This is a genomic window from Mesorhizobium sp. RCAM 06353 (assembly GCF_059683585.1).
In genome coordinates this window covers 5,458,638-5,573,451 of sequence record NZ_CM185031.1, presented here as the reverse complement: position 1 = coordinate 5,573,451, position 114,814 = coordinate 5,458,638, and the positions used below count along the sequence as shown (strand labels likewise).

At 63.3% G+C, this 114,814-nt stretch carries 104 protein-coding genes, 1 tRNA gene and 1 pseudogene (2 of these 106 only partly in view); 58 read left to right on the top strand and 48 right to left on the bottom strand.

The genetic code is table 11. The features are described 5' to 3' along the window. Positions 1-649 carry the beginning of a TadE/TadG family type IV pilus assembly protein gene (locus AC56QX_RS27080; RefSeq protein ID WP_497111542.1) on the bottom strand. It extends 1,337 nt beyond the left edge of the window, so 649 of the gene's 1,986 nt are visible here — the first part of the coding sequence; its start codon is at positions 647-649; the stop codon falls past the left edge of the window. A 363-nt stretch (positions 650-1,012) separates the two neighbouring features. On the opposite strand from AC56QX_RS27080, the gene AC56QX_RS27075 reads away from it, so the two are divergent. Both AC56QX_RS27075 and AC56QX_RS27070 read left to right on the top strand, forming a co-directional pair. Next, positions 1,013-1,873 carry a TIGR01459 family HAD-type hydrolase gene (locus AC56QX_RS27075; RefSeq protein WP_497111541.1) on the top strand — a complete coding sequence of 287 codons (861 nt, stop codon included), beginning with the start codon at positions 1,013-1,015 and terminating at the stop codon, positions 1,871-1,873. A gap of 6 nt (positions 1,874-1,879) precedes the next feature. Continuing rightward, positions 1,880-2,860 (top strand): bifunctional riboflavin kinase/FAD synthetase, encoded by a 981-nt coding sequence (locus AC56QX_RS27070; RefSeq protein ID WP_497117916.1) that lies wholly within the window; start codon positions 1,880-1,882, stop codon positions 2,858-2,860. Between the two features lies 1 nt (position 2,861). Here the strand turns inward: AC56QX_RS27070 and AC56QX_RS27065 are convergent, their stop codons facing one another. Beyond that, on the bottom strand, positions 2,862-3,416 hold the full coding sequence (locus AC56QX_RS27065; RefSeq protein ID WP_497111540.1) for an HdeD family acid-resistance protein: 555 nt from the start codon (positions 3,414-3,416) through the stop codon (positions 2,862-2,864). A gap of 188 nt (positions 3,417-3,604) precedes the next feature. On the opposite strand from AC56QX_RS27065, the gene AC56QX_RS27060 reads away from it, so the two are divergent. Further along, entirely contained in the window at positions 3,605-4,417 is an 813-nt protein-coding gene (locus tag AC56QX_RS27060) for a MipA/OmpV family protein (RefSeq protein ID WP_497111539.1), read from the top strand. On the opposite strand, the gene AC56QX_RS27055 is transcribed toward AC56QX_RS27060, so the two are convergent. Beyond that, on the bottom strand, positions 4,393-4,602 hold the full coding sequence (locus tag AC56QX_RS27055; RefSeq protein WP_143748368.1) for a hypothetical protein: 210 nt from the start codon (positions 4,600-4,602) through the stop codon (positions 4,393-4,395). The genes AC56QX_RS27060 and AC56QX_RS27055 overlap by 25 nt on opposite strands. Positions 4,603-4,645: 43 nt before the next feature. Between AC56QX_RS27055 and ileS the strand changes: the two genes are divergently transcribed. Then, positions 4,646-7,609 carry an isoleucine--tRNA ligase gene (gene ileS, locus AC56QX_RS27050; protein ID WP_497111538.1) on the top strand — a complete coding sequence of 988 codons (2,964 nt, stop codon included), beginning with the start codon at positions 4,646-4,648 and terminating at the stop codon, positions 7,607-7,609. Between the two features lie 243 nt (positions 7,610-7,852). Continuing rightward, positions 7,853-8,530: a hypothetical protein gene (locus AC56QX_RS27045; RefSeq protein ID WP_497111537.1), complete on the top strand. Its 678-nt coding sequence runs from the start codon at positions 7,853-7,855 to the stop codon at positions 8,528-8,530. Between the two features lie 39 nt (positions 8,531-8,569). Here AC56QX_RS27045 and AC56QX_RS27040 read toward each other — a convergent pair whose 3' ends face one another. Next, complete coding sequence (locus AC56QX_RS27040; protein WP_497111536.1) at positions 8,570-9,019, bottom strand: nucleoside deaminase; 450 nt, start codon at positions 9,017-9,019, stop codon at positions 8,570-8,572. Between the two features lie 575 nt (positions 9,020-9,594). On the opposite strand from AC56QX_RS27040, the gene AC56QX_RS27035 reads away from it, so the two are divergent. The 6 genes from AC56QX_RS27035 to AC56QX_RS27010 all read left to right on the top strand — a co-directional run bounded on the left by AC56QX_RS27035 (position 9,595) and on the right by AC56QX_RS27010 (position 16,836). Beyond that, positions 9,595-11,232, top strand: coding sequence for a pseudouridine synthase (locus AC56QX_RS27035; RefSeq protein ID WP_497117914.1), 1,638 nt, complete (start codon positions 9,595-9,597; stop codon positions 11,230-11,232). Beyond that, positions 11,229-11,783, top strand: coding sequence for a 16S rRNA (guanine(966)-N(2))-methyltransferase RsmD (gene rsmD, locus AC56QX_RS27030; protein WP_497111535.1), 555 nt, complete (start codon positions 11,229-11,231; stop codon positions 11,781-11,783). The genes AC56QX_RS27035 and rsmD overlap by 4 nt, the downstream gene beginning before the upstream one ends. A 202-nt stretch (positions 11,784-11,985) precedes the next feature. After that, positions 11,986-13,374 (top strand): M16 family metallopeptidase, encoded by a 1,389-nt coding sequence (locus tag AC56QX_RS27025; RefSeq protein WP_497111534.1) that lies wholly within the window; start codon positions 11,986-11,988, stop codon positions 13,372-13,374. Between the two features lie 2 nt (positions 13,375-13,376). Continuing rightward, positions 13,377-14,774: a M16 family metallopeptidase gene (locus AC56QX_RS27020; protein WP_497111533.1), complete on the top strand. Its 1,398-nt coding sequence runs from the start codon at positions 13,377-13,379 to the stop codon at positions 14,772-14,774. After that, positions 14,771-15,640, top strand: coding sequence for a patatin-like phospholipase family protein (locus tag AC56QX_RS27015; protein ID WP_497111532.1), 870 nt, complete (start codon positions 14,771-14,773; stop codon positions 15,638-15,640). The genes AC56QX_RS27020 and AC56QX_RS27015 overlap by 4 nt, the downstream gene beginning before the upstream one ends. Positions 15,641-15,681: 41 nt before the next feature. Further along, positions 15,682-16,836: an ATP-grasp domain-containing protein gene (locus tag AC56QX_RS27010; RefSeq protein WP_497111531.1), complete on the top strand. Its 1,155-nt coding sequence runs from the start codon at positions 15,682-15,684 to the stop codon at positions 16,834-16,836. Here AC56QX_RS27010 and AC56QX_RS27005 read toward each other — a convergent pair. The 7 genes from AC56QX_RS27005 to efp form a co-directional block, all read right to left on the bottom strand. After that, entirely contained in the window at positions 16,821-17,816 is a 996-nt protein-coding gene (locus AC56QX_RS27005; protein WP_497111530.1) for a Rieske 2Fe-2S domain-containing protein, read from the bottom strand. The genes AC56QX_RS27010 and AC56QX_RS27005 overlap by 16 nt on opposite strands. Continuing rightward, entirely contained in the window at positions 17,813-18,964 is a 1,152-nt protein-coding gene (locus AC56QX_RS27000) for a GNAT family N-acetyltransferase (RefSeq protein WP_497111529.1), read from the bottom strand. Before AC56QX_RS27000 ends, AC56QX_RS27005 begins: the two co-directional genes overlap by 4 nt. Beyond that, positions 18,961-20,223: a F390 synthetase-related protein gene (locus tag AC56QX_RS26995; protein ID WP_497111528.1), complete on the bottom strand. Its 1,263-nt coding sequence runs from the start codon at positions 20,221-20,223 to the stop codon at positions 18,961-18,963. The genes AC56QX_RS27000 and AC56QX_RS26995 overlap by 4 nt, the downstream gene beginning before the upstream one ends. Next, on the bottom strand, positions 20,220-21,044 hold the full coding sequence (locus AC56QX_RS26990) for an MBL fold metallo-hydrolase (RefSeq protein WP_497111527.1): 825 nt from the start codon (positions 21,042-21,044) through the stop codon (positions 20,220-20,222). The genes AC56QX_RS26995 and AC56QX_RS26990 overlap by 4 nt, the downstream gene beginning before the upstream one ends. Next, entirely contained in the window at positions 21,041-22,036 is a 996-nt protein-coding gene (locus AC56QX_RS26985) for an NAD-dependent epimerase/dehydratase family protein (protein ID WP_497111526.1), read from the bottom strand. The genes AC56QX_RS26990 and AC56QX_RS26985 overlap by 4 nt, the downstream gene beginning before the upstream one ends. Continuing rightward, the gene (locus tag AC56QX_RS26980; RefSeq protein WP_497111525.1) at positions 22,036-23,025 is read right to left on the bottom strand and encodes a 3-oxoacyl-ACP synthase III family protein; all 990 of its coding nucleotides are present in this window, start codon (positions 23,023-23,025) and stop codon (positions 22,036-22,038) included. The genes AC56QX_RS26985 and AC56QX_RS26980 overlap by 1 nt, the downstream gene beginning before the upstream one ends. 137 nt (positions 23,026-23,162) lie before the next feature. After that, the gene (efp, locus tag AC56QX_RS26975; RefSeq protein WP_023782984.1) at positions 23,163-23,732 is read right to left on the bottom strand and encodes an elongation factor P; all 570 of its coding nucleotides are present in this window, start codon (positions 23,730-23,732) and stop codon (positions 23,163-23,165) included. 129 nt (positions 23,733-23,861) lie between these two features. Here efp and epmA point away from each other — a divergent pair, with 129 nt between their 5' ends. After that, on the top strand, positions 23,862-24,908 hold the full coding sequence (gene epmA, locus AC56QX_RS26970; protein WP_497111524.1) for an EF-P lysine aminoacylase EpmA: 1,047 nt from the start codon (positions 23,862-23,864) through the stop codon (positions 24,906-24,908). Positions 24,909-24,937: 29 nt separating this feature from the next. Here epmA and AC56QX_RS26965 read toward each other — a convergent pair. Then, positions 24,938-25,353 (bottom strand): annotated as a pseudogene (locus tag AC56QX_RS26965) (VOC family protein). 168 nt (positions 25,354-25,521) lie between these two features. Here AC56QX_RS26965 and AC56QX_RS26960 point away from each other — a divergent pair. The 6 genes from AC56QX_RS26960 to lpxK all read left to right on the top strand — a co-directional run bounded on the left by AC56QX_RS26960 (position 25,522) and on the right by lpxK (position 31,120). Then, on the top strand, positions 25,522-26,865 hold the full coding sequence (locus tag AC56QX_RS26960) for a TldD/PmbA family protein (protein WP_497111523.1): 1,344 nt from the start codon (positions 25,522-25,524) through the stop codon (positions 26,863-26,865). After that, positions 26,852-27,661: a 3'(2'),5'-bisphosphate nucleotidase CysQ gene (locus AC56QX_RS26955; protein ID WP_497111521.1), complete on the top strand. Its 810-nt coding sequence runs from the start codon at positions 26,852-26,854 to the stop codon at positions 27,659-27,661. The genes AC56QX_RS26960 and AC56QX_RS26955 overlap by 14 nt, the downstream gene beginning before the upstream one ends. A gap of 76 nt (positions 27,662-27,737) precedes the next feature. Then, on the top strand, positions 27,738-27,983 hold the full coding sequence (locus AC56QX_RS26950; protein WP_497111520.1) for a DUF4170 domain-containing protein: 246 nt from the start codon (positions 27,738-27,740) through the stop codon (positions 27,981-27,983). Positions 27,984-27,988: 5 nt separating this feature from the next. Beyond that, a complete protein-coding gene (locus AC56QX_RS26945) occupies positions 27,989-28,780 on the top strand; it encodes a lysophospholipid acyltransferase family protein (protein ID WP_497111519.1) in 792 nt (263 codons plus the stop codon). Beyond that, positions 28,777-30,093, top strand: coding sequence for a lipid IV(A) 3-deoxy-D-manno-octulosonic acid transferase (waaA, locus tag AC56QX_RS26940; protein WP_027042205.1), 1,317 nt, complete (start codon positions 28,777-28,779; stop codon positions 30,091-30,093). The genes AC56QX_RS26945 and waaA overlap by 4 nt, the downstream gene beginning before the upstream one ends. A gap of 1 nt (position 30,094) precedes the next feature. Further along, a complete protein-coding gene (lpxK, locus tag AC56QX_RS26935) occupies positions 30,095-31,120 on the top strand; it encodes a tetraacyldisaccharide 4'-kinase (RefSeq protein ID WP_497111518.1) in 1,026 nt (341 codons plus the stop codon). A 79-nt stretch (positions 31,121-31,199) separates the two neighbouring features. Here the strand turns inward: lpxK and AC56QX_RS26930 are convergent, their stop codons facing one another. Continuing rightward, complete coding sequence (locus AC56QX_RS26930; RefSeq protein ID WP_023779388.1) at positions 31,200-31,433, bottom strand: DUF2093 domain-containing protein; 234 nt, start codon at positions 31,431-31,433, stop codon at positions 31,200-31,202. Positions 31,434-31,528: 95 nt separating this feature from the next. Here AC56QX_RS26930 and AC56QX_RS26925 point away from each other — a divergent pair, with 95 nt between their 5' ends. Next, complete coding sequence (locus tag AC56QX_RS26925; protein ID WP_497111517.1) at positions 31,529-32,146, top strand: hypothetical protein; 618 nt, start codon at positions 31,529-31,531, stop codon at positions 32,144-32,146. Positions 32,147-32,174: 28 nt separating this feature from the next. Here the strand turns inward: AC56QX_RS26925 and AC56QX_RS26920 are convergent, their stop codons facing one another. Further along, positions 32,175-33,101, bottom strand: coding sequence for a LysR substrate-binding domain-containing protein (locus AC56QX_RS26920; RefSeq protein ID WP_497111516.1), 927 nt, complete (start codon positions 33,099-33,101; stop codon positions 32,175-32,177). 91 nt (positions 33,102-33,192) lie between these two features. On the opposite strand from AC56QX_RS26920, the gene AC56QX_RS26915 reads away from it, so the two are divergent. Further along, entirely contained in the window at positions 33,193-34,086 is an 894-nt protein-coding gene (locus tag AC56QX_RS26915; RefSeq protein ID WP_497111514.1) for a DMT family transporter, read from the top strand. Between the two features lie 237 nt (positions 34,087-34,323). Here AC56QX_RS26915 and mutL read toward each other — a convergent pair whose 3' ends face one another. Together mutL and AC56QX_RS26905 are read right to left on the bottom strand one after the other, a co-directional pair. Next, positions 34,324-36,213: a DNA mismatch repair endonuclease MutL gene (mutL, locus tag AC56QX_RS26910; protein ID WP_497111512.1), complete on the bottom strand. Its 1,890-nt coding sequence runs from the start codon at positions 36,211-36,213 to the stop codon at positions 34,324-34,326. A 67-nt stretch (positions 36,214-36,280) separates the two neighbouring features. Continuing rightward, the gene (locus AC56QX_RS26905; protein ID WP_497111511.1) at positions 36,281-37,183 is read right to left on the bottom strand and encodes a LysR substrate-binding domain-containing protein; all 903 of its coding nucleotides are present in this window, start codon (positions 37,181-37,183) and stop codon (positions 36,281-36,283) included. Between the two features lie 185 nt (positions 37,184-37,368). On the opposite strand from AC56QX_RS26905, the gene AC56QX_RS26900 reads away from it, so the two are divergent. The 6 genes from AC56QX_RS26900 to AC56QX_RS26875 all read left to right on the top strand — a co-directional run bounded on the left by AC56QX_RS26900 (position 37,369) and on the right by AC56QX_RS26875 (position 44,174). Next, positions 37,369-38,919: a trimethylamine methyltransferase family protein gene (locus AC56QX_RS26900; RefSeq protein WP_497111510.1), complete on the top strand. Its 1,551-nt coding sequence runs from the start codon at positions 37,369-37,371 to the stop codon at positions 38,917-38,919. A 60-nt stretch (positions 38,920-38,979) separates the two neighbouring features. Then, the gene (locus AC56QX_RS26895) at positions 38,980-40,629 is read left to right on the top strand and encodes an ABC transporter substrate-binding protein (RefSeq protein ID WP_497111509.1); all 1,650 of its coding nucleotides are present in this window, start codon (positions 38,980-38,982) and stop codon (positions 40,627-40,629) included. Positions 40,630-40,726: 97 nt separating this feature from the next. Further along, a complete protein-coding gene (locus AC56QX_RS26890; protein WP_497111508.1) occupies positions 40,727-41,206 on the top strand; it encodes a DUF3828 domain-containing protein in 480 nt (159 codons plus the stop codon). Positions 41,207-41,506: 300 nt separating this feature from the next. After that, a complete protein-coding gene (locus tag AC56QX_RS26885) occupies positions 41,507-42,478 on the top strand; it encodes a right-handed parallel beta-helix repeat-containing protein (RefSeq protein WP_497111507.1) in 972 nt (323 codons plus the stop codon). A 189-nt stretch (positions 42,479-42,667) separates the two neighbouring features. Further along, positions 42,668-43,291, top strand: a complete 624-nt coding sequence (locus AC56QX_RS26880; RefSeq protein ID WP_497111506.1) for a YqhG/Tai3 family protein — start codon at positions 42,668-42,670, stop codon at positions 43,289-43,291. A gap of 7 nt (positions 43,292-43,298) precedes the next feature. Further along, complete coding sequence (locus AC56QX_RS26875) at positions 43,299-44,174, top strand: alpha/beta hydrolase (RefSeq protein ID WP_497111505.1); 876 nt, start codon at positions 43,299-43,301, stop codon at positions 44,172-44,174. Between the two features lie 7 nt (positions 44,175-44,181). Here the strand turns inward: AC56QX_RS26875 and queF are convergent, their stop codons facing one another. Then, entirely contained in the window at positions 44,182-44,643 is a 462-nt protein-coding gene (queF, locus tag AC56QX_RS26870; RefSeq protein WP_010915503.1) for a preQ(1) synthase, read from the bottom strand. 139 nt (positions 44,644-44,782) lie between these two features. On the opposite strand from queF, the gene AC56QX_RS26865 reads away from it, so the two are divergent. Next, positions 44,783-46,828, top strand: coding sequence for an oxidoreductase (locus AC56QX_RS26865; protein WP_497111504.1), 2,046 nt, complete (start codon positions 44,783-44,785; stop codon positions 46,826-46,828). A gap of 152 nt (positions 46,829-46,980) precedes the next feature. Here the strand turns inward: AC56QX_RS26865 and AC56QX_RS26860 are convergent, their stop codons facing one another. Continuing rightward, positions 46,981-47,388, bottom strand: coding sequence for a hypothetical protein (locus AC56QX_RS26860; protein ID WP_497111502.1), 408 nt, complete (start codon positions 47,386-47,388; stop codon positions 46,981-46,983). A gap of 116 nt (positions 47,389-47,504) precedes the next feature. Here AC56QX_RS26860 and AC56QX_RS26855 point away from each other — a divergent pair, with 116 nt between their 5' ends. Continuing rightward, complete coding sequence (locus AC56QX_RS26855; RefSeq protein ID WP_497111500.1) at positions 47,505-47,933, top strand: MarR family winged helix-turn-helix transcriptional regulator; 429 nt, start codon at positions 47,505-47,507, stop codon at positions 47,931-47,933. An 18-nt stretch (positions 47,934-47,951) separates the two neighbouring features. Here the strand turns inward: AC56QX_RS26855 and AC56QX_RS26850 are convergent, their stop codons facing one another. Next, entirely contained in the window at positions 47,952-48,653 is a 702-nt protein-coding gene (locus tag AC56QX_RS26850) for a polysaccharide deacetylase family protein (protein WP_497111498.1), read from the bottom strand. 111 nt (positions 48,654-48,764) lie between these two features. Further along, positions 48,765-50,837 (bottom strand): putative bifunctional diguanylate cyclase/phosphodiesterase, encoded by a 2,073-nt coding sequence (locus tag AC56QX_RS26845; RefSeq protein ID WP_497111496.1) that lies wholly within the window; start codon positions 50,835-50,837, stop codon positions 48,765-48,767. Positions 50,838-51,146: 309 nt separating this feature from the next. On the opposite strand from AC56QX_RS26845, the gene AC56QX_RS26840 reads away from it, so the two are divergent. Both AC56QX_RS26840 and tdh read left to right on the top strand, forming a co-directional pair. Continuing rightward, entirely contained in the window at positions 51,147-52,334 is a 1,188-nt protein-coding gene (locus AC56QX_RS26840; protein ID WP_497111495.1) for a glycine C-acetyltransferase, read from the top strand. Between the two features lie 52 nt (positions 52,335-52,386). Then, positions 52,387-53,421: an L-threonine 3-dehydrogenase gene (tdh, locus tag AC56QX_RS26835; RefSeq protein WP_027034693.1), complete on the top strand. Its 1,035-nt coding sequence runs from the start codon at positions 52,387-52,389 to the stop codon at positions 53,419-53,421. 205 nt (positions 53,422-53,626) lie between these two features. Here the strand turns inward: tdh and AC56QX_RS26830 are convergent, their stop codons facing one another. Further along, complete coding sequence (locus tag AC56QX_RS26830) at positions 53,627-54,076, bottom strand: MarR family winged helix-turn-helix transcriptional regulator (protein ID WP_497111493.1); 450 nt, start codon at positions 54,074-54,076, stop codon at positions 53,627-53,629. A 117-nt stretch (positions 54,077-54,193) separates the two neighbouring features. Between AC56QX_RS26830 and hmgA the strand changes: the two genes are divergently transcribed. Genes hmgA through AC56QX_RS26800 form a run of 6 tightly spaced genes read left to right on the top strand, consistent with a single transcriptional unit; the run spans position 54,194 to position 58,586 of the window. Beyond that, a complete protein-coding gene (hmgA, locus tag AC56QX_RS26825) occupies positions 54,194-55,507 on the top strand; it encodes a homogentisate 1,2-dioxygenase (RefSeq protein WP_497111492.1) in 1,314 nt (437 codons plus the stop codon). Positions 55,508-55,518: 11 nt separating this feature from the next. Beyond that, positions 55,519-56,385, top strand: a complete 867-nt coding sequence (locus AC56QX_RS26820; protein WP_497117912.1) for an MBL fold metallo-hydrolase — start codon at positions 55,519-55,521, stop codon at positions 56,383-56,385. Next, a complete protein-coding gene (locus tag AC56QX_RS26815; protein WP_497111491.1) occupies positions 56,378-56,707 on the top strand; it encodes a DUF7660 family protein in 330 nt (109 codons plus the stop codon). The genes AC56QX_RS26820 and AC56QX_RS26815 overlap by 8 nt, the downstream gene beginning before the upstream one ends. Positions 56,708-56,722: 15 nt before the next feature. After that, complete coding sequence (locus AC56QX_RS26810) at positions 56,723-57,736, top strand: fumarylacetoacetate hydrolase family protein (RefSeq protein ID WP_497111489.1); 1,014 nt, start codon at positions 56,723-56,725, stop codon at positions 57,734-57,736. Positions 57,737-57,745: 9 nt separating this feature from the next. Further along, positions 57,746-58,039 (top strand): hypothetical protein, encoded by a 294-nt coding sequence (locus AC56QX_RS26805; protein WP_497111488.1) that lies wholly within the window; start codon positions 57,746-57,748, stop codon positions 58,037-58,039. 4 nt (positions 58,040-58,043) lie between these two features. Beyond that, the gene (locus AC56QX_RS26800; RefSeq protein ID WP_497111486.1) at positions 58,044-58,586 is read left to right on the top strand and encodes a DinB family protein; all 543 of its coding nucleotides are present in this window, start codon (positions 58,044-58,046) and stop codon (positions 58,584-58,586) included. A gap of 54 nt (positions 58,587-58,640) precedes the next feature. Here the strand turns inward: AC56QX_RS26800 and hppD are convergent, their stop codons facing one another. Continuing rightward, on the bottom strand, positions 58,641-59,753 hold the full coding sequence (hppD, locus tag AC56QX_RS26795) for a 4-hydroxyphenylpyruvate dioxygenase (protein WP_497111485.1): 1,113 nt from the start codon (positions 59,751-59,753) through the stop codon (positions 58,641-58,643). A 137-nt stretch (positions 59,754-59,890) separates the two neighbouring features. Between hppD and AC56QX_RS26790 the strand changes: the two genes are divergently transcribed. Beyond that, entirely contained in the window at positions 59,891-60,358 is a 468-nt protein-coding gene (locus AC56QX_RS26790) for an Lrp/AsnC family transcriptional regulator (RefSeq protein WP_023762149.1), read from the top strand. A gap of 155 nt (positions 60,359-60,513) precedes the next feature. Here AC56QX_RS26790 and AC56QX_RS26785 read toward each other — a convergent pair whose 3' ends face one another. The 6 genes from AC56QX_RS26785 to aztA all read right to left on the bottom strand — a co-directional run bounded on the left by AC56QX_RS26785 (position 60,514) and on the right by aztA (position 64,610). After that, positions 60,514-60,852, bottom strand: a complete 339-nt coding sequence (locus AC56QX_RS26785; protein WP_497111484.1) for a protein tyrosine phosphatase family protein — start codon at positions 60,850-60,852, stop codon at positions 60,514-60,516. A 67-nt stretch (positions 60,853-60,919) separates the two neighbouring features. After that, complete coding sequence (locus tag AC56QX_RS26780; RefSeq protein WP_497111482.1) at positions 60,920-61,357, bottom strand: DUF6691 family protein; 438 nt, start codon at positions 61,355-61,357, stop codon at positions 60,920-60,922. Positions 61,358-61,359: 2 nt separating this feature from the next. Continuing rightward, positions 61,360-61,782, bottom strand: a complete 423-nt coding sequence (locus AC56QX_RS26775; RefSeq protein WP_497111480.1) for a YeeE/YedE family protein — start codon at positions 61,780-61,782, stop codon at positions 61,360-61,362. 151 nt (positions 61,783-61,933) lie between these two features. After that, positions 61,934-62,875 (bottom strand): zinc ABC transporter substrate-binding protein AztC, encoded by a 942-nt coding sequence (gene aztC, locus AC56QX_RS26770; protein WP_497111479.1) that lies wholly within the window; start codon positions 62,873-62,875, stop codon positions 61,934-61,936. A gap of 29 nt (positions 62,876-62,904) precedes the next feature. Continuing rightward, a complete protein-coding gene (gene aztB / locus AC56QX_RS26765) occupies positions 62,905-63,780 on the bottom strand; it encodes a zinc ABC transporter permease AztB (protein WP_027042241.1) in 876 nt (291 codons plus the stop codon). Next, positions 63,780-64,610 (bottom strand): zinc ABC transporter ATP-binding protein AztA, encoded by an 831-nt coding sequence (gene aztA / locus AC56QX_RS26760; protein WP_497111477.1) that lies wholly within the window; start codon positions 64,608-64,610, stop codon positions 63,780-63,782. The genes aztB and aztA overlap by 1 nt, the downstream gene beginning before the upstream one ends. Before the next feature lie 220 nt (positions 64,611-64,830). On the opposite strand from aztA, the gene AC56QX_RS26755 reads away from it, so the two are divergent. Further along, positions 64,831-65,175, top strand: coding sequence for a RidA family protein (locus AC56QX_RS26755; RefSeq protein WP_475451319.1), 345 nt, complete (start codon positions 64,831-64,833; stop codon positions 65,173-65,175). Positions 65,176-65,323: 148 nt separating this feature from the next. On the opposite strand, the gene hutC is transcribed toward AC56QX_RS26755, so the two are convergent. Both hutC and AC56QX_RS26745 read right to left on the bottom strand, forming a co-directional pair. Next, the gene (gene hutC, locus AC56QX_RS26750) at positions 65,324-66,064 is read right to left on the bottom strand and encodes a histidine utilization transcriptional repressor HutC (RefSeq protein ID WP_497111475.1); all 741 of its coding nucleotides are present in this window, start codon (positions 66,062-66,064) and stop codon (positions 65,324-65,326) included. Continuing rightward, complete coding sequence (locus AC56QX_RS26745; protein WP_497111473.1) at positions 66,061-67,413, bottom strand: formimidoylglutamate deiminase; 1,353 nt, start codon at positions 67,411-67,413, stop codon at positions 66,061-66,063. The genes hutC and AC56QX_RS26745 overlap by 4 nt, the downstream gene beginning before the upstream one ends. 97 nt (positions 67,414-67,510) lie before the next feature. Here AC56QX_RS26745 and hutI point away from each other — a divergent pair, with 97 nt between their 5' ends. The 9 genes from hutI to AC56QX_RS26700 all read left to right on the top strand — a co-directional run bounded on the left by hutI (position 67,511) and on the right by AC56QX_RS26700 (position 85,724). Next, complete coding sequence (hutI, locus tag AC56QX_RS26740) at positions 67,511-68,740, top strand: imidazolonepropionase (protein WP_497111472.1); 1,230 nt, start codon at positions 67,511-67,513, stop codon at positions 68,738-68,740. Continuing rightward, positions 68,737-70,278 (top strand): histidine ammonia-lyase, encoded by a 1,542-nt coding sequence (gene hutH, locus AC56QX_RS26735; protein WP_497111470.1) that lies wholly within the window; start codon positions 68,737-68,739, stop codon positions 70,276-70,278. Before hutI ends, hutH begins: the two co-directional genes overlap by 4 nt. Next, the gene (gene hutG, locus AC56QX_RS26730) at positions 70,278-71,096 is read left to right on the top strand and encodes an N-formylglutamate deformylase (protein WP_497111469.1); all 819 of its coding nucleotides are present in this window, start codon (positions 70,278-70,280) and stop codon (positions 71,094-71,096) included. The genes hutH and hutG overlap by 1 nt, the downstream gene beginning before the upstream one ends. A 24-nt stretch (positions 71,097-71,120) precedes the next feature. Beyond that, entirely contained in the window at positions 71,121-71,495 is a 375-nt protein-coding gene (locus tag AC56QX_RS26725; protein ID WP_497111468.1) for a hypothetical protein, read from the top strand. Further along, on the top strand, positions 71,495-73,165 hold the full coding sequence (hutU, locus tag AC56QX_RS26720; RefSeq protein WP_497117910.1) for a urocanate hydratase: 1,671 nt from the start codon (positions 71,495-71,497) through the stop codon (positions 73,163-73,165). Before AC56QX_RS26725 ends, hutU begins: the two co-directional genes overlap by 1 nt. A gap of 86 nt (positions 73,166-73,251) precedes the next feature. Next, positions 73,252-73,830 carry a HutD/Ves family protein gene (locus AC56QX_RS26715; RefSeq protein ID WP_497111467.1) on the top strand — a complete coding sequence of 193 codons (579 nt, stop codon included), beginning with the start codon at positions 73,252-73,254 and terminating at the stop codon, positions 73,828-73,830. 288 nt (positions 73,831-74,118) lie between these two features. Then, positions 74,119-82,716, top strand: a complete 8,598-nt coding sequence (locus AC56QX_RS26710; RefSeq protein ID WP_497111465.1) for a glycoside hydrolase family 94 protein — start codon at positions 74,119-74,121, stop codon at positions 82,714-82,716. Positions 82,717-83,088: 372 nt separating this feature from the next. Then, on the top strand, positions 83,089-84,861 hold the full coding sequence (locus AC56QX_RS26705) for a glucan ABC transporter ATP-binding protein/ permease (protein WP_497111463.1): 1,773 nt from the start codon (positions 83,089-83,091) through the stop codon (positions 84,859-84,861). A 98-nt stretch (positions 84,862-84,959) separates the two neighbouring features. Continuing rightward, positions 84,960-85,724 (top strand): heme ABC transporter permease, encoded by a 765-nt coding sequence (locus AC56QX_RS26700; RefSeq protein ID WP_497111462.1) that lies wholly within the window; start codon positions 84,960-84,962, stop codon positions 85,722-85,724. A gap of 25 nt (positions 85,725-85,749) precedes the next feature. Here AC56QX_RS26700 and AC56QX_RS26695 read toward each other — a convergent pair whose 3' ends face one another. Next, positions 85,750-86,808, bottom strand: coding sequence for a D-TA family PLP-dependent enzyme (locus tag AC56QX_RS26695; RefSeq protein ID WP_497111460.1), 1,059 nt, complete (start codon positions 86,806-86,808; stop codon positions 85,750-85,752). Between the two features lie 188 nt (positions 86,809-86,996). Here AC56QX_RS26695 and AC56QX_RS26690 point away from each other — a divergent pair, with 188 nt between their 5' ends. Beyond that, positions 86,997-87,683, top strand: a complete 687-nt coding sequence (locus AC56QX_RS26690) for a D-lyxose/D-mannose family sugar isomerase (protein ID WP_497111458.1) — start codon at positions 86,997-86,999, stop codon at positions 87,681-87,683. Between the two features lie 48 nt (positions 87,684-87,731). Here AC56QX_RS26690 and AC56QX_RS26685 read toward each other — a convergent pair whose 3' ends face one another. Genes AC56QX_RS26685 through AC56QX_RS26655 form a run of 7 tightly spaced genes read right to left on the bottom strand, consistent with a single transcriptional unit; the run spans position 87,732 to position 94,296 of the window. After that, complete coding sequence (locus AC56QX_RS26685; protein WP_497111457.1) at positions 87,732-88,316, bottom strand: imm11 family protein; 585 nt, start codon at positions 88,314-88,316, stop codon at positions 87,732-87,734. A 32-nt stretch (positions 88,317-88,348) separates the two neighbouring features. Then, positions 88,349-89,212 carry an RDD family protein gene (locus AC56QX_RS26680; protein ID WP_497111456.1) on the bottom strand — a complete coding sequence of 288 codons (864 nt, stop codon included), beginning with the start codon at positions 89,210-89,212 and terminating at the stop codon, positions 88,349-88,351. After that, entirely contained in the window at positions 89,199-90,218 is a 1,020-nt protein-coding gene (locus AC56QX_RS26675) for a stage II sporulation protein M (RefSeq protein WP_497111454.1), read from the bottom strand. The genes AC56QX_RS26680 and AC56QX_RS26675 overlap by 14 nt, the downstream gene beginning before the upstream one ends. After that, positions 90,215-91,519 (bottom strand): DUF58 domain-containing protein, encoded by a 1,305-nt coding sequence (locus AC56QX_RS26670; RefSeq protein WP_497111453.1) that lies wholly within the window; start codon positions 91,517-91,519, stop codon positions 90,215-90,217. The genes AC56QX_RS26675 and AC56QX_RS26670 overlap by 4 nt, the downstream gene beginning before the upstream one ends. Then, the gene (locus AC56QX_RS26665) at positions 91,516-92,472 is read right to left on the bottom strand and encodes an AAA family ATPase (protein ID WP_497111452.1); all 957 of its coding nucleotides are present in this window, start codon (positions 92,470-92,472) and stop codon (positions 91,516-91,518) included. Before AC56QX_RS26665 ends, AC56QX_RS26670 begins: the two co-directional genes overlap by 4 nt. Further along, on the bottom strand, positions 92,459-93,673 hold the full coding sequence (locus AC56QX_RS26660) for a DUF4350 domain-containing protein (RefSeq protein ID WP_497111451.1): 1,215 nt from the start codon (positions 93,671-93,673) through the stop codon (positions 92,459-92,461). The genes AC56QX_RS26665 and AC56QX_RS26660 overlap by 14 nt, the downstream gene beginning before the upstream one ends. Beyond that, the gene (locus tag AC56QX_RS26655; RefSeq protein WP_497111450.1) at positions 93,670-94,296 is read right to left on the bottom strand and encodes a DUF4129 domain-containing protein; all 627 of its coding nucleotides are present in this window, start codon (positions 94,294-94,296) and stop codon (positions 93,670-93,672) included. The genes AC56QX_RS26660 and AC56QX_RS26655 overlap by 4 nt, the downstream gene beginning before the upstream one ends. Before the next feature lie 149 nt (positions 94,297-94,445). Between AC56QX_RS26655 and AC56QX_RS26650 the strand changes: the two genes are divergently transcribed. Beyond that, positions 94,446-95,228, top strand: coding sequence for a YciC family protein (locus tag AC56QX_RS26650; protein ID WP_497111449.1), 783 nt, complete (start codon positions 94,446-94,448; stop codon positions 95,226-95,228). A gap of 31 nt (positions 95,229-95,259) precedes the next feature. After that, positions 95,260-96,024 carry a hypothetical protein gene (locus AC56QX_RS26645; RefSeq protein WP_497111448.1) on the top strand — a complete coding sequence of 255 codons (765 nt, stop codon included), beginning with the start codon at positions 95,260-95,262 and terminating at the stop codon, positions 96,022-96,024. A gap of 19 nt (positions 96,025-96,043) precedes the next feature. Here AC56QX_RS26645 and AC56QX_RS26640 read toward each other — a convergent pair whose 3' ends face one another. From AC56QX_RS26640 to AC56QX_RS26620, 5 genes are all read right to left on the bottom strand, one after another. After that, positions 96,044-97,729 carry a hypothetical protein gene (locus AC56QX_RS26640; protein WP_497111447.1) on the bottom strand — a complete coding sequence of 562 codons (1,686 nt, stop codon included), beginning with the start codon at positions 97,727-97,729 and terminating at the stop codon, positions 96,044-96,046. A 216-nt stretch (positions 97,730-97,945) separates the two neighbouring features. Then, the gene (locus tag AC56QX_RS26635) at positions 97,946-98,626 is read right to left on the bottom strand and encodes an outer membrane protein (protein ID WP_497111445.1); all 681 of its coding nucleotides are present in this window, start codon (positions 98,624-98,626) and stop codon (positions 97,946-97,948) included. Between the two features lie 317 nt (positions 98,627-98,943). Then, complete coding sequence (locus AC56QX_RS26630) at positions 98,944-99,576, bottom strand: hypothetical protein (RefSeq protein ID WP_497111443.1); 633 nt, start codon at positions 99,574-99,576, stop codon at positions 98,944-98,946. Positions 99,577-99,662: 86 nt separating this feature from the next. Beyond that, a tRNA-Gln gene (locus AC56QX_RS26625) sits at positions 99,663-99,736 on the bottom strand. A gap of 179 nt (positions 99,737-99,915) precedes the next feature. Then, positions 99,916-100,848: a lysylphosphatidylglycerol synthase domain-containing protein gene (locus AC56QX_RS26620; RefSeq protein ID WP_497111442.1), complete on the bottom strand. Its 933-nt coding sequence runs from the start codon at positions 100,846-100,848 to the stop codon at positions 99,916-99,918. A gap of 413 nt (positions 100,849-101,261) precedes the next feature. On the opposite strand from AC56QX_RS26620, the gene AC56QX_RS26615 reads away from it, so the two are divergent. Beyond that, entirely contained in the window at positions 101,262-102,626 is a 1,365-nt protein-coding gene (locus AC56QX_RS26615; RefSeq protein ID WP_497111440.1) for a Ppx/GppA phosphatase family protein, read from the top strand. Between the two features lie 28 nt (positions 102,627-102,654). Beyond that, positions 102,655-103,452, top strand: coding sequence for an RlmE family RNA methyltransferase (locus AC56QX_RS26610; RefSeq protein WP_497111438.1), 798 nt, complete (start codon positions 102,655-102,657; stop codon positions 103,450-103,452). A 10-nt stretch (positions 103,453-103,462) separates the two neighbouring features. Here AC56QX_RS26610 and AC56QX_RS26605 read toward each other — a convergent pair whose 3' ends face one another. Beyond that, the gene (locus AC56QX_RS26605) at positions 103,463-104,884 is read right to left on the bottom strand and encodes an MFS transporter (protein WP_497111437.1); all 1,422 of its coding nucleotides are present in this window, start codon (positions 104,882-104,884) and stop codon (positions 103,463-103,465) included. 288 nt (positions 104,885-105,172) lie between these two features. Here AC56QX_RS26605 and guaB point away from each other — a divergent pair, with 288 nt between their 5' ends. Genes guaB through AC56QX_RS26590 form a run of 3 tightly spaced genes read left to right on the top strand, consistent with a single transcriptional unit; the run spans position 105,173 to position 107,694 of the window. After that, a complete protein-coding gene (guaB, locus tag AC56QX_RS26600) occupies positions 105,173-106,675 on the top strand; it encodes an IMP dehydrogenase (RefSeq protein ID WP_027057339.1) in 1,503 nt (500 codons plus the stop codon). Next, positions 106,626-107,249: a hypothetical protein gene (locus tag AC56QX_RS26595; RefSeq protein ID WP_497111435.1), complete on the top strand. Its 624-nt coding sequence runs from the start codon at positions 106,626-106,628 to the stop codon at positions 107,247-107,249. The genes guaB and AC56QX_RS26595 overlap by 50 nt, the downstream gene beginning before the upstream one ends. 25 nt (positions 107,250-107,274) lie before the next feature. Beyond that, positions 107,275-107,694, top strand: a complete 420-nt coding sequence (locus AC56QX_RS26590; RefSeq protein WP_497111434.1) for an MAPEG family protein — start codon at positions 107,275-107,277, stop codon at positions 107,692-107,694. Positions 107,695-107,701: 7 nt separating this feature from the next. Here AC56QX_RS26590 and AC56QX_RS26585 read toward each other — a convergent pair whose 3' ends face one another. The 3 genes from AC56QX_RS26585 to AC56QX_RS26575 form a co-directional block, all read right to left on the bottom strand. Continuing rightward, a complete protein-coding gene (locus AC56QX_RS26585; RefSeq protein WP_497111433.1) occupies positions 107,702-108,730 on the bottom strand; it encodes an acyltransferase family protein in 1,029 nt (342 codons plus the stop codon). A gap of 14 nt (positions 108,731-108,744) precedes the next feature. Next, positions 108,745-109,896: a ribonuclease D gene (gene rnd, locus AC56QX_RS26580; protein ID WP_497111432.1), complete on the bottom strand. Its 1,152-nt coding sequence runs from the start codon at positions 109,894-109,896 to the stop codon at positions 108,745-108,747. 75 nt (positions 109,897-109,971) lie between these two features. Then, positions 109,972-111,216: an MFS transporter gene (locus tag AC56QX_RS26575; RefSeq protein ID WP_497111431.1), complete on the bottom strand. Its 1,245-nt coding sequence runs from the start codon at positions 111,214-111,216 to the stop codon at positions 109,972-109,974. A gap of 378 nt (positions 111,217-111,594) precedes the next feature. On the opposite strand from AC56QX_RS26575, the gene AC56QX_RS26570 reads away from it, so the two are divergent. Together AC56QX_RS26570 and AC56QX_RS26565 are read left to right on the top strand one after the other, a co-directional pair. Continuing rightward, positions 111,595-112,479 carry a hypothetical protein gene (locus AC56QX_RS26570; RefSeq protein ID WP_497111430.1) on the top strand — a complete coding sequence of 295 codons (885 nt, stop codon included), beginning with the start codon at positions 111,595-111,597 and terminating at the stop codon, positions 112,477-112,479. Beyond that, on the top strand, positions 112,476-113,174 hold the full coding sequence (locus AC56QX_RS26565; RefSeq protein WP_497111429.1) for a restriction endonuclease: 699 nt from the start codon (positions 112,476-112,478) through the stop codon (positions 113,172-113,174). Before AC56QX_RS26570 ends, AC56QX_RS26565 begins: the two co-directional genes overlap by 4 nt. A 260-nt stretch (positions 113,175-113,434) precedes the next feature. On the opposite strand, the gene AC56QX_RS26560 is transcribed toward AC56QX_RS26565, so the two are convergent. Beyond that, on the bottom strand, positions 113,435-114,667 hold the full coding sequence (locus AC56QX_RS26560) for an MFS transporter (RefSeq protein ID WP_497111428.1): 1,233 nt from the start codon (positions 114,665-114,667) through the stop codon (positions 113,435-113,437). Between the two features lie 128 nt (positions 114,668-114,795). On the opposite strand from AC56QX_RS26560, the gene AC56QX_RS26555 reads away from it, so the two are divergent. Continuing rightward, positions 114,796-114,814 carry the 5' portion of a DeoR/GlpR family DNA-binding transcription regulator gene (locus tag AC56QX_RS26555; protein ID WP_497111427.1) on the top strand. 740 nt of this gene lie beyond the right edge of the window, so only the first 19 of its 759 coding nucleotides appear in the window; it begins with the start codon at positions 114,796-114,798; its stop codon lies off the right edge, out of view.

Below are 114,814 nucleotides of genomic sequence, written 5' to 3'. Positions count from 1 at the left end.
CATTGACCGAAGCGGCAAAGGGCACCAGGCCGAATTGCACCGGCTTGTCGACCTGCTTGATCATGACCGCCTGCGCGGCCAGCGTGTCGACCAGTTGCTTGGATGCAGTCTTGAGAAGATCGATGCGCTTTTGCCCCGAGCCTGTGCCGAGCGTAGTCATCGATCCGGAATTGTCGAGCACCAGGGCAACTTCCAGCGTGTTTTTCAGCCGCACTTGGGAGGTGACGTTGAAGTTGATTCTTTGGTTCGCATCGGTTGCGGATTTGCCGACGAGCTGGGCGAATGCAGGATAGAAATAGGGCTTGTAGGCAAGTTGCGCCGTCATCGTCAGCAAGCCACCGCCGCTGGTGTTGCTGGGCAAGGTGACGTTGAGCGTCGCGCTGGCGGGATCAACATCGTTCAGGTTGGCATTGAAGAAGTCGAGCGCATAGGCTCTCAACTGATCGTCGGTCGCGCCTTCCGTCAGCCGGCGCGCCGTGGCGAAGTTGGCGGCGTCGAGCGCATTCGTCACCATCTGCTTTTCACGGTTCATTTCCGTGAAGTCGACCGCAATCGCCAGGCCGCCCATCAGCGGCACCATCGCCACAACGGTCATAAGAGCATAGTTGCCACGTCTGTCGCGGCGGAACCGGCGCCAAAGTTCATGCATGTCTTGTAGCGGCCCCCGCCGGCGGATTCTCGATCGGCGCCAGCTTTCCACAAAACGCTGAAGGACGGGTTTGGGAAACCGCTCTATTGCTTGGTTGGCGCTTCACGATCCGCTAACCAATGCAAGGGCAGCGGCCGCGATGCCGTCCAGAAAAACGTCTGCCGACGCAGGATGTGGGCATATCGGGCTGACAAATAACAGGGATAAGACGGCGATCATGGTCGTCCAGTCCAACTGTCATGATCAATTGACGAGGCTGCCAGGCGAAAGCTGGTGACAGCATGGACCGGTTCGGATAATTCGAACCGGCTGCGGCGAACCGTCGGCCGCGGCACTCGCAACGCTCATATTGAAGGACACTGCATGGCGGATTCGCCTGAAATCGTCGGCTCGCTCGAAGACGTCTCGAAGACTTATTCGGCAATTCTTTGCGATGTCTGGGGCGTGGTGCACAATGGCGAATGGCATTTTCCGGCGGCGGCAGTGGCGCTGGCCAGGGCAAGGGCAGCCGGTATTCCCGTTGTCCTCATCACCAATTCGCCCCGCCGCAGCGCCGATGTCGTGGCTCAGATGAGCGCAATCGGCGTTCCTCCGTCAACCTACGACCGTGTGGTGACCTCGGGTGACGTGACCCGTGACCTGATCGCGGAAGGCCCGCGAAAAGTCTTCCACATCGGCGCAGAGCGCGATCTGACGCTCTATGACGGTCTCGATGTCGAACTCGTCGAGGAATTCGAGGCCACCGGCGTCGTCTGCACCGGGCTTTTCAATGACGAGGTCGAGAAGCCTGAGGATTATGCGGACCTTTTGCGCCGATTGCGGGCCAGGAACCTGCCGTTCGTCTGCGCCAATCCCGATATCATGGTGGAGCGCGGCGAACGGATCATCTGGTGCGCCGGCGCCCTGGCGCGCGACTATGCCCAGCTTGGCGGCCGCACGCTGATCGCTGGAAAGCCCTATGCGCCTGTCTATGATGTCGCGATGAAGGAGGTGGCGGAGGTGCTTGGCCGGCCGGTTGAGCGTTCTCAGATATTGGCCATCGGCGACGGCATGATGACCGATGTGAAGGGCGCGGCGGACAATGGTTTCGACGTTCTCTATATCTCTGGCGGCATTCATGCTCGCGACTACGGCGATGCATCTCGGCCGGATCCGGCAAAGCTCGGGCTCTTCCTGGAACGGCACGGCTATCGTCCGGTGGCTGTCATGGTCAGACTGCAGTAGGTGGCAATGGTAGCCTTCCAGCATCTCTCGGCAACCGCGACGCTGCCCGCCGATCTGCGTGGCGGCGTTGTCGCGATCGGCAATTTCGATGGCGTCCACCGTGGCCATCAGGCGGTGCTCGAACGGGCGTTGGCCGAGGCTGTGCGGCGCGACGTACCGGCCCTGGTGCTGAGCTTCGAACCGCACCCGCGAAAGGTTTTCAGGCCCGACATGCCGTTGTTCGTGCTGACGCCGCCGCCGATGAAGGCGCGGCTCTTGTCTTTGCTGGGCTTCGCCGCGCTCGTCGAGCAGCCGTTCACGCGCGACTTCGCCTCGCTGTCGGCGGAAGCTTTCGTCACCGATGTGCTGGAGAGGACGCTCGGCATTACCCACGCCATAACCGGTTTCGATTTCCATTTCGGCAAGGACCGCCAGGGCGGACCGGCCTATCTGATGGCAGCCGGCGATCGCCATGGCTTCGGCGTTACCCTTGTCGACGCTTTTCGCGACGAGGGCGCCGAGGTGGTTTCGTCAAGCCGGATCCGGGCTCTGCTCTGCGATGGCGAGGTGGCCGAGGCCGCCGGTCTGCTCGGCTATCGCTTCACGGTGGAAAGCGAGGTCGTCGGCGGCCAGCAGCTTGGACGAACGCTCGGCTTTCCCACTGCGAATATGAGGCTTCCCGCGGAAGCCACCCTCAAGGAGGGCATTTATGCCGTCCGTTTTCGGCGCGCCGATGGCACGCTGCATGACGGCGTTGCCTCCTTCGGCCGCCGCCCGACCGTCGACGACAATGGCGCACCGCTGCTGGAAACCTTCGTCTTCGATTTTTCCGACGATCTCTATGGCGAGACCTGCGAGGTCTCGTTCTTCGGCTTCCTGCGCAGCGAGATCAAATTCGACGGGCTCGATGCGCTGGTCGCGCAGATGAAGCGCGACGAAGCCGAGGCGAGGGCGCTGCTGGCCGGCGTCCAGCCGCTTTCGCAGCTCGACGCCGCCATTGCATTCTGACTTACTTTTTCAGTGCCAGGCCGACCGCGATGAAGGTCCAGCCCTGGAAGATCAGGTCGATCGCCAGGAACATCCCGAGCACCCACAGGCTGTTGACCGGCCAGCCCATGGCGATGATCAGGCCAGCAATCACGCTGATGACGCCCGCCGCGACGATCCAGCCCCAGCCGCGTTCCGGACGGTGACTGTAGCCGACCCAGGCCCGCAGGGCGCCGGAAGCGACGAGCGCAACGGCCAGCAGGAACGTCAGCACCGCCGAGGCCAGCAGCGGATTGTCGAAAGCGAAAAATCCGGCGACCGCATATAGCAATCCGCTGAGCAGCCAGTAGAAGAAGCGGCTCCAGGTCTTGACGCCGAAAGCGTGCATGATCTCGATGATGCCGGCCACCAGCATCAGCCAGCCGACGACATAGACGGAAGCCACCGTGGCGATGAACAGATTGCCGAAGGCAATGCCGCCGAGGATCAGCAGCAACACGCCCAGACCGACAAACCATCCCCACTTGTCTCGTGTCTGGCCGATCGCGTTCTTCAGTGCATCGCCTTGCAAGGTCATGTCGCCACCTCCATTGAGGGCCGCCAGCATGCCGCGAAGTTACCCTTGGTGCCTGTCCGCGTCCAGCCGATAGCGGGCTCGATGGTGCAGGCAATGCGAGGCCGATGTCTCATCCTTAAACCAAATTTTACCAAAGCCTCGTCAAAGCTGTCACCAAGGGACAGTTGTATCGTGTTAGTGGAGTGGCCATGAGTCCGGTCGTGAAGATTTCTGCAGCCTTGGCTACCCTGATGCTCGCAACGTCAGGCGCGGCCGAGGCCGGCGACGGCGCGTTCGGCTGGCTGTCCGGCGACTGGTATCTGACGGTTGGCGCCACTGGCCTGGTGGCGCCGAATTTCGAGGGCGGCAAGAAATTCATGCTTAGCGCCCAGCCCATCATCTCCTTGGGCAAGGCCGGTCCCCAGGCACGCTTCACCTCGCGTAACGACAACATTTCGCTGGCGCTGGTCGATGATGGCGGCGTTCGCGCCGGCCTGACCGGCAAGTTCCTGTTCTCGCGCGATGACAGCAATGCCGACGAACTCAAGGGCCTCGATCCGGTCCGCTGGGGCGGCGAAGTCGGCGGCTTCTTCGAATTCTATCCGACGGACTGGCTACGGGCGCGTGCCGAATTGCGGCATGGCATCCGTGCCCACAATGGCTTTGTCGCCGATATAGCCGCCGACGCCTTCTATGATGTGACGCCGACCGTCAGGATTTCGGGTGGCCCACGCGTGTCGTTTGCCTCGGCCAACTATTTCGACGCCTATTATGGCGTCAATGCGCAGGAAGCCGTGGTCTCGGGTCTCAGCCAATACAATCCCGGTGGCGGCCTGAAATCCGTCGGCCTCGGCGGTGCGGTGACCTGGAAGGTGACCGATCCGATGACGGCCAGCCTGTTCGGCGAATACTCGCGCCTCGAGGGTCCAGCAGCTGATTCCAGCCTGGTCAGGGAGCGCGGCGACCGCAATCAGTTCACTGTCGGTGTGTCGACCACCTACCGTTTCGACTTCACGATGTAAGCGATTCGACGCTTTATTCCTGCCGCCGCATCGGCTAAAAGCCCGGTGATGACGCACTTTATCGGCGCTTTCGCAATTGCGATACGAATTATGAGCCCGGTGTTCCGGGCGGCCTGAGCGCCGCCGGAGCCGCCGGGAATGTTGCGCGCGGCCTCTCGCGCTTTTTCCAAATCATGATAGTTCAACGCCCGAGCTCCTTTGCCGCCGGGCAATGCACATGGCAGACCAATGACCGATACCGCTGAAACGATCGACTATTCCAAGACGCTTTACCTGCCGCAGACGGATTTTCCGATGCGCGCCGGCTTGCCCGAGAAGGAGCCGGTGCTGGTCAAGCGCTGGCAGGACATGGACCTCTACCGCAAGCTGCGCGAGAGTGCCGCCGGCCGTACGAAATACGTGCTGCATGACGGCCCGCCCTACGCAAACGGCAACATCCATATCGGCCATGCGCTGAACAAGATCCTCAAGGATGTCATCACCCGCTCGTTCCAGATGCGCGGCTATGATTCCAACTATGTGCCCGGCTGGGACTGCCACGGCCTGCCGATCGAATGGAAGATCGAGGAGCAGTACCGCGCCAAGGGCAAGAACAAGGACGAAGTGCCGGTCAACGAATTCCGCAGGGAGTGCCGTGAATTCGCAGCGCACTGGATCTCGGTGCAGGGCGGTGAGTTCCAGCGGCTCGGCGTCGTCGGCGACTTCAAGAATCCCTATACGACGATGGCCTTCCACGCGGAGTCGCGGATCGCCGGCGAATTGCTGAAATTCGCCATGTCGGGCCAGCTCTATCGCGGCTCGAAGCCGGTGATGTGGAGCGTCGTCGAGCGCACCGCGCTGGCCGAGGCCGAGATCGAGTACCAGGACTACGAGTCGGATACGATCTGGGTGAAGTTCCCCGTCGCCAGCCTGGTCCGCCCGATCGATGACGGTGAAGCCAAACTGACGGAGGGCACGCTCGATCTGCTGCAGGCGCATGTCGTCATCTGGACGACGACACCCTGGACGATCCCTGGCAACCGCGCCGTCAACTATTCGCCGCGTATCAGCTATGGCCTCTACGAGATTACGGCAGCCGAGAATGCTTTTGGCCCGCAGCCGGGCGAAAAGCTCATCTTCGCCGATGCATTGGCTGAAGATGCTTCGGCGAAGGCCAAGGTGACCTTGAATCGCCTTCGCAGTGTTTCAGCGCAAGAGCTTGGAAGCCTTACGCTTTCGCACCCCTTCAAGGGTCTCGGTGGCGGCTATGAGTTCCCGGTGCCGATGCTCGCCGGCGACCACGTCACCGATGACGCGGGTACGGGTTTCGTCCACACGGCTCCCGGCCATGGCCGCGAGGACTTCGATGCCTGGATGGATGCGGCGGCGGATCTGCGCGCGCGGGGCATCGATGCGGCCATCCCCTTTACTGTCGACGATGCCGGCTTCCTGACCAAGGATGCACCGGGCTTTGGCCCGGACCGTGAGGGTGGAGCCGCGCGCGTCATCGATGACAACGGCAAGAAGGGCAACGCCAACCAGGCCGTCATCGACGAGCTGATCAAGCACAACGCCTTGTTCGCGCGTGGCCGTCTGAAGCATTCTTATCCGCATTCCTGGCGGTCGAAGAAGCCGGTCATCTTCCGCAACACGCCGCAATGGTTCGTCTATATGGACAAGGACCTCGGCGACGGCACGACGCTGCGCAGCCGTGCGTTGAAGGCCATCGACGACACGCGCTTCGTGCCGGCTGCCGGTCAGAATCGCATTCGCGCGATGATCGAGGAGCGCCCCGACTGGGTGCTGTCGCGCCAGCGCGCCTGGGGTGTGCCGATCGCTGTCTTCGCCGACGAGGACGGCAACGTGCTGAAGGACGAGGTGGTCAACCAGCGCATCATGGACGCTTTCGAGGAAGAGGGGGCCGACGCGTGGTTCGCCGCCGGCGCCAAGGAGCGTTTCCTCGGCAATCACGATGCCTCCAAGTGGAAGCAGGTGATGGACATCCTCGACGTCTGGTTCGATTCGGGCTCGACGCATGTCTTCACGCTCGAAGACCGTCCGGATTTGAAATGGCCGGCCGACGTCTATCTCGAAGGCTCGGACCAGCATCGCGGCTGGTTCCACTCCTCGCTGCTCGAAAGCTGCGGCACCAGGGGCAGGGCGCCTTACGACACCGTCGTCACCCATGGCTTCACCATGGACGAGGATGGGCGCAAGATGTCGAAGTCGCTCGGCAACACGGTCGTGCCGCAGGACGTCATCAAGCAGTCCGGCGCCGACATCCTGCGGCTGTGGGTGGTGACGACGGACTATTGGGAAGACCAGCGGCTCGGCAAGAACGTGCTGCAGACCAACATCGACGCCTACCGCAAGCTGCGCAACACCATCCGCTGGATGCTGGGCACGCTCGCCCATGACGATGGCGAGGAGGTGCCACTGGAAGCGATGCCGGAGCTGGAGCGGTTGATGCTGCATCGGCTGGCTGAACTGGATGAGGTGGTGCGCCAGGGCTACGATGCCTTCGAGTTCAAGCGCATCACCCGCACGCTGCTCGATTTCATGGTCGTCGAGCTGTCGGCCTTCTATTTCGACATCCGCAAGGACGCGCTCTACTGCGACGCGCCGTCGAGCCTGAAGCGCAAGGCCTCGGTGCAGGTGGTGCGCCATCTCTTCGAGTGCCTGGTGAAATGGCTGGCGCCAATGCTGCCCTTCACAATGGAAGAGGCCTGGCTCGACCGGCATCCAGATGCGGTGTCGGTGCATCTCGACCAGTTCCCGGAAATCCCGACGGACTGGAAGAATGAGGCGCTGGCGGAGAAATGGCGCAAGGTGCGGCAGGTACGCCGCGTCGTCACCGGCGCGCTCGAGATCGCGCGTGCCCAGAAGGTGATCGGCTCCTCTCTGGAGGCAGTGCCGGTCGTCACCATCAACGACGCAGCGCTCGAGGCGGCGATATCGGACGTCGACATGGCCGAGATGGCGATCACCAGCGATCTCGTCATTGCCCATGGTCAGGCGCCGGGATCGGCCTTCACCCTCGACGACGTCAAGGGCGTCGCTGTGGTGGTCGAGAAGGCCGAGGACCGCGGCCTGGTCAAATGCGCGCGTTCCTGGCGCTACACGGCCGATGTCGGGCAGGATCCCGCGTTTCCCGATGTTTCGGCGCGCGATGCCGCCGTGTTGCACGAACTGAAGGCGCTCGGCCGGCTTTAGGTGCATGTCACCCAAAAGTGTGCCGCGGTTTTGGGAAAACGACATGCACGATGAATAGTGCACAAATGCCACGCCGGGCGGTGCAAATCCGCCCGTGCGTTGCCCTTAACGAGTGGTTGAGGTAAACACGCGAAACTCCGGAAGACAAATTGTCGCCGGATTTCCGTCGCAAGTGCTTGGACGATGGGGACCGGACCTGAGCCGGTGACGATCGAGAGGCTGTCTAGAGTGGAACTTTTTGGCATGACCGAGAGATATAATGCGCGCCTGGCGCTGCTGGCGCCGCTTGTCGCATCGGGCCTCGCATTGTCCGGCTGCATGGGCTCTCCGACCTACGGGACCGACAAGACCGCGGCCGAACAGCTGGCCGGCGATCTCACCGGCGCCGTTTCCTTCGCGCCCAAACACAAGGACCCGATCGACTACAAGCCGCGCCCCACCTTGGTGAAGCCCGCTCTCGGACAGAAGGAAGCGCTGCCTGCACCGCAGGACAGCATCCAGTCGGCAAGCGCCGAGTGGCCCGAATCGCCCGAGCAGCGTCGCGCCCGCCTGCGCGCCGACGCCACCGCCCACCAGAATGATCCGAGCTATCAGTCAGAGATCGTCGACGATGTGCAGACCGATCCGGCCTCGGTCAAGAAGGCGATGGCGGAATCAGGGTCCAGTCACCCGCCGGCGTGGACCCCCGCGGACTCCGACAAGGGCCGCGCCGCCGAAATCCAACGTCGTCTCGCCGACGCCAAGCAGGGCGACCCCAACACTCGCAAATATCTGAGCGAGCCGCCGCTGGCCTACCGTGTCGCGTCCGACACAGCGCCGCAGAACGTACTCGGCGAGGACGAGTACAAGAAGGAACGTCGCCTGAAGAAAGAGGCGGAAGGCAAGAAGAGCGGCTGGTTCGACTGGTTGCCGTCGCTGTAAGAACGGCCACGCTGCCCTTTCCGGAGGGCATGGCGCGGTTCAGTCGCGTCGTTCCCTGAAAAAATCCTTCAGCAGCAGGGCCGCTTCGGTCTCGCCCATGCCCGGATAGATGTCGGGCGTATGGTGGCAGGTCGGCGAGGCGAAGAAGCGCACGCCATTGACCACCGCACCGCCCTTTTCGTCGGCGGCGCCGAAGTAGAGACGGCGCAGCCTGGCGAAGGAAATGGCGCCGGCGCACATGGCGCAAGGTTCCAGCGTTACATAGAGATCGTGGCCGGTCAGCCGCTCAGCTGACAGTTTCCGGCAGGCTTCGCGGATGACCAGCATCTCGGCATGCGCCGTTGGATCGGCAAGCTCGCGGGTGCGGTTGCCGGCTTTTGCAACGACTGTGTTGCCCGTGGCGATGACGGCGCCGACCGGCACTTCGCCACGCAAGGCTGCCGCTTCGGCCTCCTTTAGCGCCAATGCCATGAAATCAGGCCGCTTCAAGCGGTTTCCATTCCGATTATCTCCTCGCCACTCAGGCGTGATCCTGTTATTGAGCGCATCAACCCGAAAATCGGACTCGATTTTCGGAAAAGATCATGCGCCAAATCAAAGTGCTACAGCGTTCGTTGCGCGCCCGAAAGGATGCGCCACGCTGTAGCAGCGCAAACGGACAAAGGCCACATGGACGACAACGACAAGAAATCTCCGCGCCAAAAAGGCCCGGGCAAGAAACCTGCGGCACCGCGAGGCGAGAGGGGGGCAAGCCGTCCTTCGGGGCGAAGAAGCCTTATACCCCGCGCGGCGATCGGCCGATGGCCGCTGAGGGCGAGCGCCCGAAGCGCGACTTCAAGAGCGGCGACAAGCCCTTCAGCAAAGGCCCGCGCAAGCCCTACGCACCGCGCGGCGACCGCCCAGTGGCCGCCGAAGGCGAACGCAAGCCCTACGAGAAGCGCGAAGGACCGCGCAAGCCTTACGCACCGCGTGGCGATCGGCCGATAGCGGCTGAGGGCGAGCGCAAACCCTATGAAAAGCGTGAAGGACCGCGCAAGCCCTATGCGCCGCGTGGCGATCGCCCGATGGCGGGCGAAGGCGAGCGCAAGCCGTATGAGAAGCGCGAAGGACCGCGCAAACCCTACGCGCCGCGCGGCGACCGTCCGGCTGCTGCTTCAGCGGAGGGTGGCGAACAGCGTTTCGACCGTCCCAAGCGTGATTTCAATGACCGTCCGAAGCGCGACTTCGCTGACCGTCCCAAGCGCGACTTCGGCAGCGACCGCCCCAACCGTGATTTCAGCGATCGGCCGCAAGGCGCATCAGCCGGCTTCAAGCCGCGCCCGCGTCCAGCCGAGGCAACGGAAGAGGCCGGCGAACGCATCGCCAAACGGCTGGCGCGCGCCGGGCTTGCCTCGCGCCGCGACGCCGAGGAATTGATCGCGGCCGGCCGCGTCAAGGTCAATGGCCGGGCGCTGTCGTCGCCGGCTTTCAATGTTATGCCTAGCGACATCATCCATCTCGACGGCATGGAAATCCCGCCGATCGAGCGTACGCGCCTGTTCCTGTTCCACAAGCCGGCCGGCGTCGTCACCACCAACCGCGATCCCGAGGGCCGCAAGACCGTCTTCGACGTGCTGCCGGCCGAATTGCCGCGGCTGATGACCATCGGCCGGCTCGACATCAACACCGAAGGCCTGCTGCTGCTGACCAATGATGGCGGCCTGTCGCGCGTGCTCGAACTGCCTGCCACCGGCTGGCTGCGCCGCTACCGCGTGCGCGTCCACGGCAAGGTCGAGGAAAGCGCGCTCGCCGGCCTGCGCGAAGGCATTGCCGTTGACGGCGTCTTCTACGGCGCGATCGAGGCGACGCTCGACCGCGAGCAAGGCACCAACGCCTGGCTGACGATCGGCCTGCGCGAAGGCAAGAACCGCGAAGTCAGGAACATCCTTGGCTCGCTCGGCCTCGATGTGACACGGTTGATCCGCATCTCCTACGGTCCGTTCCAGCTCGATGACCTCGCCGAGGGGCACGTGCTGGAGATCAAGGGCCGTGTGCTGCGCGACCAGCTTGGCGAGCGTCTGGTCGAGGAATCCGGCGCCAATTTCGATGCCGAGGTCACCAAGCCGTTTTCCAACAAGCCGGTGCGGCGCACCGAAGTTCGCGAGCCGGAACCCGAACGGCCGAAGTTCGTCCGCGATGGTGAGCGCCGGCCGATCGGCGAGGGCGGGCTGATCAAGAACCGCAAGCGCAGGGAAGGCAGCCGCGACGAGGCATTGGGCAAGCTGTCGACCAGTCCCGACAGAGGCGAGAGGCCGGAAAAGAGCTTTGGCGAACGCGGCCCCAGGCCCGAACGCGGCGGCTTTGGCGACAAGCCACGCGGCAGTTTTGGCGACAAACCGCGCGGTGGCTTCGGCGACAAGCCGCGTGGTGGTTTTGGCGGCAAGAAAACCGAGCGCGAGCAGCGGCCGATCGAGCCGCCCGGCCAGCGCAAGGCCAATGTCTGGATGGCGCCAGGTGCCCGGCCGATCGGCAAGGGCAGGGCGGAAGCCGACGCCGCCAAGGCGGCTGACGCCAAGGCGCGCAAGGCCTCGTTCAAGCCGTCCTATGGCAAACCCGGTGGCAAACCGGCTGGCGCAAAGCCGTTCGGCAAGCCGCGTGGCGAGCGTCCGGCCGGTGGCGGTGAACGGCCGCGTGGCGGCCCCAAGGGCCCCCGGACAAGATGAGAATCGTCGGTGGTGAGTTTCGCGGGCGTCCACTGGCGACGCCCCGCAGCAGCGCCATCCGTCCGACGACCGACCGCACCCGCGAGGCCGTCTTCAACGTGCTGGCGCATCGCTTTGCCGAACACCTGGAGAGCGCGCGCGTGCTCGATCTGTTCGCCGGCACCGGCGCGCTAGGTCTGGAGGCGCTGTCGCGCGGCGCGTCCTATGGCGTCTTCATCGAGGAATCGGCCGAAGGCCGAGGCCTGATCCGCGACAATGTCGAGGCCTTTGGCCTGACCGGCCGCACCAAGATTTTTCGCCGTGATGCCACCGGCCTAGGCGAGGCGGGTACGCTGGCGCCGTTCGGCCTCATCTTCGCCGACCCGCCCTATGGCAAGGGCCTTAGCGAGCGTGCCTTGCAGTCAGCGAAAGCCGGCGGCTGGCTACGGCCCGGCGCGCTCTGTGTGGTGGAGGAGACGGCGGCGGCCCCTTTCGAGGCTGGCCCCGGCTTTTCCGTGCTGGATGAACGCAACTATGGCGAAACCATCATCCGCTTCATCGAGGCCGCCTGATCCGCCGGCCTCTTTGCCGCCGCCTTTGCCGGCAACAACAATTCACTTTGCTTGTCGCCAGTACCTTGCCCTATCGTCGTACCCAAGCAATTCCAGGAAAAGTGTTATGCGGTTTTCCGTCCGGAATTGCGTCAGAACAAAGAGACAGAGCAGTTCAGCGTTTCCGTGAAACGGTGAACTGCTCTACAAACCGGAGCCATTGATGACATTTCAGGCCGAATGGCTGCGCGGAACACTGTTGGCAACGTCGCTGGCTTTTACGCCCACCGGCTCCGCGCTGGCAAATAGCGCCGTGCCGCTCAACACCAAGCCGGCCGAGTTCAAGGTCACGGACTTCCTGCTCGACAACGGCATGGAAGTGGTCGTCATTCCCGACCATCGCGCACCGATCGTCACCCATATGGTGTGGTACAAGATCGGCAGCGCCGACGAGCCGCCGGGCAAATCCGGCATCGCCCATTTCTTCGAGCATCTGATGTTCAAGGCGACCACCCATCACGCGGCGGGCGAGTTCGACCGCGCCGTCTCCGACATTGGCGGCTCCAACAACGCCTTCACCTCCTATGACTACACCGCCTTCCACGAGACGGTGGCGCCCTCGGCGCTCGAGTTGATGATGAGTTTTGAAGCCGACCGCATGCGCAACCTCATCCTCACCGATGACGTCATCAAGACCGAGCGCGACGTCATCCTCGAGGAGCGCCGCTCGCGCATCGACAACAACCCGCAGGCGGTGCTCGACGAGGAAGTTGATGCGACGCTGTGGCAGAACCAGCCCTACCGCATCCCGGTCATTGGCTGGATGCAAGAGATGGAGCAACTGAACCGCATCGACGCCACCGCCTTCTATGACAAATACTACCGGCCCAACAACGCCGTGCTGATCGTGGCCGGCGATGTCGAACCGGATACGGTGAAGGCGCTGGCGCAGAAGACCTATGGCAAGGTGGCGCGCGGGCCGGATCTGCCGCCGCGCATCCGCCCGGTCGAGCCTGAGCAGAACACCAAGCGCACCGTCACGCTGACCGACGCCCGCGTCAGCGTGCCGAGTTTCTCGACGCAATGGGTGGTGCCGTCCTATCACACCGCAAAGCCGGGCGAGGCCGAAGCGCTCGACCTGCTGGCCGAAATCCTCGGCGGCGGCAACCGCAGCCGGCTCTACCAGGCGCTGGTCGTCCAGCAAGGCATCGCTTCCAGCGCCGGCGCTTATTTCCAGGGCACTATGCTCGACGACACCAATTTCACCGTCTATGGCGCGCCGCGCGGCGACGCCAAGCTTGCCGACGTCGAGGCCGCGGTCGATGCCGAGGTGGCGCGCATTGTCAGCGGCGGCGTCACCTCCGATGAGCTCGAGAAGGCCAAGGACCGCTATATCAGGTCGATGGTCTTTGCCCGCGACAAGCAGGACTCCATGGCCGAAATCTACGGCTCGACGCTGGCCACAGGCGGCAATGTGCAGGATGTCCAGCAGTGGACGGACCGCATCCGCAAGGTCACGGCGGACGGGGTCAAGGCCGCCGCCGCGCGCTATCTGGTTCTGGCCCGCTCGACGTCAGGCTATCTCTTGCCGCAGCAACAGTCGGGGAATTGATGATGACGAACCAGTTTAGCGGCGCGTTGACTTCTCCCCGCCAAGCTCCCTCTTCTCCCACAAGGGGAGAAGGCAAGACCCTGCACGCCCTCGCAACCCTCTTCCTCTCCATCCTCTTCCTGATCCTGCCCGCCCTTGCCGCCCGCGCCATGGACATCCAGTCCGTAACTTCGTCGAAGGGCGTCACCGCCTGGCTGGTGGAGGATTATTCCGTACCGATCGTCGCCGTCCGTTTCGTCTTCGATGGCGGCTCGACGCAGGATCCGGTGGGCAAGGAAGGCCTGGCCAATCTGATGACCGGCCTGTTCGATGAGGGCGCTGGCACTCTCGATTCGGAAGCCTTCCAGATCAGGCTCGACGATGCCGGCGCCGAGATGAGCTTCGAAGAGAGCCGCGACGGCATCTACGGCTCCATGCGCATGCTGGCCGAACAGCGCGACGAGGCCTTCGAGCTGTTGCGGCTGGCGGTCAACGAGCCGCGCTTCGACCAGGCACCGATCGACCGCATCCGCGCCCAGATCCTGTCCGGCATCATCGCCAACGAGAACGACCCCGACACGGTGGCGCAGAACAAATGGGCGCGCGCCATCTATGGCGACCACCCCTATTCGCGCTCCGACCAGGGCACCAGGCAGAGCGTCGCCACCATTACGCAAGACGATCTGAAGGCCCTGTACAAGGCGGTGTTCGCACGCAGCGGCCTGCATATCGCCGTGGTCGGCGCTATCGACGCCGAGACGCTGAAGAAGAAACTGGACATGGTGTTCGGCGACCTGCCTAAAAGTCAGGCGCTCGCCCCCGTCGCCGATGTCGAGCCGAAGCTGGCGCAGCATCTCGAGGTCAATTACGACCTGCCGCAGACCTCGCTGCAGCTCGCCTGGCCGGGCGTTAAGCGCAAGTCAGCGGATTTCTTCCCCGCCGTGCTGATGAACGAGATTCTCGGTGGCGGCACCTTCACCTCGCGCCTGTTCCAGGAGGTGCGCGAAAAGCGCGGGCTGGCCTATGGCGTCAATTCCTCGCTCGTCAACCAGGACCATGCCGACGCGCTGATCGTCACCACCGGCACGCGTTCCGACCGCGCGGCCGAGACGCTCGGCATCGTGCGCGATGTCGTCAAGCAGTTGGCGCAGGACGGACCGACCGAGGCCGAGCTGGCGGCAACCAAGAAATACCTGATCGGCGCCTATGCCATCAGCAATCTTGACTCTTCGAGCTCCATCGCCGCGACGCTGGTCGAATTGCAGATCGACGATCTCGGCATCGACTACATGCAGCGCCGCGCCGGCTACATCAACGCGGTGACGCTCGAGCAGGTCAAGGCGGCGGCGAAAAAGCTGCTGACGGCCGAGCCGACCATCATGGTGGTCGGGCCGCCTCTGGCCGGGGCCGGCAAGGGATGAGCCCGACCTTCGGCATAGCCTTCGGCGGCGGCGGCGCGCGCGGCCTGGCGCATATCCATGTCATCGAGGCGCTGGACGAGCTCGGCATAAAGCCGGTGGCGATCGCCGGCTCGTCGATCGGCGCCATCATGGGCGCCGGCATGGCCGCGGGCATGACCGGCAAGGACATCCACGACTATGCCCGCTCGATCCTCGGTCGCCGCGCCGAGGTGGCGAGCCGCATGTGGCGCGCGCGCCCGGGCACGATCGCCGAAGCCATGCAGAACGGCATCCGTGTCAGCCAGTTCAATGTCGAGCGCATCCTCAAGGCGTTCCTGCCCGAGGCCATTCCCGAAACCTTCGCTGCGCTGAAAATCCCGCTGAAGGTGACGGCTACGGACTATTTCGGCCATAAGCTCGCGGTCTTTGACGAAGGCGATCTGCACTCGGCCCTTGCCGCCTCGGCCGCCATTCCAGCCGTGTTTCGTCCGGTGACGCGCGACGGCAGGCTGCTGATCGACGGCGGCATCTACAACCCCGTGCCGTTTGATCTCATAGAGAACGACGCCGACATCATCATCGGCGTCGACGTGGTCGGCGCGCCCGAAGAGGTCGATCGCAAGCAACCGAGCTCCGTCGACCTGATGTTCGGCGCCACGCAGCTGATGATGCAGTCGATCATCGCCAACAAGCTCAAACAATGCCGCCCTGACATATTGGTCCGCCCGGCAGTGTCAAAATACCGCGTGCTCGACTTCCTGAAGATCGACGCTTTGATGACCGAGACGGCCGACATCAAGGATGAGCTGAAGCGGGAGGTGGAAAAAGCGCTGGAGGCGCGCTCCGGCGCCACCAGGCTCAAGCGTGGCAAGCGCGGTTTGGACTGAGTCTTGGGGCGGCCAATGCCTGTGGCCATGATCCTCCTCTGATGCGCACGGTGCTGATCACAGGCGCTCGGGCGCCGGTGGCGCTGCATCTGGCGCGGCTGCTGGATGGCGCCGGCCTGAGGGTGATCCTGGCCGACAGCCCGGCACGTCCGATTGCCGCGGCGAGCGCCGCCTGCGCCTCCTATCATCGCCTGCCGCCGCCGCGTTTTGCGCCGCAGGCCTATTTCCAGGCGGTGGCGGACCTTGTTCGCACCGAGGCGGTGGACCTCGTCATCCCGACTTGCGAAGAAATCTTCTACCTCGGCGCGCTGTGGCGAGACCGGGCCATGCCGGCCCGTCTGCTCGCGCCGGACATGGAATTGCTGACCCGGGTTCATGACAAGCATGCGTTCATCGGCCTGGCGCAAAGTTTTGGCCTTGCCGTGCCCGAAACGACGCTCCTGCGATCCGACGAAGATATCGAGGTCGTGCGCGGCCGTTCGCGCGGGCTGGTGTTCAAGCCGGTCTGGTCGCGTTTTGCCAGTCATGTGCTGCTGCGGCCGCCGCCTTCAGCGCTCGATGCCATCAGCCCTTCGGCGGCGGCGCCGTGGGTGGCGCAACGTTTCGTCGTCGGCGAAGAGATCAGCGCCTATGCGCTGGCGCATGACGGCACGCTCAAGGCATTGGCGCTCTATCGTTCGCGCTACCGCGCCGGCAAGGGCGCCGGCATCTGGTTCGAACAGGTCGACGATGCCGCTGCTCGCCATTTCGTCGAAACTTTCGTTGCCGGCACCGGCTGGACCGGCCAGATTTCCTTCGACCTGATGCGGGAAAGCGACGGCACGGTGCTGCCGCTGGAGTGCAATCCGCGCGCAGTCAGCGGCCTGCACTTCTTCCGCGATCCGGAAGCCTTCACGGCTGCGCTATTTGAAGGCGCTGAGGTGAGGCCTGATGTCGGCAGACCGCAGACGGTGCGACTGGCCATGTGGGTCTACGGCCTGCCGTCAGCTCTTCGGTCAGGCCGGATCGGGAGCTTCCGTCAGGCGATGCGTGATGCGGACGAATTGCTCGACTGGCAGAACGATCCTGCGCCCAAACGGGCGCAGTGGCGGGCGCTGGCCGAGATCGCGAGCAAAGCGCTGCGCCAGCGCATCAGTCTGCAAGCCGCCTCGACGCGGGACATCGAATGGAACGGGCCGCTTCAAAGCTCGATCTGATACACGCGTGGCGTTGCCGCCGCCGGTGGCATTTCGCCGGCCATGATGGCCGCCATGTCGCGGCGCAGGAAATCCAGCGGGCCGATCGCCGGCGGGGCAGGGGGAGCGTGGCGTGCATTGTCGCTGGCCGATTTCAGCACCTTGCGGTCCTGTGCCAAGGCGATGTTGAACAGCGGTTTGAAGGCGAGCGCCTTGATGTGGCCGAGCAGGCCCTGACGTGGGCCGATCAACCAGCCGACACCCTCGACGATGTTTTCATCCGCCTGGCGCAGATGAAACGTCGTGGCCAGCGCCAGTCCGTCCTTGCCCCAATATTCCAGTTCGGCAATGCCTGGATGTCGGAAACGGCCGATGGTTTTCGTACGTTCACCCTCCAGCAGCCGGCTGATCAGGCCTTGCTGCCGCTCCTCGCCGGTATAGCAAGCCTCGACCCAACCTTCGCCGCCGGTGACGTCGACACGCACAAGATGGCGCCTGGCGCTCAAGCCCCGCAGCAGGCCTTTATGGGTGAAATGCGTGTGGGTTGCGTCGAGGATGTTCTCGGCCGCGTCGAGCACTGTCGACTGCGTCGAGGAGTGTACACGCCGCACAAGCACGTCCTGGCCCTGCATGCAGTGAAGGTATGGCTCCGCCTCTGGCGTGCCCGCCGAGACGAAGACGACGCCATCACGCTCGATTGCGCCGTAGCGTCGCACCCGGTAACGCGGCATCTCGCCGACATGGCCAGGAATGGCGGTGCAGAGGCCTTCGCCATCATAGCGCCAACCATGGTAGGGGCACTCGATCTCGCCATTGACGACCTTGCCGGTCGACAGTTCGACCAGCCGGTGAACGCAGCGGTCAAACAGTGCCGCGATGCCCTTGTCGGAGCGGAACAGCACCACCGGCGAGCCTTCGAACAGGATGCGTCTCGGTCTGGCGCCGATATCGGCTGAAAGCGCCACAGCCTGCCAGAATTCCTTTCGCGCGGCCTTGCTCAAAGTTCGAATCTCCGAAGCAGCGGTATCCCGACCAGTGCCAGAACCCGCGCCATTGCCCACACCGCGAGGCGTTGGCTGCGTGGCAGATGCCCGACATAGCAGGCGTTGTACTCGATCGCCGGCACGGCACCGCGACGGCGTTTGAAATCGGCCGCACCAGCGCTCATGTTGAAGAACAGGCCGCGTGCGGTGGCGTGGTCCTGCGCGATTGCCATCGCCATCCGGTAGAGGCCGTCGCTAATCGGCAGTCTGGTGTCGTAGCCGACGATCGGCTGCGTCAGCGTTCCGCCGTTTTCGAACAGGCCGGTGACGGCAACGAGTTGTCCCGCTTGGTCTCGCAAGCCGGCAAGCCGCAAGATGCCGCGCCGGTGCATTTCACTGATATAGCGGGCCGTATAGTGCGGATTGAGTGGCGTGTATTTTCGGATGTAGAGCATAGCGTAGAGCTCTTCGCTCCTGACATAATCGGCCGGCGTGAAATCGTCATTGCCGGCGATACGCAACGATGTCGCGCGCAGCCGGGCACGGTCGCGCTTCATGTCGCGTGTCATCGGCGGTGCTGAACTGCGGTCGGCGAAGATGTAGACCTGACGTGCCGCGAGCATGTGAAATCCCTCCGCTTTGAGGGACGCAATGGTCGAGGGATCGGCAATGTCGTTCAGCGAGCGGATGACGATGGCGCGGTCCGGAAACCGGCTCGTCAGATCCGTACGCATCGCCGCGATGGAGCTGCGGTCGAGCAGCGGCACTGGGCTGGTCGAATAGAGCCAGTTGTTGACCTGAACCTGATGATCGAGGCCGCTTGCCTTCACCAGCGGACCACACAGGCCGATGAGCATCCGGATTGTTTTTTGCAGCCAAGGGCTTGAAGCGAAATTGCGGGTCTCGTCGATCGCATAGTCGATATAGGCGCTGGACGGGCAGCAGATGTAGCAGTTCGGCGCTTCGCTAGCATCGTTCAACGTCAGCGGAAAGGCTCGGCCTGCTATGTCGCAAGTCTCGACGCGAACGGTCAGGTTGGCGATGAGATCGCGCACCGGCATGCCGTTGAACAATTGTGCGAAAGCGTCGACCTTATGCAGGTTGTTCTCGACCCGGTCCGCTTGCCCCGACCCCCGCTTGTCGGCTGCTGCCGCGACCCGGATCACCTGGCGGCCCCGGTGGGAAGCCGGCACTCGACACGGCGCAGCTTGCGGCCGGTTTCCAGCGGCAAGGCCGAGCGCACGGGTTCGACCGCGACCCTTGCCTGGCGCGAGGCAAACAGCCCTCGCACCGCCTCCAGTGCGGCCTGTGCGGCATCCTCGGCCAGGCCGGGCTGGAGGTGCAACTCGACCGTCTCGGGCGCCGTCTGGATCAGCCGGAAGTCGTCGATGCGCCGATCCGCCTTCAGCACGGCATTGCGCAGGATGTCAGGCGTGATCAGGAGTGGCTCTTGCGCGGAAGTAAGTCGGAAGGCGTCGTCCATGCGGCCAACGATTTCATCCACCACGCGCAACGGCGAGCCGCATCGGCATGGTGTGGGCGACAGGCGCAGCAGATCGTTCATCCGGTAGCGCGCCATGATCTGGGTCTGTCGGCGGAAGGCGGTGACCAGCGGCGTCACCGGGCCGTTGCCAGCCGTTTCGAACTCGAAGAAGATGGAATCCTCGGCCAGATGCAGGTTGCCTTGCCGGCAGGTGACCGCGAACAACCCCTCGGTCGCCATGTAGATCTGGTCGAGCCGGCGCCCGAAGAACGCTTCGATAACGGGCCGGTCGACCGGATCGAGCGTCTCGGCGGCGCTGAACACGCGCAGCGGCGAAAGCCGGAAGCGTTCGATCGCAAAGTGCCGCAGAATCTTGGGTGGGCCGATGATCACCGTGGGCGCGAACGCCTCGAGGGCCGACCGCCAATGCTCCGGCCCGAGCGTCAGGTCGAAGAAGCGCAGGTCGATGCGCCTCGACTGGCGAGCGGTGTCGTAAAGGCCGGTGTTTTGCGGCAGGATCACCGCCACGCGCTGCCGGCGCCAGAACAGATCAGGAATGGCTTTCGCCAGGATTGTCCCCAGCCAGCGGTATTTCTCGGCTTCGCAGATGACGAAAAGGCCACGATTGCCCGAGGTGCCTGTGCTGGCGCCGACCGTCAGCACGCCGAACCGGCCGTCACCAACCGCCGCCGTCCAGGCGTCGACAGCCGATACACCGGCAATGTTGAAGCGATCGAAATCGGCCATCAGCAGTGCCTTGTCGGTCACCGGAAGGTCACTCAGGTGGTGTGGCGCCATGCCATAGAACGGCGCCAGCGGCAGGTCGCGATCGAGCCAGCGCCGCAAGGCGCGCGCCTGCCAGCGTTCGAAGTTTTCGCGGCCCTTGCGTGACACCCACAAGGTGAGGGCAAACGAGCGGATCGCTTCGCCGAACCCGGTCATCTGCCCTCCGGTGTCATGTCGTATGGCGTCAGCCCTGGGTCGTGGCAGAAGATCACCTCGCCGCCGGCTGCCAGAAAGCGGCGCAACGCCGCGCTGGTCCGATCGATGGCGGTGAAATCCTCCGCCAGCAGGCGTGCAGGAAAGCCCGGCGTCCGGTTCTCGACCAGTGCCTTGAACAGCCACTGCACGTCGACCGCATAAAGCAGCGGCCGATCCATTTCAGGAAACAGCAGCCCGAACTGGCCATCGGCATGGCCGGGCAGGTCGACCGCGACAACGCTGCCATCGCCGAACAGATCGGCTCCGCCGGGAATATCGCTGCGCGATGGGATCTGTCTCATCGCTGACAGCCCGTCGAGCCTTGTCTCGAAATCCGCCGGAAAAAGCTCGGTGAAGACGCCATGACGCAGGTTTTGCCGGGCCGTCCGCGCCTTCAGCCGCGACCAGGCGGCATCGCTGGCGATGAAACGCGCATTGGGAAACAGGGGCAGGCCCGAGATGTGATCGGCGTGAAAATGCGTGACGATGACGGTTCTGATATCGCGCGGCGTCAGGCCAAAGCGGGCCAGGACAGACATGGGTTGCCCGGCCTCGACGAGTTCAGGCCCGAGCACCGCGCCATAGAAGCGCAGCATGGCGCTGCGCCGGGCTCCGGTGGTCACATGCGGCGTATAGCCGGTGTCGATCAGCACCGGGCCGGCCCGCGGATGGAGGATCAGCCCGTAACGCACGCGCAGCCGGATTTTCTGCCAGCCGCCGCCGCGCAAGATCAGTCTTTCGAAGGCGCTGACCCAGGCGCTGTTGGCGAAGACGATCTTCAAGCTGTCCCCCAGGCTTCACGCCCCCTGGCAAACGTGCGGTCGAGCCCATCCTCGAACGGCACTTTCGGCGTCCAGCCAAGGATCCGCCTGGCCTTGGAAATATCAAGACTCTGGGCATAGGCGAACAAGCCGAGGCCGTAACGGGTGACGGGTGGTTCGGGCCGGCGCGGCAGAAGCAGCGCCACAGCCTCCATCACGCCCGCTGCCAGCATCGCTGGCGCCAGTGGCGTTTTTCGCCATCGCGTTCGCAGCCCGGCGCGGGCGCAGGCACTGTCGGCAATGTGGCGCACGGCCAGCACTTCGCCGCCCGAGATGTTGAATATCTGGCCTTCGGCGGCGCTACCGGCCGCCAGCGCCGCGAACACCGCATCGACGACATCGTCGACATGGGTGAGATCGATGCGTGCCTGGCCATCGCGAAACAGCGGCAGCGGCCGCCGCGCCGCCTGCAGCAGGCGTGGCAGCAGCGCTCGGTCGCCTGCGCCGTAGATACCGCGTGGCCTGAGCACGACAGGCCCTATGTCCGCCGCCGCCAGGACAATGTCTTCACCTTGCCGCTTGGTGCGGGCGTAGTGGTTGACCGGATCGGGCAAGGGGCTGTTCTCGGTGACGCAGAGTTGGTCGCGAAAAGCGAAACACACCGAAGGGGTGGAGATCTGGACAAAACGCTGCACACCCAACTGCCGCGCGAAATCGACGAGATTGCGCGTCGCCGTGACGTTGGCGGTCTCGAAATCAGCAAGCCGGCCGAAAGGCGAAGACAGAGCCGCACAGTGGACGATGGCATCGATCTCGCCAAATCCGGCGTCGGACTTCGCATCAAACGGCTGCGACAGGTCGCGACGTATCACTGTATGGCCGGCGGTTTCGAGTGCGGCGCTTCGCCTGATATCGCGGCCTTGCGCCAACACCGGCGTACCCGCGGCGGCCAGCCGCGCCACGACATGGCCGCCAAGAAAGCCGCTTGCACCGGTGACGAGGACGCGTCCCATCACGCCTCCAGCGCCATGCCGCCGAAGGAGACGCCGGCCGAGGTGCCGAGGAAGAGCACCTTGGTACCCTGCATGACGCGGCCTTGCCGGCGCGCAATATCGAGCGCGAAGGGAATGGACGCCGCGATCTGGTTGCCGTAACGCGCTGAAATGTCGACCAGATTCTGTGCCGCAAACCCGGTCTGTCGTGCCATATGCGCCAGCGCGAACGGGCTCGCCTGATGCGGGACGACGAGGTCGACGTCCTCATGCCGCCAGCCGGCACGTTGCAGCAGTTCGCCGACGAAGCCATTGAAATGGCGCGCGGTCACCCGAAACAGCTCCTTGCCGTCCATGTGAAAGAGCGCATGGCGGGAAAACTCCTCCGGCTGGTGGTGGAAGTCGAAGCGAGTGCCGCCGGCCCCGATGCTACAAGCCTCGTAAGCCGATGGATAGGTGCGCATGAGGTTGGCCAGCACCTTACCCTCACCGGGCGCCGCCTTGCGCAGCACGGCGGCGGCCGCGCCGTCGCCAAACAGGGCGGCGATTTCAGGCTGGTCTTTCCAGGGCAGGGCGCGCGAGGCAATCTCCGCCGAGAACACCAGCGCGGTTTCGCTTTGCCCGGCCTCAATCATCCGGGCGGCGGTTTCGAAAGCGGTGAGGAAGCCTAGGCAGGTGCTGTTGACGTCGAAGGCCGCGGCCGAGCCATCGGCCAGCCCCAGGCGCTGCATCACCAGCGGTGCCGTCGAAGGCAGTGGCTGGTATGGCACGCCACATCCGCCGATGATGAGGTCGACCGCATCAGGCTCTATCCCGGCATCGGCCAGTGCCTGCCGCGCCGCCGTGCAGGCCAGGTCGACTTGCGATTCGGTCTCGCAGACATAGCGCTCGATGACACCGGTGGCGGCTTCGATCTGGCCTTGGCCAAATCCCAGCCGCTCGTCGAGGCCGCGCGATGTCAAGCATAGCGCAGGCACTGCGCGCCCGGTTCCAACGATCTTGATCCGCATGCTCAGCCGCCCAGTGAGTTGCGATTCCCAACTCATAATGCGGATCGATGGTAACAGTGAGGCGGAGTGTTAGACAGGGCTGTGCGGTTTCCTGGCAGCGAGCTGCCAGGCCAAATAGCTGATGGACAGGGTCGCCCTCAGTCCTTCGCCCGCTCCACATAAGCTCCGTCGGCCGTCATCACCACCACGCGGGTGCCGGGCGCGATGTGCGGCGGCACTGTGGTGCGCACGCCATTGGAGAGCACGGCCGGCTTGTAGGAGGACGATGCCGTCTGGCCCTTGGTCGTCGGCTCGGTCTCGACCACTTCGAAGGTGGCGCGCTGCGGCAGCACCAGGGCGATCGCGATGCCGTTGAACTGCGAGACCTGTACCGGCATGCCTTCCTTCAGATAGGGGGCTGCGTCGCCGACCACGGCTTCCGACACCGCCACCTGGTCATAGGTTTCCGGGTTCATGAAGTGATAGCCTTCGCCGTCTGCGTAAAGGAAGGTGTGCTCGCGCTCCTCGACATAGGCGCGCTCGACCTGTTCGGTGGTGCGGTAGCGCTCCGAAACCTTCACCCCGTCGCCGATGCGGCGCATGTCGAGCTGCGTCACCGGCGTGCCCTTGCCTGGGTGGATGTTTTCGGCAAAGAGGATCACATAAAGCTTGCCGTCCTTGTCGACGACATTGCCTTTGCGGAGCGAACTGGCGATGACTTTCACCACGGTTTTAAATCCTGCGAGAGTTGACGGGCGTTTGCCGGCTTGTGCGGCGCTGGTAGCGCATCTTGGCGCGAACCGCCAGCCCCCACTGCAAACGGACATGGGGCGCGCCAGCACGCCGTCAATCCGCTCATGACCGCCGCTTCGCCCTGGTGGACGCCGCACGTTCACGCCGACCGCCGCCCGCGCCTGCTGTTGCGCAATGGCCTGACGGCCGCCCTGCGCGACTGGTTCGCCCGCAACGATTTCATCGAGGTGGAAACGGTGGCCCTGCAGGTCTCGCCCGGCAATGAGGCGCATCTGGCGGCTTTCGCCACCGAGGCGGTCGGGCCGGATGGCGCGCATTCGCCGCTTTATCTCCACACCTCGCCGGAATTCGCCTGCAAGAAGCTGCTCGCCGCCGGTGAAGTAAGGATTTTCAGCCTCGGGCCGGTCTACCGCAACCGCGAGCGCGGCCCCTTGCACCATCCCGAATTCACCATGCTCGAATGGTACCGGGTGGGGGAGACCTATGAGAGCCTGATGCGTGACTGCGCTGATCTGCTGGCGCTGGCCGCGACGAGGGCAGCGGCCAAGCGGTTTTCCTTCCGTGGCCGCGACTGCGATCCATTTGCCGCGGCGGAACGGCTGACGGTGGCGGACGCCTTCACCCGCCATGCCGGCATCGATCTCCTGGCCACGGTCGCCGCCGATGGCGGCACCGATCGGGACGCGCTCTACGCGGCATTGGTTCGGACCGGCCTGCGCACGGCGCCGGACGACGGCTGGGCCGACCTGTTCAGCCGGGTGATGGTGGAAAAGATCGAACCCAATCTGGGCTTCGGCCGCGCCACCATCCTTTGTGAATATCCGGTCGCCGAGGCCGCACTTGCCCGGCCGAGCCCGCGTGACCCCCGCGTCGCCGAACGCTTCGAGCTCTATTGCTGCGGCGTCGAACTCGCCAACGGCTTTGGCGAACTGACCGACGCCGCCGAGCAGCGCCGGCGCTTCATCCTCGAGATGGACGAGAAAGAGCGCATCTATGGCGAGCGCTATCCGCTGGACGAGGATTTTCTCGCTGCGCTGGCCATCATGCCGCAGGCCAGCGGCATTGCGCTCGGCTTCGACCGGCTGGTGATGCTGGCGACCGGCGCGCAGAAGATCGAAGATGTGATCTGGACACCGGTCGCGGCAACCTGAACGGCACGCCCCCGGCCGGCCTTCTCACCTCAATGCGCGAAAACCTGCTCGAGCGAGCGAAAGCCTTTGAATTCCAAAGCGTTGCCGGAGGGGTCACGGATGAACAGCGTTGCCTGTTCGCCGGGCTCGCCCTGAAGCGCACCATTGGCCGTTCCAGCCAGTCGATATCGTCGCGCGCTTCCAGCCGCGTCGCCAGGCGCTGCCAGTCGTCCATCAACAGCACGGCGCCGAAATGCGGGATCGGCACCAGAATGCCGTCGACCTTGCCGTCGCTGGCGGCTTGCGCGGCCTGCGGCCGCAAATGTGCCGACATCTGGTGGCCGTAAAGATCGAAATCGACCCAGGTCGCCGACGAGCGGCCAATCGCGCAGCCCAGCACCTCGCCATAGAAAGTTCGGGTTTCATCGAGATCACGGACCGGGAAGGCGAGATGGAAGGGCGTCATCGAGGATGCCCCATGCAGGCTGCGGACTGATTTTGCGTCACAGGGTTCTGGGTAGGAACCATGTAGCGATGCATTTTGATTGAAGCCTGTGCCATTGCACAAGCCGGACCGGAACAATAGATGGGTGGGCGCGGCCGTAAGCTGGCCGCGACAAGCAGGATTACAGGCATGGCCGACATATCAGACGCTGCAAAACTGACCGACCGCGTCGCGGCGCTGGTCGAGGCCGCCAAGAAGGCCGGCGCCGATGCCGCAGACGCGGTCGCCGTGCGCGGCCGCTCCACCAGCGTCTCGGTACGGCTCGGCAAGGTCGAGGCCACCGAATCGTCGGAAGCCGAGGACGTTTCGTTGCGCGTCTTCGTCGGCCAGAAAGTGGCGAGCGTCTCGGCCACCGCCGCGTCCGACCCGGCGATGCTCGCCGAGCGCGCAGTTGCAATGGCGAAAGTCTCGCCTGAGGACCCCTATCAGGGTCTGGCCGACCCGGCGCTGCTGGCAAGGCAAACGCGCGATCTCGACCTGTTCGATGGCACCGAAGTGTCGGCCGACCAGTTGAAGGAGGCAGCCCTTGCGGCGGAAGCGGCGGCACTTGCCGTCAAGGGCGTAACCAATTCGGCCGGTAGCGGCGCCAGTGCCGGGCTGGGTGGGATGGTGTTGGCTACTTCGCACGGATTCCTCGGCCACTATGTGGGTTCGGGTTTTTCGCGTTCCGCCAGCGTCATCGCCGGCGAGGGCACCGGCATGGAGCGCGACTATGAATTCTCCTCTCGCCGGTACTTTGCCGATCTCGATGGGCCCGAGGATATCGGCCGCAAGGCCGGCGAACGCGCCGTGCGCCGCATCGGCGCGCGCAAGGCGGCGACCGGGCCGATCGACGTGGTCTTCGATCCGCGCGTGGCGCGCGGCATCGCCGGCCATATTGCCGGCGCCATCAATGGCGCATCCGTTGCGCGCAAGACCTCGTTCCTGCGCGACATGATGGGCAAGCAGGTGGCCGCATCCGCAATCACCGTCACCGACGAACCGCTCAGGCCGCGTGGCCGGGCCACGCGCCCGTTCGACGGCGAGGGCATCGAGGGCGAGAAACTTCTGATGGTCGAAAAGGGTGTGCTCAACCATTGGTTCCTGTCGACCTCGGCCGCGAGGGAACTGGGATTGATTACCAATGGGCGCGGATCGCGCAGCGGCTCCTCCGTCTCGCCGTCCTCCACCAATCTCGCCATCGAGCCGGGCGACCGCTCGCCGGAGGACCTGATCAAGTCGCTCAAGACCGGCTTCTACGTCACCGAAGTGTTCGGTCAGGGCGTCGATATGCTGACCGGCGAATACAGCCGCGGTGCCTCCGGCTTCTGGATCGAGAATGGCGAGCTTGCCTATCCGGTCGCCGAAGTCACGATCGCCTCGAACCTGAAGACGATGTTCCTCAACATGGTGCCGGCCAACGACCTCGACCGCAATTTCGGCACCGCCGCGCCGACGCTCCTGATCGAAGGCATGACCCTTGCCGGAGCATGAACTGACCACTGCCGGTGCCCCTTCTGGCGCCCTTGGGGATCTGCCGCTGCTGCGCGACGCCGCCCGCGAGGCGGGTCTCATCGCCATGCGTTACTTCGGCAACAGCCCGCAGGTCTGGATGAAGGGCGGCACCTCGCCGGTCAGCGAAGCCGACCATGCGGCCGACGCCTATCTGCGCCAGACCCTGCTGGCGGCGCGGCCGGACTATGGCTGGCTGTCGGAAGAGACGGTTGACGATCCGGCGCGGCTTTCGGCGCGCCGCACCTTTGTCGTCGATCCGATAGACGGCACACGCGGCTTCCTCGAGGGACAGCGCACCTGGTGCGTCAGCGTTGCCGTCGTCGAACAAGGCCGCACGCTCGCCGGCGTGCTCGAATGCCCGGCGATGGACGAGACCTTTTGGGCGCTGCCCGGCCAGGGCGCATTCCGCAACGGCAAGCGCATCGCGGTGCGCACGCTTGAGGACAAGGCGGAGATTTCCGGGCTGAAGCAACTGATCGACCTGGTGCCGGCCGGCTGGCAGAAACGGCTGACACGAGCCCCTTACAGCCCCTCGCTTGCCTACCGCCTGGCGATGATCGCCAATGGCACGCTCGACGCCACCTTCGTCAAGCCGAACGCGCATGACTGGGACATCGCCGCCGCCGATCTCATCCTGTGCGAGGCCGGCGGCCAGTTGCTCGACCCGCATGGCCGCGCGCCGCTCTATGCCGGCGAAGTGACCCGCCACGGCGCGCTCGCCGCCGGCAGTGGTGAGCTGTTGGCGGTGCTCGTCGATGTCATCGCCGGGCTGTGAAACCATATTCGCAGGTTCCAAAGTCGGCGGCTTTGGTCTAGACCTGTCACAAACTCACAATATGTGAAGGACCGACATGGCCGCGGAAGACGGAAAGAAACAGCTTTTGCATCTGGTGTTCGGCGGCGAACTGAACAAGCTTGGCGGCACCGAGTTCCGCGATCTCGATGCGCTCGACATTGTCGGCGTCTATCCGGACTATCAATCTGCGCACACGGCGTGGAAAGCCAAGGCGCAAGCCAGCGTGGACAATGCCCATATGCGTTATTTCGTCGTTCATCTGCACCGTCTGCTGGATCCCGACAGCAAGGTCGTCGGTTGAATTCGATGGAGCATGATCTGGCGAAAGGGCCAGCCAGCGACGCCACGCCTACGGGCAGGGGCGGCAGCCGCGCGACCAAGGCCTTTTGGCGCAAGATACGCGAACCGCTGGCGCAGTCGCGATTCGTCAAGAACGCCATTGCCAGCCTGCTCGCGCAATTCGTGCGCCTGGTGCGCCTGACCAGCCCCCTGGTCGCCGGATCGGCGCGCTTTTCGGGCGGCGCCTATGCCGAATTCGAGCCCGGTATCATCGCTTTGTGGCACGGCCAGCATCTTTTGACGCCGGCCTTTTATCCCAAGCGCAAGCCGCTGGTCGCCATGGTGTCGCGCAGCGCCGATGCCGAGCTGAACGCATTGATGTTGGAGAAATTCGGTATCGAGGCGGTGCGGGGTTCCGGCGGACGCGACAATGCCAGGCATCTCGACAAGGGCGGGGCCAAGGCCCTCATCGCCCTCAAAAAGTCGCTCACCGCTGGCAAGAACGTCGCCATGATCGCAGACATTCCGCACGGCACGCCGCGCGACGCAGGGCTTGGTATCGTTCTGTTGGCGCGTCTCTCGGGCCGGCCGCTGCTGCCGGTCGCCATTACCACCAGCCGCCGCAAGGTGCTGGAGAAGAGCTGGGACAAGACGACCATCAACCTGCCATTCGGCCGATCCGCTGTCGTTATAGGCCCACCGATTTTCGTGGCGGCGGACGCCGACGAAGCCGAAATGGAGCGCAAGCGCCAGGAAATCACGGCTGCACTCAATGCCGCGACGGCCGAGGCCGACCGCCTCGTGGACGGACGGCAATGAGCGGTCGCTGGGCGCGCGCCATGCTGTCGGCCTACCGTTTTGCCGGCGCCGCGGCCTATCCGCTGGTCGGACCGTACGTTGCCTGGCGCACCTCGCGCGGCAAGGAAGACCGCAACCGCCGACGTGAGCGCTATGGCGTTGCCGGCCGCCCGCGCCCCGAAGGACCGGTGATCTGGATCCATGCCGCAAGCGTCGGCGAGACCATAGCCGTCGTGCCGCTGGTCGAAAGCATTCTCGACTATGGCGTCAACATCGTTTTGACGACCGGCACCGTGACATCGGCCCAGGTTGCCGACGAGCGGCTCGGCGACCGCATCATCCACCAATATGTGCCGCTCGATTTGAAGCCGGCGGTCAGCCGGTTCCTCGATCACTGGCGGCCGGACCTGGCGATCATCGCCGAATCCGAGATTTGGCCGATGACCATCCTTGAGCTTGGCGCGCGCCACGTGCCGCAGGTGCTGGTCAATGGCAGGCTGTCCGACCGCTCGTTCACCTCGTGGAAGAAGCGCGCCAACATCGCCGAGGCGCTGTTCGAGAACCTCGCCCATGTCGTTGCCCAGTCCGATGTCGACGGCGAGCGTTTTCGCGCGCTCGGCGCCCGGCCGGTCACGGTGTCGGGCAACCTCAAGGTCGACACCAACCCGCCGCCGGTCGACCAACGGGCGCTGGCCACTTTGCAGCGGCAGATCGGCGGCCGCCCGACCTGGGCGGCGATCTCGACGCATGACGGCGAGGAAGTGGTCGCGGCGGAAGTCCACGCGACGCTGCACAAGCGTCACCACGGCTTGCTGACGATCGTCGTTCCACGCCATCCCGATCGTGCCGAGGCTCTCGCCGCGCAGATTTCCGGTATGGGCCTGAAGGTCGCGCGGCGCAGCAAGGGCGACCGCATCGGGCCTGACACCGATATCTTGCTCGGCGATACGATCGGCGAGATGGGGCTCTATCTCCGGTTGACCGAAATCGCCTTCGTCGGCCGCTCGCTGACCTCGGAGGGCGGCCAGAATCCGCTCGAGCCGGCCATGCTCGACACCGCGGTTCTCGCCGGGCGCAACGTGCAGAATTTCCGTGAAGCCTATCAGCGCCTGATCGACAGCGGCGGCGCCAAGCTGGTGCGCGATCGCGACATGCTGGCCGGCGCCGTCAACTTCCTTTTGACCAACGAAGTGGCGCGCCACGAGATGATGGCGGCGGGGATCGCGACCGTCGATGAGATGCGCGGCGCGCTGGCGCGCACGCTGAAGTCGCTTGAACCCTACATCCAGCCGCTGGTCGTCAAGTCGCGCCTGAAGGGCGCCAACGGGCGCTAAGGTGGCCTCCGAAGCACCACCATTCTGGTGGGAAGAGCCGGACTGGAAGGTCCTGGCACTGTCACCGCTGTCGGCCGTCTATGCACTCGTTGCCGGCCGCGGCATGCGGCGGGCGCGGCGCGAGAAGATCGATGCGCCGGTCCTGTGCATCGGCAATTTCACCGTTGGCGGCACCGGCAAGACGCCGGTGGCCATCGCGCTCGCGCAGCAGGCCAAGCGCATGCAGCTGAAGCCCGGTTTCCTGTCGCGCGGCCATGGCGGCTCGTTCGCCGAGCCGCATGTCGTCGATGCCCATCACGATGCCGCCAAGCATGTCGGCGACGAGCCGCTGCTTTTGGCCGAACACGCCCCCGTCGCGGTGACACCAAACCGCGCCGCCGGCGCCCGACTGCTGCTGGAAAAGCACGGCTGCGATTTCCTGATCATGGATGATGGCTTTCAGAGCGCGCGCATCCATATCGATTACGCGCTGGTCGTGGTCGATGCCCGCTACGGCATCGGCAATGGCCGCGTCATTCCGGGTGGCCCGCTTCGGGCCAAGATCGTCGACCAACTGGTCTTCACCAGCGGGCTGTTGAAGATGGGCGAGGGCACAGCCGCCGACGCCGTGGTGCGCCAGGCGGCGCGCGCCGGCCGGCCGATCTTCGAGGCTCATACCGAGCCAAGCAGCAAGACGAAGCTTACCGGCAAGCGGTTCCTCGCCTTCGCCGGCATCGGTCATCCCGACAAATTCTTTGATACGGTGCGAGAGGCCGGCGGGGAGGTGGTTCTCTCAAAACCCTTTCCGGACCATCACTTCTATGCCGAGGACGAGCTCGCCGAACTGGCGACGACGGCGCGCACCGAAGGTCTCGGGCTCATCACCACGGCCAAGGACGCTGCCCGGTTACGCCACGGCGCCTCACAGAATTTTCTCGACAAGCTCGACGTGCTGGAAATCGATACGGTTTTCGAGCTCGACAATGTGCCAGAACGCATCATCCACGAGACGTTGGATGCGTGGCGCCAGCGCAAGCTCAAAGGTTAGCAATTCCAGGAAAAGTGTGACGCGGTTTTCCCCGGGAAAGCGCAGCGCTTTCTTTTGGGGATTGCGTCAAACAAAAAAGCTAGCTCCGCTTACGCAACTCCGGATGCACCTCGATTTCACGGCGCAGCGAGGCGGTGGCGTTCACGTAAGGCTCCTGCCTGGCGACGCTCCAGTATTTCAGCTCATCGAGCGGAATGCTTTCACCGGTCACGGCGCAGCGCACGAACGAGCCGGGGCTGGTGACCTGGAAATCGCCATCGAGATAGCGGATGCGGGCTTCCTTGCCGCCCGGGCCTTCGAAACGGTTCATCATGCGGTGGTGCCAAGTGTCATACAGATTTCATCGCCACAAATCTGCGGCCGGGTCAAGCATGTGACAAGCTTCGGACAATGCTGAGAGGCTACGAGATGCTGAAAAGCGCTTTTATCGGGGGCATGATGGATATTTCTTCCGCCCGCCTGGCTTCCATGCTCAAGGAGGCGATGACGCCGCAACCCGTGCCGTTGGCGAAAGCCGATCCGGTCAGGACGGCGCTGGTCAGGGAACTGGTCCAGCCCGCCGCGCCCTCTCTGTTGGCACAACGCACGGCGCCCGCTTTGTTGGCGATGCCCGCAGCGCCAATGGCCGTCAAATCGCAGCAGATTGCTTCCTCTGGCATCGTCGAGGCCTATCAGGCCCAGTTCGACGCGAGGGATGAGGCGGTGCTGGCTGAGGTCGTGGCGAGGAAAGCAGCACCAGAAGCCGAAACGCAGCGAGGCTTCGTGCCGCCTGCGGCAACGGCCAATGACAACGCTCCCGCCAGGGCGGCGGGCGTGTCCTTGCTGTCTTTTATCCCGCCGCAGGCTCCGGTCCCGCAAAACGCCGCCCTCCTGGGCACGCTGGCAGGACGGCATAAGCCGGCCAATCAATCACACGGTGTGGCGCCGAACCCCGAACGCCTGCTGGTGAAGATCGGCTTTGTTTCGATCATGGCCGGTTTGTTGGCAACCATGATCTTCGGCTTCGTTCTGCTGTTGCTTCGCTGAACGTCGAATCGGGGATAGGCCAGCAGACCTATCGCTCGGCTTCGATGAACGCCTCGATCTTGTCCGGCGCCAATCCGGCCTGCTGCGCAATGCGGCGGGCGAGGTCGGCGGCGGCGGTGCGTGGCCGTCCCAGCGGCCGGTCGAGCCAATAGGACACGGGATTGAGCGCGGTGCGCTCGTCGACAGCGGCGATGCGGCCCGACTGCAGCTGATGCCCGGTCAGCGGCGGACGCGCCAAGGCAATACCGAGCCCATAGGCGGCAGCATCCAGCACCAGATTATAATCCTCGAAGCGGCGATCCTGCGGGCGCGGACGATAGTCCATGCCTTGCGCGGCGAACCAGGCACGCCAGCCGGAGGCGTCGGAATCGTTGATCAGCGGAAATTTGAGCAGCCGGGCCGGGTCGCCGCGGCCGATCTCGCGTGCCAGTTCCGGCGAGGCGACGGGAAAGACATGCTCCTCGAAGAGCTTTACCGAAATGCGGCCCGGAATGCCGCCACGGCCGCAGCGGATCGACAGATCGATGCCTTCATCGGCAAGGTCGGCCTGGCGGATGTCGACATCGAGCACGATGCGCAGCTTGGTCGGATTGTTCTCCAGTGCCGCCATGCGCGGCATCAGCCACAGCCCGCTGACCGAGGGGATCGAGGTCAGCCGCACCACCGCCGTGCCGCGCGGCTCGACCCAGCGGTCGGAATGGCTTGATATCAGTGCGAAGGCTTCCGCCGTGCGCAAATGCAGCCGGTTGCCTTCGATAGTCAGCGAGACGCCGCGCGCGCCGCGATCGAACACTTTCAGCCCGAGCCAGTCCTCGAGCTTGGCGATCTGCCGGCTGACGGCGCCATGGGTGATGTTGAGTTTTTCGGCCGCCGCCGAAAAACTGCCGGTCCGCGCCGCCGCATCGAAGGCGCGCAGGGTTTCGAGTGGCACCATTGTGTCCGAGCTGTGATCCATAGTCACAGGTGATCCTCGATTTGGTCGTTTGTCAACAAGCGGGAAAAGGCGTTTTGTGGCCTTCAGGACACAAGAACACGAGGGCAGTGAGATGAGCGCGATGACGGGCACGTTGAATCAGACACAGCGCATGGGCACCACGGCAGCCGTCGCGGTTGCGCTGACGGTGGTTGGCTGGGCCTCTGCCTTTCCGGCCATCCGCGCCGGCCTTGCCGCCTTCGGTCCGCTGGAACTGGGCGCCCTGCGCTTTGGCATCGCCGCCGTGCCGGCGGCGATCTTCCTTGTTGTCAAGCGTCCGGCGTTGCCGAGGCTCGACGAATTGTGGCGCCTCGCCTTCGGCGGCGCAATTTTCGTCGCGCTTTACACCGTCATGCTCAATTTCGGCGAACTGACTGTCTCGGCCGGTGCCGCCGGCTTCATCATCAATGTCAGTCCGATCTTCACCGCCATTATGGCGATGGCTCTGCTCGGCGAGCGTTTCTCAAGCTGGGCCTGGTTGGGCACGGCCATTTCTTTCGCCGGCATCGGCATCATCGCCGTGGCCGACGGGAAAGGCCTGCACTTCAATGCCGGCGCGCTGCTGGTTCTTGGCTCCGCGCTGTGCTCGGCCGTCAACACCATCGTGCAGAAGCCGCTCTTTGCCCGCCACCATCCGCTGACCATCTCGGCCTCGAACATGATCCTTGGCGCACTTTGCCTGTTACCGTTTCTGCCAAGCGGCGTTGCACAGGCTGCGGTCGCCAACGCAGCCGGCCTCGGCGCCGTGATCTTTCTCGGCATCGTGCCGAGCCTGATCGCCTACGCCGCCTGGGCGACGGCGCTGTCGCGCCTGCCGGCGGCGCGTGCTTCAAATTTCCTCTATCTGGTCTCACCGATGTCCGCCCTGATCGGCTTCTTCTGGCTGGGCGAAGTGCCGACGCTGCTCGGCATCCTCGGCGGAGCGCTGGCGCTCGGCGGTGTCATCGTGGTGAATTTGAAGCGGTAGATCAGAGTGTTGGAAGGCCTTCCTGAATCGAAAAGGGCCGCTGAGAGCGGCCCTTTTCGACCCCCACCCCGCTGCTTCGCAGCGACCCTCCCCACAAGGGGGAGGGTGAGGAAGCGATCTACCCGCCTACAGAACAGCGCTCATGCGGAAAAGCTCGGCGCTCTACCTCCCCCTTGTGAGGAGGTCGGACCGAAGGTCCGGGTGGGGGTGCTTGGCGCGCCGACGGAACCGAAACCTTCACCGCCGCCCGAACAGCCTTTCGATATCCGCCAGCTTGAGCTCGATATAGGTCGGGCGGCCATGGTTGCAGGTGCCGGAACCCGGCGTCGCCTCCATCTGGCGCAGCAGCGCGTTCATCTCCTCGGCCTTGAGCAGGCGGCCGGAGCGCACCGAGCCGTGGCAGGCCATGGTGGCGGCGATCTTGTCCAGCCGCTCCTTCAGTGTCTCGACCGTATCATTGTCGGCGATCTCGTCGGCGAGGTCGCGCACCAATTGCTGGACATTGGTTTCGCCCAGCACCGACGGCGTCTCGCGCACGGCGACGGCGCCCGGGCCGAACCGCTCGATGCCGAGGCCGAAGCGGGCGAGCGTTTCGGAATGCATGGCGAGCCGCTCGGCGTCCTCTTCCGGCAGGTCGATGATTTCAGGCAGGAGCAGCATCTGCGAGGGGACGGGCCGCGAGTGCAGCGCGTTCTTCAGCGCTTCGTAAACCAGCCGCTCATGCGCCGCATGCTGGTCGACGATGACCAGCGAATCCCTGGTCTGGGCAACGATGTAGTTCTCGTGCACCTGGGCGCGTGCCGCGCCGAGCACCGCGCCAAGCAGCGTCTCGGCCGGCATATCCTGGCTGGCGCGCGCATCGGCACTGGCAAGAGGGCCGGTATCGAACGCCGCCTGGTCAGGCTCACCAAAGCCGCCATTCCGTGCGCCGGCGCGTTCAAAGCCCGTACCTTCAAATTGCATGTCGAGCGGCCGCTGCGGCGAGCGCGAAGGGTCGAAGCCGGTGGCGCCGGAAGCACGGTAAGCCGCGTCGTAGCTGCGATGCCCGTTGGCCGGGCCGCCGTGACCGTAGGATGCCGCACCCGGCCGGAACGCAGCCATCATGCCGGCGGCACCTGTGGTGGCAGAACGGATGCCGGCATCGGCCAGTGCCTGCCGGATGGCGCCGACGATCAGCCCGCGCACCAGGCCCGGATCGCGGAAGCGCACATCGGCCTTGGCCGGGTGGACGTTGACGTCGACGATGGCCGGATCGAGCGAAAGAAACAGCACCGTCACCGCATGGCGGTCGCGCGGCAGGACATCGGCGAAGGCGCCGCGAATGGCGCCGGCGATCAGCTTGTCGCGCACCGGTCTGCCGTTGACATAGGCATATTGCTGCAGCGCGTTGGCGCGCGTGAAGGACGGGATCGACACATGGCCGGTCAGATGCACGCCCTCGCGCATCGCGTCGATGGCAATGGAATTGTCGGGAAACTCGGCCCCCATCACCTGGGCGACGCGGCGCAGGCTGCCCTCAGGACTGTCGTCGGTCGCCGGCAATTCCAGCGTCGAGCGGTCCGAGCCGGCCAGCGTGAACCGCACGGAAGGGAAGGCGATGGCGATGCGCTTGACCACATCGCTCGTGGCCGAGCTTTCGGCGCGCTCGCCCTTCATGAATTTGAGCCGTGCCGGCGTAGCGAAGAACAGGTCGCGCACCTCGACCGTGGTGCCGCGGTTGGCCGCCGCCGGCCTGACCGGCAGGACGCGACCGCCTTCGATGCCGATTTCGGCGGCGCTGTCGCCAGAGGCCGTGCGCGACCGGATCGACAGCCGCGACACCGAACCGATCGAAGGCAGCGCTTCACCGCGAAAGCCGAGCGAGCGGATGTCGTTGATGTCCTCGACAAGCTTGGAGGTGCAGTGGCGGGCGATCGCCAGCGCCAGTTCCGATTCGGGAATGCCCGACCCGTCATCGGTGACGCGGATCAGGTTCAGCCCACCGCCTGAGGTGACGATTTCGACGCGCGATGCGCCGGCATCGAGCGCGTTCTCGACCAGTTCCTTGACCACGCTCGCCGGACGCTCGATGACTTCGCCGGCGGCGATCTGGTTGATCATCGTTTCGGAAAGCTGGCGAATGGGCATGACGACAGTATAGGCGGATTCGTGCCCTGCGGGCGAGGGCGAACTGCGGTGGAGGCGTGAAACGGCTTTATGCCTGCGCCGCCAGCCAATCCCTGACCTTGCGGGCATTGTCGCTGAGTTCACGGTTCTTCGGCCAGACGATATAGAAGGCCTTGCCGGTCTTGAGCACGTGATCCGTCACCTGCACCAGCAGTCCCGTTGCCAGCAGCCGCTCGGCGAGGTGCCGCCAGCCGAGGGCGATGCCTTGCCCCTCCATCACGCCCTGGATGACCAGGCCATAATCATTGATGCGCAGGCCGCGCGCGGTGTCGTCGAGACTGCCGCCGGCCGACTGGAACCATTCGTCCCAGCTGGCTGCCTCGCGGTACGGCTCCTCGAGATGGATGAGGCGGTGCGTGGCCAGCTCCCCGACCGTCCTCGGCATGCCGAATTTGACCAGGTAACTGGTTCCGGCAACGGGAAAGATCTCCTCATCGGCGAGCGGCAGCGAATGATAGTCCGGCCAGTCCCGGGGCTCGCCGCCGCGCACGGCAAGCGGGATGCCTTCGGCGATGATGTCGAGGTCGCGGTCGGCGGTCTGGATGCGCAAATCGATGCCAGGCAGTTCATCGCGGAACTGCTGCAGCCGCGGCATCATCCAGAAGGAGCCGAAAGCGGTCGATGCGGCAAGCGTGACATGGCCGCCGGTCGCCTGCAGGCGCAAATCCTCGGCTGACTTGCGGATGTGCGACAAGCCCAGCGAGACATCGGCATGGAAGCGCTCGCCGGCTTCGGTCAGGCTGACCTGCCGGTGGCGACGCTGGAACAGCTTGGCGCCGAGCTGCTCTTCCAGCCCGCGCACCGCGTAGGAGACCGCCGCCTGCGTCATGCCGAGCTCGCGCCCGGCGGCGGTGAAGCTCGATAGCCGGCCGGCTGCCTCGAAGACGATCAAGCTGCCGGCGGAGGGCAGGAGGTGGCGCAGGCTTCGCATAAGCAGAGCTTATACAAGAGATCAGGATTTTCCAGCGTCACAGGCCTATTTCGTCTCGCTAATTTGGCTGGAACGGACTTAGACCAATTCCAGGAAAAATGTGAACGGTTTTCCCACAGGAATTGCGTCAAAACAAAGAGTTAGAGCGGTTCGCCGTTTCCGGTGCGCTGCTTCAGGGAGGCTCCATGAACGCACCGGCCGCTGAATTGACCGAACCGACACATCGCCGAAGCGGTGGCCGCCTGGGACGCAAGGCGCTGCGGGCGGCTCCGATAATCTCGTTCCCGACCCTTGTGCGCAAGATTCCGGTCTACCAGATGGTCCCGGACGAGGCGGTGGAGTTGATCCACGAGGAATCGCTCAAGATCCTCGAGGAGGTAGGCTGCGAATTCCGCGACGACGGCGCGATCGCGCTCTGGAAGGCGGTCGGCGCCGATGTCAGGGAGACGCGTGTCCGCATCGACCGTGCGCTACTGATGGAGCTCGTCTCGAAGGTTCCGTCGGAGTTCACGCTCAATGCACGCAACCCCGAGCGTACGGTTCGCGTCGGCGGTAACAACTCGATCTTCGTGCCGATGTATGGCGCGCCCTATGTGCGCGACCTCGACAACAACAGGCGCTATGGCACGCTCGCCGATCTCAACAATTTCCACAAAATGGCCTACATGGCGCCGGCGCTGCATTCCTCGAGCTCGGTCATCTGCGAGCCGATGGAGATAGCAGTGCCGAAACGGCATTTGCACATCATCCATTCGGCGCTGAAGCATTCCGACAAGCCGTTCATGGGCATAGTGACATCGAAGGAGCGCGCCGAGGACACGATGGCGATGGCTGGCATCGTCTTCGGCGAGGAGTTCGTACGCGAAAACCCTGTGCTGGTGGCGATCACCAACTGCAATTCGCCGCTGGTATGGGACGCCACCATGATCGACGCCATGCGGGTCTACGCGAGCCACAATCAGCCGCTGATCCTGGCGCCTTTCGCGTTGTGCGGCGCTTCGACCTCGGCTTCTGCCGTCGGCGCGGTGGCGCAGGTCAACGCCGAGGCGCTTGCCGGCGTGGCGCTGACCCAGCTCATCCGACCAGGCTCACCGCAGGTCTACGGCCAGTTCATGGTCACGGTCGACATGAAGACCGGCGCGCCGATGGGCGGCACGCCGGAGGCCGCCCAGATGATGTATCTGATGGGGGCACTGGCGCGGAAATACCGGCTGCCGTGGCGCACCTCCGGTTTCCATGTCGGCTCGAAGTTGAATGACGCCCAGGCGGGATACGAATCGAACATGCTTATGCATGCCGCCATCCTCTCCGGCGCCAACTATATCTGGCATTCCGCCGGATGGCTGGAAGCCGGCCTGACTTGCGGCTATTCGAAATTCGCGACGGACTGCGAGCAGCTTGTCGGCTGGTACAAATATGCCGGCGGGCTGCCGTTCGACGATTTCAAGGAAGCGATGGCGGCGATCCGCGAGGTCGGGCCGCAGGGCCATTTCCTCGGCACCCAGCACACGCTGGAGCATTTCGAGTCGGCCTTCTTCATGCCCTCGATCATGGACTTCAATTCCTACGAACAGTGGAAGGCCGAAGGGGCGAAGGACCACGACACGCGCGGCCGCGAGAAGGCGCGCAACATGCTCGCCGACTACGAGGAGCCGAAACTTGATGAGGGCGTCGCCGAGGGTCTGAAGGATTTCATCGCCCGGCGCGAGGAGAAGCTGCCAGACACGGTGAGTTGACACTGGGAGTTGAGGCAAAGGGCGAAGTCGCGACGGGAACCATAAGGGAGGAAGAAAAAAATGACACTTTTCAGAAGCAACGGCGATCGTGTCCCGAGCGCAATCGAGGCCATGGCGCAGGAGGCACGTGCCGGCCGCATGGACCGGCGCGAGTTCCTGGCGCTGGCTAGCGCCTTCGGCGCCTCCACGGCGCTGGCCTACGGCATGATCGGCCTCGCCGCGCCGCAACAGGCGCTGGCCGAGGAGCCGAAGAAGGGCGGCACGCTGCACGTCTCGATGTCGGTCAAGGCGCAGAAAGACCCGCGCACCTACGACTGGGTGGAGCTTGCCAATATTTCGCGCAGCTGGCTGGAGCCGCTGGTTCGCTACACCAAGGAATTCACCTTCGAGCCGGTGCTGCTTGAAAGCTGGGATATCAACGACGACGCCACCGAATACACTCTGCACGTGCGCAAGGGCATCACCTGGAACAATGGCGATGCTTTCAACGCCGATGACGTCGCCTACAATCTGACGCGCTGGTGCGAGAAGGGCGTCGCCGGCAATTCAATGGCCGCACGCGTCGGCGCGCTTATCGACACAAAAACCGGCAAGGCGAGGGATGGCGCGATCACCAAGGTCGACGACAGCACGGTCAAGCTGAAGCTCAGCGAACCCGACATTTCGCTGATCCCGAACTTCACCGACTATCCAGCACTTGTAGTGCACCGCAATTTCGATGCCGACGGCGCCGACCCGATCAAGAAGCCGATTGGCACGGGAGCGTTTGAACTGGTCTCTTACGATGTCGGCCAGAAGGCGGTGGTGAAACGCCGCACGAACGGCAAATGGTGGGGCGGTGAGGCGCCGCTCGACGGTATCGAGTTCGTCGACTACGGCACCGATTTCAACGCCACGGTGAACGCGTTCGATTCCGGCGAGATCGACCTCAATTTCGAGAGCCCCGCCGACTTCATCGACATTCTGGACAAGATGGGGCTGCAAAAGTCGGAGGTGGCGACCGCCACCACGCTGGTTGCCCGCACCAACATCACCCACAAGCCCTATGACGACCAGCGGGTGCGTAACGCGCTGCAGATGGCCGTCGACAACAATGCCGTACTCCAGCTCGGCTATAGCGGGCGCGGTACGGTTGGCGAAAACCACCATGTCGCCCCGATCCATCCGGAATATTATCCCTTGCCGAAGAAGGAGCGTGACGCCGCCGGCGCCAAGAAATTGATGGCGGACGCCGGCCAGGCCGATTTCGAGCACGAGCTGATCACCATCGAGGACGATTGGCAGAAGAACACTGGCGATGCGATCGCCGGTCAGTTGCGCGATGCCGGCATCAAGGTGAAGCGGACGGTGTTGCCGGGGTCGACCTTCTGGAACGACTGGACGAAATATCCCTATTCGATGACCATCTGGTACATGCGCCCGCTCGGTGTCCAGGTGCTGGCGCTGGGCTATCGCACTGGCGAGGCGTGGAATGAATCGGCCTATTCCAATCCCGATTTCGACGCCAAGCTCAAACAGGCGCTCTCGCTGATCGACGTTGCCAAGCGCAAGGAGGTGATGAAGGACGTCGAGCAGATCCTGCAGGACTCCGGCGTCATCATCCAGCCGTTCTGGCAGAAGCTGTACAGCCATACCAACAAGAAGGTGAAGAACTACGGGGTCCACCAGACCTTCGAGATGGACCTTCAGAACGTCTGGCTGGACGGCTGAAAGGAGGGCGGGCAGGGGCTTCATGAGCGGCAAAAAAGCCGGTATGCAGGATGCGTGGTGCTGATTGCTTCAAGCCATCAAAAGCCGGAGATTCTGCATGAGACTGACAGTGCTCGTTGCCGCCCTTGCGACGGCCTTGCCCGCAACCGCCTTCGCCGGACCGGCGTCCGACGCCGTAAAGTTCTTCTATGTTCCGGCGGTCAAATTCGAGGCCGACGCACAATACCGGGATCGCTTCACCGAGCCGGTGACGAAACTGTTCGATCTCAATGATCAGGCGACCAAGAAGAATCCCGACCAGGTCGCCTGCATCGATTTCGATCCTGGTCTTGACGCGCAGGATTTCGACCAGAAGACTGTCTCAAAGACCTTGAAACTGTCCGAGACGGTGGATGGCGACACGGCGCAGGTGGTGGCGAACTTCAGGCTTTTTTCGGACGGAGACGATTCGCAACGCGAAATGCACTGGTCGCTGAAGAAGGTCGATGGCAAGTGGAAGGTATCGGACATTGCTTCGAAGACCAGCGACTGGACGCTGAGCCATCTCGAATGCATGGCCGGCCAGGATCCGGAGTGACGCGACGGGCCTCGGCCGTTCCCGCCGGGGCGTCGAATTGGGGGATTCTTGTCGCTGTTTGCCATCCCTGACGCTCGAAGCTTGCTAAATTTCGTGGAACGTCAAGCACTTCGACTGTAGTGTGAAGGCTATGTAACAAAGGCACGATGGTGGCTGCGTAGCTTGGCGGATTGCCGTTCACACGAGAAATTCAAATTGGTGATTCGGTTTTGACGTCACGTTGCTTTCGACGAGGCAACGCGCTAGACTTCCTCCGCTTGGTTGTGAACGAATATCTTGTTCCATATAGGGGGAATGATCATGAAAATTCTAGGATACCTATTATCTTCGCTGCTTCTCGCTTTGGTAATGGCGGTGACCGCCACGCCAGCTTCCGCGCAAGCGGTCCGGACATGGGTCTCTGGTGTTGGAGATGACGCCAATCCCTGCAGCCGCACGGCGCCTTGCAAAACGTTCGCCGGCGCTATTTCGAAGACCGCCGCCGGCGGCGAAATCAACTGCATCGATCCGGGTGGCTTTGGCGCTGTGACGATCACCAAGGCGATAACGATCGCCTGTGAGGATGTCGAGGCGGGCATAACGAATGGCGGGACGAACGGCGTGATCGTCAATGCCGGTGCGGCCGACGTCGTCATTCTTCGCGGCCTTGATATCGACAGTGCGACCGCCACGCCTGGCCTCAACGGCGTTCGGTTTCTTGCCGGCGCTGCTTTGCACATCGAGGAATGCGTTATTCGTGACCACGGCGGTGCGGCGCCCAACGGCAACGGTATCTTGTTCTCGCCGTCGGGGACGACGGCCGAACTCTATGTCACAAACTCGTACATCACCGGCAATGGCGCCGACGGCGTCCATATCCAGCCGACGGCAGCTGGCGTTGCCAAGGTTGTCATCGCTGGCTCTTCGATCCAGAACAACGGTCTTGCTGGAGTGAAGGCGGATGGCACCAGCAACACTGGCGGCTCCAACACAACCATTGTGAACAGCAGTGTCTCGGGCAATACCAATGCCGGTATCAGCATCCTGAATCCGGGCGGCGGGCCGGCCATCAACATCATGGTCGACGACGTTGCCGTGGCCAACAACGGTGCGGCCGGCGGCCTTCGCGTCGACGGGGCCAACGCAAACATCCGCGTCGGTCGCTCGACCATCTCCGGCAACGCCACCGGAACGGCCGTCGTCAATGGCGGCGTGATTTCGTCCTATGGCAACAACGAGATCAACGGCAACACCAGTGATGGGCCAAATCCGCCCGTCATTCCATTGCACTGAAATGACCTGATGTGGCTCGCTTGGCGCGATACCGATCGCGCCAAGCGGGCAATTTGAATGACGTGGCCTTGTCTACGCCAACAAACTCTGCATGGTTCTCGATCAGGCCCGAAGTTGCGTGGCTGGATGTCCAGCCAATCGAATGCATGCCAATCGCAAAGCATGACTGGCCAAAGCCTTGGTGACGTTATGGCCCGTTTCTGTCTTCTGGCATTGTCGGTTTCTTTCATACTGGCGTCGGGTTTGAATGGCACGGCTGCGCAAGGGTTGTTCGGCGCGCCACCGGCAAACGCTCCGGCCGACGGCGCGCCCTCGGCTGGCGCTCCTGCCGGCAGCGGGGCGCCGCCCGCCAATGCACCGGGCGGTGCGGTGGAGCCGGCAACGCCGCCGGTTGCCTGGCCGCCCAGCCAACCTGCCGCGCCCATCCAGCCGGGATCGCCGACAGCGATGGTGCGGCCGTTCTACGATCAGGTCGGCCTGGAGATCGATCCGGCGCAGCGCAGCCATTTCATCGATCCGGCCAAAACCGTGCTCGACAAGAGCGATGCGCTGCGCAAATCCGGGCAGGGCGAGTGCCTCGATCCCAACATGGCGCTGGACAATGCCGATTACGACAAGGACGAGATCGACAAGAGCCTGAAGACGCTCGAAGCGATCAATGGCGACCAGGCCAAGGTCATCGTCGCCTTCGTCGTCGCCGGCAACCCGCACCGTCTCGAATGGAAGCTCAAGAAGGTCGACGGCGACTGGAAGATATCGGATCTGCTGTCGGTGACCGGCGAGTGGGCGCTCAGCCAGTATCAGTGCGAATGAACCGGCAATGAAGCTTCGCTTGTGGCTCGCGATCGTGCTGGTCGGGCTCGGCGTTGCCGGGGGCGTGTTCGACTGGCACATCGGCACTGTGCTGATCGCCCGCCAGCCCCGGCAAGCTCTGGCGGCGCCTGGCGATTTTCCCGTCGAGCGCGTCGTGCTCGATCAGGCCGATGCGCCCGAGCTTGTCGGCTGGGTAGCCGATCGAAAGGGCAGTTGCGGCGCGATTGTGCTGCTGCATGGGCGTGGCGCCAACAGGCTGGCCTTGGTTCAAAGGGCGAAGTTTTTGTTCGGCGCCGGTTATTCCATCATCCTGTTCGACCTGTCCGGGCATGGCGAGAGCGGCGGCGCCATTCAAGGCTTCGGCTACAGCGAAGGGCAGGACGCCGCCCGCATCATTGCCTTTGCCAGGCAGCGCTTTCCCGGCCAGAAACTTGGGGCGTCCGGCTCATCGCTGGGTGCCACTGCCTTCGTCTTTGCCGCACAGCAAGCGCCTGCCGATGCCTATGTGCTGGAGCAGCTCTATGCGAGTTTGCGCGAGACCACGGCATGGCGCATGCCTTTCCACTTCTGGCGCGGTTTCCAGGCCGATGTGCTTTTGGCGCAGATGCCGGTTCGTCTTGGCTTGAGCGCCGACGACGTCAGGCCGGTCGATCGCCTCGGCAAGATCCGTGCACCCCTGATGCTGCTTGCGGGCAGCGTCGATCCCTTCATCGACCGTGGCCAGGTGACGGCGCTGCAAAACGCCGCCACCGGCTCGCAGCTGGTCTGGTTCGAAGGGGCAGGCCATGTCGACCTGCTGCGCTACGACCCGCCACGCTACCGCGATGCCGTCCTTCCCTTCCTGGCGACGAGGCTCTGCCTGACGGGTGCCGGCAATGGCTGACGCCCGTTCAGCCGCGGCCGCGATAGGGCGCAACGCCGGTGTCGGGCAGCCAGGCGCCTTCCGGTGGCGCGCCGGTCTGCCAGAACACATCGATCGGAATGCCGCCGCGCGGATACCAATAGCCGCCTATGCGCAACCACAGCGGCTTGGTTGCTGCCACGATGCGGCGGCCGATCATGACGGTACAATCTTCATGGAAGGCGCCATGGTTGCGAAACGAGGTCATGAACAGCTTCAGCGACTTCGATTCCACCAAAGCTGCATCGGGTGCGTAGTCGATGACGATATGGGCGAAATCCGGCTGGCCGGTCACCGGGCACAGCGAGGTGAATTCCGGGCAGGTGAAGCGCACGATCGCCGGCGGACCGTCACCGCGCGAAAACGGCACGGTCTCCAGGACCGCTGCTTCGGGGCTCTGTGGCGTCTCGACGTGGGCGCCGAGCTGGGTAAGGGTTTTGGTATCGATCATGAGCGGGATCTCTTTCAATTTTCGCCGCTCCTTAGCACCGGACCGAAAAGTGCGCAGCGGTTTTCGGACGAATCCGGTGCTTAAATAGGAATTGAGCAGCGCATGCTGCTCCAACACAATTTTAAACAGCAGGAAGACGATGACCTCCAACGACCCGCTTCTCCAGCCCTACCAGCTCAAGCATCTGACACTGAAGAACCGGGTGATGTCGACCAGCCACGAGCCGGCCTATTCCGAGGACGGCATGCCGAAACAACGCTACCGGCTCTATCATGCCGAGAAGGCTCGGGGAGGTATGGCGCTGACCATGACCGCCGGTTCGGCGATCGTGTCGCGTGACAGCCCCGCCGCCTTCGGCAATTTGCATGTCTATGACGACCGCATCGTGCCGTGGTTGGCCGAACTCACTGAGGCCTGCCACGAGCATGACTGCAAGGTGATGATCCAGATCACCCATCTTGGCCGCCGCACCGGTTGGAACAAGGCCGACTGGCTGCCGGTACTGTCCGCCTCGCCGGTGCGCGAGCCGGCGCACCGCGCTTTCCCAAAAACCATCGAGGACTGGGACATCGAGCGCATCGTTGCCGACTATGCTTCGGCCGCCCAGCGTTGCCAGGCCGCCGGCCTCGACGGCATCGAGTTCGAAGCCTACGGCCATCTGATGGATGGCTTCTGGTCGCCGGCCACCAATCATCGCGACGACGCCTATGGCGGTTCGCTCGACAATCGCCTGCGCTTCACCAACATGGTGCTGGACGCAGTGCGCGCGGCGGTCGGCGAAAAATTCGTCGTCGGCATCCGCATGGTCGCCGACGAGGACTTCGAGAAAGGCCTGTCGAAGGAGGAGGGCGTCGAGATCGCCAGGCGGCTGGCCGGCTCCGGCAAGGTCGATTTCCTCAACATCATCCGTGGGTCGATCGAGAGCGATGCGGCACTAACCAAGGTCATCCCGGTGACCGGCATGCGGTCTTCGCCGCATCTCGATTTCGCCGGCGAGGTGAGGGCGGCGACCAAGTTCCCGACCTTCCATGCGGCACGCATTTCCGATGTCGCCACCGCGCGTCATGCGATCGCGACAGGCAAGCTCGACATGGTCGGCATGACCCGCGCCCACATCGCCGATCCGCACATCATCAAAAAGGTGATGGAGGGCCGCGAGCACGAGATCCGCCCCTGTGTCGGCGCCACTTATTGTCTCGACCGCATCTACGAAGGCGGCGAGGCGCTGTGCGTGCACAATGCGGCGACCGGCCGCGAGGCCGAGATTCCGCACATCATCGTCAAGGCCGAGGGGGCGAAGAAAAAGGTCGTCGTCGTCGGTGCCGGCGCCGGCGGACTGGAGGCAGCGCGCGTCGCAGCCGAGCGCGGCCATCAAGTCACGATCCTGGAGGCGTCGTCGCAAGCGGGCGGCCAGGTGCGTCTGGCGACGCAGAATCCGCGCCGCAAGGAACTGATCGGCATCATCGACTGGCGGCTGGCCGAACTCGACCGGCTCGGCGTCGAGATCCGCTACGACACCTGGGCGGAGCACGGTGATGTTCTGGCGCTGGCGCCAGATGTTGTGGTCGTTGCCACCGGCGGCCTGCCGCAGAACCCGCCGCTGGCGGCGGGCGACAATCTCGTCACGTCGAGCTGGGACATCATGGCCGGCAGCGTCAAGCCGGCCGAGAACGTTCTGCTCTTTGACGACAATGGCGGCCATCAGGGCATGGGCGCGGCCGAGTTGATCGCAAATGCGGGGTCCAAGCTGGAACTGGTTTCGCCGGAGCGTTTCTTCGCCCCCGAAATGGGCGGCATGAACCACGTGCCGTATATGCGCGCTTTCCAGGAAAAGGGCGTCACCATCACCATCAACACGCGCCTGCGCTCGGTGCGGCGCGAGGGCAATCAACTGGTCGCCGAACTGGCTTCGGACTTTGCCGATGGCTGGCGCGGCGAGCGCCGGGTCGATCAGGTGGTGGTCGAGCACGGCACGGCGCCGCTCGACGATCTGTACCTCAGCCTGAAACCGCTGTCGAAGAACGGTGGCGCGGTGGATTACGAGCGACTGGTGAACGGTGGCGACATTTTCCCGGCACGCAATCCCGTAGCGGGCTTCGTGCTGCTGCGCATCGGCGATGCGGTCGCCTCGCGCAACATCCACGCCGCCATCTATGACGGGATCAGGTTCGGCCTGCGCATCTGATCCACGGTCCGCTCAGCCCGGCGCAATTGTGGCGTTAGTGGCGCGCGGCCGAGCCTGCGTACGAGAGCCCGTGTACGTTGGCCTGACCGCGCGCCCGCACGTCATTGGCTCGTTGCCAGACAACGTACGATCTCGTGAGGTGGTGCTGCGCCTCAGAACATCCGGGCGACAGCCATGCACAGCACCGTGATGGCCAGCAGCCGCGCGGCAATGCGTTCGCCCGTCGCCATTTTCGCGCGCAGTTGCGTTTCGGTTTCCGAACTCGCGCCGGCAAGTCGCCTGCTTGGCGCCCTGACCATGACGCCGAGTACGCCGGCGGCGGCGAAAGCGGTCAGAATGCCAAGCGCCAATACCATCTCCATCGAGCCGAAATAGGCACCATGGAAGAAATACCACAGCAGCGCCCCGGTCAGGAAAACCATGCCAGCGGCGCCCAACTGTGGCCGGATGAAGCGCTCGGCCCGAATCTCGGGATCGCGCGCCAGCGTGACCGTGGTGCCGGCCCAGAATACGCCTGCCAGGACATGAAGACCGATGACCACGATAAAGACATACTGCATACCGGCTCTCCTCTTTCGCCTGCTGGTGTTTAAATAGTTAGATATCTAACTGTTAGATGTCAATGTATAAACGCGGGTCTGTTCCATCTGTGGAAAACACCGGCTAGTGTCGAGCAATGACGCCCTTTGAACGCCCGCCGGTCGGCATGAATCTCGGCCGCACCGCCAAGCTTGTTGCGCAGGCCTTCGACGCCGCTCTGGTCGAGGCCGGCGGTACATTGCCGGTCTGGCTGACATTGTTGTCGGTTAAGTCGAATGGGCTAGCCAACCAGCGCGAGCTTGCCAGCATGATCGGAATCCAGGGCGCAACGCTGACCCACCACCTCAACGCGATGGAGGCGCAGGGACTGCTGACCCGGCGGCGCGATCCCGTCAACCGCCGGGTTCATCTGGTCGAATTGACGGAGGTGGGAGAAGCTCTGTTCGAGACATTGCGACAAGCCGCACTTGTCTTCGACAAGCGGCTTCGCACCGGACTGCCCGACGAGCGTCTGGCGGAGTTTGCGCAGGTGCTGGCGGCATTGCGGGACAATGTTGAAGGCTAGAAAAGCCGGCCCATGGGCTCAGTCATAGCTCTGGATCGCTCCAAACGCATAGTGGCGCAGCTTCAGCGCGGTGATCAGGTTGGTGAGCTGCGTCTTGCCGTCAAAGCCGTCCTGGAACATCTCGTCATGCATCAAGAGGATCAGCTTGCCCGGTTTGGCGAAGTGGCCATAACCGAACAGATGATCGATCTCGCTGACCAGATGGTCGACGCTCTGTACCGGCTCGCCGCTGTCCTTGTGCACCCATTCATGGTCCCAGCCGTAGAGGTAGAAACCGGAAGCCGCAACGAACTCGTAGTCGGGATCCTCGCGGCCGGCTTGCGCCGGGCCGAGGGAGTTGTCGTTCTTTGACATCGACGGCAGCCGGAACACATCGCGCCCCGGCAGGCGCGCATGCACGGCAGGTTTGAGGCCCAGCACGGCATTCGCCATGATCATGTCGGCAACCACCCCTTTCGTATCGCTGTAGAAGTGCCGGTAGTGATTGTAGGCGTGGCTGTAGCTGTGGTTGCCGATCGTTACCAGCGGCATCGCCTTGGCGCGCCGCACCAGCGCCTTGTTGGACGCACTGGCCTCGGCATGCATGCCAACCATGAACAGCGTTGCCGGAACCTGTTCTGCCGCCAGCACGTCGAGAATGTTGCTGGTGCCGTTCAGCGGGCCGTCGTCGAAGGTGAGATAGATGGTGCGATCCGCCCCATAGGCGGGCCACGCGGACATCAACATGGCCGCCAGGACAAACCGCAAGAATGTCATTAGCCGCACGATCCGGTTGTTATCGCGACAGGCCGCCATTTCAGCGGCTAGTTGTCAAGCCGGGCTGGATTCTGCCTAAGACAGGCTGCCCTGCAGGACCCGCAGTTTGGCCTTCTTCGGCATGCGGGCGGTCAGCCACTCCAGTGCCTTGTCCTGCGGCATCGGGAAGGCGATGGAATAGCCCTGCACCTGGTCGCAGCCGATCGCCATCAGCGAGTCGAGTTCGGCCTCGGTTTCAGCACCCTCGGCGACGATGGAGATGCCGAGGCCGCGAGCAAGCTCGGTGATGGCGCGCACGATCTTCGAGTTGTCGCCATTCTCGTGGATGTTCTGGACGAAGCGGCGGTCGATCTTGAGCCGGTCGATCTCGTTGGGATTGACGTGGCTGAGCGAGGCATAGCCGGTGCCGAAATCATCGAGTTCGAGATGGACGCCGGCGGCCCGGATGTGACGCAGCTTAGCCGCGATGCCTGTCTTCTCGTCGTCCAGGATGACGGATTCGACGATTTCCAGCGACAGTTTCTGCGGCGGCAGTCCCGCCTTTTCCAGCGTCTCGAACAGAAACGCATCGAAATCGTGCTCGCGCAACTCGGTGCCCGAGACATTGACGGCAAGCCGGCCGAAGGCAATCCCGGCACGGTTCCATTCTGCGGCCTCGTTGATCGCCTTGCTGATCACGATGCGGCCGATCTCCGGCATGAAGCCGCATTTCTCGGCGACCGGAATGAATTCGCCCGGCGAGATCATGCCGCGCTCATGATGGTTCCACCGCACCAGGGCTTCGATGCCGCTGATGGTGCCGTCGGTGAGGGAAACCTGCGGCTGGAAATAAACCTGGAACGCCTTCTCTGAAATGGCGACCTTGATGTCGTGTTCGAGCTGCTTGCGGTAGTCGAGCTCGTGGCGCAACTCCTCGGAGAAGAAGGAGAAGTTGCCGCCGCCCATTTTCTTGGCGGAATAAAGCGCCAGATCGGCATGGACGAGCAGATCCTGCGCATTGTCGGCATCGATCGGATAGACGGCGATGCCGCCGCTGGCGCCCGGAAGAATAGTGGTGCCCTGGAAGACAATCGGCTCGTTGATATGCGCCAGGATGCGCCGTGCGAGCATATTGATGTCTTCGGTGCTGCCGGCTCCGTTGAGGATCATCACGAATTCATCGCCACCGAGCCGCGCGCAGAGATCCGACGCCCGGCAGGAATCGCGCATGCGCTGGGCCGTGACCACCAGGACATAGTCGCCGGCGGCGTGGCCGAGCGTATCATTGATCTGCTTGAAGCGGTCGAGGTCGAGCTGGACGACGGCCAGCCGTTCGCGCCGCCGGTGCGCGCCCTTGATCAGCGTCTCGAAATGGTCGGTCAGGAAGGTGCGATTATGCAGGCCGGTCAGGCCGTCATGAACCGCGATGAAGGCCATCGAATTGCGCGCATCGACCAGTTCACGCGTCTTGCGCAGGATCGCATTGGACATCGGCCTGAAGATGAACAGCGCAACCAGCAGGATGACGCCGAGTGTGGCGTAGAACAGCGTGCGGTGCAGGGTGAGCAGCTTTTCGGAGCGCTCGTCGGCTTCGGCGCTGATACGCTGGCCAAGGGCTGCATAGCCCGACAAGGTGGCATTGGCGACCGACGCATCGAGATTGACGCGCTCGGCGCCGCCTTTGTAGCCTTCATTGTCGAGATGGTTGAATTGCGATTCAAGGGCTGAGATCAGACGGTCGCCATTGGCGATCAGCCCGACTGAGAAATAGTCGAGATGGAAGGGCTTGGCGAAAAGCACGCTGTCAATCGACTTCGGATCGAGCTTGGCCGGCGATTCCGGATCCGCGCCGGTCTGCTTGAGCAGCAGGTCGTAGTTGGTCTCGAACTCCGCCGTAGCCTGTTTCAGCGCGCTGACCAGCGCCGGCTGCTTGTCACGCGAGGCGGCACCTGTTGCACTGGCCAGGAAGACGATGCGCTGCGACAACGTCTTCTGCGTGCTGACGATGTCGAGCAAGGTGTTGTTGTGCTGCTGCGTGGCCATCGTCTGCTGCAGCAGGACGAAGGACGCCGCCACCATGGTGGCAATGATCAGCAGCGCCAGCCAGTAGCCGGCTTTGATCAGCAGGATAAGCTTGCCTGAAACGGTATGCACCGGCTGCTGCGACATGTTTGGGGGCGGCCCTCTCGCCAACGGATTCCTGTATGAGCACCATTGAACTGGAAACGTTAACAGGACCGGAAACCGGCAGCCGGCCGGCAAGGGGGAGGAGCGGAAAGATCGCGAAATGGTTATCGCCTCCTTTCGCCGCCGGGCTGCATTTGAGCATTCGTTATCCCATGCGCTCCCGAGTGGTTGCTTGGGCGATGTCCATGGCGTCTCTTCTGATGCTACCCGGCCACCCGATCCGGTCGCTTTTGCGATGGATTTTTTGCGCGGGCGGGACGACAGTCTGCCCACGTCAAACGAGGCCTGATCATGACCGCAGCATTTCTCTCCCATATCGACAGTGAGCTTGCCGGGCTCAAATCGGCTGGCCTCTATAAGTCCGAGCGGGTGATTTCCTCGATGCAGTCGGCGCAGATCGAGGTCGGCGGCGAGAAAGTGCTGAATTTCTGCGCCAACAACTATCTCGGCCTCGCCGACAGTGTCGACCTGCGAAAGGCCGCCACCCAGGCGCTCGACCGCTACGGCTACGGCATGGCGTCGGTGCGCTTCATCTGCGGCACCCAGGAGGAGCACAAGCAGCTCGAGGCGACGATTTCCTCCTTCCTCGGCCTGGAAGACACCATCCTCTACGGCTCCTGCTTCGACGCCAATGGCGGCCTGTTCGAGACGCTGCTCGGTGAGGAAGACGCGATTATCTCGGATGCGCTGAACCACGCCTCGATCATCGACGGTGTCAGGCTGTCGAAGGCCAAGCGCTTCCGCTACGCCAACAACGACATGGCCGATCTCGAAGCGCGGCTGAAGGAAGCAAGGGATTGCCGTTTCCGGCTGATCGCCACCGACGGCGTGTTCTCGATGGACGGCATCATCGCCAACCTGAAAGGCGTCTGCGACCTCGCCGACAAATACGATGCCATGGTCATGGTCGACGACAGCCATGCGGTCGGCTTCGTCGGCAGGAATGGCCGCGGCTCGGCCGAGCATTGCGGCGTCGAGGGCAGGGTCGACATCATCACCGGCACGCTCGGCAAGGCGCTCGGCGGCGCTTCCGGCGGCTATACCTCTGGGAAGAGCCAAGTGGTCGACTGGCTGCGCCAGCGCTCGCGGCCTTATCTGTTCTCCAACACGCTGATGCCGGCGATCGCCGGCGCTTCGATCAAGGTCTTCGACCTGATCCGCAATGGCGACGCCTTGCGCGAGCGCCTCTATGCCAATGCGGCGCGGTTCAGGTCTGAGATGGGCAAGCTCGGCTTCACGCTGGCCGGGGCCGACCATCCAATCATCCCGGTGATGCTGGGCGATGCGACGCTGGCGCAGGAGATGGCGGCGCGCATGCTGAAGCGCGGCATCTATGTTATCGGCTTCTCCTTCCCCGTGGTGCCCAAGGGCCAGGCGCGTATCCGCACCCAGATGTCGGCGGCGCATTCCATTGCCGATATTGACAGGGCGGTGGAGGCTTTCGCTGTGGTCGGCAGGGAACTGGGCGTCATTTCCTGAGCGGCCGACGCCGAAAAGCGATTCCGGATCAAGAGATTCAAGGGACAAAAGAATGTCGAACATGATGAAGGCGCTGGTGAAGGCCAAGGCCGAGCCGGGCATCTGGATGGAAGAGGTACCGGTGCCGGAGATCGGCCCCAACGACGTGCTGATCAAGATCAAGAAGACGGCGATCTGCGGTACCGACGTGCACATCTACAATTGGGACCAGTGGGCGCAGAAGACGGTGCCGGTGCCGATGGTGACCGGCCATGAGTTCGTCGGCACCGTCGCCGATTTCGGCGCCGCGGTCACTGAATACAAGGTCGGCCAGCGCGTGTCGGGCGAAGGTCACATCGTCTGTGGCCATTGCCGCAACTGCCGTGCCGGGCGAGGGCATCTGTGCCGCAACACACTCGGCGTCGGCGTCAATCGGCCCGGCGCCTTCGGTGAATACCTGGCGATCCCGCAGCACAATGTCGTGCCGATCCCCGACGACGTGCCGGACGAGATCGCCGCGATCTTCGATCCCTTGGGCAATGCCGTCCACACGGCATTGTCCTTTGACCTTGTCGGCGAGGACGTGCTGGTCACTGGCGCCGGGCCGATCGGCATCATGGGCGCGCTGGTGGCGCAATGTGTCGGCGCGCGAAAAGTGGTCATCACCGACATCAACCCGGTGCGCCTGGCGCTGGCGAAAAAGCTTGGCGTCCAGCATGTCGTCGACGCCTCGAAGGAAAAGCTGCGCGATGTCATGCCGGTGCTTGGCATGACCGAGGGTTTTGACGTCGGCCTCGAAATGTCGGGAGCGGCGCCCGCCTTCCGCGACATGATCGACACCATGAACAATGGCGGCAAGATCGCCATTCTGGGCATCGCGCCGACCGGCTTCGAGATCGACTGGAACAAGGTCATCTTCAAGATGCTGCATCTCAAGGGCATCTACGGCCGCGAAATGTTCGAGACCTGGTACAAGATGATCGCGCTGGTGCAGGGCCCGCTCGATGTGAGTGGGCTGATCACGCATCGTATTGGCATCGACGATTATCAGGCCGGGTTCGACGCGATGCGGAGCGGCAGTTCGGGCAAGGTGGTGATGGATTGGTAGGCGCATCGATAGAGACGTCGAGTTTCTTCGCGCCCCCCTCTGTCCTGCCGGACATCTCCCCCACGAGGGGGGAGATTTGCTGTTTCGACGCGTCGCCGATTTTCGCAACGTTGGCGATTGGCGAAAGCCAGCGTGACGTCCGATCTCCCCCTCAAGTGGGGGAGTTGTCCGGCAGGACAGAGGGGGGCGCTGTCCCGCCAGCCTATCAGCTCTTCCTTTCTTCCAACGCCCCCTCCAGCGCCGCCACCCCACTGACGACGGCCGCGCGCTCTTCCACACCAAGCCTCTCCAGCAACTCCCGCTCAAACGCTTTCGCCAGAGGCACCATCTCACGATAGGCCGCTAGCCCCGCTTTGGTCAGCGCAAGGTGCTCCACACGCCGGTCGCTCTCGTCAGGCGTGCGCGTCAGCCAGCGCCGCCGCTCGAGTTCGGCAACGGCGCGCGACACCTTGGTCTTGTGCATGGCCGACTGCTCGCCGAGCTCTGTCGCGGTCATCGTGCCGCGCTGGCCGAGGCCTGAAAGCGTGCGCCATTCCGGCCGCGTCAACCCGTGGCGATCCCGGTAAATCTTCGAGAATTCGCGGCTGACGGCATCGGCCAGCCGGTAGAGCCGGTAGGGCAGGAAGCTTTCCAGTTCCAGAATGTCGGGTTCCATGACGCGCCGCGGCCGTTGATAGTTACATTTTCAATGGTTACAAATGAAACCAGTTTGGTCAACATCGCCGGCAGGCCAGGCTTCGTGAAGCTTGGAGCCGGGATCAGGGAGGATCGGATGGCCTTTTCCTACATGCCGGGCTTCGGCAACGATTTCGAGACCGAAACCTTGCCCGGCTCGCTGCCGCAGGGACGGAACTCGCCGCAGCGGCCGGCCTACGGTCTCTACGCCGAGCAGCTTTCCGGCTCGCCCTTCACCGCCCCGCGCGGCACCAATGAGCGCTCCTGGCTTTATCGCATCCGGCCGAGCGTCAAGCATACCGGCCGCTTCAAGGCGGCCAGCTATCCCTTGTGGAAGACAGCCCCCAATGTCGGCGATCACGAGCTGGCGCTCGGCCAGTATCGCTGGAATCCGGTGCCGATGCCGAAAGAGCCGACCGATTTTATTCAGGGCATGCGCAGCATCACCACGGCTGGCGATGTGCTCGGACAGACCGGCATGGCGGCCCATGTCTATGTCGCCAACACATCGATGGTCGACGACCATTTCTTCAATGCCGATGGCGAGTTGCTGGTCGTCCCGCAGGTCGGCGCCCTGCGTCTGGTGACGGAAATGGGCGTCATCGAGCTTCGGCCCGGCGAGATCGCCGTTTTGCCGCGTGGCCTCGTCTTCAAGGTCGAGCTGGTCGACAAGGAAGTGCGCGGCTATGTCTGCGAGAACTATGGCGCCAAGCTGACATTACCCGATCGCGGCCCGATCGGCGCCAATTGCCTGGCCAATCCGCGCGATTTCAAGACGTCTTGCGCCTGGTTCGAGGAGAAGGAAACGCCGTGCCGGCTGATCGTCAAATGGTGCGGCAATTTCCACGTCACCGAGATAGGCCATTCGCCGCTCGATGTTGTCGCCTGGCATGGCAATTACGCGCCCTACAAATATGATCTGGCGACCTTTTCGCCGGTGGGCGCCCTCCTGTTCGATCACCCCGATCCGTCGATCTTCACCGTGCTGACCGCGCCAAGCGGCGAGGAAGGCACCGCCAACATCGACTTCGTCATCTTCCCGCCGCGCTGGCTGGTGGCCGAGGATACGTTCCGGCCGCCCTGGTATCACCGCAACATCATGAGCGAGTTCATGGGACTGATCCACGGCCAGTACGATGCCAAGGAAGAGGGCTTTGTGCCCGGCGGCATCAGCCTGCATAACCTGATGCTGGCCCATGGTCCGGACGCACCTGGCTTCGAAAAGGCCTCGCGCGCGGACCTGAAACCGGTCAAGCTCGACAACACCATGGCCTTCATGTTCGAGACCCGCTACCCGCAGATGCTGACCCGCTACGGCGCGGAACTCGAAACCCGGCAGGACAATTACATCGACTGCTGGGCAGACCTGAAGAAGCGCTTCAATGGCACGCCCGAGGGCGACTGGTCTTGAGCGGCAAGCCGATACCGGACCGGCTGGTGCTTCTCGGCTCCAAGGGCGGCCCGGCGCTGCGGCCAGGCGGACCGTGGCCAAGTTCATCGCTGCTGGAACTTGGCGGACGAACCATCGTCGTCGACTGCGGCCTTGGTGTTACGCGCGGTCTGGTCGATGCCGGCATCAGCCTGAAGGCGCTCGACCTGATCTTCATCACGCATCTGCATTCCGACCATGTGCTGGAACTGGGGCCGCTGATCCACACCGCCTGGACGGCGGGGCTGGCGACGCCGGTCAACGTCTTCGGTCCCGCCGGCACCGGCCATTACTGGCGGCGCTTCTGCCAGGCGATGGAATTCGACATCGAGATTCGCATTGTCGACGAGGGCCGGCCTGACATTCGCGAGTTGGTTTTGATCGACGAATTCGGCGAGGGGCAGGTGATCGAGCAAGGCGGCCTGAAAGTGACGGCGCTGTGTGTCGATCATCCGCCGGTGACCGACTGCTTTGCCCTGCGCTTCGAGCAGGGCGGCAAAAGCGTGGTCTTTTCCGCCGACACGGCCTTCTTTCCACCGCTCGCCGATTTTGCCGAGGGTGCTGACATTCTCGTCCATGAAGCCATGCTGGAAGAGGGCATCGAGCGGCTGGTTGCCAGAACCGGCAATGGCGCGCGGCTCAGGGAACATCTGCTCGCCAGCCACAGCTTTGCCGAAGAAGCCGGGCGCATCGCCAGCGATGCGGGGGTGAAAAGACTGGTGCTCAACCACCTCATTCCCGCCGACGATCCGCAGATCGGCGAGGCCGACTGGACCGCTGCTGTCAGGAAAACATGGGCCGGCGACTTGACGATCGCCCGCGACGGCCTTGTTGTGGGGCTTGGGAGTGAGGATGGCTAACGACAAGCTTTGGGATGAGGTGAACAAATCCGAGGCGACATCCTCGGCACAGCTCTCCTTGTTTCTCGATCGAGTTGAGGACTTGCCGTCTTTTGTTCGGTTCATCGACGCGCTGCGGAAGGACCGGGAGGACGCCGACCGCAAGGAGGCGATGCGATCGGCGGGCCCCTACACCACCTGGAATGGGTGGCAAAATAGTTCGATCAGTACCTTTCTCGAATCGGCGGTCGCCTGGGCCGAAACCAAACCCGCGCATCTAGCTGACGAAAATCCCTGGAAAGCCGCGGCTAGAATTCTCTATGCCGGCAAATATTACGAATAATCATTGGGAGGACGCATGAAGCTTGCCACACTGAAGGACGGGACGCGCGACGGAAAACTCGTTGTCGTCTCGCGTGACCTGACGCAGTACACCGATGCCTCATTCCTGGCGCGCACGCTGCAGGCGGCACTCGATGATTGGCGCAGGGTCTCGCCACATCTCGGCACAATAGCGGAATCGCTGGAGAACAATGCGGTGCCGTCGGCGCGCTTTCACGAGCATGCCGCACTTTCGCCGCTGCCGCGCGCCTATCAATGGGCTGACGGATCGGCCTATGTGAACCATGTCGAACTGGTGCGCAAAGCGCGCGGCGTCGAGATGCCGGCGAGTTTCTGGACCGACCCGCTGATCTATCAGGGCGGCTCGGACTCCTTCATTGCGCCGCGCGATGCGATCCGCATGGCAGACGAGGCTTTCGGCATCGACATGGAAGGCGAAGTCGCCGTTATTGTCGACGACGTGCCGATGGGCGCAAGCCTCGATGAAGCACGCGCCGCGATCCGGCTGGTCATGCTGGTCAACGATGTCACCCTGCGCGCGCTCACCGGGCCGGAACTGGCCAAGGGGTTTGGGTTCTTCCAGTCAAAACCGTCCTCGGCCTTTTCGCCCGTCGCGGTGACGCCGGACGAGCTGGGCGACGCCTGGGATGGCGGCAAGGTCAGTCTGCCGCTGCTTGCCGATCTCAATGGCAAACCGTTCGGCCGCGCCAATGCCGGTGTCGACATGACTTTCGATTTTCCGGCGTTGATCGTGCATGCCGCCAGGACAAGGCCGCTGGTATCAGGCACCATCATCGGCTCGGGTACGGTATCCAACAAGCTCGACGGTGGTCCGGGCAAACCTGTCTCGGCGGGTGGCGCCGGCTATTCCTGCATCGCCGAACTGCGCATGATCGAGACCATTGAGAGTGGCGAACCCAAAACACCATTCTTGCGCTTCGGTGACACGGTGCGCATCGAGATGAAGGACAAGACAGGCCATTCGATCTTCGGCGCCATCGAGCAGAAGGTCGAGAAATACGCGGGATAGGGGGACGAAATGACGGGCGAGGCTTTCTACCTGCTGGCCGGCGTCTGGGCGATCGCCATGCTGGTCGTCTTCATCCTGGCGATCCGGCTGAGCTATCGCATCGAGGCGCGCTCACCGGACCTGACCAACCGCAGCGGCTACCCGCGCAAGGCGATGATGTTCCACACCATCACCAACATGAAAGTCGCGCGGGACGAGGAAACGCAGGCCATGCGTCGGCGCATGAACGGGTTCCTGCTGATCGTTCTTGCTGGATTCGCGATCATGGCGGCAGGCTTGCATCTGGTGCGGTCAGGAGGATGATCTCGTGACCTTGCTGGATCATCTGCGCCGCATGGCCGGCAACAATCGCTGGTCGAACGACCGGCTCTATCGTGCCGTGTTGGCGCTCAAGCCCGGAGAGTTCGAGGCTGAGCGCACCAGCTTCTTCCCGTCGATCAAGGCAACGCTCAACCACATTCTGGCGGTCGATCATCTCTATCTAGATTTTCTCGAAGAGGGCGGTGTCGGTGCCGCGGCGCATGATGATTTCGTGCCCTTCGATGAACCACAGGCGCTGTTTGCCGCCCAGGTCGCGGCCGACCGGCGGCTGATCGCCTTTTGCGAGAATCTCTCAGCGGACGCTCTCGATCACCGCGTGATTACCGACCGGCGCGAGGATGGCATGATCCCGGAAAAGATCGGCGACATCCTCGCCCATGTCTTCCTGCACGACATCCATCACCGGGGCCAGGTACACGCGATGCTGTCCGGCACGTCGGTGGCGCCGCCGCAGCTGGATGAGTTCCTGTTGGATTATGATGTGAAGTTGCGGGAGAAAGAGGTCGAGCGGCTGGGGCTCAAGATCTGATTTTTGCGCATGGCCCATAAGAAGGGCCACATGCAAATCCGCCCGACCTGAACTTTACTCTGCCGCCTGAACCTGGATCACGCCGCGCTTGATCTGGTCCTGCTCGATCGATTCGAACAGGGCGCGGAAATTGCCTTCGCCAAAGCCTTCATCGCCCTTGCGCTGGATGAACTCGAAGAAGATCGGGCCGATCACGGTTTTCGAGAAGATCTGCAGCAGGATCTTGGTCATGCCGCCATCGACCACGCCTTCGCCGTCGATCAAGATGCCGTGCTTCTTCATCCGCTCGATCGGCTCGTCATGGCCGTTCACACGGTCATAGGACATGTCGTAATAGGTTTCCGGCGGGCCCGGCATGAACTTCAGCCCGTTGTCGGCAAGCTTGTCGGTGGCGGCATAGATTTCGTCGGTGCCGACAGCGATGTGCTGGATGCCTTCGCCATTGTACTTCTTGAGATACTCTGCGATCTGGCTGGTCTCGTCCTTGGATTCGTTGAGCGGAATGCGGATCTTGCCGCAGGGCGAGGTGATGGCGCGGCTGACCAGGCCGGTGATCTTGCCGTCAATGTCGAAGAAATGGATCTGCTTGAAGCCGAACAGCTCGCGGTAGAAATCCCACCATTTGTCCATCTGGCCGCGATAGACATTGTGGGTCAGGTGGTCGAGGAAATAGAAGCCGACGCCTTGCGGCTGCGGATCGCGCGCGCCGAGCCACTCGAACTCGGCATCATAGGCCGAGCCCTTCTGGCCATAGGTATCGATGAAATAGAGCAGCGAGCCGCCGATGCCGACGATCGCCGGCACGTCGAGCGCCTTGTCGTCGCCTTCGTAAGGCGTTGCGCCCTTGGCAACGGCGTGGTCGAAGGCATGCTTGGCATCGACCACCCGCCAGGCCATCGAGGCCGCACAGGGGCCATGCTTGTCGGCGAACTTCATCGCATGCGAGCCTGGCTCGGCATTGATGACATAGTTGATGTCGCCCTGGCGCCAGACGGTGATGTCTTTGGTCCGGTGCTTCGCCACCGCCACATAGCCCATGCGGGTGAACAGCTCGGCCAGCTCCTGCGGCTCCGGATGAGCGAACTCGACGAACTCGAAACCATCGGTGCCGGCAGGATTATGCTTGCTGATCGTGGCGGGCGGGGCGTCGTGCGGGAAGGGACCCATGGTATTCCTCCAAAATTGGCTTGGCCTGAAAAGACCATCTCACGCCATCATAGCGCGGAGCTGGCGCATGGTGCTTGCATTCAAACGCTTGAAATGATGATGTCATGCGTGAAGCATGCATGATAAGAGACAAAACCATGGATGAGACGCGCATAGATCAGTTTGACCGCAAGATAATGGCACTGCTGCAGGGCGACGCGCGGCTCACCAACAACGATCTTTCGGAGCGGGTGAACCTGTCGGCATCGCAATGCTCGCGCCGCCGCCAGCGGCTCGAGGAAGACGGTTTTATCAAGGGCTATCGGGCGGTGCTCGACCGCGACAAGCTCGGCTTCTCGCTGGTCAACGTCATCTCGGTAACGCTAGCCACCCATAATCGCGATAATGCCAGGCGCTTCGGCGAACTGGTGGCGCGGCTGCCCGAGGTACAGGAGGCGCACGCGTTGACCGGCGAGATGGACTATATCCTGAAGGTGGTGACGCCCGATCTCAAATCGCTATCGGAGTTCGTCAATGGCGTGCTTCTTCCGCATGAATCGGTGCAGCATGTGAAGACAGCGATCGTGCTGGAGACGCTCAAGGAGACGGGCGCGCTGCCGATTTAACGTGTGTTGATATTCAGGTGAGACCGGCCTGCAAATGGTGGCTTCCTGCGCTTCCGGTGCTCACGTACTTTAAGTACGCTCGCTCCGGTTCTCGGAAGCCATCATTTTCGACGCGGCCTGACCTGAATCTCAGCACACCTTGCCTGGACGATTTTTCAGCCCTTCGACTGCTGGATCAGCCCATACAGATTGGTACAGCGCGCACCCGAGCGGCAATAGGCGAACACCGGGCCTTCGAGTGTGTCGAGCGCCTCGGCCTGGTCCTCGACATTCTCGGCGGTGATCTGGCCGCTGATCACCGGGATGTAGCGGAAGGCGAGGCCGGCGGCTTCGACCACCGACCCGATGCTTTTGGCCGAAGGCTGGCCGGGCTGCTCGTCATCCGGCCGGTTGCAAATGACGCTCTTGAAGCCGGCTTCCTTGATGGCGGCGACATCTTCGGGCTGGATCTGGCCAGAGACCGAATAGTCGTCGCTGATTTCGCGGTATTCCATGACGATGTCCTCGCAATCTGATTTGGCAGGAGTTTTGCCACTCCCTGACGTGGCCGGCAACCAATTCCTATGCCGTAGCCGGCTGAGCGATGCGCGCCCGGGCAAAACGCGCCACGACGATGCCTGCGATCACCGCAGCGACGAAGATCGGCGTCTGTGAATAGCCGAGGCCCAGCGCGGGAATGGCGCCGCCCGGACAGAAGCCGGCAATGCCCCATCCGATACCGAACACGGCAGCGCCGCCAACCAACTCCAGGTCGATAACGCCCTTCGTCGGCAACGAAAACTCGGTTTCGAATACCGGGGCCTTGCGCCGGCCGAACACCAGTCGGTAACCGATGAAGGCGACAGCCAAGCCGCCGCCCATAACGAAGATCAGGCTGGGGTCCCAGGTGCCGGCAATGTCGAAGAAGTTCAGCACCTTGGCCGGATTGATCATACCGGAAACAGCTATGCCGAGGCCGAAAATCCCGCCGATCAGGAATGCCGAAACGAGCTTGTTCATGGTCAGCCCCCGACCACGTGGCGGATGATGAAGACGGTGATGAATGCGGTGATCATGAAGGTCGCGACGGCGGCCATCGAGCGTGGCGACAGGCGCGCAATGCCGCAAATGCCATGCCCGCTCGGACAGCCACCGCCGAAATGCACGCCGATGCCGACCACGAAGCCACCGACAACAAGGGACAGCGTTGGCAGCGGCACGCTGAAGGCAATATGTCCGCCAACAGTCTGATAGAGAAGCGGCGCCACGACTGCGCCAATGAGAAACGCGGCTCGCCAGCCCCAATCCGGGGCAAGCGGCGGAATGACCCCTGTTAGGATACCGGTCATCCCGGCAATCCGTCCATGCAACGCCATCAGGAGCACCGCCGACAGGCCGATGAGAGCGCCGCCAAGCAGCGACTGGAAGGGCGTGAAATCTGTCATAGCAGTGCCGGCCTCAATCTGCGCTTCATACGCGTCCCGCGCGGATCGACATCATAGCGCAGATAGACGTTCCCAGCGAAGAATCTGACTCAGATTGCCCAAAGGGGAATGAGAAAAGGCGGAGACTGGCTCCGCCTTTCGACAATGGCTCTCAGCTGCCGAGAATCGCGCCTTTGATCTGGCGAATGTTGTTGTGCATCATGTCGATATAGGTCGAGCCCGGGCCATCGGGCTGTGACAGCGCATCGGAATAGAGCGTGCCGCCCACCTTGATGCCGGTCTCGCTGGCGATTTGCTCAATCAGGCGCGGGTTGGTGATGTTTTCCACGAAGATCGCAGCCGCCTTGTCCTGCTTGACCTGCTCGACCAGCCTGGCGACATCGGCGGCCGATGGTTCGGAATCGGTCGAGATGCCTTGCGGGGCAAGGAAGGTCAGGCCGTATTCGTGCTCGAAATAGCCGAAGGCGTCATGCGAGGTGATGACGACGCGCTTGGCCTCGGGGATCGACTGGATCGCGGCCCTCACTTCGCCCTCCAGCGCATCGAGCTTCTTGGTGTAGGCGGCGGCATTGGTCTGGTAGCTGACGCAGCCCTCGCTGTCGGCCGCGCAGAACGCCTCGGCGATGTTCTTCACATAAATCTTGGCATTGGCGATCGACTGGAAGGCGTGCGGATCGGTAACAGTCTTGCCGCCGCCGGTGCCGGCCCCCTCGGCGGCGTCGGCGTCGGCGAATTCAGGCTTGAAGTCGATCGGCGTCACGCCCTTGGTCAAGGTGATGATCGAGGCCTTGGTGGCGCTGGCATCGACCAGCCGTTGCAGGAAACCCTCAAAGTGCAGGCCGTTGACCAGCACGATATCGGCCTTGGCCATGGCGACCGCGTCGGCCGGGCTCGGCTCATAGACATGGGCATCGCCATCCGGCCCGACGATGGTGGTGATGTCGACACGGTCGCCGCCGACATTTTTGGCGAAATCGGCGATGACGGTGAAGCTGGCGACCACTTTCAGCGGTGCCGCGAAGGCTGCCGACGCGCCAAAGGCAGTTAATGTTATAACGCTCATCGCCAGGGCGGCACGGATGGATTTCAGCATAGACAAGGTTCTCCTTTCAGGGGCGGGGATCAGGCCGTTCTGTGACGGTGATGGATGATGCGGGCGCGCAGGATGCCGCGTGTGCCGAACAGGATCGAGGCGAAATAGACGACACCGGCCGACAGGATGATGGCCGGACCGGACGGCAACGAGGCGTGATACGACAAAAGCAGCCCGGCGATGCAGGAGGCGAAGCCGATCAGCACGGCCAGCACGCACATCGGCTCGACGCGCACCGTCCAGAAGCGGGCGGCTGCCGCTGGCAGCATCATCAATCCGACGGATAGCAAAGTGCCGAGCGCCTGGAAGCCGCCGACGAGGTTGAGCACGACGAGGCCGAGGAAGATGAAATGCACCGGGCTGCCCATCTTGCTGACCGAACGCAGGAACAGCGGATCGAGGCATTCGGCGACTAGCGCCCGCCAGAAGATGGCGAGGCTGACCAGTGTCACCGCGACGATGCCGCCAATCAGGATCAGCGCCTCGTTGTTGAGCGCCAGCACCGTGCCGAACAGCACATGCATGAGATCGACGCTGGAGCCGCGGATCGACACCATCAGCACGCCGATGGCGAGCGAAATCAGATAGAAGGCCGCCATCGAGGCGTCCTCGCGCTGGATGGTGAAGCGCGAGACGGCACCGGCGCCGAGCGCCACGACGATGCCGGCGATCAGGCCACCAATGGTCATCGGCAGGATTTCCAGCCCATAGAACAGGAAGCCGGCGGCCGCCCCGGGCAGGATGGCATGCGCCATGGCGTCACCCGACAGGCTCATGCGCCGCAGCATCAGGAAGACGCCGATAGGGCAGGCGCCGAGCGACAGCATCAGCGAGCCGAACAGCGCCCGCTGCATGAAGCCGAAATCGGCGAAGGGCGCGATGAAAAGACCGTAGAGCGTGTCCATCAGGCAGCCCTCGGCCCGGCGCCGTGGTGATGGTCGTGATCGTGGCCATGGGCATGGTCATGATGGTCGTGATCGTGTGCCTGGCCATGAGCGTGCTCGTCGGGCTCGCACCACGGCGCATTCTCTTCCCATGCCTCATGAAAACGGCGGGCGCGCAACAGGTTTTCCGGCTTAAGCGTTTCCCTGGTTTCGCCCCACGCGATCGGCTGGCGTGCCAAAAGCAGCGTCTCCGGAAAATTCTGCCGCACGAGATCGAGGTCATGGACGACGACCATGATGGTGCGTTCCTCGCCGTGCCAGCGCTTGATGAGCGCAATCAGGTCACCGACCGTTTTGGCATCCACGGCGTTGAATGGTTCGTCGAGCAGGATGAGGTCGGCATCCTGCAACAGCACGCGGGCAAACAGCGTGCGCTGCAGCTGGCCGCCCGACAGCGTGTCGATCGGACGCTTCTCGAAACCGCTAAGGCCGACCGCCATCAGCGCTTGGCCGACGGACTCGCGATCTTCCTTGGTATAGCGGCCGAGCATGCCGCGCTTCGGCCACAGGCCGAGCGAGACCAGGTCGACGACGCGGGCGGGAAAGGAACGGTCGAGTTCCGATTGCTGCGGCAGATAGGCGGCGCGCACGTCGGGTGCGCGAACAACCTCGCCCGCCATCGGCTTCAGTACCCCGACAATGCCCTTCATCAGCGTCGATTTGCCGGAGCCGTTGGCGCCGACCACGGCCGTCAGCGACCCCTTGCGGATCGTGCCGTCGAGATGATGGATCGCTGGGTGGCTGCTGTAGCCCAGCGTCAGGTCACGGAAGGTTAGGCAGGTCTGGGTCATGTCGTTCCGTGGAGCAGCGAAACCCGACTGCGGGCAGGGTCGATTGGATATGTGATGTTATTACATTAGTCAACAAGCCAATCGGGCGGAATTGCGACCGGCGGCTCAACTTGCCGTGAGTCTCCTGCACGCTGGTCCAAGGGGATTTGGCCCCGGCGGCCTTGCCCGAAGCCCACGCCAACTCTAAACAGTCGCCACCCATAACAGGAAGGAACCTCCCATGAGCATTCGTCGCATCGATGTTGGCCCGCGCATGAGCCAGATCGTCATCCACGGCAACACCGTCTATCTGGCTGGCCAGGTCGGCGAGCCCAGCGGCAACGTCGCCTCGCAGACCCGCGATATCCTGGCGGCCATCGACGAATTGCTGGCCAAGGCCGGCACCGACAAGACCAAGATCGTTCAGGCGATCATCTGGCTGGCCGACATGGGCACCTTCGCCGAGATGAATTCGGAATGGGACAAGTGGGTGCCGCAGGGCCACACGCCGGCCCGCGCCACCGGCGAAGCCAAGCTCGCCGGCCCGGAATATCTGGTCGAGATTATTGTCACGGCGGCGATTTAAGGCGACGGTGAAGCTGCCAATCTCCCCCCACGAGGGGGAGATCAGGTCTCGCCCAGGACGGAGCGCCAGCCCTTCGCTATGGCTCCGGGCGTTCGGCGTTCGAAAAGCCAAATCGTTGGCCTTTCGCCAGCCTTCGGCTGGACACGCCTCACCCCTGCGACGGCGTGAACCTTGCCACCAGCGTGTGGCTTTCCGCCGGATAGACAAACCGGACATGGGTGACCGGGTGTTCCGCGCTCCAGGTGCGGCGCTCGACCACCAGGCAAGGCGCGCCTGGATCGATGTCGAGCGCGTCGGCAACAATCTCATCGGCGGCCATGGCACGGATCCGGTGTTCGGCCTCGCTCCACGGCACACGGCCGATCAGCCAGGGCCCGGCGGCGATTTCCCTGAACTCTTCGTCTCCGGCTTCAGGAACCGCCGAAAGATTGATCAGCCGCTGCTCGAGTGCGAATGGCCGCTCGCCGGCAAAATGCAGACCTTCGAGCCACAGAAGTGGCCCGGCAGCGGACAGCCCGAGCAGCGCCCTGTCATCCGCGTTGCTGCGCCGCTTCAGGCGCTCCAGCCGCTCATAGCGATAAAGCAGGCCAAGTGCTTCGACCTCGATCCTGATGTCGTGAAGTTCCAGCACCGCTGCCTGCGACTGCGGCTGGCGGACAAAGCTGCCTGAACGGCGGCGGCGTTCGATCAGCCCGGCCTTGGCCAGCTGCGACAGAGCCTTGTTCACCGTCATGCGCGAGCAATTATACTCGGTCGTCAGCTCATGCTCGAATGGAATGCGATGGCCGGGCGCCCAGGCACCGGACAGGATCTTTTCACTGATATCGGACAGGATGCGCTGGTGCAGCGAGCCGCCGCTGTCAGCATCAACTGTCTCGACCGTGCTCATGCCGACAGCGCCGTCATCACAGTGCGAAACCGCTCGGCAATGGCTTCGCGTCTGGCATGCCGGCCGCCGCTGACCTGTTTCTGTCCATGCACCCAGACGCAGTCGACCTTGCTGCCATTGGCGAAGATCCAGGCGTCGAGGATTGCGTCGCCGGTCTTGCCGGCCAGCGAGGGGGTGTTGGCGTCGAGCGAGACGACATCGGCGGCAGCGCCGGCGGCGATCTGCGAGGCGCCGGCGCCAAGCGCGACGCTGCCGCCATCGAGTGCTGCGTCGAACAGCGCACGGCCGGTCGAGCCGCCGGCCACGGCAAGCACATTGCGGGCGCGATGGGCGAGGCGCTGCGAATATTCGAGCTGGCGCAATTCGTCGGGCAGGCCGATCAGCACGTTGGAATCGGAGCCGATACCGAAGCGGCCGCCATGCTCCCCGAACAATGGCGCGGCAAAAGTGCCGTCGCCGAGATTGGCTTCGGTGATCGGGCAAAGGCCGGCGATGGCACCGCTCTTGGCCATGCCAATGGTTTCAGCGTCTGTCATATGGGTGGCGTGGATCAGGCACCAGCGCTGGTCGACATCGGCAGCGCCAAGCAGAAATTCCACCGGCCGCGCGCCGGACCAGGCAAGGCAGTCCTCGACTTCCTTCACCTGTTCGGCGACGTGGATGTGGATCGGCCCGTTCGGCGCCAAAGCAGCAATTTGGGTCAGTTCCTTCGGCGTGGCGGCGCGCAGGCTGTGCGGAGCGACGCCGACGACGGCTTGATTCAATGTGCGAACCGATTCGCTAGACTTCTCAACAAGCCGGGTGAACCGATTCACATCGTTGATGAATCGGCGCTGGCCTTCGTTCGGCGCGGCACCGCCGAAGGAGGAGTGCGCATAAAACACCGGCAGCAGCGTCAGGCCGATACCGGTTTCGGCGGCAGCGGCGGCGATGCGCTCGGCCATCTCGGCAAGATTGGCATAGGGGTTTCCGTCGCGGTCGTGGTGCAGATAGTGGAATTCGCCGACGCGGGAAAAACCGGCCTCCAGCATCTCGACATAAAGCTGCGCGGCAACCGCCTCGACCTGATCGGGCGTCATCGACAAAGCGAAGCGGTACATCACCTCACGCCAGCTCCAGAAACTGTCGGCGGAAGGGCCGCGAAGCTCGGCAAGCCCGGCCATGCCGCGCTGGAAGGCGTGGCTGTGCAGATTGGGCATGCCGGGCACGAGAATGGCGTGGCGCTCGTCGCCGGCCTGCGGAGTGGTACCCGCTTCGACGGTGGCGATGCGGCCTCCATCCAGCGCGATCCTGACATTGCCTTGCCAGCCCTCGGGCAGCAGCGCCTGTTCCGCAAAGATCGCCGTCACGTCCGCCTCCAAATCTGCATGTCCGGGCGACGATACCACTTGCGTCGCGTTTCAATATGTATATACATAATCGCCGTCCTTTCAAATGGAAAAGATGATGGTTGGAGCAAACGGGAACAGCGGCTTTCGTCTGTGGCGCAATGCGCAGTTGGCGACCATGGCCGACGGCACGGCAGGCCTCGGCGTCGTCGAGAAGGGCGCCGTTGCTGCCCGCGACGGGCTTATCGTCTATGCCGGCGCCGAAGCGGAGATGCCGGCTTCGGCAGGGCAGGGCGCCGAGACCATTGATTGCGAGGGCCGCTGGATCACGCCGGGCCTGATCGATTGCCACACCCATCTGGTCTATGCCGGCAACCGTGCCAACGAATTCGAGATGCGGCTGGCTGGCGCCACCTATGAAGAAGTGGCCCGCGCTGGCGGCGGTATTGTTTCCTCGGTCAAGTCGCTGCGCGCTGCCAGCGAGGATGAACTCGTTGCCCAGACGCTGCCGCGCCTCGAAGCACTGATGGCCGAAGGCGTCACGTCGGTCGAAGTCAAATCGGGTTACGGCCTTGATCTCGACAATGAGAAGAAATCGCTACGTGCCGCCCGCCGGTTGGCCAGTGAGCGCCCCGTCACCATCCGCACGACGTGCCTCGCCGCCCATGCACTGCCGCCCGAAGCCAAGGGTGACAAGGATGCTTTTATCGATCTGGTCGCGAAGGAGATTCTCCCGGCGGTTGCCGGCGACGGACTGGCCGATGCGGTCGACGGTTTCTGCGAAGGCATAGCGTTCTCACCGGAGCAGATGGCGCGCGTTTTCGATGCCGCCAGGGCGCTAGGCCTGCCGGTCAAGCTTCACGCCGACCAACTTTCCAACCTGCACGGCGCCGCGCTTGCCGCCAGCTATGGCGCGCTGTCCGCCGACCATCTCGAATATACGGATGAGGCGGGCGCTGCCGCGATGGCGAAGGCCGGCACGGTGGCGACCATCCTGCCCGGCGCCTATTACTTCATCCGCGAGACAAAGAAGCCACCTGTCGACTTGTTCCGCCGCCATGGCGTGAAGATGGCGGTGGCGACCGACAGCAATCCCGGCACTTCGCCGCTCACCTCGGTGTTGCTCACCATGAATATGGCCGCGACGCTCTTTGGCTTGACCGTCGATGAATGCCTCGCCGGCGTCACCCGCGAGGCCGCGCGAGCGCTTGGCCTTCTCGATAAGGCCGGCACGCTGGAAGCCGGAAAATCCGCCGATCTGGCGATCTGGGACATCGAGCGTCCCGCCGAACTCGTTTACCGCATGGGCTTCAACCCGCTGCATGCCCGCATCTGGAGAGGACAATGACCGAACTGACCTTGAAGCCCGGCAATGCGACGCTGGCCGACTGGCGCGCCATCTACCGCGGCGCCGCACTGAGGCTGGATGATGCTTGCCGCCCAAAGATCAAGGCGAGCGCCGAGGCCGTTGCCAGGATCGTTGCCAAGGGTGAGCCGGTCTATGGCATCAACACCGGCTTCGGCAAACTGGCCAGCGTGCGCATCCCGGCCGGCGATCTCGAGACCTTGCAGCGCAACATCGTGCTGTCGCATGCCGCCGGCGTCGGCGAGCCGATGCCGGTCGCCATTGCCCGCCTGATGATGGCGCTGAAGCTTGCCAGCCTGGCGCAGGGTGCGTCCGGCGTCCGGCCCGAAACCATCGAGTTGCTGGAAGCGATGCTTGCCAACGACGTTATCCCCGTGGTGCCCGCGCAAGGCTCCGTCGGCGCTTCCGGCGACCTTGCGCCGCTGTCGCACATGACGGCGGTGATGATCGGCGTCGGCGAATGTTTTACGCCGCATGGCCGTTTCCCGGCCAAGGTCGCTTTTGTCTCGCATGGCCTCGAGCCGGTGACATTGGGCGCCAAGGAAGGTCTGGCGCTGCTCAACGGCACCCAGTTTTCCACCGCCTATGCGCTTGCCGCTCTGTTCGAGGCCGAAGTGCTCTACCGGTCGGCATTGGTTGCCGGCGCGCTATCGACCGACGCGGCGAAGGGGTCCGACGCTCCGTTCGATCCGCGTATCCATGTGCTGAGGAAGCATCCCGGCCAGATCGAGACGGCTGACGCGCTGCGCAATCTGATGGCCGGCAGCGCCATCCGTGAATCGCACCGTGTCGGCGACGAGCGCGTACAGGATCCCTATTGCCTGCGCTGCCAGCCGCAAGTCATGGGCGCCGCACTCACCGTGCTGCGCCAGGCTGCGGACACGCTGGGCACCGAGGCCAATGGCGTCACCGACAACCCGCTGATCTTCGCCGAGGATGATACCGCGCTCTCCGGCGGCAATTTCCACGCCGAGCCGGTGGCCTTCGCCGCCGATATGATCGCGCTTGCCGTCTGCGAGATCGGCTCGCTGTCGGAACGCCGCATTGCCATGCTGGTCGATCCGGCGCTGTCCGGCATGCCGGCCTTCCTGACGCCGAAGCCCGGCCTGAACTCCGGCTTCATGATCCCTCAGGTGACGGCGGCGGCACTCGTTTCGGAAAACAAGCAGAAGGCCTATCCGGCCAGCGTCGATTCCATTCCGACCTCGGCCAATCAGGAAGACCACGTTTCGATGGCAGCGCACGGCGCGCGCCGGCTGATCGGCATGGTCGAGAATGCGACGGCTGTGATCGGCATCGAATTGCTGGCCGCCGCGCAAGGCTGCGATTTCCATGCGCCATTGGCGTCGAGCGAGGCCTTGGAGGCCGTGCGCAAACTGGTCCGAGCCGAAGTGCCGCATCTCGACAACGACCGGCATTTCCACCCCGACATGGAAAAGGCAATCGCCATGGTGCGCAGTGGCGCGACCGTCAGGGCTGCCGGCGCGGTGGCGCTACCGTCGATTTCGGGAGCGGCGTGATGGCCGCCACACCCTGGCTCACCGTTAGCCAAGGCACAGCACCTCTGCTGGTGTCGATCCCGCACACCGGCATCGACCTTGCCGGCCTCGAAAACCGATTGGTCTCGCCCTGGCTCGGCCGCCGCGACTGCGACTGGTGGATCGATAAACTCTATGACTTCGCCGGCAGCCTCGGTGCCACCGTCGTCCACACCGCGATCTCGCGCACCGTCATCGACGTCAACCGCGATCCGTCCGGCGCCTCGCTCTACCCGGGACAGGCGACGACCGGCCTGTGCCCGACCGAAACCTTTGATGGCGATCCGCTCTACCGCGAGGGCGAAGAGCCGGGACCGTCGGAGGTCGACGAACGTCGCGAAAAATTCTTCGTGCCTTATCATGCCTCTTTGCAGGCCGAGATCGACCGGCTGCGAGGCCTGCACGAAAAGATCGTCCTCTACGACTGCCACTCGATCCGCTCGGTGCTGCCGCGCCTGTTCGAAGGCACGCTTCCGGTGTTCAACCTCGGCACCAATGACGGCAAGAGCGCTGATCCGAATCTGCAGGCGATGGTCAGCCAGATCATGGCCGAAACCGGCGAAACCTCTGTCGTCAACGGTCGCTTCAAGGGCGGTTGGATCACACGCCATTTTGGCCAGCCGCAACAGGGTGTCCACGCCTTGCAGATGGAGCTCTCCAACCGCGGCTACATGCGCGAGCCCGAGGAAAAGGGTGAGCCGGACAATTGGCCGGTACCCTATGACGCCAATTTCGCAGCGCCGATCCGCACCACTCTGGAGACCATTCTGAAAACCGCGATTGCCTGGGCGCACGGCTGATCAGCAATTTTTCGGAGGAACGCAATGGCCGTAAATGTCAGGACATTCCTTCTCGCCGCTGGGCTTCTTTCAGCTGCGATCGTTTCAGCATCCGCCGCCGAAGTGGCGATGAAGGGGCCGGAAATTCTCGCCGATCTCAGGGGTGCGCGTGTTCAGGGTGACGGCTGGTCGCAAGACTTCGATGACGGTGGCGCCACCAGCTATGCCAGAGGCGACAGTCACCAGATAGGCCGCTGGGACGTCCGCGGCGATCAGTACTGCTCGCTGTGGCCGCCTTCCGATGCCTGGGCTTGCTACGACATGACCATCGATTCCTCCAATCCTGACCACGAACAAGTCACCTGGATCAGCGCCGAAGGCTCTCGCAGCACCGCGCATCTCATTCGAAAGGGACAATGATGAACAATCCTCGCCACAACATTCGCGAAGTCCGCGCGCCGCGCGGCGACAAGCTCAACGCCCGCTATTGGACGACCGAAGCGCCGCTGCGCATGCTGATGAACAATCTCGACCCCGAGGTTGCCGAAAACCCCAACGAACTGGTCGTTTATGGCGGCATCGGCCGGGCCGCGCGCACCTGGAACGACTTTGACAGCATCGTCGCCTCGCTGAAGACGCTTGGTGAGGACGAGACACTTTTGGTGCAGTCCGGCAAGCCGGTCGGCGTGTTCCGCACGCACGCCGATGCGCCGCGTGTGCTGATCGCCAACTCCAACCTTGTGCCGCACTGGGCGAATTGGGACAAATTCAACGAGCTCGATAAGAAGGGCTTGATGATGTACGGCCAGATGACGGCCGGCTCGTGGATCTACATCGGCACGCAAGGCATCGTGCAGGGCACCTACGAGACGTTCGTCGAGGCCGGCCGCCAGCACTATGGCGGCAACCTCAAGGGCAAATGGATCCTGACTGGCGGCCTCGGCGGCATGGGCGGCGCCCAGCCGCTGGCCGCTGTCATGGCCGGCGCCTGCTGCCTTGCCATCGAATGCAACCCGGACTCGATCGATTTCCGCCAGCGCACCCGCTATGTCGACGAGAAGGCCGAGACGCTCGACGAAGCGATGGAAATGATCGACCGCTGGACCAAGGCCGGCGAAGCGAAGTCGGTCGGCCTGCTCGGCAATGCGGCCGAGATCGTGCCCGAAATGTTCAGGCGCGGCATCCGCCCCGACATGGTCACCGACCAGACGTCGGCGCATGACCCGATCAACGGCTATCTGCCGAAGGGCTGGACGATGGCCGAGTGGCGCGAGAAGCGCGTCAGCGACCCCAAGGCGGTCGAAAAGGCGGCCCGCGCTTCCATGCGCGAACATGTCGAGGCCATGGTGGCGTTCTGGAATGCCGGCGTGCCGACACTGGATTACGGCAACAACATCCGCCAGGTCGCCAAGGATGAAGGCTTCGAGAACGCCTTTGCTTTCCCCGGCTTCGTGCCGGCCTATATCCGCCCGCTGTTTTGCCGCGGCATCGGCCCGTTCCGTTGGGCGGCACTCTCGGGCGATCCCGAGGACATCTACAAGACCGACGCCAAGGTACGCGAACTGACGCCCGGCAACACCCATCTGCACAATTGGCTCGACATGGCGCGCGAGCGCATTGCGTTCCAGGGCCTGCCGGCGCGCATCTGCTGGGTTGGCCTCGGCGATCGCCACCGGCTAGGCCTCGCCTTCAACGAGATGGTCGCCAAGGGCGAACTCAAGGCGCCGGTCGTCATCGGCCGCGATCACCTTGATTCCGGTTCCGTCGCTTCGCCGAACCGGGAGACCGAATCGATGAAGGACGGTTCGGATGCCGTGTCCGACTGGCCGCTGCTCAACGCGCTGCTCAACACCGCGTCCGGCGCCACATGGGTGTCGCTACACCATGGCGGCGGCGTCGGCATGGGCTTCTCGCAGCATGCCGGCATGGTCATCGTCGCCGACGGCACGCCAGACGCCGCAAGGCGCCTGGAGCGCGTGCTGTGGAACGACCCGGCGACCGGCGTCATGCGCCACGCCGATGCCGGCTACGACATCGCCATCGAGTGCGCCAAGGAGCACCAACTCAACCTTCCCGGCATTTTGGGGTGAGAAACGTCCGGCCGCAGGCAGGCGAAAAGCCGCAGAATCGGCTTTTCGAGTTTCGAACGCCCGTAGCCATAGCGGAGGGCTAGGCCATGCGTATCCTTCGTGCCGCCGACTACCGCGTCATGCCGTGGAAGAACGGTGGCGGCACGACGACCGAGATCGCTGTCTCGCCAGATGGCGCCGGGCTCGATGAGTTCGACTGGCGCTTGTCGATGGCCCGCGTCGAGGGTAGCGGGCCATTCTCCAGCTTTGCCGGTATCGACCGCACGCTGTCGGTGTTGGAAGGTGAGGGGATCGTGCTCGATGTCGCCGGTCAGCCGGCGGTGCCGCTGACACCGGCTTCCGCGCCTTTTTCCTTCGCGGCCGACCTGCCGACCAGTGCTGCCCTGATCGCCGGACCGATCACCGACCTCAACGTCATGACCCGCCGCGGCCGCGTGCTGCATTCGGTCGAGCGCCTGGCGATTTCGCGGCCTGTGGACATCGCAACCGAGGCCGGTTCGACCCTCGTCCTGTGTCACAAGGGCGAAGCTGTTTTCCCCGACGCCGGGTCGATTCGCCTCGGGCCGCTCGACACGCTGCTGCTCGGGCCGGCTGCACCTATCCTGCGGGTTGAACCCGTTCGGGATACGACGCTGTTCGTGATCCGGATAACCATCGCGGCCTGACGCCTTCGCGCCAACGGTTACCGCCTGTTTCCAAACATGATCGTGCTGCCGGCGAAATATAGCGTAAGCTCTTGCCGGCATCACGAAAAAGCCCGAATCCTCTCCGCCGATCGATCTCGACGGGAAGAGGGGCGCTCGTCTTGGAATTTTTGCCGAGAGATGGCGCCCTGTCGTGGTGCGGAAACAAACTTTCGGCAAGTGGGATTATGCAACCAATTGCATTTGAACCGGTTTTAGGGCCATTGCCGTGGCGGTGACGCCGCTGTGTGCCCGCTTACGGAATTTTCAATGAATATTCAGACGAATCCAGCCCAGATCGAGAAGACCAGCGCCAGCTTCCCGGCCATCACGGAAGAGCCGATAAGGTCGACATTCCTCCCGGAGGAACGCCTCCGGCTTCTTGGTGAAAGCCTGGCAAACGGCGATCTCGCCGACCTGTTCGGCCTGACCCCGTTCGACTTCCAGGCCCGCATCCGCGACAGTGCCAAGAAGATCCTCGAAGTCTACCGTTCGACCAATGCGGCGCAGGCCAGGGGTGAAACGATCACCCCGGCCGCGCAATGGCTGCTCGACAACAACTACCTCGTCGAGGAGACCATTTTTCAGGTCAAGCGCGATCTACCGCGCCGCTTCTATCGCCAGCTGCCGACGCTGAAACTGCCCGATGGCGGCACGGTGCCGCGCGCACTGGCGCTGGCCTGGACTTATGTGGCGCATTCGGACAGTTCCGTCTCGGCGACCATGTTCAAGTCCATCGTCCAGGGCTTTCAGTCGGTCGAGCCGCTGAAGATCGGTGAACTCTGGGCGCTGCCATCGCTGCTGCGTTTCGTGCTGATCGAAAATCTCCGCCGGCTGGCGGTCAGGGTCAATCGCACCCGCCAGATGCGCCAGATCGCCAACGACGTGGCCGACAAGGTACTGGCGACCGACGACAGCGCCGACCGGCAGGCGATCCTGTCGAATTTCAGCGCCCATGCACAGGACACCACCTTCGCCACCCAGCTTCTCTATCGTTTACGCGATGGATCGCAGAATGCCGGCAAGGCCCTGGAATGGCTGGAAGGCGAGCTTGAAAAGACCGGCTCCGATGCCGAGGAGATCATCATCTCCGAGCATCACACGCTGTCCAGCGGCAATGTGACGACCGGCAACATCATCCGCGGCCTGCGCCTCATCAACGACGTCGACTGGACGGTTTGGTTCGAAGGCGTCAGCCGCATCGACACCGTGCTGCGCGAGCGCACCGATTTCGCCGCGCTCGACTTCTTCTCGCGCGACCAATACCGCACCGCGATCGAGGAACTGGCGCGCCGCTCGAACCTGTCGGAATACCGCGTCGCCGAAAAGGCTATCGAACTGGCCGGCCAGGCCGCCAGTGAACGCGCCGCCAGCGAACATGCACCGGCTGGCGATGGCGACGATTCCGTTCCGGCTCCGTCCGCCCATACCGATGTCGGCTTCTTCCTCGTCGGCCCGCGCCGGCTGGAGCTGGAAAAAGCGATCGGCTATCGGCCGACGATCAGCCAGATAGCCAAGCGGACCTTCACCAAGACCGGGTGGCTTGGCATCGTCCTGCCGGTCTTCGCGTTGACGGCCCTGCTTCTTGTCCTCACCGGAAATGCACTGGCCAATCTCGGCCTGTCGGTGACCTCGATCGTGCTGATGCTGGCGCTGTTTGCCGTGCCGGCGAGCGAGGGTGCGCTCGCTTTCTTCAACACCGTTGTCTCGCTGTTCCTCAAGCCGACACGCCTGATCGGCTATGACTACAGGCACGGCGTGCCGCCCGAGGCGCGCACTTTGGTGGTTGTGCCTTCGCTGATTGGCTCGCGTGACGATGTCGAGGAAAACATCCGCAACATCGAAGTGCATTACCTTGCCAATCTGGTGGACGAGATCCATTTCGCGCTGCTGTCGGATTGGCCCGACAGCAAGATCGAGATTGATGCGGCGGACACCGAGATCCTCGAATATGCCCGTGCCGAGATCGCGCGTCTCAATGCCCGCTATCCCTCGGAAGGCGCGCCGCGTTTCTATATCCTGCACCGCCGTCGGCTCTTCAATGCCGCTCAAGGAGCCTGGATGGGCTGGGAGCGCAAGCGTGGCAAGCTGCACGAGCTTGACCTTTTGCTGCGTGGCGACAGCGACACCACATTCCTGCCCCTCGAAGTGCCGCTGCCGGAAAAAGTCGTCCATGTGATGACGCTCGATGCCGATACGCGCACCACCCGCGATGCGGTGGCGACTCTCGTCGGCAAGCTCTGCCATCCGCTCAACCGCCCGCATTTCGACGCGGCCAAGCGCGTTGTCACCGCCGGCTACACGATCCTGCAGCCGCGCATCACCGCCTCGCTCACCAGCGGCGACGAAGCCTCGTTCTTCCAACGCGTGTTCTCGGCCAATCGCGGCCTCGACCCCTATGTCTTCGCCGTCTCGGATCTTTATCAGGATGTGTTCAGCGACGGGTCCTTCACCGGCAAGGGCCTCTATCACGTCGATGCCTTCGAGGCCGCGCTGCAAGGCCGCATCGAGGAAAACACCATCCTCAGCCACGATCTGCTCGAAGGCGCGCTGGCGCGTGCAGCACTGGTCACCGACGTCGAACTGGTCGAGGACTATCCGACCCGCTACTCGGTCGACGCCTCGCGCCACCATCGCTGGGCACGCGGCGACTGGCAGTTGCTGGGCTTCATCCTCGATCCGCGCTCCGGCGTTCCGGCCCTGTCGCGCTGGAAGATGGTCGACAATCTGCGCCGCTCGCTGACGCCGATCTTCTGGGTGATGGCGGCGATCGCCGGCTGGACCTTGCTGCCCTTCACGCAGGCCGCGCAATGGCAGGCCTTGCTGATCCTCAGCCTGTTCATGGCGCCGACTTTCGACGTCGTCAACGCCATCCTGCCCAAGAGCGGCGACCAGACGCCGCGCGGCCATTTCTCGGCGCTGGCGCGCGATGTCGCCTTCGGCACCGCCATGGTGGCGCTGAAGATCGTGCTGATGGCGCACAACGCCTGGATGATGGGCGATGCCATCGTGCGCACGATCTACCGGCTGTTCGTCAGCCGCCAGAATCTGCTGGAATGGCGCACCGCCTCGCAGGCGCACAAGGCGGGCGACAATGATGTCGGCTCCTATTACGGCATGATGTACGGCGCCGTGATCATCGGCTTCGTCGGCCTCGCCATTCCGGTGCTGGCCGATTCCACCGGCGCCTTCGTCGCCTTCTTCTTCGCCCTGTTCTGGATAGGCTCGCCGGCGATCGCCAGCTGGATCAGCCGTTCGGCCGAAACCGAGGACCGGCTGCGCATATCGCAGGCCGATATCCATACACTGCGCACCGTGGCGCGGCGCACCTGGCACTATTTCGAAAGCTTCGTCACGGCAGAGCACCACAATCTGCCGCCGGACAATTTCCAGGAAAGCCCGGCACCGGTCGTGGCTCCACGCACGTCGCCCACCAACGTCGGTGTCTACCTGCTGTCGGTCGTCTCGGCGCGCGATTTCGGCTGGATCAGCCTGTCCGATGCCATCACCCGCATTGACGCCACCATGACGACCATCGAGAGCATGCCGCGCCACCGCGGCCATCTCTTCAACTGGTACGACACCACAACGCTGAAGCCGCTCTATCCGCTCTATATTTCTGCCGTCGACAGCGGCAATCTCGCCGGCCACCTGGTGGCTGTTGCGGCTGCCTGTGCCGAATGGGCGGAAGCGCCTTCCGTGCACCTGCAGGGCGATTTCGAAGGCATTCTCGACACGGTGACCATCCTGAGCGAAAGCCTCGATGAGTTGCCTGACGACCGCCGTCAGCTCAGGCCTCTGCGCCAGCGTCTCGTCGACCGGCTCGACGGCATGCGGCGCGCCGTCGAGACCATCAAGGCGCAGCCGGAAATGGCCTCGATCCGCACCATCAACCTCGCCGTGCTGGCGGGCGAGATCCGCAAGCTGGCGACCGCCATCCATACCGAGGCAGCGTCGGCCCCGAGCGATGTCATCGTCGACTGGGCGGCAAGGCTGGAAGCCACTTGCGAGGCGCATGTCCACGACGCCCATAGCGACGACAACGCCGTCGAGGCGCTGCGCGCCAAGCTCCTGACCTTGCGCGAGCGCACGCGCCGTTTCGCCTTCGAGATGGAATTCGCCTTCCTGATGCGACCGGAACGCAAACTGCTGTCGATCGGCTATCGCGTCGAGGAGCACCAGCTCGACGAAAGCTGTTACGACCTTCTTGCCTCCGAGGCGCGGCTGACCAGCCTGTTCGCCATCGCCAAGGGCGATCTGCCGACCGAGCACTGGTTCCGGCTCGGCCGCCCGATCGTCGAGATCGGTTTCCAGGGCGCGCTGATGTCCTGGTCGGGCTCGATGTTCGAATATCTGATGCCGCCGCTGGTGATGAAGGAGCCGCAAGGCTCGATCCTCAACCAGACCAGCAAGCTGATCATCAAGCGCCAGATGCAGTACGGCCGTCAGAAAAACGTGCCGTGGGGTATTTCCGAAGCGGCCTACAACGCCCGCGACCGGGAACTGACCTATCAGTATACCAATTTCGGCGTGCCCGGCCTTGGCCTGAAGCGCGGCCTTGGCCAGAACACAGTGATCGCGCCTTACGCCACCATATTGGCGGCGCAGTTCAACCCGCGCGAAGCGGTGCAAAATCTTGCGCGTCTGCGCGAGATCGGTGCGCTTGGCCCTCACGGCTACTACGATGCGGTCGATTTCACGCCGCAGCGCGTGCCTGAAGGCACCAACCACGCGGTGGTGCTCAATTACTATGCCCACCATTCGGGCATGTCGATCGCAGCGGTCGCCGACGCGATCTTCGAGGGTCGCCTGCGCGACCGTTTCCACAGCGATCCGGTCATTGAATCGGCTGAACTCTTGCTGCAGGAAAGGGCGCCGCGCGACATCCCGACCGCGACCGTCAGGACCGAAGCGGACGAGCGAGCGAAAGACGAGACCGAAACCGAGAGCCCCGACACCCGCATCGTGCTTGATCCCTTGCGGGCGCTGCGTTCGACCAACGTGATGTCGAACGGCCGCTATTCGGTGATGGTGACCGCGACAGGCTCCGGCTACAGCCGGTGGGGCGATCTGTCTGTGACACGCTGGCAGCCCGACCCGGTCGAGGACCGCCTGGGCTCCTACATCTTCCTGCGTGACGTCAGCTCAGGAGACTGGTGGTCGGCAACGGCGGAGCCAAAGCGCGCGGCCGAGGAGAAGGTGCAGACCCTGTTCTCCGACGACAAGGCGAGCTTCGTCAAATCGGTCGGCACGCTGCGCTCCGAGGTCGAATGCATCGTCGTTTCCGAAGGCAATGGCGAAGGCCGTCGCATCACGCTCTACAATGAAAGCACATCCGACCGTCACATCGAGGTGACGTCCTTTGCCGAACTGGTGCTCGGTTCGGAGGCTTCCGACAACGCGCACCCGGCCTTCTCGAAGATGTTCGTCGAGACCGAAATCGCCGCCAACAAAGGCGCGATCTTCGCCACACGCCGCAAGCGTGAAACCAGCGAGCCTGATATCACCCTGGCGCATTTCGTCACCGATCCGTCCGGACCGGCGCGCGATGCCGAGGCCGAGACCGACAGGCGCGCCTTCATCGGCCGCGGCCGCTCCATCGTCGATGCCGCCGCCTTCGATCCGGGCGCCAGGCTCGGCGGCCATGCCGGCTTCACGCTCGATCCGATCGCCTCGCTGCGCCGCCAGGTGCGCGTGCCCGCCAACAAGAAGATATCGCTGACCTTCTGGACCGTGGTCGGGACCAACCGCACCGAACTGGAAGAGGCGATAAACCGGCTCGACCATCAGGAGAGCTTTGCCCGCCAGGCCATGCTTGCCTGGACACGCAGCCAGGTCCAGACCCGCCATATGGGTCTCAGCCTGACCGATGCCGCCAATGTGCAGAAACTGGCGCGCTATCTGATCTACCCCGATGCGTTCCTGCGCCTTCCCGCCGAATCCCTCGCCTCGGGCCTCGGCAAGCAGTCGAGCCTGTGGCCGACCAGCATTTCGGGCGATTTCCCGATCTTCCTGGTCAGGATCGGCGACGTCGCCGATCTGGAGATCGTCGCCCAGGCGCTGCGCTTCCAGGAATATATGCGCACCCGCGGCATGATGATCGACTTCGTCGTCGTCAACGAGCAGGCCTCGTCCTACGTCCAAGACCTGCAGCGTGCGGTCGAGACATTGTGCGAAAACAGCCGTCTGCGCGGCAAGGAACTGGGTCCCCGCCAGCACATTTTCGCGGTGCGCCGCGACCTGATGGAAGAGACCACCTACAAGACGCTGCTCGCCGTCGCCCGGGTGGTGCTGCACACGCGCAACGGCACCATCTTCGATCAGATCGAGCGCGCCGAGGCGGCTGCCTTGCAGGCGCGCGACGCCTTGCTGCCGACTGGATTGCCGGCTCTGCGCGACATTTCGGCGCCGGTGACGCATGCCTTTGCCTCGCAGGCCGTTATGGATGTCCGCGCCGATGGCACGGGCCTCAGCCAATGGAACGGCTTTGGCGGCTTCGACGGCGACGGACGCCACTATGTGGTGCGTCTGGCTGGCCGACGCACCACGCCGCAGCCCTGGATCAACGTCGTCTCCAACGCCTCGTTCGGCTTCCACACCTCGGCGGAGGGAGCTGCTTTCACCTGGAGCCGCAACAGCCGCGACTACCAGCTGACGCCGTGGTCGAACGATCCGGTCTCGAACCGGCCGGGCGAGGGCATCTATATCTACGATCAGGCCAGCGGCAGGGCGTTCTCGCCGATCGCCGCGGTGGTGCGCGATCCCTCGATGACCTACGAGGCATGGCATGGCCAGGGCTTCTCGACCTTCCGCGCCAAGCGCGGGCCGTTGTCGATGGACCTGACCCATGTCGTTGACCCCGTCGATCCGGTGAAGATTTCGCGGCTGCGCATCCAGAACTCCGGCTCGGTGCCGGCGCGGCTGCGCGTCTATGCCTATGCCGAATGGGTGCTTGGCGGGCATCGGTCGCGCACGGCGGCTACCATCGTCCCGTCGCGCGACGGAGCGACCGGTGCGTTGCTGGCGCAAAACCCCTACGGGCTCGATTTCAGCGAGCGCGTGGCCTTCCTCGCCGCCGATGCCGCTGTCCATTCGGTCACGACTGATCGCTCGGAGTTCCTCGGCCGGCATGGGTCCAGCGAGCTGCCGCAGGCGGTGCTGAGCGGTGCCGCGCTGTCGGGCCGTGTCGAGGCCGGAGACGATCCTTGCGCGGCGATCGCCCGCGACGTCGAGATCCCGGCCGGCGGGGACGTCACGCTGCTGTGGCTGCTCGGTGATGCCGATTCTTCCGCGCAGGCGAGCGCGCTGGTGCAGACGCATCGGGGCAAGGATTTCGACCAGCGGTTGGCCGACAACGAGCGCGAGTGGCGCGCGTTCCTCGATACCATCCAGGTCGAGACGCCGGACAAGGCGCTCGATGCCATGGTCAATCACTGGCTGCCCTATCAGAGCCTTGCTTGCCGCATCCGCGCCCGCTCGGCCTTCTATCAGGCCAGCGGCGCCTTCGGCTTCCGCGACCAGTTGCAGGACACGCTGGCGCTGCTGGCGCATGATCCGATACTGGCGCGCGACCAGATCCTCAATGCCGCACGGCGGCAGTTCCCGGAAGGCGACGTGCAGCATTGGTGGCTGCCGCGCACCGGAGCCGGCGTGCGCACCATGATCTCCGACGACGTGGTCTGGCTGGCCCACGCCACGGCGCGCTATCTGACGGTGACCGGCGATGCCGGTATCCTGAAGGAGCAACTGCCCTTCATCGACGGGCAGGCGCTGGGCGAGGGTGAGCACGACGCCTTCTTCACTCCCGAAATCTCGAAGAAGACGGTGTCGCTCTACGATCATTGCGCGCGGGCGCTCGACCTTGCCATCAAGCGCAGCAGTCCTGCCGGCCTGCCGCTCATCCTTGGCGGCGACTGGAACGACGGCATGAACCGCGTCGGCGAGCACGGCAAGGGCGAGAGCGTGTGGCTGGGCTGGTTCCTGCTCAAGACGCTGGGCGATTTCGCGCCTGTTGCCAAGAGCGAGGGCGACAGCAAGCGCGCGCAGGCCTGGGCAAAGCATGCCGAGGCGCTGAAGCGGGCGCTTGAAAGCACGGCATGGGACGGCGAATGGTACCGGCGCGGCAGTTTTGACGACGGCACGCCTTTGGGATCGCGTACATCCGAAGAGTGCAGGATCGACTCCATCGCCCAGTCCTGGAGCGTGCTTTCGGGCGAGGGCGACCCGGCACGGTCGACGACGGCCATGCAACAGGCGACGAAGCTTCTCGTCGACGACAAGCTCAAGATCGTCAAACTGTTCACGCCGCCCTTCTCGAAGACGCAGAAGGACCCCGGCTACATCAAGAGCTATCCGCCGGGCGTGCGCGAGAATGGCGGCCAGTACACCCACGCCGCCACATGGTTCGTCATCGCGCTGGCCGAGATGGGACAGACCGATGAAGCCTATCGCTGCTTCTCGATGCTGAACCCGGTCAACCACGCATTCGACGAGGTTTCGGCCGAGCACTATCGTGTCGAACCCTACGTGGTCGCCGCCGATATCTATGCCGGAGACGACAAGGGCGGGCGCGGCGGCTGGACCTGGTACACCGGCTCGGCGGGCTGGCTCTACCGGGCGGCGGTGGAGGGTATCCTCGGCATCGAACGGCGCGGCAAGCAGATCACGTTCCGGCCGAAGCTGCCCAGCCACTGGGATGGCTACCACGCCACGCTCAAGATGCTGGGCGCAGAGATCAAGGTTCATGTCGTTCGCGACAAAAAGACCAAGACGATCTCGCTAGAAGTCGATGGTTCGAAAACAAAGTCCGCTTCATTCGAACCCAAAGCCGGCACTCAGACCGAGATCGTGGTCAAGATCCCGGCGTAAAATCAACAGCTTGGGTTGGTTGTTCGCGCGTCCTTCGGGACGCGCGACGCTGCGTGTCGTTACTTGCGCGCGATCCGCCACCGCGCCCGCAAGATGCCTCCCGATTAAGCCTTGCAATACGGTCGTGATTAAAAATGTGGCAGTGCTCGGCGACTGCCATGATTTTGCCGCAAGGCTGGCATTTCACCTTTTATCTCAAACCGTTAGATGATCACGTCAGATTTCGCATCGTCGTCATGTTTTGTTCGCTAAATGGGAACGGAAGCGATAGACGGGCATTGTTTTGCGACGCATCAACCGTTACGTCTCAAGGAATGGTGCAGTGCACAATATTGGTATTGGGCACAATAGAGAGTTGGCGGAGTAGCTGAAGTGTCACTTCTGCAGATCTATTGGAGAGCGCTGGGCTATCTGGCATCCGACAAGAAGCGCGTCGCGCTGATTTGCGGCGCCAATGTCGCGCTGGCCGCGATTGCGATCGTTGAGTCGATCCTGTTTGGTCGAGTGATCGACGCTATCTCCAGCCACGGTCCGGTTTTTTCAATGCTCGCTCTCTGGGCCGGCCTCGGCGTCTTCAGTGTCGTTGCCTTTGTGCTTGTGGCGCGCGGCGCCGATCGCTTTGCCCATGCCCGCCGCTCGGAAGTGCTCTGCGAGTCCTTTGAACGCGTGATCACCATGCCGCTCGCCTGGCATCATCAGCGCGGAACTTCCAACGCCTTGCACACGCTGTTGCGCGCGGTAGAGACGCTGTTCAGCCTATGGCTCGAATTCATGCGCCAGCATTTGTCCACGGCCGTTACGCTGGTCCTGCTGGTGCCGACGGCACTCAGCATGGATGTGCGCATGTCGATGGTGCTGCTCGCGCTTGGCGTCCTCTATGTCGGCATCGGCCGGCTGGTGATGAAGCGGACAAAGGCAGGCCAGGCAGCCGTCGAGCGCCACTACCACAAGGTGTTCGCGCATGTGACCGACTCGGTCAGTAACGTCGCCGTGCTGCAGAGCTACAATCGCCTTGGCCACGAGGCCGAGACGCTGCGCCGTTATGTCAGGAACCTGCTCGACGCGCAAAACCCCGTGCTCGACTGGTGGGCGATCGCCAATGCGCTGCAGCGCCTGTCCTCGACCATATCGATGATGGTCGTGCTGATCATCGGCGCCTATCTGGTCACCCATGGCCAGCTGCGCGTCGGTGACGTTGTTGCCTTCACCGGCTTCGCGACGCTGCTCATCTCCCGTCTCGACCAGCTGTCGGCTTTCGCCAACCAGATTTCGGAGGCCCGCGCCAAGCTCGAGGAGTTTTACAAGCTCGAAGACTCGGCTGCCGATACCGCCGAGCCGGATGGCCTGCGCGACCTCACCAACGTCACCGGCCATGTCCGTTTCGAGGATGTCGGCTTCGAATTCGCCAATTCGGGGCAGGGCGTCAGCGACGTGTCATTCGAGGTTCAGGCCGGCCAGACGGTTGCCATCGTCGGACCGACGGGCGCCGGCAAGACCACGCTCATCAATCTGCTGCAGCGCGTGTTCTCGCCGTCCAGCGGCCGCATCCTGATCGACGGCATCGATACCCGCACCGTGACCCGCAAGTCGCTGCGCCATTCGATCGCCACCGTGTTCCAGGATGCCGGGCTTCTCAACCGCTCGATCGAGGACAACATCCGTGTCGGCCGTGCCGAAGCCAGCAATGACGAGGTCCATGCCGCTGCCACCGCGGCGGCCGCGCAGGATTTCATCCTGGCCAAGAGCAATGGCTACGACACGGTGGTCGGCGAACGTGGCGGCCAGCTGTCGGGCGGCGAGCGCCAGCGCATCGCTATTGCTCGCGCGGTGCTCAAGGATGCGCCGATCCTGGTGCTCGACGAGGCGACCAGCGCGCTCGATGTCGAGACCGAGGATCGCGTCAAGGAAGCGATCGACGAGTTGCGCCGCGACCGCACCACCTTCATCATCGCCCACCGCCTGACCACCGTTCGCGACGCCGATCTGGTCGTGTTCATGGACAAGGGCAGGGTGGTCGAAATGGGTGGCTTTGCCGAACTGTCGCTGCGCAACGGCCGCTTCGCCAGCCTGCTGCGCGCCGGCGGCCTGCTCAACGACGAGGAAGTCCGCCGCCTCAGCCGCTCCGTGCAGGACGCGGCCGCCTAACTCGTTCCTTCTCCCGCGCGGGAAAGGAACTTGGCTTCCCAGCCTGCGACACCAGCGCTCGATTGCCCCAACCGCGCCGGCGGTCTATGTAAAGTCGCATGAGCGACACGACTTCACGCCTGAGCGGCTGGATGGACCTTGCCAACCCGACGCGGTTCGTCGGGCTGGCCGACAAGGTGGTGCCGTGGCTGGCGGCGATCGCCGCACTCGTCCTTGCCGTCGGCCTCTATATGAGCTTTGCCGCGCCTGAGGATTTCCAGCAAGGCATCACCGTCCGCATCATGTACATCCATGTGCCTTTCGCCTGGCTCGCCATGATGTGCTACACGCTGATGGCGGCCTCGGCGCTTGGCACGCTGGTCTGGCGGCATCCGCTGGCCGATGTCGCGCTGAAATCGGCGGCCCCCATCGGTGCCGTCTTCACCGCATTGGCGCTGATCACCGGTTCGATCTGGGGCAAGCCGATGTGGGGCACCTGGTGGGTGTGGGACGCGCGCCTGACCTCTGTCTTCGTGCTGTTCCTGATGTATCTCGGCATCATCGCACTGACCCGCGCGCTTGATGATGCCAGCCGCGCCGCCTGGGCCGCCGCCATCATCACGCTGGTCGGCTTCATCAACATCCCGATCATCAAATTCTCGGTCGACTGGTGGAACACGCTGCACCAGCCGGCCTCGGTGTTCCGGCTTGGTGGCCCGACCATCGATCCGAGCCTGCTTTGGCCACTGCTGGTCATGGCTATCGGCTTCACCGTGCTGTTCTTCGCTCTGCACCTCATGGCAATGCGCACCGAAATCCGCCGTCGCCGGGTGATTGCCATGCGGCGGGTGGCGGCACGCCAGGCGGAGCGGCAACCGGCCTAATTCATCTGTTGCCTGCTGACCGAGGTCAGGCCATCAATCCCCGCGCTGCTACTGGCAGCGTTTCCAGCACCTTCTCGCCGTCGATCAGGTTGACCTCGTTGAACAGATTGGTGACGACGCAACAATGGTCGGGCACCACGCGCACGCGCTCGCCGATGCGCAGCTTCGCGTCACCGGAAAGCGTGACAGTGCCATGTTCTTCGCTGAGCCCGGTGACCCGTGCGTCGGGAGTGCCGAGCAGCTCGCCAAAATCCTTTAGTCCGAGTGTATCACTGGACAGCGCCTTGCTGCCGCTGTCCAGAATGGCCCGTGTTGGCGTCGGGTGGCTGACCACCGTCGACAGCACCGTCAGCGCGCAATCATCGAGGGTGCCGACGCCTTTGGCGACCTGATAGCGGTCGAGATAGATGTAGGTGCCCGGGCGATATTCGGTAACGACGGAGGCTTCGGCAGAGCGCCACATATCAGGCGTGCCGCCGCTGGAGATACGCTCGCAGGCGAGACCAGAAGCGGCCAGCGCCTGCTTGGCGCCGGCAAGCCAGGCTTCGGCCTCCGCCGCGCGGCCGGCCGCCGGATAGGTCATCAGTCCGCCGAAGGTGAGGCCACCGGCCTTGTCGATTAGCCTTGCCAGCGCCACCGCTTCATCGGTCGTCTGCACGCCGCAGCGGCCCATGCCGGTGTCGCATTCGACCAGCACCGGCAGAGGATGGCCGGCATCGTTGAAAGTCGCCGCAAGCCCCTCCAACGTGTCTATGCTGTCCGCTGTGACCGACAGGGTGACGCGACCGTGCAGCGCCTTCAGCCGTTCCAGCTTGCTGCGTCCGAGGATGTTGTAGGGCAGAAAGATGTCGGACAACCCGGCATCGGCCATCACCTCGGCCTCGCCGATCTTCTGGCAAGTGATGCCGACGGCACCCGCCGCCACCTGTTTCTTCGCCCAATAGGGCAGCTTGTGCGTCTTGATGTGCGGCCTGAGCTTCAGCCCGTTTCTGTCGGCATGGGCCTGCGCGCGGGCAATGTTGGCTTCGGCGCGCGCGGCGTCGATCAGGATCGACGGCGTGTCGAGGTCGTGGATCGTCGGCATCTTCTATCCCTGTTAGAATTTCGCAGGGTTTATGAGCCTGAAAGCCGGCGATGTCACGCGGCCAGCGGACCGGATCGCTGGGCCATCCGAGCGCAGCGAAGGGCATGGCCGGCAGCGACATGGATCGACACCGCAGCGGCGTTCGGCTATTCGGTTTGTCGAAAAAGTCGACACGAAGGACCATGATCATGAAACGCTCCGCCATCAACGACATCATCCGCGAAGCCGACGCTTTCATCCGCTCGTTCGGCTACATCATGCCGCCCTTCGCCTATTGGTCGCCCGAGGAGATGAAGGCGCGTCAGGTCGATTCTTCGGCGATCTTCACCTCGCGGCTCGGCTGGGACATCACCGACTACGGACAGGAGAAGTTCAAGGATCTCGGCCTGTTCCTGTTCACCGTGCGCAACGGCCGCTACGAGGACATGAAGAAGGGCATGGGCATGCTCTATGCCGAGAAGATCATGATCTCGCGCAAGGATCAGCTGTCGCCGATGCACCGCCACAACATCAAGGCCGAGGACATCATCAACCGCGGCGGCGGCAAGCTGGTGCTGGAACTGTTCATGCACGACCGCGACGGCGGCATCGATCCCAAGGCCGAGGTGTCGGTTCCCGTTGATGGAACCATCCATCGGCTGCCGGCGGGCGGCCTGCTGAAGCTCGACCCCGGCCAGAGCGTCACGCTGCTGCCCGGCGTTTGGCACGCCTTTTGGGCCGAGGGCAAGGACGTGCTGATCGGCGAGGTGTCGACCGTCAATGACGATCTCACCGACAACGTGTTTCGCGAGCCGATCGGCCGCTTCTCCAACATCGACGAGGATGTCGCCCCGGTGCACCTGCTGGTGGCCGACTATGAGAAGTGGTTAGGGTAGGGCAGAGCGGGCGATCGTGAGTGGCCGGCAAAGTTGCGCTACTGTCAATTAATTGACAGTCCGTCTGAGAAAAATGGGCAAGTCCGCCGGCTGAAAAAACATGGAGGACTCCCCTGTTTCGGCGAGCGCATTTCTCAACTCGTCCGACAAAATGATATGGTTTAACTGCTGCTCGTCCCTCGCCAAGTGGATGTTTCCCAGGCAATTCTCGTAGTGTACATAAAAATTACAAGAGATGATGTGTGATACGTTGCTTCCTTGCACTTTGCTGACAACACCCGACCTCTCTGGATCGATGCAGCGCACTCGATTGAATGGCAGAACCCAAGAGAATTTTTTGGCCGTTCCATCGAGCGCGGCTATGGTGATCGGGTAAAATTGAACAAACTTCCGAGGCACGAATTTCAAGATTATGTCCTGCCACACATCATCAACGGCTGGAGGGTCGCCAGTCGGTGGACAATGAAGGCTTTCAAAATCTATCAAACTGGATTTGGCGCGTAGGACAGGCCGACCACGGGAATCGTCAATCGGGATGGAGGTCATCGCGTCAGTCGGCGTCACCGGAGAACCGTAGTCAAAAACCGCCGGCTGAAATGACGTATCCAATCTATCGTACCAAACCCAAGCCACCGTATTTTCTCCAAAAGGGCCACGAAGCGGTCCTACCGCGCGTACTTATCCGCCTTCCGATTCCCGAGCAGAAGCTTCCGCTCCAGATGCGCGCGAAGCTCGCCGTAATAGGCGGTGAGGAAAACTTTTGAATCGATCGGCTCGACAATCGCGCCGATCTTGCGGCTGATCGTTTCCGCCACCGCTTTCATCGCGAAATAGTCGTCGCGGCGCAGCACTTCTTCCAGCTTGTGCAGCTCGGCGATGCCATAGGCGTCGAGCTGCGCCGGGCTGAAATGGAAGCGCTTGGCAATCGGGTCTTGTCGCTGCGAAAGGTCCTCGACCAGCTTGAATTTCGGCGTTTCTACCACCCAGGTTCCGGCCAGCAGGTCGCCGATGCGCAAGCGATCGCGGTTGAACAGCAGGAACAGCGAAAACAGCAGCGCCCACACCAGGCCGAAAATCGTCGACAGCGTGTCGGCGACGCCGGCGCCGCCGCGCGCGGCGATGATCGATAACGGTAGGAAAACCTCGATCTCGCGCATCAGGTTGCGCGCGACGACCTGATCGATGGTGAGACCCGCGCCACTGCGCGAGGCGACCCGCACGCCGACGATCCGCTTGCCGGGCGTCGCGGCCCGCCGCCCCGCTTCGAAGGCGATGAAATAGACGTTGCGCAGCAGGAAGATGAAGATCATCCAGACGATGAAGAGCGGCTCCGCCTCCTTCACGCCAAGGCCGCCGAGGCCGAAGATGATGACGAGGGTAACCGCGATGGCGGCAGCGACGATGATCACCACATCGAGCAGGAAGGCCGCAGCCCGTGTGCCGGCGTCGGCCAGCTTGACCCTGAGATCGACTCCCTCCGGCGTGACCAGGGGCCGTATCAGCGCGGCAGGGTTTCTAGCCGTTGCCATGCCGCACCATTCGGAACAGGTAGAAATAGGCGATCCATAGCGCCAGCATGCCGCCGCCTATGGCGTAGCGCGTCGCATCGCTGCTGATCGTCTGCCGGCCGATGCCTTCGAGCAGGCCGGCAAACAGAAGCATGATCATGACACCGACCATGGCGGTCGCCGCCACCCGCCCGGCCTGGGCCGCGGCCGCCATCCGGGTCAGTTCCCCGGGGAAGGCTATGCGCGTGCCGATCCGCATGCCTGCCGCACCCGCCAGTGCGATGGCGAACAATTCCGTCGTGCCGTGGATCGACAGCCAGCCGCCGAGCTCGAAGCCCAACCCCTTGGCCGCGTAGACCTGGAACAGCGCGCCCAGCATGCATCCGTTCATCAGGATGATCAGCACGCTGGGCACCGCGAAAGCGAAGCCCAGTGCAAAAGCCAGGATCGCCACCTGCGTGTTGTGGGTGAAGAGATAGGCGGCAAAGCCGGACAGAAAATGGTCGCCGCCGCTGTCATAAAGCACGCTGCGCAGCGTCTCGATCGACGAGTCGGGGTTGCGCCCGCCGGCGAGGCTCGGCGCAATGATGGCGTCGTACCAGCGGCTGTCGGAGGCCACCAGCCAGTAGGCGGCAATCGCGCCGATCACCGTCAGTCCGACCGAGACCCAGGTCTCGCGCCACAGATCGCGGATCGCCGCCGGCCAGTCGCGCAGGAAGAAATCGCCCACACGCTGCCTCAGGCCGCGCCGTGCGCCATAGAGATAGAAATAGCCGCGCAGGCTAAGTGCCTCCAGATAGGCGATCAGCGCGCTGTCGAGCGAGGTTGCGCGCGCCACGGAGAGCGAGGAGAGTGCTGAGCGATAAAGCAGTGGCAGCGACAGCAGTTCGTCTTCCGAAAGCGCACGTGGCGCGCGTTTTTCGACACGCGCAAGCAGCGCCTCGAACGCCTTCCAGTCGGCCTCGCGCTCCTGGCGGAAGCTTGCCAGCGACTGGCGTACCGCATCGGTGCCGGCGGGCAGCGTCATAAGAGGTTCTCCTCCTTGAGCTGGATATAACGCTCGACCAGTGCGGGACCGAGCCGCTGGTGGTCGGCCTCGATCACATGCGCGCCAAGCAGCCGTAGCCGCCCGATCACCACTTGCCGCTCCCGAAGCAGGCCGCCCGCGGTGACCGAGCGGGCGACATCTTCCGGCGTCTCGGGCTTCATGTCGGCCAGCGTCTCCAGTTCGACATCCTTCATCAGCATGAACAGCACCAGATGCCGCTCGGTCAGCCGGCCGACGGTGCGCAGCATCAGCTCGGCGCTGATCGGGTCGACGAAATCGGTGAAGATGATGACCAGCGAGCGCCTGTCGAGCTTGGCTGCCAGCGTCGTGAGCGCCAGCGTGAAATTGGTCTCCTCGCTGGAATAGTCGATCTCGGCCGCGCGCTTCTGGATCATCATGAAACTCGGCGAGCCTCGCACCGCGCCGCTCGAGACACGCGGCTTGGCGTCGAAGGAGAACAGGCTGACGAGGTCGCCGCCCTTGAGCGCAATGAAGGCCGACAGAAGTGCCGCTGTTACCGCCCGATCAACCTTCGGCACGCCATCGACCGGCTCGCACATCAGCCGTCCGCAGTCGATCGCCAGCACAATGTTGTTGTTTTCCTCGACGCGGAATTCGCGTGCCAAAAGCTTGCCGTGGCGCGCGCTGCGCTTCCAGTCGATCATCCGCCGGCCCATGCCCGGCTGATAGTCCTTCAGCGACTCGAACTCGCGGCCCTGGCCGGCCCGCCTTTGCGCGTGGCCGTCGGCGAGCGCTGAGCGCTGCAGCAAGGTGATCGCCTCATCGCGCGCGCTTCTGACATCGGGCAGCACCGCCACCTTGCGGTCCATCGGCAGGACGACCTGGTTCCAGATCAGCCCGAACGGGCCGTTCCAGCGCAGCCACAGCCGGTCGAAACTGGCGATGCCGCGCCTCAGCGCGTCGAATTCGAGGTCGAGCGTGCCGCCATTGGCGGGCAGGGCGCCGCCGGTGCCACCGACCGGCGCCAGCCGCTGATCATGGCCGACGCGCCCCTGCAGCCTGCGCGCCCGTCCGCCAAGGCTGGCCGCGACATGGAGGGTAAAACGCCCGCCGACACCGACTTGCGGCGGCGCCGAAAGACTGGCGGTGAGTGAGGCGCGTCCGCGCCCGGCCGCCGCATCGACCGCCAGGAAGGCGAGCAGAATGCAGATCCACAACAGGCCGAGATACCAGAAGGAGGGCAGCGCAAGCGCGATCAGGAAGGCGGGGATGGCACCCGCCGCCGCTGCCCAGACCGCTCTGCCGCTTGGGTAGATCAACGCGGCGCTGCCGTCTGGTCGACAAGGTCCGAGACGATCTGCTCCACCAGCCGCCCGTCGATCTGCGCCGCTGGCGACAGGATAACGCGATGACGCAGCGCCGGCACGGCCAGCGCCTTGACGTCGTCGGGAATGACATAGGAGCGGCCGTCGAGGGCCGCCCTGGCGCGGGCGGCCCGGGCCAGCATAGCGCCGGCGCGAGGACTGGCGCCGACCTCCAGATCCGGGCTTTCGCGCGTGCCGCGCACAAGGGCCGCGATGTAGCCGACGATATCGTCGACCAGCGTGACATCGCCGACGGTGGTAAGTGCTGCCTCCAGCGTCTTGCGGTCGGTCTGCGCCTTGATGCCGTATTGCTTGATGTCGTGCGAGGCGGAGCCGCCGCCGTGATGCACGATGATGGCACGTTCCTCCCGTGCATCGGGATAGCTTACCCGGTGCTTGAACAGGAAGCGGTCGAGCTGGGCTTCGGGCAGGGGATAGACGCCCTGATGCTCGATCGGGTTCTGCGTCGCCACCACCATGAAGTTCTGGCTGAGCGCATGCGTGGTGCCGTCGAAGGTGACGGCATGTTCCTGCATGGCTTCCAGCAGTGCCGCCTGCGTCTTCGGCGGCGTGCGGTTGATTTCGTCGGCAAGCAGGAGGTCGCAGAAGATTGGGCCGCGCGTCAGCGTGAACTGCCCGCTCTGGAAATTGTAGATGTTGGAGCCGACGATATCGCCGGGCATCAGGTCGGGCGTGAACTGGATACGGCCATGGGCGACGCCAAGCGCCTGCGCGAAGCAGCGCGCGGTCATCGTCTTTGCCGTGCCCGGCGGGCCTTCCAGCAATATGTGTCCGCCGGCGAACAATGCCGTCAGCATCAGATCGACCGTGTCGCGTTGTCCGGTGATCGCTTTCGCCACCTCTTCCCTGATCGCATTCGCCAGGGCCTTCACATCATCGACGTTCACCGAGCCTCCTTGTCGTCCAGTCATGCAGCTCCTGCGCTGCTTCATGCATTTGAGCCAGAGTCCCAGCTTCGTTCGCGGCCTTGAAGCGGCGGCTGAAGCCCTGGGTTTCGCCGTGGTCGCGGGAATCCAGCCAACGGTCGAGTGCTTCGCCTGGCAAGCCTTGCGGCGCGCCGAGCAATGCGCCGGCGCGCGCACGCATCAGCGTCGCATAGCGGTCGCCGAGCTCCTCGATCCGCCCGGCGCGCTTAAAAAGCATCGCCGTGGTGTCGACCAGCGCCTGTTTGCCGAAGGCAATCGCCCGGGTCTCGGTGCGCGGCGGCCCGAACCGGCCGAGCCCGTGCAGGAAGGCAAGGGCCGCCGCCGTCAGCACCGACAGCGTCAGCGCCAGGAAGGGCGGCTCGACCAACAGCCTGGCAAGATCGTATTTCTGCCCGATACCATGGAGCGTCAGATCGAACATCACCGCGCCCTTGCCGGGCTCCAGCATGGCGATCATGTCGAGTGCCGCCGCAGCCTTTTGCGGATCCTTCAGCGCCGCGTTGTTGATCAGATCAGGATCCGTCAGGATGTAGAAGGGCTCTTTGTCGAGCTCGGTGAGAACGGCCTTGCCGTTGCCCGCCGCGATCAAGGGGTGATCGTCCGCCACCCATTGGAGCTCCTGTGGCGCGGCGACCATGCGGCCTGCCACGTCGATCTGCCCGACCGAGTCCTTGTCTTCGCCGAGCTTGGCCTTGGCGATGCGGCCCAACCAGTCGTTGGTGACTGTGCTGGGCAGCCGTTCGATCTTCATCTCCCAGCCTTCGTGGTCCGATAGCGGAATGGTGAACCATTTGGGCAGCACGAACAGCGTGGCCTTGCCCGAGCGAAGCTTGATGATTCTTGCCAGCGCAGCCGGATCGCTGTTGGGCGCGATCGTGACGATCAGCAGGAATTCAGACGCCAGGCCCGAACTGAGAGCCTGCTCGCTGCGCGCCATGGGTGGCGACTGTCCATTGGCAAGTTTCATCCATTCCACAAGGCCCGCATAGCCGGAACCGCCCTTGGAGAGCGGCGTCGCCCCGCCTTCCGGCTGCCGAAAATCGGGCGCATAGGTCGACAACAGGAAAAATCCCGCCGCGGCGAGCAAGCTGGCAAAAATCCCCCAGAACAGGGTTTTTCGGCTGAATGGTTCCTGCGCCGCCTCGACGACCGGCGTGCTCATGTCCAGGCATCCCTGAAGGCGAAGCGCTCATAGGCGCCGCGCGCCTGCTGCCAGCCCTCGGCCCCGACCGGCCGGCGGGCAAACAGGGCGGCCTCGACGATGCGCGCGATCTCGCTGAAGGCGTGGCGCGCCCGCGACGGCAGCGATGGGGCCGTGGCAATGTCGCGCGACGTCAGCGACGGGCGCAGGAAGTCGGGCAATCGCCCCGCAATGTCGGCGACGCTGCGCCGAAGCAGGAGATGCACCGCCTCGTCATAGTCGCCGCGCGCGGCGAGCGCGTCGGCCTCGGACAGCAGGATCTGCGCCGCCGCGGCGTCCGGGCGCCAGGCCTCTTCCGCCTCTGCCTGTTTGCGAGCGCGTCGCCATGGCAGGCGCCATGCCACCCCCTTCGCTTCGAGGGCGACGAGAACCGCGATGACCGCGACGCCGATGATCACCGCGCCCCAGAACAGATAGATCATGTAGGGGCCAATTTTTGCCAATGCGTCCAGAAAAGGCTTCAGCCATACCGGCGGCGTTGGCTGCACCAGCATCGGCAGGTCAAATTGGATCGAATCGTCCGCAAGCAGCTGCTTGTGCACCTTGGCCAGCCATTCGGCGCCTACCGGCTGTGCAACTGTCACCCGCTCGCTCCCCTGCAACCTGCGGTTCGGCCTCGACACTGGCAATACGCCTGCACAATTGCAAGTCCACTGGACGAAGCCTTCTAATCTTGGCAGATTTACTTTCTATGGCGGCCGTTTGGATGCGGCGGTGACCGGGGGGAAACACCATGACCACTGCGACACTGGGACAACCCAGCCGGTTCGAGATCGGCAGGGTGTTCAACAACACCTTTGCCGTCATCGGCCGCAACATCGGGCTTTGCCTTGGCCTTGCCGCGCTGTTCGCGGGCGTGCCGACGCTGCTTGTCAGAATGTGGACCCAGCCGCAGATCGACGCGATGTTGCATGGCGATCCAGCCGCGATGGCGGATCCCCACGCGATGTTTCGCAATTCCTACCTCAGCCTTGTCGCCGGGCTGGTTTCCTTCGTTCTCACGCTGCTGCTTCAGTCGTCGCTGGTGCGGGCGACCATCGAGGACCTGAACGGCAGGCGGCCGTCCTTTGGCGACTGCATTCAGATTGCGATCCGCTTCCTGCTGCCGACGCTGGCGATTGGCTTGCTCGTCGCCCTTGGCGCCGGCCTTGCCATGTTGGCCTTGATCGTGCCCGGCATCATCCTGTGGCTCGGATGGTCGATGTCGGTGCCGGTCCTGATCCAGGAGCGGCTGGGCGTGTTCGGTTCGATGTCGCGCAGCCGTGCCCTGACAAAGGGCAACCGCTGGTCGCTGTTTGGCCTGTTTCTCATCCTGATGATCATCGCGATGGTCATCCAGTGGGGGATATTGCTGGTTTTCTTCCTGTTTGGCGGGATTCTGGCCCAGCTGGGCGCTGCGCTGGTGCAGACCGTGGTCTCCATGGTGCTGTCGATCGCCGCCGCGGTCAGCTATGTCGAATTGCGCCAGGTCAAGGAAGGCGCCAGCATCGACGAACTGGCGAAGATATTCTCGTAGAAAATCGTAGCCTGACAAGGGGAGACACACCATGGCCTCCGCGGCGCTGGACCAGCGCGACCGGTTTCGCATCGGCAGGGTTCTCGGCGACAGCTTTGCGGTCATCGGTCGCAATCCCGTTGTGTGCCTCGGACTTGGCATGATCTTCTACGCGGTGCCGAACTTTGCCTTTTCGGTCTGGTTCTGGAAATCCGTGACTCTTATGGAACACGGCACGCCGGAATTTTCGGCGCCACGGGTCACGCTTTCGGCAATTGGCGCAGTCGGCTACGTCGTGCTGTTGTCGTTCTTGCAGTCTGCGCTGATGCGGGTTGCCATTGAGGATCTGAACGGCAAGCGACCATTGATCAGAGATTGCATCGGCACGGCGTTCGCTTTTCTGCTGCCGGCAATAGGCATCTCATTGCTGGTTGGTCTCGGTGCCTTTTTTGGCTTCGCGCTGCTTGTAGTTCCTGGATTGCTGTTGCTAGGGCGCTGGTTCGTCGCGGTACCTGTTCTCATACAGGAAAGGGTGGGAGTGTTCGGTAGTCTGCGACGCAGCCGCGACCTGACGGCAGGGAGCCGCTGGCCAGTTATCGCGGTTTGGCTTGTCGTGTTCGCGGCGACATTGGCGATCAATTTCTCGCTAAAACGGCTCACCTTCTCATTTGGCGCGCCAATAGGATTCTTTCTTAGCGCTGTTTTGGCCGCGGCAGAATTTGTGGTGGGGTCGATTGCGCCGGCGGTGAGCTACGTCGAACTGCGGCGGGTCAAGGAAGGCACCAGCGTTGATGAACTGGCTGAGATTTTCTCCTGAGGGCAACGCCGCCATCATCTTAGTGGCAGCAGCTTGGACCCGCTTGCACGCTTGTCCGGCACAGGCATGACGAGTTGATCGCCACATCCGCCTTAGCCACCGCCACAGCGAGCTTGGCCTGCAGCCTCGGCAGTTCTTCGCTCTCGCCACGCCGTTTCAAACATTCCACCAGCCCGTGCAGCGCCCAGACATTGTCCGGGTGCTGGGCGCAGCGCTGCACCTTGCCGCTGAGGCCGAGATCGTCGCGATAGACCTGCTCGGCTTCTTGCGCGTGGCGCTGGTCGAGAAGTAGCGCCGCCAGCGCATGGCGCGGCGGGTGCATCCACGCCCACGGTTCGGTGTAGGAGAGATTGTCATCAAGCTCGACCGCTTGCCGCAGATGGGCGTAGCCCTCGTCATGCCGGCCCTGGTGGTAGGCAAGCTCGCCCTCGAGCAAGGCAGCTCCGACAGCGAGCGAGGCGCGGGTCGGATTGCTGAGGAAACGCCGCTCGGCTGGAATGCCCGCCACATGCCGGTGGAACCGGTCGCGTTCGCGCTCGGCCTCCGTGAATTGCCTCAGCGTCGCATGCGCGACGCCCTTGGCGTAGTGCTGCATCGCCGCGGTCAGCACATAGAGCCCGGGCTCGTCGACCGCCGGTTCGTCGATGATCTCCTGCCAGCGGCCGAAGCGCACCTGCACATGCGATTTCATCGCATGATAGCCTTCCACCGTTTGCGTCAGCTTGGGCCGGTCCTGGATGGCGACCACGTCGCGCGTGACCAAGCTCCGAACCTTGTCGGCGGCCCATAGCGCCGTCCGGTACTGGCCAAGGAACATGCAGGTGAACATCATCAGATGCAGATCGTGGCAGCAGCCGAGCAGGTAATAGGTCGGCTCATCGGCATAGGCGAGGTAGAGGTCGTTGGCGCGGACCGCCTTTTCGCTGGCAAGCTTCGCCTTCTCATACTCGCCGCACAGCACATAGATATGCCCCGGCATATGGTTCATGTGCCCGGCATCGGGGCACATTTCGCCGAGCAGGTCGGCTGAGCGCATGCCGCGTTCCGGCATGGTGGACATTTCCAGCAGGTGGATGTGCAGGTGGGCGACCGCCGGATGCTGAGCAATGCCGGCTTCGTCGGCGAGCCGGATCGACCGCTCGCAAACCGCCAGCGCCTCAAGCACGTCCGAATTCGGCGCCGGCGCACCGGTCTTGAGGTTCCACAGCCGCCGCACGGTGCGCATCATCAGCGCCTCGACCAGCAGCGCCATCACATCATGGTCGTCGGGAAAGCTTTCGTAGACCCGCCGCATCGCGGCGGCATAGGCATCATCCCACTGTTCGAATTCCTGCGGGCTCACTCTGTGCGGCTTCTGGAACCGGCTAGCCAACACCTCGATCAACTGTCGCTCGACCTCGCTGGCGCCAGCCGCATTGGCCCGCGCCAGCTGGACATGTTCGAAGCAGCGCTTCGTCGCGCTGTTGGCCTCGGCCTCGCCATGTTCCTTCCAGGTCAGGTTGTAAAAAGGCCCGGCGGCATAGGCGATGCCCCAATGAACCATGGGACAATCAGGGTCAGTCTCCAGCGCCTTCTCAAAGCACTTGATGCCTTCCTCATGGTTGAAGCCGTAGCACCAGTTGAGCCCGATATCGAACCAGCGCTGGGTCTCGGTGGAGCTGGTGGAGATGGGGCGGCGGTAGGTGCCGAGGTTGAAGCGGTCCATGTCCGGTTCTTCTGACTCGTTGCAGCCTTCGTCAAGCAAGCGCAGTCGGTGTGCTCAATGCCTTTCGACCCTCGGCACGATCCGGATTATCTCGCAATTTGGCTATTTTCACCCGCATATCCGCGTCACCGCATAGTGACATCGTTATACGGAACACGCTCCGACATTCGGATTGCCGTGCGGGGAAGCTATCTAGCCTTGGAACAGGATCTGCAATCAGAATTTATAGGCGATCCCGATTCTGACCTCGTTGGTCTTGAGGTGTTCGTGCTCTTCATAGAATGGGTCAGTGTTGTCGGTGGCAGTCGTAACCTTGCCGAAATCTGTGTAGCGATATTCGGCCTGGCCGACCCAGTTTTTGTTGAAAGCATAAGCGAGGCCAGCGCCGACCGTCCAGCCGGCCTTGATTGTCGATTTGGAATCTGTCGCCGCCCCGTCTTCGAACTTCGTGTGAATGTCTCCCAGCGCCAAACCGCCGGTCACATAGGGCATCCAGTTGTCAAAGGCATATCCCAGGCGCCCACGCAACGAGCCTTGGGCGTCGATATGGGTATTGTCATCGGTGCCGAACGGCCAGTCCGGATTGTGACCGACAATTCCAGAGGCCTCGATATCGCCTTCGACGCCGCCGACAATGTTACCCCACTGCATATTGTAGCCGGCAAAAACACCGCCGGTGACGCCGCGGGCCCTGAAGCTATCAGAATAATCCGAAGAGCCGTCGATTATGAATTCGTCCTGGATATGGTCCTTACCCCAGGCGTAACCGATCTGGCCGCCGATATAGGCACCGGTCCAATCATAGGTGGAAGCGACCGGAAGCTCGTTCACAGCATCAGCCGCCATGGCCGAGGTCAGGGTGGCGCCCAGAATTGCTGCTGCCAAAATGTATTTCATTGCCTGTCCCCGCATCGAGCTGTGCCCAATCGAAGCTTTATGTATCAGACGAATTCCCTAACGGGACGCAATTGCGGGGTTGGAGCGCACACTTTCCCAAGGTGTGTTGCGACGGCGCAACAAAAAGGCGTTTTTGGCGGGGCGTTTCGCAGGTTTCTGAACGATTGTGTTGCGATCTTGGCGATTTCGGGAGAGCTGCGTTTGCCACAATCACGCTGCGACTCTGCAGCACCTCCCTTGCCAGGTTTGAGCGACGACAGGACTGTCAGTGTTGTAGTGCTGATACTATGCGAAGGGGCGGTTGGCGCGCGCCGACCTCAGTTGGTTCCTTTGGGCGACGCTTCGTTTTGCCAGCCGGCTAGCTCTGGCAGGTCGTCAAGCCAACTTTTCTCGCTCATCAAGGCATCGCTGGCCTGTGGCGCTGCCTCCGTGGCGTTTTGAATCAGCCAGTCCATCCACTTCCGATAGGCAGCCGCATCCAGCTGCGGCGGCAGCACCTTGGCCTTGAGCAGCATCCTCTTGCGGAAACTGGTCTGCCGGCGGAGTTTGGTCGTCGTGAACTTGATGACCTTGCCTTGGTAGTCAATCGTCCAGCGTTCGCCGCCAAGACTGACAAGGCTGTCGATGGCGAAACCGGCATCGACCGGTCTATCGCGCCAAGGAAGCTCGATGGCATTCTTCCTCAAATCGAGAGCCCACCGCCTGTAGTCCGCCCCAAAGCGCTGGGGCGGCAGTACACCGGCCTGTTCGAGCATCTTCCGGCGGAAGGTAGGCTGCTTCTTCAGCTGACCGGTTGTGAACTCGACGCGATGCCCACGAAACTCAACGTGCCACCGGATCCTTCCGTTGCCGACATACTTCACCAGCCTGTCGATAAGGAACTCGCCATCGGCAAGCATCACGCAGCCTTGGCTGATGCTCTCGAGAATGAACTGGCTATCGGTGGGCATGAAGCGATCTCGTGCAGCAACCTCAGGAAGCATAGCGATGCAAAATGAAACAGGGCGCTAAATCACTATTTTTGTTGTGGAATGTTTGGCTGGGGAACCTGGATTCGAACCAGGACTAACGGAGTCAGAGTCCGTGGGTCTACCGTTAACCTATTCCCCAGCAGGCGCGGTTATGGACCGCGCGGGCCGAACGGCTGAGCCGCTTGAGCGCTGCCTTGTAGCCGCCAGCGGAAAATAGTCAAGCCTGCTCTGCGGTTCAATCGCTACCTTTTGACAGCAGGTTTGAGACGCCGGGTTTCATATGGCACGTGGGCGGGGCGACAAAGTCCTGTCCGCGCGTCAGCTCTCTGTCCGGCTGAACTGCGAGCGTTCGAAGAACAGCACCACGCCGAGGACCAGAATCAGCGGGATGATCAGGTAGAACAGCCGAAACACCAGGAGTGCGGCCAGCACGCTGACCGGGTCCATGTCGGAAAGTCCGGCGAGGAACACCACTTCGAACACGCCGAGGCCGCCCGGCGCATGCGAGATCTGCGCGACCGAGAAGGAGACGAGGAAGACGCCGAGCACGACGAAATAGCCGGGATTGTGCATCGCGGGCAGGGCGAAGAAGATGATCGCGGCGGCGGCAAGCAGTTCGATCGGGCCGATCAGCAATTGCCGGGCGACGATCGGCAGCGCCGGATAGTGCAACTGAAAGCCGGCGATCTTCAGCGGTTTGAGATGCAGCGCGCTGCCGAAAATGTAAGCGCCGATGATAATCAGCATGGCAAGGCCGGCGGCGATCGCCAGCCCGTGATGCGGGGCACCCGAGAAACGGTCGACGATTTGCGGCTCTAGCACCAGCACCAGACCGCCGGCTAGAAGACTAGACAGCACGAAGGTGATCCAGCAGATCGCCACCAGCACGCCGACATCCTGGCCGGTCAGGCCCCTGGTGCCATAGGCGCGGTAGCGGATGACGGCGCCGGAGAACACCGAGCCGCCGATATTGTGCGACAGCGCATAAGTGGTGAAGGAGCACAGCGTCACGAAGAGCCACGATACCCGTTTGCCGATATGGAGCAGCGCGATGTGGTCATAGCCGGCGAGCGCGGCATAGGCGATGACGGAACTCAGCCCTGCCAGCACCCAGCCGCGGGTTGGAATGGCGGCAAGCCCATCCCAGACATCGTCGATCGAGATGCCGCGCAGCTCGTGCCAAAGAAGCAGCAGCGAGAAGATCACCGCGGCGAAGCCGACGACCGGCCAGAAATAGCGTCTCCAGTTCATTGCCTGACTGCCATGCGTTGCGTGTCCGCTTCCTTTTCTATTGGTGGTGGGAGGCCGGCCCTCCGGATTCCTCCGTTCATTTCAGAAATGCCTCATTGAAGCCGGCTATTCAACCGCGAACACTTGTCGCGCCGGCCGCCGGTAAGGTCCGCCAGGCACCGAAAGCGGCGCTAACGGCAAGCAATCGGGCATCGGCTTCGACCAGCATTGTCTTCGCTGGCGTCCGCGCTATCAGTCCAGCCTTGCGGGGACATTGCGCGGCCGGGCAAAAGGCGGTTCGCGCCCAGCCGGCAAAATTCAGCGTGCGGCTCTTGGTGATCGGGCACGGCACTGTTACTCTGGCGCCAACTTGAAACATGCCAAAGCGCCTGCTGCGTCCTTCATCGGTTCGCGCGGCGCCGGAAGGAACGACAGTGGAAGACCGCGACACCGGCGCAGGCGCGTCGGAGGTGGGCGCGTCCAGCGCTTCCCCAGGGCCATCGGACTCGGGGACAGCCGGTTGGCAGCAACGCCGCCCGACGGAGCCACGCTCCGCCGACGGCCAGGCGGGCGACGCGACGCATCACCAGAAGGGCAAGCCCAAGAAGCGACGCAAGCGAAGGCGCGGGCGCAAGGTTTTTGCGCGCGACGAGGCTCATCCCCAGGACAATCGATCTCCGGTGCAAGGCAAAGCCGCTGGCCCGGCTCTGGAGCCGAAGCAGCCGGCGGCGCCGGCGATCTCGCCTGTCGCTCCAGCGCCGCGCCCGGAACAGGGCACGCGCCGACCGCCGGTGCACGAGCTTCCGGTCTTCGCGGCCCTCGATCTCGGCACCAACAATTGCCGGCTGCTGGTTGCGGTGCCGACGCGGCATGGCCAGTTCCGCGTCATTGACGCGTTTTCGCGCATCGTCAGGCTGGGCGAGGGGCTCACCGCCAATGGCCGGCTCGGCCAGCCGGCAATGGATCGCGCCGTCGAGGCGCTAAAAATCTGCGGCGACAAATTGCGCACCCGCAAGATCAGGAAGGCCAGGCTGATCGCCACCGAAGCCTGCCGCTCGGCCGAAAACGGCGTCGAATTCCTCGAACGCGTCGAGCGCGAGGCCGGCCTGAAGCTCGAGATCATCGACCGCCAGACCGAAGCGCGGCTGGCGGTGTCCGGCTGCGGCTCGCTGGTCGAGCGCGACACGCAAGGCGTCGTCCTGTTCGATATCGGCGGCGGTTCCTCGGAGATCGCGCTGATCGACCTCACCGGCCGCCGTTCGCCTCGGCTCGCCAATCATATCGTCTCGTGGACGTCGCTGCCGGTCGGTGTCGTCTCCTTGGCCGAGCGCTTTGGCGGCCGCACGGTGACGCGCGAAATCTTCACCGCCATGGTCGATGATGTCGCCGGCAGGCTGGCCAGCTTCGATGGCCGCGACCGGCTGAGCCACCTCAAGGCCAGCCCGAATTTTCACCTGCTCGGCACGTCCGGCACGGTGACGACGCTCGCCGGCGTCCACCTCGATCTCGAACGTTACGACCGGCGTCGCGTCGACGGGCTGTGGATGGACCGCGACAGCGTCGACCGCATGGTGGAGAGGCTGGTCGGCTGGGATTTCCAGCAGCGCTGCGCCAACCCTTGCATTGGTGCGGACCGCGCCGATCTCGTGCTGGCCGGCTGTGCTATCCTCGAAGCGATCCGCGCGGTCTGGCCGTCGGAGCGGCTGCGCGTCGCCGACCGTGGCCTGCGCGAAGGCATATTGAGCGAGCTGATGGCCGATGACGGCGTCTGGCGCAATGATGGGCGTGGCAGGGCGTAGAGATCATGCTCAAGCAAGAAATCAGGCAATGACCAAGAAACCGGAAAAACCAGGCTCGGCCAGCATTCGCGTGCTGAAGACGCGGATCAAGAAGAAAAGCGGCCTGAAGGAATCGTCGCGCCGCTGGCTGCAGCGCCACATCAACGATCCCTATGTCCAGCGGTCGAAGGCTGACGGTTACCGCTCCCGCGCGGCCTACAAGCTGATCGAGATCGACGACAAGCACCATTTGCTCAAACCCGGCATGAAGGTGATCGACCTGGGTGCCGCTCCCGGCGGCTGGTGCCAGGTCGCGGCCGCGCGCACGAAATCGACGGCGGAAAATCCGCATGTCATCGGCATCGACTATCTGGAAATGGATGCCGTGCCCGGCGCGCCGGTGCTGTTGATGGATTTCCTGGATGCGGATGCGCCGCGCAAGCTGGCCGAAGCGCTGGGTGGTGACCCGGATGTCGTGTTGTCCGACATGGCCGCACCAACCACCGGCCACAAGCGGACCGACCACATCCGCACCATGCATCTGTGCGAGGTGGCGGCCGATTTCGCTCTGTCCGTCCTGAAGCCGGGCGGGCATTTCCTGGCCAAGACTTTTCAGGGCGGCGCGGAGAACGAACTGCTCTCGATGCTCAAGAAGAATTTCCGCTCCGTCCACCACGTCAAGCCGCCGGCATCGAGGGATGAGTCGGTGGAGCTGTATCTGTTGGCCAAAGACTTTAAGGGGCGAGAGGCCGGTACGCCGTCAGGCGGATCGGAACGTCCAGTGGACGTTCCGGAGGACTCGAACGCCCGGAGCCACAGCGAAGGGCCGGACGACCCCGAAGCCTAAGCCGGCCGGCTTACTCCGCCGGTGATCTCGCCGGTTCCAGCGTCTTGGGCGTGGTCAGCCGGCCGTGGCCCGACACGGCATTCCCGGCATCGGGCGCCAGCCGCATGAACGACAGCGATGCCGCCGCCGATACCGCCGCCACGATGAAGAAGGCGATATGGAAATCGCCCAGCGTCAGCGAGCCGCCATGGATCGAGGTCGAGACTTCCAGAATGCCGCCGGCGAGCGCCACACCGAGCGCAATCGACAGCTGCTGGAACACCGCCGTGATCGGCGTTGCCTTGCTGGTGTCTTCGGCCGACACCTCGGCATAGGAGAGCGCGTTGACACCGGTGAAGAACATCGAACGGATGAAGCCGCCGACCAGCAATATGGCCAGCATCAGCGCGTAAGGTGTTTCTGGCGTGAACAGGCCGTAGATGGCGATCGATGCGGCAGCCACGAGCGAGCCGATGATCAGCACCCGGCGGAAGCCGGCGAGGCGGAAGATCAGTGCTGTCACGAACTTCATGCCGATGGCGCCGATCGCCGAGACGAAGGTGATCATGCCGGACTGGAACGGCGTCAGCCCGAAGCCGATCTGGAACATCAGCGGCAGCAGGAACGGCACGGCGCCGATGCCGATGCGAAACAGCGAACCGCCAAGCACCGAGGAGCGGAACACCTGGTTGCGGAACAGTTCGAGCGCCAGTAGCGGATTTTTAGCGCGGCGCGCGTGCAGCAGGTAGAGTACGCCTGACAGCAGCCCGACGGCCACGGTGATGAGGCCGGTCGCCGGCGGCAGATAGGGCAGGGAGACCACCGACAGGCCGAACACGACTCCGGATGCCGCCAGCCCGCTCAGCACGAAGCCGACGAAATCGAGCGGAGGCGTTTCCATCGATTCCGTTTCCGGCAGGAAGCGTGTGGCCAACCAGATGCCGATCAGGCCGATCGGCACATTGATCAGGAAGATCCAGTGCCAGGTGAAGTAGGTGGTGATGAAACCGCCGATAGGCGGGCCGACCAGCGGTCCGACCAGGGCGGGAACGGTCAGCCACGACATGGCGGCGACCAGTTCGCTCTTGGGCGTGGCGCGCACCAGCACCAGGCGCCCGACCGGCGTCATCATGGCGCCGCCAATGCCTTGCAGGAAGCGCGAAACCACGAAAGCCGGCAACGAACCGGACAGAGCGCAGGCGATCGAACCAACGATGAAGACCGCGATCGCGGCGCGAAAAACGGTCTTGGCGCCAAAACGGTCGGCCATCCAGCCGCTGATCGGGATGAAGATCGCCAGCGACACCAGATAGGCCGTCAGCGCCAGCTTGAGCGCGATCGGGCTGGTGTGGATGTCGATGGCAATCGCCGGCAGCGATGTCGCGATGACGGTCGAATCCATGTTTTCCATGAAAAGGGCGACCGCCAGGATCAGCGGGATGGTGCGGTTCAAGGAACGCGTCCAGACTTGAATGTTGCGTTGCCGATTGCATGTCGGCCTTGGAGCGGGCGGTTACCATGCCTTCGGGTGGATGTCGCATTAATTTGCTGTCACTTTTGTGCGACTGGCAACCCTGGGTGGCATCTTCTCGGAAAAGGTCACCTTTCCGGGAGCGTGAAATCATCGGCTTTTCATCCGCGCCGCGACGTGTTACCAGCCACCGCCAATCCTGAAAGGGAAGAACGAGTCGGCGCTGTCCATCCCGGTCCAGCGCTTTTTCCGCATTCTAAAGGGCTGGCCATGGCAAAAATCATCGAAACGTCCACCGGCGCACTGGCGCTGACCTTTGACGACGTGCTTTTGCAGCCGGGTCATTCCGAGGTGATGCCCGGCGAAACCGATGTCCGCACCCGCATTGCCGGCGACATCGATCTCAACGTGCCGATCCTCTCGGCCGCGATGGACACCGTCACCGAGGCGCGTCTTGCCATCGCCATGGCCCAGGCCGGCGGCATCGGCGTCATCCACCGCAATTTCTCGCCGGCCGAACAGGCCGAGCAGGTGCGGCAGGTCAAGAAATTCGAGTCCGGCATGGTGATCAATCCCGTCACCATCGGCCCCGACGCCACCCTTGCCGACGCGCTGTCGCTGATGCGCACCTATTCGATCTCGGGCATTCCGGTGGTCGAGAATGGCGGTACCGGCGGCCAGAAGATCGGTCGGCTGGTCGGCATCCTGACCAACCGTGACGTGCGCTTTGCCTCCGATCCGGCGCAGAAGGTCTACGAATTGATGACCCGTGAGAACCTGATCACGGTCAAGGAGAATGTCGACCAGGACGAGGCCAAGCGGCTTCTGCACCAGCACCGCATCGAAAAGCTCGTTGTTGTCGACAAGGCGGGCAATTGCGTCGGCCTGATCACGGTCAAGGATATCGAGAAGTCGCAGCTCAACCCGCATGCCACCAAGGACGCGCAGGGACGCCTGCGCGCGGCAGCCGCCACCAGCGTCGGCGACGACGGCTTCGAGCGCGCCGAGCGCCTGATCGATGCCGGCGTCGACCTTCTGGTCATCGACACCGCGCACGGCCACTCGCAACGTGTACTCGATGCCGTCACGCGGGCGAAAAAGCTTTCCAATTCGGTTCGCATCCTGGCCGGCAATGTCGCCACTGCCGAAGGCACGCAAGCGCTGATCGATGCCGGCGCCGATGCCGTCAAGGTCGGCATCGGCCCGGGCTCCATCTGCACCACTCGCATCGTCGCCGGTGTCGGCGTGCCGCAGCTTTCGGCCATCATGTCGGCGGTCGAGACGGCGCATAAATCGGGCGTCTCGGTGATTGCCGATGGCGGCATCAAATATTCCGGCGATCTCGCCAAGGCGCTCGCCGCCGGCGCCAGTGCCGCCATGATCGGCTCTCTGCTGGCTGGTACCGACGAAAGCCCGGGCGAGGTCTATCTGCACCAGGGCCGCTCGTTCAAGGCCTATCGCGGCATGGGTTCGGTCGGCGCCATGGCACGCGGCTCGGCCGATCGCTACTTCCAGGCCGAAGTGCGCGACACGCTGAAACTGGTGCCGGAAGGCATTGAAGGCCAGGTTCCCTACAAAGGACCTGTGTCTGGCGTGCTGCATCAGCTTGCAGGCGGGCTAAAAGCCGCTATGGGTTATGTCGGTGGCCGCGACCTTGCCGATTTCCGTGAACGCGCCACCTTTGTGCGCATATCCAACGCCGGACTTCGTGAAAGCCACGCCCATGACGTCACGATTACCCGCGAAAGCCCGAACTATCCCGGCGGAGCCTGAACAATACGGGCTCGGGCGGAGCCTGACCGCGACGATCCTGCGGCTGTCGCGCCACGCGGGTGCGCTGTGTTTCCTGTCGGCGGCGGTTTTCATCGCCATGACGGCGCTGGAGTTCTTCTATTTCCGTCAATTGAGCGGCGGCTTGCCGTCGCTCGACATGCGCTATTTCGGTTTCACACCCGACGAAGGCATGGCCTGGCTGACGGCGCTCGGTCGGCGCGGCGGCGAGATCATTCTGGTCTGGCACTATCTGACCTTCGATCTCCTGTTCCCGGCGCTGCTGTCGCTGACTTTGGTCAGCCTGATCCTGGCCGCCGGCCGGCGCCTGAAGAATTTCCGCGTGCTTCCCGGGCAGGTGCAGTCGATCTTCGCGTTGGTGCTGGTGCTGCCCTACACGCTTGCCGACTATGCCCAGAACATCGCGGTGGCCCGGCTTCTGTCCGATTTCCTGTCGGCCAACCCGGATTCGCTGTCTTTGGCTTCCGCGCTGATCGTCACCAAATTCGCGCTTCTCGCCGTCCCGCTGCTCGTCATCGGCGCTTTCTGGCTGATGGGCCAGAGACGTCAGGCTTGATGCCGGACGGGGCAGGGGACATGTCATGAACCAGACCACGATCTTCTGGCCCGTTCTGGCGCAAGTTTTGCTGGTCTATATCGTTTACGTCGTGATGGGCCGGCGCCGGTTCGTCGCGGTGACGTCCGGCGAGGCCAAGGTCGGCCAGTTCAAGACGCGTTCGAGCGAGCCTGCATCCAGCGTCACCGTTGCCGCCAATCTCAGCAACCAGTTCGAACTGCCGGTGCTGTTCTACGTGCTGTGCCTGACACTGCACGTCACCAACGGCGTTAATTATCTGACCCTGGCGCTGATGTGGATTTTTGTCGCCTCTCGTTATGTCCACGCCTGGGTGCACCTGACCAGCAACAACCTGCTGCTGCGCAACCGCTCTTTCGTCGTCGGCGCCGTGGTTATCCTGCTGGGCTGGATCTGGTTCGCGCTGCATCTGCTCGGGGTGGTCTGAGATAGAATCACACGGGGCTTGCAGTCCTCGACGTCAAACGTGCCGCATGGATTTCGATCCTCCGTCGAAATCTATGCTCGACTGCCCATGCGATGAACGCGGCAGTAGCCACCACGATGCAGAACGCTATGCCGATCCGGAGATACGGGGAGCCGATCCACGGAGCCAGCCATCGTATAATCGCGACACCGACATGCAGAAGATACAGCGGATAGCTGATCAAGCCGATGTAGCCGACGCCTCGCCAAATCCTGATATCGCGCAACTGGACCCCGATGACACCAAGAATTGAAAGCGCGATGACCCAGCCACTGAATGGCGAGCCGCCCCACAGCTTGATGACGATCATCAGGCATCCGGCTGTCACGACCGTTTGTACAGCCCGGGTCGATCGCCTCGCTGCGATGCCCATCAAAAAGAACAGGCTGTAGGGGAAGAAAAAATACGGCGTGGCGATGCCCTTGAAGGGATAAATCAAGGCTTGGTGGTCTCTCCACAATCCTGAAAACTGCGCAATCGCACCCAGAGCGGTAAAGCCAGCGAAAAGAACGAGAACACGATTTGGCCAGAGATAGAAGATGAGGCCGAACACAAAGTAGAATTTTGCTTCCTCAAGCAGCGACCAGTAGGCACCGTCGACAAGCGGCGTTGGAACAAACAGGGTTACCCAGCTTGCGTTTTTCAGGCCGTCGAGTGCTGAAACCTCTCTGCCAGGAAGACCCAAAGCCGCAACCACGACAAGCGTGATTGCGATACAGGCGATGAGCGCCGGCTCCAGCCGCGTAAATCTCTGCAGCCAGAACATCCACACGGTTCCAGCCCGCTCGGCTGTCATTGCGATGCAATAGCCGCTGATAATGAAAAAGAGGAAGACACCAACCACCCCTTGCCACGGCAGCTCCATCTGGTGATCGAACCGGATGTAGTCGGGAGGAAAGCGAGACGTGTAGTGGAAGATCAGAACCAGCATCACGGCGATTGCACGCAAGGCGTCAATCGCCTCATATCGCCGGTTCTGGTCTTGATCCGAACCCATCGGCCACAAAGCCTCTAAAGGTCGAACACCGCTATTTTTCGCTTGTCGAACTTGATGCCGATCTCGCCGCGCACCAGCTTCAGGGCCGCTTCGCCGAAGACGGCGCGCCGCCAGCCTTGCAACGCAGGCACATCGGCGTCCTCGCCTTCGGCCGCGATGCGGTCGATGTCGTCGCTGGAGGCCAGCACTTTCGAGGCCACGCCCTGCTTTTCGGCGACGATCCGCAGCAGCACTTTCAACAGTTCCGCCGCGGCGCTTGAACCTTCCGGCGGCTGAAAATTCTTCGGCAGTTTCGGCATCTCCTCCTTGGGCAAGGCCAGCGCGGTATTGACCGCCCCAAGCAGGGCCGTCGCCGTCGAGGAGCGCTCCCAGCCCTTTGGCGTGGTGCGCAGCTTGGCAAGGGCCGCCGCGTCGCGTGGCGCCTGCTGCGCCACTTCGTAGATCGCATCGTCCTTGAGCACGCGGCCGCGCGGCACGTCGCGTTCCCTGGCCTCGCGCTCGCGCCATGCCGCCACAGTCTGGACGATCGCCAGTTCCTGCGGCTTGCGCAGCCGCATCTTCAGCCGCTTCCAGGCGTCTTCGGGGTGCGGATCATAGGTCTCGCGCGAGGTCAGCACGTCCATCTCTTCGTTCAGCCAATGGGCGCGGTTTTCCCGCTCCAGTTCGGCGCTGAGGTGCTGATAGACTTCGATCAGGTGGGTGACGTCGGCCAGCGCGTAATCGAGCTGCTTGTCGGAAAGCGGCCTGTGGCGCCAGTCGGTGAAGCGCGACGACTTGTCGAGCCGTGCACCGGTGATGCGCTGCACGAGCTGGTCGTAGGAAACGCTGTCGCCGAAGCCGCAGACCATCGCCGCGACCTGCGTATCGAACACCGGGTGCGGAACGAGATCGCCGAGATGGACGATGATTTCGATGTCCTGCCTTGCGGCATGGAACACTTTCACCACAGCCTCGTTCGCCATCAGCCTGAAGAAGGGCGCAAGGTTGATGTCAGGCGACAGCGGATCGATCAGCGCCGTCACGCCCGGCGCCGCCATCTGGATCAGGCACAGGATTGGCCAGAAGGTCGTTTCGCGAATGAATTCCGTGTCGACGGTGACGAAATCCGACTTTTCGAAAGCGGCGAGAACGGTCTCGAGTTCTTTCTGGGTGGTGATGACGTGCATCAAATCGCTTTTGGCAGGAGTAAAGTCTTCCTAGATTTCAGCCGGAAACGCTTTCGTCAAGCTGTGGCGCCATGGTTAAGGCCCTGGCGGGCCGTCTGGATCGCCGTTTCTTCTGGCCAGCCGGGCAAAAACGGTCGAGGTTCGCAGTAGCGCGATAAAGCGGCCACGTTTGCCCGCCGGCACGCCCGACCTGGCCCGCATGCGGTAGAGGATGACGGCGATGAAGATCGCATAGACGACGGCGCTGAACACGAACAGCGCGCTCGGCCCGAAATACTGCATCGCTGTCGAGGCGGCGAACGGGCCGCCAATGGCGCCGAAGGAGTAAAACAGCATCAGCGCCGCGTTGATCAGCACGAACTCGCCGGTGTCGGCGCGGTCGTTGGAATGCGCCGCCGACAGCGAATAGAGCGGCATGGCAAAACAGCCGAAGATGAAGATGATGATGAAGTTGAGCAGCGGATTGCTGCCGGCGATGAACACCAGCGCCAGGGCTGATAGCATCGCGCAGCAGGTCGTTATCAACAGCACCCGGCGCCGGTCCCAGCGATCGGAGAGATAGCCGAGCGGATACTGGATGATGGCACCGCCGAAGATGCCGACGCTGACGAAGGTGACGACATCGGCGACCGACATGCCGATCTGCTCGGCATAGACCGGCGATAGCGTGCGAAACGCGCTGTTGGTGACGCCGACGGCAATGCAGCCGAAGCAACCGAGCGGCGAAATCCGCCAGACGCGTGCCAGGTCGAGCTTGACCTCCTCCGGCGGCGTCGGGTTGGAGCGGTCGCCGAGCGAAACCGGCACCAGGGACAGCGTGATCATGATCGACATGATGGCGAAGATGGTGAAGCCGCCGGCGCCGAAGACCGGGATCAGGAATTGGGCCGATGTCACCGAACCGGTGTCGACCATCCGGTAGATCGCCAGCACGCGGGCGCGGTCCTTGTTGGTGACGCCGGAATTCAGCCAGCTCTCGACGATGGTGAACAGGCCGGCGAAACAGAAGCCGCCGGCAAAGCGCACCGCGCACCACATCGCCGGATCGAGAACCAGCACCAGCAGCAAGGTGCCGACCGAGGCGATCGCGGCAAGGGCTGAAAACGCCCTGATATGGCCGACCGCCTTCATGATGCGGGTGATGGCCAGGCAGCCGAGCAGGAAGCCGGCGAAATAGAAGGTGCCCATCAGGCCGATGTCTGAAGCGGAAAACCCTTCCTGTGCACCGCGCAGCGCAATCAGCGTGCTCTGCAGCCCATTGCCGCCGAGCAGGATGCCTGCGGCGAGAAGAAGCGGGATCAGCGGGCGAATGGAGGACATTGAGGACCGCAGTTGGATGGCTATGCTTTTCTGAACCATCGGTGCGGTCATTGCCAGCGGCTTATCCGCCAAGAAACATGATTGGCGCCTCGGATTGAATTTCGGGCTGCGGGTGCGTTCTCTGACTGCACCGACGCCTTGATCGCGCTCGGCATCGCGGCGAGCTTGCGTTTCAGTGGGCTAGGCCCTAACCTTGACTGTCGCCACAGTGAGGCGCGACGCCCCCCCACGGCCTCTTCAGGCACGATAGGTGTCGCGGGCATTTTTTGTTTCCATTTCGGGCGGATATTTTTCTGCGACACGGGGCCGTCGCGCACGGCACTGCCTATTGGCTTGACCGCCCCGGGGCACTAGCGGTTGTCGGGGGAGGAAAGCTCAATGCTCAGTGGTGAATTCCGCGTTGTTATGCGTTGCCCGAGCTGCGGCGTGCAAACTGACATCTGGCTGGACGAGGTACCGGAACAGGGGGCGGCCTTGTTCGATGAACCAACAACCCTAGACGTCATCGTAGAATGCGAGCGCTGCGGATGCGAGATGCCCATGACCATCGGGGTACACGACGATGGATGGACCGCATTCCTCATCGATGATCCAAAAGTAGCGGCGGAGGTTGAACGCCTTGACTACACTTACGATGACTGGCTCGAAGACATGCAGCCGGAACCTCAGCCGCACGCCATATTTGAGCAGGCGGTCCATGACTGGACAAGTCTTGTACATGCACTTGGCGACAGGAAATCTGGTGCAGCCGGCATTAACCGAATGCTGCTCGTCCAGTTATTCTCAATTGTTGAAGCATACCTTTCCGACGCAATTATCAAGCTTGCCTTCTATGACTCTGAGGTCACGCAAGCCATCGTAAAATGGCATCCTGATCTGAAAAACGAGCGCGTATCCCTTCAGAAGGTTGCATCAGAACCAAACCTGGTCCGCGACATGGTCGTTGCGCAGCTCCGCATGAAAACTCAATTCCATCGCTTCGAGTTTCTACATGGCATGCTTCGCGCTGCGATCGGTCACCATCTCCTGCCTAGTGAGAAAAGGGAGCGAGACGTGATTTTGCAATCGGTGCTCCATCGTCACGACTGCGTACATAGGAACGGTCGCGATACCGAAGGCAAAGTTTTGACCATCTTGACGGTGAAGTATCTCGACGAATTGGCGGCGCACTTCAGGCTAGTTGTGGGTCTGCTCGCGGCAGCAATTGACGAGAGACATCGAAAGCGGCTCGTAGAGGCAATCGTAAGAGGTAGTCACGAGTGAACCCCGATTGGAAACAATACCAAGAAGAGGCAGCCGAGTTCTTCCGGTCGCTTGGGCTGAAGGCCGACACAGACGTTACGATTCAGGGCGTAAGAACTGCACATGATGTTGATGTCCTCGTGACCATCGATATGGCAGGGTTTGAGGTGAGATGGTTGGTCGAATGCAAGCACTGGAATACTGCCGTAAGTAAACTGCACGTTCTGGCGCTACGTGAAATCGTTGCAGATTGTGGCGCTGATCGCGGGATCATTCTTTGCGAAAAGGGATTTCAAAGTGGCGCGGTAGAAGCCGCGAATCTAACTAACGTGCTGGCCACATCGCTTGCGGCGTTGTCGGAATCATCCAAAGACGCAATTTACGCGGCGCGTATTCGTGACCTATTCGATCGGACTGAGGAGAGTAAGGAAAGATATTGGAGTATCCCTAAGCAAGTTCGCATCGACAAAGGCCTCCGCGGGGATGTTGGTGAGGTAGCTTATTCAGGAAATGAGATTATCGACGTTTCTAGCAAGGTACTGACCGAAGCACTTAGAAACAAATACCCAATCGGAGTGGATAATATTTACCAGTATTTGTATTCACTTCCTGCGCAAATCGACAGCCCGCAGGCAGTGGTCGAGCTGCTAGATAAGCTCTTGTCTGAACTAGAAGCCAAACTGGATTCGGTGTTGAAGCTGCCTTCAGCCACATGACCGGCTTCGGACGAGATCCTTGATCGCGCGCTGTACGCTGCGAGTGACGGTGCTTGCAGAAGCGACCTGAGGTTCGATCACGCCAGGCGCTGAGGTGCGCCCAGATGCTTTGGTATGTGATCGACCTCATTGGCGAGTTCGACGCGGAGTGCGAGCACTCCGGATGCGCAGCAAGGAAGCGGTCGCGCAGTCGGCGCCAGGCGGCATCGTAGCAGCGATTGCCCCACTCGCGACCCGCTCGGCCTCTCAGATCGAGCCGTTCATGCTTCGCCGGCTCGCGCCAGTATTTTCTGCCGGGTCGCATCGGACTCCTCGCCCGACGACGTTGCGGGCTTGTCTGACGGCGCCCTTCGGCCAAGCGATCCTGCCGTCAGCAGGCTCAGCACGATGAACGGGATGCCGATGCCAAAGGCCGAGCGGATGCCCCAATGGTCGGAGACGAAGCCGAGCAGCGGCGGGCCGAGCAGGAAGGCGACGAAGGAGATCTGCGACAGCGCCGCGACATTGATCGCCGCCGGCCGGTCCGTCCGCTGCGCGGCGGCCGAAATCGCCAGCGGGAAGAGGGCGCTGGTGCCGATCCCCAGAAGCGCAAAACCCAGCATGGAGACGAACGGCGCGGGCGAGAAGAACACGATCAGTACACCAGCCGCCATCATCACCAGCAGCACCCGCGCCACGCCGCTTGGCGAATGGCGGTCGACGAAACTGTCGGCGAAGAAGCGCGTGGTTGCCTGGGAAAAGGCAAACAGCGCCACGGTGAAGCCGGCGACGAAGGGGCCTGACTCGAACACCGTGCGCATATAGATCGCCGACCAGTCGATGCTGGCGCCTTCCATCAGCATCGCCGAGAGCGTCACCGCGACAAGGACGAGGATGGGCAGCGTCGGCCGTGCCAGCACGGGCGCCTTTTCGCCGGTACCCGCAAAACGGCTCGGCGACGGCTGGTAACCGCCGAGGAACAGCGCCATCGAGATGGCAACGATCGGTACGATCAGCGCCAGATGCAGTTGCGGCGATATGCCGAGATGGGCAAGTGCGGCGCCGAACAGTCCGGCGCCGAAAAAGCCTATGCTCCAGAATGAATGCGCGCGGTTCATGATGCGGCGCTTGACCAGGAATTCGGTCCGGTCGGCCTCGACATTGAGCATGATCTCGACACTGCCGATCATCAGGCCGACTGGAAACAGCATCAGGAACAGCGCCAGCGGACCCGGCGCGTGCACAGCGATGGCATAGGCAAGCGCCACCAGCGGGACCAGGGCAAGCAGCGCACGGCGGAAGCCGACGCGCTCCAGCAGCGGCGTTGCCAGCGTCAGCGCTGTCAACGTGCCGATCGGGGTTCCGATCAGGCTGAGGCCGAGCGTGCCGTCCTCAATGCCCATGGCGTGCTTGATATCGGGCAGTCGCGGAAAAATATTGCCCATGGCGAAGGAATAGATCGCGAACCCGGCATAGACGCGGTGTTGCGGGGCAAGGTTGAGGCCAAAGCTCATCGCGGTGCTTTCAAAGGAAGGGAGGGGCTGGCTTGTCCGGCAGCCCGGTCAGTCACTTCTTGCATAAACGTGCAAAACATGCAAGAACGTGCAAAGAGAAATAAGATCAGGCGAAATAGGATCAGGCAATGCTCACCGATCAACGGC

Bases quoted from the DNA above. Each gene is read 5' to 3' on its own strand.
- AC56QX_RS26900 (WP_497111510.1), top strand. From the start codon at position 37,369: ATGAACGCACCGGCCGCTGAATTGACCGAACCGACACATCGCCGAAGC.
- AC56QX_RS26890 (WP_497111508.1), top strand. From the start codon at position 40,727: ATGAGACTGACAGTGCTCGTTGCCGCCCTTGCGACGGCCTTGCCCGCA.
- AC56QX_RS26755 (WP_475451319.1), top strand. From the start codon at position 64,831: ATGAGCATTCGTCGCATCGATGTTGGCCCGCGCATGAGCCAGATCGTC.
- AC56QX_RS26830 (WP_497111493.1), bottom strand. From the start codon at position 54,076: ATGGAACCCGACATTCTGGAACTGGAAAGCTTCCTGCCCTACCGGCTC.
- AC56QX_RS26950 (WP_497111520.1), top strand. From the start codon at position 27,738: ATGGCCGCGGAAGACGGAAAGAAACAGCTTTTGCATCTGGTGTTCGGC.
- AC56QX_RS26905 (WP_497111511.1), bottom strand. From the start codon at position 37,183: ATGCGAAGCCTGCGCCACCTCCTGCCCTCCGCCGGCAGCTTGATCGTC.
- AC56QX_RS26985 (WP_497111526.1), bottom strand. From the start codon at position 22,036: ATGGGACGCGTCCTCGTCACCGGTGCAAGCGGCTTTCTTGGCGGCCAT.
- AC56QX_RS26725 (WP_497111468.1), top strand. From the start codon at position 71,121: ATGGCCGTAAATGTCAGGACATTCCTTCTCGCCGCTGGGCTTCTTTCA.
- AC56QX_RS26595 (WP_497111435.1), top strand. From the start codon at position 106,626: ATGACGTCACGATTACCCGCGAAAGCCCGAACTATCCCGGCGGAGCCT.
- AC56QX_RS26840 (WP_497111495.1), top strand. From the start codon at position 51,147: ATGACCGCAGCATTTCTCTCCCATATCGACAGTGAGCTTGCCGGGCTC.
- AC56QX_RS26715 (WP_497111467.1), top strand. From the start codon at position 73,252: ATGCGTATCCTTCGTGCCGCCGACTACCGCGTCATGCCGTGGAAGAAC.
- AC56QX_RS26995 (WP_497111528.1), bottom strand. From the start codon at position 20,223: ATGACCGGGTTCGGCGAAGCGATCCGCTCGTTTGCCCTCACCTTGTGG.
- mutL (WP_497111512.1), bottom strand. From the start codon at position 36,213: ATGCCCATTCGCCAGCTTTCCGAAACGATGATCAACCAGATCGCCGCC.
- AC56QX_RS26860 (WP_497111502.1), bottom strand. From the start codon at position 47,388: ATGCAGTATGTCTTTATCGTGGTCATCGGTCTTCATGTCCTGGCAGGC.
- AC56QX_RS26620 (WP_497111442.1), bottom strand. From the start codon at position 100,848: ATGAACTGGAGACGCTATTTCTGGCCGGTCGTCGGCTTCGCCGCGGTG.
- hutI (WP_497111472.1), top strand. From the start codon at position 67,511: ATGGTTGGAGCAAACGGGAACAGCGGCTTTCGTCTGTGGCGCAATGCG.
- AC56QX_RS27060 (WP_497111539.1), top strand. From the start codon at position 3,605: ATGAGTCCGGTCGTGAAGATTTCTGCAGCCTTGGCTACCCTGATGCTC.
- AC56QX_RS27025 (WP_497111534.1), top strand. From the start codon at position 11,986: ATGACATTTCAGGCCGAATGGCTGCGCGGAACACTGTTGGCAACGTCG.
- AC56QX_RS26980 (WP_497111525.1), bottom strand. From the start codon at position 23,025: ATGCGGATCAAGATCGTTGGAACCGGGCGCGCAGTGCCTGCGCTATGC.
- hutH (WP_497111470.1), top strand. From the start codon at position 68,737: ATGACCGAACTGACCTTGAAGCCCGGCAATGCGACGCTGGCCGACTGG.
- AC56QX_RS26610 (WP_497111438.1), top strand. From the start codon at position 102,655: ATGACCAAGAAACCGGAAAAACCAGGCTCGGCCAGCATTCGCGTGCTG.
- AC56QX_RS27010 (WP_497111531.1), top strand. From the start codon at position 15,682: ATGCGCACGGTGCTGATCACAGGCGCTCGGGCGCCGGTGGCGCTGCAT.
- AC56QX_RS26920 (WP_497111516.1), bottom strand. From the start codon at position 33,101: ATGGATCACAGCTCGGACACAATGGTGCCACTCGAAACCCTGCGCGCC.
- AC56QX_RS26785 (WP_497111484.1), bottom strand. From the start codon at position 60,852: ATGGAATACCGCGAAATCAGCGACGACTATTCGGTCTCTGGCCAGATC.
- hmgA (WP_497111492.1), top strand. From the start codon at position 54,194: ATGGCCTTTTCCTACATGCCGGGCTTCGGCAACGATTTCGAGACCGAA.
- tdh (WP_027034693.1), top strand. From the start codon at position 52,387: ATGTCGAACATGATGAAGGCGCTGGTGAAGGCCAAGGCCGAGCCGGGC.
- AC56QX_RS26880 (WP_497111506.1), top strand. From the start codon at position 42,668: ATGGCCCGTTTCTGTCTTCTGGCATTGTCGGTTTCTTTCATACTGGCG.
- epmA (WP_497111524.1), top strand. From the start codon at position 23,862: ATGACCGCCGCTTCGCCCTGGTGGACGCCGCACGTTCACGCCGACCGC.
- AC56QX_RS26675 (WP_497111454.1), bottom strand. From the start codon at position 90,218: ATGACGCTGCCCGCCGGCACCGATGCGGTACGCCAGTCGCTGGCAAGC.
- AC56QX_RS27070 (WP_497117916.1), top strand. From the start codon at position 1,880: ATGGTAGCCTTCCAGCATCTCTCGGCAACCGCGACGCTGCCCGCCGAT.
- AC56QX_RS26560 (WP_497111428.1), bottom strand. From the start codon at position 114,667: ATGAGCTTTGGCCTCAACCTTGCCCCGCAACACCGCGTCTATGCCGGG.
- queF (WP_010915503.1), bottom strand. From the start codon at position 44,643: ATGATCGATACCAAAACCCTTACCCAGCTCGGCGCCCACGTCGAGACG.
- AC56QX_RS26640 (WP_497111447.1), bottom strand. From the start codon at position 97,729: ATGGACCGCTTCAACCTCGGCACCTACCGCCGCCCCATCTCCACCAGC.
- AC56QX_RS26585 (WP_497111433.1), bottom strand. From the start codon at position 108,730: ATGGGTTCGGATCAAGACCAGAACCGGCGATATGAGGCGATTGACGCC.
- AC56QX_RS26815 (WP_497111491.1), top strand. From the start codon at position 56,378: ATGGCTAACGACAAGCTTTGGGATGAGGTGAACAAATCCGAGGCGACA.
- AC56QX_RS26885 (WP_497111507.1), top strand. From the start codon at position 41,507: ATGAAAATTCTAGGATACCTATTATCTTCGCTGCTTCTCGCTTTGGTA.
- AC56QX_RS26855 (WP_497111500.1), top strand. From the start codon at position 47,505: ATGACGCCCTTTGAACGCCCGCCGGTCGGCATGAATCTCGGCCGCACC.
- ileS (WP_497111538.1), top strand. From the start codon at position 4,646: ATGACCGATACCGCTGAAACGATCGACTATTCCAAGACGCTTTACCTG.
- AC56QX_RS26660 (WP_497111451.1), bottom strand. From the start codon at position 93,673: ATGAGCACGCCGGTCGTCGAGGCGGCGCAGGAACCATTCAGCCGAAAA.
- AC56QX_RS27015 (WP_497111532.1), top strand. From the start codon at position 14,771: ATGAGCCCGACCTTCGGCATAGCCTTCGGCGGCGGCGGCGCGCGCGGC.
- AC56QX_RS26805 (WP_497111488.1), top strand. From the start codon at position 57,746: ATGACGGGCGAGGCTTTCTACCTGCTGGCCGGCGTCTGGGCGATCGCC.
- AC56QX_RS26845 (WP_497111496.1), bottom strand. From the start codon at position 50,837: ATGTCGCAGCAGCCGGTGCATACCGTTTCAGGCAAGCTTATCCTGCTG.
- AC56QX_RS27035 (WP_497117914.1), top strand. From the start codon at position 9,595: ATGGCGGGCGAAGGCGAGCGCAAGCCGTATGAGAAGCGCGAAGGACCG.
- AC56QX_RS26865 (WP_497111504.1), top strand. From the start codon at position 44,783: ATGACCTCCAACGACCCGCTTCTCCAGCCCTACCAGCTCAAGCATCTG.
- waaA (WP_027042205.1), top strand. From the start codon at position 28,777: ATGAGCGGTCGCTGGGCGCGCGCCATGCTGTCGGCCTACCGTTTTGCC.
- aztC (WP_497111479.1), bottom strand. From the start codon at position 62,875: ATGCTGAAATCCATCCGTGCCGCCCTGGCGATGAGCGTTATAACATTA.
- AC56QX_RS26700 (WP_497111462.1), top strand. From the start codon at position 84,960: ATGAGCGACACGACTTCACGCCTGAGCGGCTGGATGGACCTTGCCAAC.
- AC56QX_RS26960 (WP_497111523.1), top strand. From the start codon at position 25,522: ATGGCCGACATATCAGACGCTGCAAAACTGACCGACCGCGTCGCGGCG.
- AC56QX_RS26875 (WP_497111505.1), top strand. From the start codon at position 43,299: ATGAAGCTTCGCTTGTGGCTCGCGATCGTGCTGGTCGGGCTCGGCGTT.
- AC56QX_RS26635 (WP_497111445.1), bottom strand. From the start codon at position 98,626: ATGAAATACATTTTGGCAGCAGCAATTCTGGGCGCCACCCTGACCTCG.
- AC56QX_RS27045 (WP_497111537.1), top strand. From the start codon at position 7,853: ATGACCGAGAGATATAATGCGCGCCTGGCGCTGCTGGCGCCGCTTGTC.
- AC56QX_RS26925 (WP_497111517.1), top strand. From the start codon at position 31,529: ATGCTGAAAAGCGCTTTTATCGGGGGCATGATGGATATTTCTTCCGCC.
- AC56QX_RS26780 (WP_497111482.1), bottom strand. From the start codon at position 61,357: ATGAACAAGCTCGTTTCGGCATTCCTGATCGGCGGGATTTTCGGCCTC.
- AC56QX_RS26710 (WP_497111465.1), top strand. From the start codon at position 74,119: ATGAATATTCAGACGAATCCAGCCCAGATCGAGAAGACCAGCGCCAGC.
- guaB (WP_027057339.1), top strand. From the start codon at position 105,173: ATGGCAAAAATCATCGAAACGTCCACCGGCGCACTGGCGCTGACCTTT.
- AC56QX_RS26590 (WP_497111434.1), top strand. From the start codon at position 107,275: ATGAACCAGACCACGATCTTCTGGCCCGTTCTGGCGCAAGTTTTGCTG.
- hutU (WP_497117910.1), top strand. From the start codon at position 71,495: ATGAACAATCCTCGCCACAACATTCGCGAAGTCCGCGCGCCGCGCGGC.
- AC56QX_RS26650 (WP_497111449.1), top strand. From the start codon at position 94,446: ATGACCACTGCGACACTGGGACAACCCAGCCGGTTCGAGATCGGCAGG.
- AC56QX_RS26775 (WP_497111480.1), bottom strand. From the start codon at position 61,782: ATGACAGATTTCACGCCCTTCCAGTCGCTGCTTGGCGGCGCTCTCATC.
- AC56QX_RS26895 (WP_497111509.1), top strand. From the start codon at position 38,980: ATGACACTTTTCAGAAGCAACGGCGATCGTGTCCCGAGCGCAATCGAG.
- AC56QX_RS26790 (WP_023762149.1), top strand. From the start codon at position 59,891: ATGGATGAGACGCGCATAGATCAGTTTGACCGCAAGATAATGGCACTG.
- AC56QX_RS26850 (WP_497111498.1), bottom strand. From the start codon at position 48,653: ATGTCCGCGTGGCCCGCCTATGGGGCGGATCGCACCATCTATCTCACC.
- AC56QX_RS26645 (WP_497111448.1), top strand. From the start codon at position 95,260: ATGGCCTCCGCGGCGCTGGACCAGCGCGACCGGTTTCGCATCGGCAGG.
- AC56QX_RS26690 (WP_497111458.1), top strand. From the start codon at position 86,997: ATGAAACGCTCCGCCATCAACGACATCATCCGCGAAGCCGACGCTTTC.
- hppD (WP_497111485.1), bottom strand. From the start codon at position 59,753: ATGGGTCCCTTCCCGCACGACGCCCCGCCCGCCACGATCAGCAAGCAT.
- AC56QX_RS26930 (WP_023779388.1), bottom strand. From the start codon at position 31,433: ATGATGAACCGTTTCGAAGGCCCGGGCGGCAAGGAAGCCCGCATCCGC.
- AC56QX_RS27020 (WP_497111533.1), top strand. From the start codon at position 13,377: ATGACGAACCAGTTTAGCGGCGCGTTGACTTCTCCCCGCCAAGCTCCC.
- AC56QX_RS26695 (WP_497111460.1), bottom strand. From the start codon at position 86,808: ATGCCGACGATCCACGACCTCGACACGCCGTCGATCCTGATCGACGCC.
- AC56QX_RS26570 (WP_497111430.1), top strand. From the start codon at position 111,595: ATGCTCAGTGGTGAATTCCGCGTTGTTATGCGTTGCCCGAGCTGCGGC.
- AC56QX_RS26630 (WP_497111443.1), bottom strand. From the start codon at position 99,576: ATGCCCACCGATAGCCAGTTCATTCTCGAGAGCATCAGCCAAGGCTGC.
- aztA (WP_497111477.1), bottom strand. From the start codon at position 64,610: ATGACCCAGACCTGCCTAACCTTCCGTGACCTGACGCTGGGCTACAGC.
- AC56QX_RS26575 (WP_497111431.1), bottom strand. From the start codon at position 111,216: ATGTCCTCCATTCGCCCGCTGATCCCGCTTCTTCTCGCCGCAGGCATC.
- hutC (WP_497111475.1), bottom strand. From the start codon at position 66,064: ATGAGCACGGTCGAGACAGTTGATGCTGACAGCGGCGGCTCGCTGCAC.
- AC56QX_RS26915 (WP_497111514.1), top strand. From the start codon at position 33,193: ATGAGCGCGATGACGGGCACGTTGAATCAGACACAGCGCATGGGCACC.
- AC56QX_RS26810 (WP_497111489.1), top strand. From the start codon at position 56,723: ATGAAGCTTGCCACACTGAAGGACGGGACGCGCGACGGAAAACTCGTT.
- rsmD (WP_497111535.1), top strand. From the start codon at position 11,229: ATGAGAATCGTCGGTGGTGAGTTTCGCGGGCGTCCACTGGCGACGCCC.
- AC56QX_RS27075 (WP_497111541.1), top strand. From the start codon at position 1,013: ATGGCGGATTCGCCTGAAATCGTCGGCTCGCTCGAAGACGTCTCGAAG.
- AC56QX_RS26680 (WP_497111456.1), bottom strand. From the start codon at position 89,212: ATGGCAACGGCTAGAAACCCTGCCGCGCTGATACGGCCCCTGGTCACG.
- aztB (WP_027042241.1), bottom strand. From the start codon at position 63,780: ATGGACACGCTCTACGGTCTTTTCATCGCGCCCTTCGCCGATTTCGGC.
- AC56QX_RS26945 (WP_497111519.1), top strand. From the start codon at position 27,989: ATGGAGCATGATCTGGCGAAAGGGCCAGCCAGCGACGCCACGCCTACG.
- AC56QX_RS27065 (WP_497111540.1), bottom strand. From the start codon at position 3,416: ATGACCTTGCAAGGCGATGCACTGAAGAACGCGATCGGCCAGACACGA.
- hutG (WP_497111469.1), top strand. From the start codon at position 70,278: ATGGCCGCCACACCCTGGCTCACCGTTAGCCAAGGCACAGCACCTCTG.
- rnd (WP_497111432.1), bottom strand. From the start codon at position 109,896: ATGCACGTCATCACCACCCAGAAAGAACTCGAGACCGTTCTCGCCGCT.